We start from the raw sequence: 112988 nt of genomic DNA on the forward strand, positions 1-112988 counted from the left end.
CCGCGGCCCTTGGGTTTCAGGTCAATCCAGTAGAAGCCGCATGAACACAACCACCTTCACTTCTGTTTCTTGAGAGGGAGTAGCGGGCCCTGAGGCGGCCAACAACGCAACGGCCACCGGCTCGCTTGTTCCGCTCTTGACACTTGGCATTCCAACGTCGGCAACCGCGGCAATCCTGCTTGCCGCCTTTCAAAACTACAACCTGCAGCCGGGCCCACTGCTATTCCAGAACTCACCAGAACTGGTATGGGGGCTGATTGCGTCTCTGTACGTCGGCAACGTCATCTTGCTCGTGCTGAATTTGCCACTGGTGAGTCTCTGGGTAAAGCTGCTCTCCATTCCGAGGCCCTTCCTATATGCAGGAATCCTGCTGTTTGCCTCGATCGGCGTCTATGGCATGCGGCAGTCCTGGTTCGACTTGCTGCTCATGCTGGCCATTGGGTGGGGGGGCGTACTGATGCGGCGCTTGGACTTCCCGGTCGCGCCCGTCATCGTCGGCATGATCCTCGGCCCGATGGCCGAGAAACAGCTTCGCAATGCGCTGTCCATCAGCCAGGGAGACTGGCTGATTTTCCTGAGTCAACCCATCGCAGCAAGCCTGCTTGCGGCGACGGTGCTGATCCTATTGGTACCGACCGTCCTCCGCCGCAAGGGTATTCGATTGTCCGAGGACGACTGATCCAATGAATAACTACATCCTGACTGGAGTGAGAATGAAGCAAATGCTGGCCACCGGCCATCGCGTGATGTCGATGTCGATGCTGTGCCTACTTTCCACGCTTGCCGTCCCGGCCTCAGCGCAATCAAGCGTCACTTTGTACGGCCTGGTTGATACCAATATCGAGTTCAGCAACCATAACGCAGTCGACGGAAAGAGCGCAGCTTCGGGTCTTGCCAATGCGTACCGTATGAATTCGGGCGGCATGAACTCCTCGCGCTGGGGGATCCGGGGCAAAGAAGATCTTGGAGGGGGTCTGAAGTCTATCTTTACCCTTGAGAGCGGCATCGACACGGACACCGGCAACTCCTCCGATGGCAGACTGTTTGGGCGCCTCGCGTTCGTGGGTATCGAAAGCAGATATGGTCAACTTGCGCTGGGTCGACAAACGTCTTCGATGTACGACCTGGTCCTTCCCCACGACCCCATGGGGTATGCCCCTCAGTATTCCTGGGTAAGCAGCACCGGCTCGGCGCCCAGCACTGGATACAAGACCCGGCTGGACAACACAGTCAAGTACACAGGCGTCTTCGGGCCGGTAACGACTGTCGCTCACTATAGTCTCGGCGAGCAGGTTGGCAACGGCAATGCCAGCGCGGCATTCGGCGGAGGGCTTCGCTATGACGGAGGGCCAGCCAGTTTTGGTGTGGTCTTCGATCAGGGCAACGGCGCGCCCACGGCCAGCGGCACGTATTCAAAGGCCCGTGATATCACCGCATCCGGCTCCTATTCTTTTGGCGCATTCAGCGTGTTAGGTGGATACCGTTGGTATGAACTTATACCTGTCACTGGCGGCAGTGCAAGAAGTGATTTGTGGTGGGCGGGCGTCCGCTACGCAGTGACACCTGCTCTGCGCCTCACGGGGGCGGTCTACTACGAGGATAAGAAAGACACGGCGTCAGATCCCATGCTGTTCGTACTACAGGCCGTCTACTCGCTTTCGAAGCGGACAAGCCTATATTCGACCGTCGGCTATGCATACGCGAAGACGAATAACGATGGCACCTTCACACCAGTCGGCGTCATGAGGGCTGGCGATCGGACGCCTGTAGCGAGCAATCAGACGGGCGTTACGCTCGGAATACAACACCGCTTTTAACTGACTGCGCTGCTGCGCCCTTGTCGGGCGTAGCAGTCGGATCCGCTTCTGCCTCTTGGTACCACGCGCTGCAACCGTGGTGGCCGCCTAGCAATGGGCCTAAGCCGTGAAGCGGGCCGTGACTTGCGGGCGCTGCGAATTGACTGGCCGCAGGCCCGCACTGCATCGAAGAGGCAACACCTATCACAATCACAGTGCTTATCTAGATTGTCAATTCATATGCACATAACGCGATTCTTGCGGCAATTTCCTACGGAGTGAAGATGGCTTTTGTTCAACTTTATTTGGCGAATATGGCTTTCTAAAGGCACTTCTCGCAACAGTCTCGCGGTTGTACTTGTGCGCGCCGCTAATGCCTTCTATGATCATAAAACGCTAAAACTAGATGCGTAGCAAAGGAGACATCGATCATGCCGATCATCTGCAATCTGCGTCGCCGTTCGATCCTCAAGGGATTCGCCCTGGCACCGTTCGCCGGGGGGGCCGGGGCGTTAACATCGCCGCTCGCCTGGGCGCAAGACAAGTTTCCCAGCAAGCCGGTCACTTTCATCGTTCCCCAAGCTGCTGGGGGCGGCGCCGATCTGCTTTGCCGAACGGTTCAGGCGAAAGCTCAGGAGTCGCTCGGGCAGTCCATCATCATTGATAACCGGCCTGGGGCTGCGGGCAACATCGGGACGGTCGCAGGGGCGCGAGCTGCTCCGGACGGGTACACGATGACGTTCGTCAACCTCTCGACCATGGCTTTGAACCCGCACTTGTATTCGAAGCCGGGATATTCCGTTGCCGACTTCGACCCACTGGTCTGGATGGCGTCCGTAGCCAACATTCTGGTTGTCAATCCAAAAGTTCCAGCGAAGACGCTTCAGGAATTTATCGCCCTAGCGAAGTCCAAGCCCGGCAAGTTGACTTACAGCTCCGCCGGAAACGGCAGCGGCAATCATCTCGGCGGTGAAATGCTGAAAACAATGGCACAGATTGATCTGGTTCACGTGCCGTATAAAGGCGGTGCACCGGCCGTTGTCGCGGTACTCGGCGGTGAAGTCGATGCGAGCATTGCCGATCCGCTCGCCGCGCTTCCGCACATAAAGTCCGGGAAATTGCGCGCGCTCGCAGTGACCAGTGCAAAGCGCGCTGCGGGCTTGCCGGAGGTGCCAGCAATCGCCGAAGTGGTAAAAGGGTATGAGGCCACCTCGTGGGCTGGTGCAGTCGTGCCCAAAGGCACGCCGAGTGCAATATCGCAGAAGTTGAGCCAAGCGCTAGTGGCTGGGTTGAAGGATGCGGCAAATGCCGAGAAGCTGCGCAGCCAACTGTACGAGCCAACCGACGGATCTAGCGCTGAGTTCGCCACCCTCATCCGCAAGGAAAACGAAAAGTGGTCCAAGCTCATCAAGCAACTCGGTATGCGCATCGACTGAGCCGGGTCGGACCTGGGCGGCCTGCGCGACGTCGTGGCAAAATGCAGTCTGACCATGCCGCACCACGTTCGGCGGCAGCCGCCGCCGGCTCATCGGCAACTGCTTCGCACCCGATCATGAATCTGTCTCAGCTCCAAGCCCGTGTCGCCCGGGAGATCGTTGCACTCGTCCGACTCGACAGTCTGCGCGCCGGAGATCACCTAGCGGAAAGCGCGCTGGCGGACCGTATCGGCGTGTCGCGCTCGCCAGTCAACGTCGCCCTGCGCTATTTGGTGGAAATGGGAGCCGTAGTCCATGATCACAATCGCGGGTATTTCCTGGAGAAGGATGCGTCAGATCTGTCGGCTATCGCTGAAGAGCTTTCTGCAGAGCCTGACGACCCTCTATACCTCAGGATCGCTGAGGACCGGCTGAACAAGAGCTTGCCGGATTTAGTCAACGAAGCCGACATGATGCGGCAGTACAACGTGTCCCGCAGCGCGCTGCGAAAGGCGCTGTCCCGCATTCAACAGGAAGGCTGGGTGGAGCGTTCCATCGGGCATGGTTGGATTTTCCTACCCATGATCGACTCGGCGCAGGCCTACGAAGAAAGCTATCTGTACCGTACCGCGCTGGAACCAACGGGGTTGCTAAGCCCTTGGTTTAAGTCTGATCCCGTGGAGCTTGCTTCATTGCGCCGCCAGCAGCGCGCGATCGTGGACGGCGGCTACCAGACCATGACGCCGATCGAACTGTTCGAGTCGAACAGCCGCTTCCATGAAATGCTGGCAAAGTGGTCGGGAAACAGGTTCATCGTCCAGTCGGTCAAGCGCATGGATTCGCTGCGACGGCTGGTCGAGTACGGACAAGCCAAAAACCGCAAACCGCGGCAAGAACAGGCTATTGAACATCTAGCCATCCTGGACGCCATAGCCGCGCAAGATATGCTGAAAGCCGCCGCACTGCTCCGCGAGCATTTGGAAGGCGCGCGACGGCGAAAGGTGCACAGCGCGGACGTTTTCAGGAGCGCAGCCTGAATCGGCAGGCCGTCATCACCTATGGCGGCCTTATTTTTGCGCCGCTGTGCATTTTGTGATCACAAACAGCATTAATTGGGCTTCTGAAGCATGCCAGCAATAACTGAACGACACCGAATTGTGGTCGTCGGCGGAGGCGCCGGTGGACTCGAGTTAGTCACCCGGCTGGGAGACCGCTTCGGCAAACGACGGTCGGCCGAAGTCATATTGGTGGACCGTAATCCCACTCATATCTGGAAGCCGTTACTGCATGAGGTTGCCGCCGGCAGTATGGATCCCAACACGCATCAGCTTGAATACGCTGCGCAGGCCCGATGGCATCACTTCGAGTTCCAACAAGGCGAACTGACCGGCATCGACAGGAGCCGCAAATGCATCGAGATCGCGCCTTGCTTTGACCCCGAAGGAAGCGAACTGCTGCCGGGACGGGAGCTCTTCTATGACACGCTTGTGCTTGCGGTTGGCTGTGTAACGCATTTCTTCGGCGTACCTGGCGCGGAAACGCACGCAATCGCCTTGGATACCGTCGAGCAGGCCGATCGCTTCCGGCGCAAGCTGATTTCGGCGTGCATCCGCGCCCAAAGCGGCCGCGGGCGGACCGCTGCGGCCGAGCAGCCGCGCGTGGACATTGCGGTGGTCGGAGCTGGTGCAACAGGGGTCGAATTGGCTGCGGAACTGCGCAATACAGCCCATGTGCTTGCCGCCTACGGGATCCACAGCCTAGATCCGCGCCGCGACGTCCATATCCATGTCATCGAAGCCGGTCAACGCATCCTGCCCGCCCTTTCCCCTCGTGTTTCGGAGGAAACGCGCAAGCTTCTGCAGAAGCTCCACATCAACGTTCTGACAGCTGAGCGCGTCACTGAAGTCTCGCCGCTCGGGATCCAAACTGCAGACGGCAAATGGATCGATGCCGACCTCACGGTCTGGGCAGCCGGTATCACAGCGCCGTCGGTCCTTTGTAATCTCGGACTACCCGTCAATCGCGCCGGCCAAGTGATAGTCGGTCCGACCTTGCAGGCCGACGGCGACCCGGACATCTTTGCTCTGGGCGATTGTGCGAGTTGCACCTGTGCGCATACGCAGACCGTCGTTCCTCCACGGGCGCAAGCTGCGCACCAGCAAGCGACTTTCCTGTTTGCAGCGATGAAGGCAAGGCTCGCTGGCAAGCCGTTGGCTTCGTTTCGGTACAAAGACTTTGGTTCGCTAGTGTCGCTCGGACATTTCAGTGCAGTGGGCAGCTTGATGGGCGGCTTGATTGGCGGCTCGATGTTCATCGAAGGCGTTTTCGCTCGACTCATGTACACGTCGCTCTACCGCATGCACGTGATGGCGCTGCACGGCGCGCTGCGCATGGGACTCGACACCACGGCGCATTGGTTGCGAAGCAAGACTCATCCGCGCATCAAACTGCACTAACCGGCCGGCAAGTTCCTCCCACCCGAGGGGAACGCCCCTATCTCGCTGCGTCGCCGGTCTTCCTCGATGAACCCAAAAAAAGCTCGAACTCGCCAGGGACGCGCTCGAGCATCAAGATCGTCAGTCATCTGACCGGCCTACCCTTTCTTCTGCCATACGAATCGCAAACTTCGGATAACTTCGAGGGAATTCACCGTAGACCTGAGCCGGAGAAGCCACCGCTAGTTATGCCGGCCGCGGCTGCGCGGTACCTATTGCTCTCGACTAAGAAAATGCGGCGGTGAAACGCTTTTTCGTGAAAGATTAGTGCTCCCATACAGTAAGCGTCGGGGCCCGCGTGAAATTCGGCACATGCAAACGACACTTTTCTGGCGTGCGATCAAACACGCCGAAATGCAACGCAAACCGGGCTTCCTGTGTCAATTCTCCACGGCAGCGGTGTGAGCTTTCCGCTCTCCCGCGCGATGTCGAAGGGGACGATTGTGTCCGAGAGTTCGTTTGCCGCGTAAAGGCGGCGACCATCAGGATCGATAGCGAAGAAGCGCGGCCCCTTACCGCGGCTTTCCACCCAGGACAGCGGGGTAAGAAGTCCGCTTGTCGGGTCAATGCCCATCGTCACGATGCTGTCGTGGCCCCGGTTTGAAGCATAAAGAAACTTGCCCGAGTTCGCGATCTGGATTTCCGCCCCGGTGTTGTCACCGCCATAATCTTTCGGCACGGTGGACACCGTCTGCAGGGGCGACAACGCTCCAGACGCTTCATCATACTGGTAGGTTGTGACTGTCGAGTTCAGTTCGTTGATGACATATGCAAGCGGGCGCGCCGGATGGAACGTGACGTGCCGAGGACCGGCTCCCGCCGGCGCCTCGACATAGGGCGAACTCGCGGGAGTCAACTTTCCCGTTCTGGAATCGACACTGAACGCAAAGACGCGATCGACTCCCTTATCGGGCACGATAAAGTGACGCCCTGCAATGTCAAATGGGACATCATGCGGATGAGATCCGCCCTGTTGCTCCCGATTTGAGCCGGGATTGCCTGGAAGCTTCGCCAGATCGGCAACGCGCCCCAGACTGCCGTCCGCTTGGATGGGCAGCGTGACCAATGATCCGGTCGCATAGTTGGCGACAACGATGAAGCGGTTGCCAGGCTCTACCGCCAGATGCACTGGATTCTTGCCCTCGGTGCCCTGGCGATTGAGGAGCGTGAGCCGGCCTGTCGTCGCATCGATGGCGAACGCACTGATGTCGCCCAGGTCGCCGTGGACGGCATAGAGATATCGCTGGGCACGGTCCATTGCAAGGAATGAAGGATTGTCGAGTCCTTCCATCAATTGCACGTGCTCCCACCCATCTTCTCGCACGCGATAGACGTTAATCCCCTTGCCGCGCGCATTCCGGGCCTTGGTGGTCCTGCATCCAACGTATGCGTACATAGGTTTTTGCTCCGCACCATGCGCGTGAACACCAGGCATGCCGTAAAGGGCGGCTATCGCACTAAGGCTGCGCAATACCCTGCGTCTTCCTGCGTCCAACGATGTCTCCTGGCGTAGTTACGTGGATAGACTCAGGCCGCGGAAACGGCCCAATACGTCCGAGCGTTAGTGAATTCGCGGATGCCAGCCGCCGCCAACTCCCGGCCGTAACCGGACTTGCGGGTTCCGCCGAACGGCACCCGTGCATCCGAGGCAGTGATCGCGTTGATGAAGGCGGCACCGCTTGTGACGCCCTTGGCAACCTTCAACGCTCGCTCGGTGGAGGCCGACCATACGCTCAGGGACAGACCGAAAGGCGTCGCATTCGCGAGCCGCACAGCGTCCGCATCATCCTCGGCAACGGCGATGGCCGCCAGCGGGCCGAACGTCTCTTCGTCGAACGCCGCCATGCCCGGACGCAAATTCGCCATCACGGTGGGTTCGTAGAAATTGCCTGGACCTTCAACAGCCTTGCCGCCGGTCAGCAGCACTGCTCCGGCTTCCACGGACCGGCGCACCTGGCCGTCCAGCGCATCACGCAGGTCCGGCCGAGCCAACGGACCCATCTGCGTCGCGGCATCGGCGGGATTTCCCACGATCAGTGCCTTCGTTCCCGCGACGAACCGTGTCGTGAACTCATTGGCGATTGGCTTCGACACAATGAAGCGCTTGGCACATACGCAGCTTTGGCCAGCGTTGTGGAAGCGTGCCTTCACGGCCGCCGCGACCGCCTTATCGAGATCGGCATCGTCGAGCACCACGAAGGCGTCGGAGCCGCCGAGCTCCAGAACCGATTTCTTCGATGCCCGCCCGGCTGCTGAGCCAACGGCCGCGCCAGCCCGGTTCGAACCGGTCAGCGTCACGGCGGCGATACGATCATCTTCGATCAGGCCATTAATCACTGCCGGCACCTCGGGCTCCGCTACCACCAGGGTGGTGATGAGATGCTTGGGCAATCCGGCATCGAGGAAGAGCTGCTCCAGCGCTAGCGCGCAGCCAGTCACATTGGGAGAGTGCTTCAGGAGCACGCCGTTGCCCGCAGTGATGGCAGGAATGGCAAACCGCATGACCTGCCACACCGGAAAGTTCCACGGCATCACCGCCAGCACGAGTCCGATAGGCTCGTAGCTCACCCAAGCGTCGACGCCGTCGATGCGGACGGCTTCGTCCGCGAGGATGCGATCAGCATTGTCGGCATAGTACAACGCAGTCACCGCCGACTTTTCCATTTCGCCAGCGGCTTCGGCTTCGATCTTGCCCATCTCGGCCATAATTAGCTTAGCAAACGACGCACTCTGGCGGCGCAGTTCATCTGCCAGGCTGCGAACCGCTGCGACCCGCTCCGACAAAGGTTGCTTACCCCAATCCAGCGCAGCTTCGTGGCCAGCCTGGACAGCCTCGTCGATCTGTGCTGTCGTCCAGCTTTCGTAGGTCTGCAGCGGCTCACCGGTGCAGGGGTTATAGGTGGTAATGGAGGTGGTCATGGTTTAATCCTGTGTGCCGTGCCGTCAGGCATGGTGGAAGAGCTGAGTGCAGAGCGTATTGGCCTGGCTACCCTTGACGACACAGCGGTCCGCGGCCTGGCGCCAGATCGCAAAATGCGGCGCAGCACGGTGCGCTTCGATAGCGGCCTCATCTTCGTACAGTTCGTAGAACATGAAGTGATGCGGGTTCTTCAGATCCTGCGTCACGTCGAAATACTTGCATCCGCTCTCGTCGTTAAACGTACGGTCCGCGTTTTCCTTGATGGCCGCAAGGAATTCCTCCAGGCGCTCCGGATACACATCCAGGGAAACAATCAGTGCGATCATTGCGAAGTCCTTCTTATGCGGTGAACGTCGGCGGGAGCGAAGTCCCGGTCTCCTGGCTGAGTTTCGCCAGGCTTTGCCAAGTCGTATCGGCCAGTGAAATGCCGGTTTCCAGCAGGCGGACTGTGTTCTTGTCCTCCAACTCGCCGGGGAAGAAGATTTCCTCCACGCCGTGGGCGGTGGGGGCCGACTTGACCTCGTCGATCAGGGCTTCCATGCGCTGCTCGAATTCATCCAACGGCATGGTGGATTTGATGTCGATGGTGATCAGCAGGTGACCGGCGCCGCTGGTGCGGTTTGCTTCGTAGGGGCCGGCGACCTTGGAGCCAAAGTTGCTGCCGGTCAACACACCTGCCAGCACGTCCATCATGAAGGAGATGACGTAGCCCTTGTGGCCAGCCATCGGCAGGATCAGGCCATGGACGGCCTTCTTCGGGTCGGTTGTCGGCACACCGTTCTCATCAGCGGCCCAGGTGTCCGGGATTTCCACGCCGCGTTCGGCGGCCAGATAAATCTTGCCGCGCGCGACTGCCGTATTCGCGATGTCCATCACGGCGACGCCGCGTCGTCCGCCGGGCGCGGCGATCGACCACGGATTCGTGCCGATGCCCTTCACACGACCACCCCAAGGCGCCATCGCCGGGCTGGCGTTGGTCGCAAGCAGCGCCACGCAACCTTCCTTCGCCGCCATCCGTGTGAAGTACGCGGCGGTGCCGAAGTGGTTCGAGTTACGCACACCGACTGCGCTGATACCATGCTGGCGAGCCCGCTCGATGCCGAGTTCAACGGCCTTCGCAGTCAGTACCTGACCGATCCCATGGTGGCCGTCCATGACGGTAACCGCCCCGCTGTCCATGACGATCTCGGGCCGGGTTGTTGCCGTCATCACGCCGCTACGCAGGCGTTCCACGTACCAGGGCAGACGCAGCATGCCGTGCGACGAATGGCCCCACAGTTCGGCCACAACAAGGCTGTCGGCCAGCAGATGCGCATCGGCTTTGGGAACACCCAGCGACTCCAGCACGGCGGTACCAAATTGGGTCAGCGCCTGTGCCTTAACGGTTGTCGTCATTTCAATCTCTCCAAATATGGCTTTGATTCATTTGTCGGCTGCTGCCGGAGCCGTTCACAGCGGGTACGCCCCGGTCAATCCACCGACCAGCAGCATCACCAGACCCACAGCGACGGCGCGCCAGATCGTGCGCCGGGCGTGCTCGCCCAGTTCGACCTTTGCCAGGCCGGCAAGCAACAGGAACGACGGAACCAGCGGACTGGACTGGTGCAGCGGCTGGCCGACAACCGCAGCTCGGGCCATCTCCACCGCGGATATTCCGTAATGAGACGCCGTCTCGGCCAGAATCGGCAGTACGCCGAAATAGAAGGCGTCGTTGCTGGTGAAGAAGGTCATCGGGATACTGACCAGACCGGTCACCATGGCCAGGTGCGGGCCCCACGCGGCGGGAATCACGGCAACCAGCCACTTCGCCATGGCTTCTACCATACCGCTGCCGCTGAGCACGCCCGTCAGTACCGTGGCCGCGAAGACCATCCCGACGACGCCGACAATACTCGATGCATGCGACTTGATCTGCTCCGACTGCTCGGCAACGCGCGGGAAGTTGATGACCAGCGCGACCGCGACACCCAGCAGGAACACCACCGGCGACGGGATGATCTCGACGACCAGCAGCGTCATGACGCCCAGCGTCAGCAGCGCGTTAAGCCATGTGAGGTGAGGCTTGGCGTTCGGGCGATGGAGCACCAGTCCTTCGCTGGAGACAGGGACGGAGAAATCGTCTGACGTACCGCCTGTCACATCGGCCTTGGTCGGGACATTCATTTGCATGGCGCCCAAAGCCGATGCGGGCATGGCGGCGGCGCTGCCCATCGCAACTGGGGCAGCGCTCACGCCTGCCATCGCATTGGAGAAGGCGGGCTTGCGCGAGCCAGAGAAGGTTGTTGACGACTTAAATTCCAGTCGACCGATGCGGGCCCGCTCGCTGCGGCCAAGCAAGTAGGCAAGGCCAATCAACGCAGCCATGGAGGCGGCGATGGCAGGCATCATGGGCACGAAAATGTCGACGGGGTTGAGCTTAAGGGCCGCAGCAGCACGCGCGGTCGACCCGCCCCAGGGCACCGTATTCAGGATGCCGTTGGCCGTCGCCGCAATGCAGGTCAGCACCCACGGGCTCATGCCAAGCCGCAGATAGACCGGCAGGAAAGCAGACGTCACGATGATGAAGGTCGTGGAGCCGTCACCATCCAGCGAGACAATGCCCGTCAGCAGCGCCGTGCCGACCGCCAGGCGCACCGGGTCGTTATGTACGAACCGAAGAATCAGCCGGATCAAGGGGTCGAACATGCCCACGTCGATCATCATGCCGAAATAGATAATGGCGAAGAAAAGCAGGCACGCCGTTGGCGCCACTGTCTTGATAGACGTGATGATCGACTTGCCAAGGTCCAGGCCACCGCCCGCCGCAAGGCCAAAGAGGATCGGGATCAGAATCAGCGCTGCCACCGGCGTCAGCCGCTTGGTCATGATCAGGTACATGAACGCGGCAATCATGCCGAATCCGAGAATCACTAACATCTTTTGTCTCGCTCGCTATTCTTGACCGACGGTGGACGTGGGGAGTACTGCGTGTCCGGGACGTTGGCGATGCGGTTGTTCGCCGGCGCGGTCGATCTTGGTGGGAACGCTGCTGTCGGGGCACATGCAATGTGCACCCGGCTCAGCGATGAGGCTGCGTCCATCACGGCGCAGCAGACGCCTCGTCCTTACGACTTGCCGTGCTCGGCTGCGACCGGATTGGTAGCGCCGGATGCGGTCAGCGTGCGGGTCGCGTCGACGGTGGCATAAATCCAAAGAATCTTCATCGGTTCGGTCTTCGAGATGTTGCGAAACCGATGGTTGACGTTCGGAGGAATGAACGTCACGTCGTGCTCCTTGAGCCGGTATTCCAGTCCGTCGATGTCGAGAATTGCCTCTCCCTCCATCAGCACGACGCTCTCCTGACAGTTGTGGCTATGAAAGGGAATCTCCACACCAGGATCGAACGATGTGTAGCCGGTGATGAAGCTGCTAGTGCCGAGTTCTCGTGAGACGAGCGGCGTGGTGCGGGCACCACCGCCGCGTTCGTGGGTAGTAAGAGCTTCGGGCTTCAGGAGCACAGCTCCTGATGGCGTTTTGATGGTCATGCTGATGTCTCCGATTCCGATATGCCTGCACTGACGCTACAAGGGTTGGCGAAAAAACTGAAAGAAAAAGGCGTCGACGTGGATGCATCGCCGCAGGTGCGGCACCCATCACTGTCTTCTGGTGCAAGAATGGCTTTTCCGTAAACCCAGTATAGCTTTTCGTGATCACGTAATTCAATTGAAGTTGCACAAGGGTTTACCCTGTAAATGGGATAAAACCCCGTAGTCAATGAGTGATAGGCTTGAGAACGACGCGACTCTCATATTGCCTTACAACTGCCTTACAGAGTGAGATACAGCAACTCTATGTGGGGCACGCGTGCGCGCTGGAGTGTTCATGGCATGACCACTTCGGATTTAGGGATGGCAATCAACGAACCGCCGAAGCCGCAGACCTCGTTCCAGGCTGGCTATCTGGCCGGCAACCTGCTTGCCCTCGCCCGCCGGCGGCGCGCGCCCGCCAAGTGCGGCGCGCTGCCGCTGGGTGCTGACCGTGCTCTACTTGGAGGCTGCGCGCGTCCGAGCTGACGGTCACTACCATGGTCGCCTTCTTCTGCAGGCGCGATGCCTAGGGCATCGAGCGCTGGAGGCTGGAGGTCCGCGTCAATGACCTGCACCCAACGCCGCAACCCGGCGAGGCCATGGCGCTGGTGCTGCCGGTGATCGGGTGCGAGCAACGCGAAAGAGCCGGGGATCGTGACCCAGGCCTAGCGCGCTACACCTGATTACCAAGAAGTGGCACCCTTTAACCCGAGCAGGAGCAGAAGCCTGCGTTGTCTTCGTTAGAACAGTTTGATGAGGCGAACTTGCGTGAAGTCGCCGGCCTTGGCGTTGCGAGAGCCGACCCTCCTCATATACTGGATGGTCAGCGCCGCATCGAGAACCGGCACTTTTGTAGTGAAGAAAGCCCCGCCGTTGAATGTCCGGTAACGGCTCGTCCCCCAAGCGTTGTTCGAATCGCTCTGGTATTGATGCACGAGCACTGTATGCAGCCCGAACGCGCCGATGGCCGTCTTGTAGGCCAGCGCGTTATCGAGGCCGATCCAGTTGCCACTGCGCAGGTCGTTGTCCCGGTTCCTGGTGTTGGGGCCCCAGGTCAGCTTGGCCGACAAGGCAAGGTCGTGCTTCGGCAAGTAGTCAACCTGGATTGCCGGGCGGAACGTATAGAAATTGCCATAGCCGATGTCAGGGCCAGGATTCGCGTCATAGCGCCCGGTCGGGAGCACAAGCGACGCGCCGGCGAGAATGCGGAACCGTTCGATGGCATTCGCGCCCCCTGTATAGGGCGCGAATCAGCTTGAAAGTTACGGAAAGAACCCAGCCAGTTAGGGGCGCGGCCGGAGAAAGCGTCAGCGGTCGCGCAAATGCTCTGCGATAGCACTTACCGGTTTGCCAGCAGCCTTCTGGCCTTGGCACCTAATGACTCGCCTTCGTAGACAGGCGCCGCAATGACAGGCTCCTCATGTCCGGCGTACTTTGGAAACAGTCGCAGCGCGTGCGTCCGGTCGATGCCGTGGCGCACGGTCTCATCCCAGATGGTGCTCCCCTCAAGCGTCCGCACCTGCAGCGATGTCGCCGCGGCTGGCGCATACGGGAAGTCACTGCCAAAGAGAATGTGGTCCGGCTCGACCAGTTCGCGCAACGCCGCCATCGAGATCGGCGAAGGCGACAAGGCGGTGTCGAAATAAAAACGGCGTAGGTAGGTCAGGAAGCCTTGGGGAATGGCGTGCTGGAACTCTGACATCGCATTGACCAGCGAAGCCCGCCAGCCAATGTAAGGCAGGAAGCCCCCCGCATGCGACAGGATCCAGCGGATGCGCGGATGCCGCTCGGTTACGCCGCGCAAGATCAGGTTTAGCGCCGCCCGGCTGGTGTCGCATGGAAATTCGAGGACGAATCCGGGCGCCACCAGATCCAGTGCCAGGCTCGACGGATGCAGGTTGGGATGCACAAAGACGATTGCCTGGCGCCGATCCAGTTCGGACATTAGTTCGTCATATCGCGGGTCGCCAAGGAAGTGCCCTTCCACACTTCCCAGCAGCACGATGCCGTCGGCGCCAAGGACATCCAGCGCATACGCTGCCTCGTCGCAAGCCTCATGCGTGAATGGCATTGGCAGTACGGCGAATGAGCCGAACCGCCCCGGATGCTTGCGGGAAAGTTCCACTGCGTAATCGTTGCACGACCGGGCTAGTGCCACAGCCTCTCCCTTGTCGCCAAAATACACCCCCGGCGCCGACAGCGACAGTATGGCGGTCTGGATGCCGTTGGAATCCATGACGTCCAGTGACTGCTCCGGCGTCCAGTCCGGAATGCGGACACCAGCCTCCTCGGTGATGCCTCGCCGCGCGTTCTCGGCCTTGTACGCCGGAGGAAAGAGATGATGGTGGACATCGATCCGCCCATGGCGGACCTGCAAGGCTTCTGCTAGTGATTCCATGATGACTCTCCGAGGGAATCAGCGCGACCGCGACTGAAACAGGTCCAGCGCCACGTCGACAATCATGTCCTCCTGTCCACCGACCATCCGCCGCCGGCCCAGTTCGACCAGGATGTCCACCGTGCTGAGCCCGTACTTGGCCGCGGCGGCCTCGCTGTGGCGCAGGAAGCTGCTGTACACACCAGCATAGCCCAGCGCCAGCGTCTCGCGGTCGACGCGCACCGGCCGGTCCTGCAGCGGGCGCACGATGTCGTCGGCCGCGTCCATCAGCCGGTACAGGTCGCAGCTGTGCTGCCAACCCATGCGTTCCGCCGCGGCAATGAAGACTTCAAGAGGCGCATTGCCCGCCCCTGCCCCCATGCCGGCGAGGCTGGCATCGATGCGGTCGCAGCCCTCCTCCACCGCCGCGATACTGTTGGCGACGCCCAGACTGAGGTTGTGATGCGCGTGCATGCCGGTCTGGGTATCAGGATTCAGTGTGTCCTTGAAGGCCCGGACGCGGTCACGCACATCGCCCATCGTCAGGGCACCGCCGGAATCGACCACATAGCAGCAGGTGGCGCCGTAGCTTTCCATCACCTTCGCCTGCCTTGCGAGCTCCTGGGGTGAGATCATGTGGCTCATCATCAGGAAGCCAACGGCCTCCATGCCCAGGTGGCGTGCATACTCAATGTGCTGGCGGGAGATGTCGGCCTCGGTGCAATGGGTCGCCACACGCAAGATGCGCGCGCCGGCGTCGTAAGCAGCCCTGAGATCGTGGACGGTGCCGATGCCCGGCAGCAGCAGCGTCGCAATCTTCGCGCGATTGATGACGCCGGCCACAGCCTCGATCCATTCGATATCCGTGTGGGCGCCAAAGCCGTAGTTGAAGCTGCTGCCTTGCAGGCCATCGCCGTGTGCCACCTCGATCGAGTCGACGCCGGCCCCATCCAGCGCTTGCGCGATGGCCTTGGCCTGTTCGATGGTGTACTGGTGGCGGATGGCGTGCGCGCCGTCGCGCAGCGTGACATCGGAGATATAGAGCTTCTTCATCGTCTTTCCTCTCAAGCAGTGGCAGTGCGCGCCAGCATGCCGTGGGCCATTGTCTGCGCCGTGCGCAGCGCCGCGCTGGTCATGATGTCCAGATTGCCGGCATAGGCAGGCAGGTAATGCGCCGCGCCTGCAACCTCGAGGAAGATGGTGGTCTTCAAACCGGTCATGCGGTCGCCCAAGCCGGGAATTCGCATCGGCTGCTGCGCCGTGATCCGGTCGAACTGCACCCGTTGCTTCAAGCGATAACCAGGCACATACTGCCGGACCGCATTCACCATGTCGGTAACGGAAGCTTCGATCGCGCCCTCGTCGGCGGGATCGCTCAGGGTGTACACCGTGTCCCGCATGATCAGCGGCGGCTCGGCCGGATTCAGCACGATGATCGCCTTGCCCTTTGCCGCACCGCCCACCTGCTCGATGGCGCGCGCAGTGGTTTCGGTGAACTCGTCGATATTGGCACGCGTGCCAGGTCCGGCGCTCTTGCTGGCGATGCTCGCGACGATTTCGGCATAGTGCACGCGGGCAACCCGCGATACCGCCGCCACCATCGGGATGGTGGCCTGTCCTCCACAGGTGACCATGTTGACGTTGGGCGCATCCAGGTGTGAGTCGCCGTTAACCACTGGGACGCAGTACGGACCGATCGCCGCGGGAGTCAGATCGATCATGCGCAAGCCGGGGCGTAGTGAGCGCAGCAGCGCATCGTTATGGGCGTGTGCTGTGGCGGACGTCGCATCGAACACGATGTCGACCTCCTCGAACTGCGGCATCCTGGCCAGTCCTGCAACACCCTCATGCGTGGTCGGCACGCCGAGCCTTGCCGCACGCGCGAGTCCGTCGGAGGCGGCATCGATGCCCACCATCGCCGCCATTTCCACCTGGTGTCCGTGGCGCAGGATCTTGATCATCAGGTCCGTGCCGATATTGCCGCTGCCAATAATGGCGGCTTTCAGTGTGCGTTGTGTCATAAACGTTGCTCCGGGGCGGTCAGGCCATGCGACAATTCACGGTGCCCAGTGCCGCGATACGGGCCTGGATCAGATCGCCTGCCTTTACAGGCACCATGGGCCCGAGTGCGCCGGACAGGATCAACTCCCCTGCCTTGAGTCCCTGGCTGCGTTCGGCCATCGTGCGGGCCAGCCAGTAGGCTGCCCGCAGCGGATGGCCCAGGCATGCGGAGCCAGTTCCGACAGAAACAGTATCGCCCTGCCGGGTCATGGCCATGCCCAGATCAGCAAGCGCCAATGCGCCGACGGGAACCGGCTGATCGCCGACCACGTAGAGCGCGGAGGAGGCGTTGTCCGCCACCGTATCGAACAGGCTGATCTTCCAATCGGCGATCGCGCTGTCGACGATCTCCAGCGCTGGCAGCGCGTACGCTAGGCAGTTAAGGAACTCACCGTACGTGGGTGACCGCGCCGGCAAGTCGCGACCCACCACAAACGCGACCTCGGCCTCGATCTTCGGCTGAATCAGGCGCTCGGTCGGAATCTCGGCGCCGTCAAGGAATTCCATGTCGTCGAAAAGCACGCCAAAATCCGGCTGATCGACGCCGAGTTGCTGCTGCACGGCCTTAGAAGTCAGGCCGATCTTCTTGCCGACGATGCGGCACCCCGACTCCAGCCGCGCAAGAGTATTCAGCTCCGCTACCTGGTAGGCGACTTCGAGCCCCTCAAGCTGGTGAGACACGGAGACTGGGGATACAGGGACACGGTTGGCCCTGGCTTCGCGCAGCTTCAGCGCCGCGCGTTGGATAGCTTCGGTCGCCTTCAAGCGGCCTCCTTGGTCGGGAACGATGGTCTGATATGGGCAGCAGTGCGATCGGCCAGCGAAGCATGGCCGGAGATCTCGGGAGTACCCAGCATTTCGCGCAGCTTCGCCGTGGCATCGCCAAGCCGGCGCTCCGGCACGATGCCGAAGACAAAGCGGTCCGGACGCAGGATCGCCACGCTGCCATGGCGAGCGCCGGCGCGCTTCAGCCACCGATACCAGTCGCCGGAAACATCTTCCAGTTCGATCAGGTCCGTCGGCCAGCATTGCGGGATGGCGCCGTATGGCCGCTCGCCCCAGGGATAGATCACCGCATAGCGCATACGAATACGGTCGCACCACGCGCGCGCGTCTGCGTCCAGCAGCGACCTCGGGTCGACGCCGGCACCGAAAAGCACGAACCCTGCGCCGAGCGCGTCGTCCAGCCGGTGGCGGCAGCCATCGGAGGCGCGCACGATCGGCTGTGGCATCAACGTGCCCTCGCGGCCTGACCAGCGCCGGCGTGGCAGGCCAAGGTATGCGCCACGGCGATAGACCGGCTTGGGAATGAAATCGCCACGATTGATGAAAGGCCCGATCGCCGGTAGCCGCGTCAGCACTCGCGACACCCCGTTGCGCAGCGCCGCGAGCGCCGGATTCGAGACCGAGACAAAGTCTTTCACGCGCACGGCCTCGCGGATCATCGCCGTGGCGTGGGGACGGCGTTCGTGCTCATAAGTATCGAGCAAGCTGTCCGATGCTGCGCCGCTCAGCACGGCGTGCAGCTTCCAGCCCAAGTTATGGGCATCGCGCACACCGGCGTTCATTCCCTGCCCGATGAACTGAGGCATCATGTGGGCGGCATCGCCCGCCAGGAACACGCGCCGATCGCGCCAGCGCTCCGCCATCAGGGCATTGAAGGTGTAGACCAACTTGCGCAGGATCTCGAAGCGGTCGACATCGACGTACCGGGACAGGTAGTGGCGCACGGTCGCCGGGTCTTCCATCTGCTCCTTGGTCTGGCCAGGCGCCAACATGAATTCGAAACGGTGATGGCCCTTCGGCTGCACGCAGTTCACTGTCGGGCATGCCGGATCGCAGACGAAGGCGAAATACGGCACGTGCCGCAGCCCGTCGATCCCATCCCTGGCCTTGATATCCACAACTAGCCACGGATTGGGAAAGGACCGTCCCGTCATCTTGATGCCAAGCTGCGTGCGTACCAGGCTGCGTCCGCCATCGGCACCGACGAAATAGCGTGCGCGCACGCTGGCTTCGACGGCATGCAGGCCCTGGCTGCCGGGCTCCGGCGCCTGGCCGTAGCCACTGCCTGCCGTGGCGATGTGGCGAATATCCACGCCCGCATCGTCCTGCTCAAACCTGACGACTTCGCGCCCGCGCAGGATCGTGACAGTCGGGTATTTCGACAAGTTATCGGCCAGCGCAGTCTCCAGGAACGGCTGGTAGAAAAAGTGGCTCATCGCCCAGCCATATTGGCGGTCGTCGCTCATCAGCGTGCCGAGGCATGAGCCGTCCGGCAGCATCATCTGCACCGGAACGTCTTCCAGCATGTCACGCAGCAGCCGGTCGGCCATGCCGAAGGACTGGAAGATGCGCATGCATTCGCCGTCTGTGTAGACGGCCCGCGCGTTGCCGTAGAACTGCGGCTCACGCTCCAGCACCAGCACTGACACGCCGCGCATGCCGAGTGTATGCGCAAGCACCAGGCCCGTGGGACCGAGGCCGGCGATGACGACGTCGAATTCCGCCTCCCGCGCGCTCATGGTTTCGCCCCAACGGTAAACTCACGGCGTGCGAGCGATAGCAGGCCACGCCCGAATCGGCGTGCCGACAGGCCAAGCGTAAGGTTTTCAGGGTAGTGTCCCCATAGGCTGATACCGCGATAACTCTGCTGGAACCACTGCCGCTCCGCCTCTTCGGTCACGACGATGGGGTTCCAGCCGAGTTCGATTTCGAAGCCACTGGGTGTCTCCACATAGAACGACAGTTCGCGATCGTTGGGATGTTGGCCGATCGCATTGGCAATCGGGTAGCCCAGTTTGCGGCAACGGCGATAGCCCTCCGTCACGTCCTCCAGGTTCGCTGCCTGCAGGTTCAGGTGATGGATGCTGGTACGCAGCGGGTTGAGCCGCACACCGCGGGTGGAGGCGATCGCTACCGAATGGTGCCGCTCGTTCAGCCGCAAGAAGGTGAAATCGAGATCGATGCCGCTCAGGCGATCCTCGATGTAGTCGGAGACCCGTGCATCGAAGATACGCTGCCAGAAGCGCTGCATCGCCTCCGGCTCGCGCGTGGTGATGGCGACGTGGCCCAGGCCGCCGGCACCGGTGAGAAAACCGCTCGCCTTCATCAGTAGCGGGCGCCCGGTCTTGAGCGGCGTGGTGAAGAGTTCGACCGAAGTGCGCTTGGGTCCGGTGAACGACCAGTACTCCGAAACACCGCGCGCCGCGGCCTCGCCGCCGCGGTGAAGCTGGGGCGAGATGCCGATCTCGCGCAGGCGCTCCAGCGCAAGGCGCAGCGCCGCGTCGTCGTCCAGCTCCCAACCGAGAGCCACGACGTCCTCCGCCGAGCCACGCTGCACCACCAGACGCCGGGTGCGATCGTCCACACGCAAAGCCAGCGTGTCAGTCGAAACCTCATCGACGTGCAGCCCCAATCCGTCGGCGGCAAAGCGCTTCCACTCCGCCAGCCGGCTGGATTCAACCATCACATAGCCAAGCCGCACGCTGCCAAACAGGGTCGTCTTCATGCGGCCAGGCCCTCTTGCTTGCGATGCCGTGCTTGCGCGGCCCGCGCACCAGCCCTGCCGCAAAGCAGCTCGACCAGCGCACCGGGGTCTGCCGGCGCCGTGTCGCCGCGCCAGGCGACGTGCTGGTCTTCGCGCACGATCAGAAGCCGATGGCGGAAGACCGGGTCGCCGCTGACGGTCGTCACGTCCACCACCTTGATCGGCATGCGCGCGGCTGTCGCGGCTTGGAGCAGTCCGTTGACATCCACCGAGGCATCGAAGCGCAGCAGCGTGTAGACTGGACCCAGCAAGTCGTAGACCGACTCGCCGCTCTCCGTCCAGAAATGTGGCATGCGGCAACCGGGCACGGTGGATGGCGTAACGCCGCCCATGGTGTACTGCGGCGCCGGTTCCCCGTCATACGCGATGATGGGCGAGCCCTCGTAGTAATAGCCAAAGTTGAGCCCTTCCGGCGCGAATTGCGGGACGTTGAGCTTGTACAGCTTCGCCCCCATCACCTTGCGCATGGCGATGCCGGCCGGGTTGTAGCGCGACGACAAAGCCTTGGGAGCGGTTCCCTGCCCCAGCGCATCGATGGTGTCGAGCATGCTCTGCATCGCATGCCGGGAGACCTGCTCGGTAATGGGCTGGCGTTCGGCCTCATACGCGTCGAGCATCGCCGGATCGGCCCAGCCCTGCAGCACGTTGGCGAGCAGCCAGGCTATATTGACGCCGTCGGCGATACCGGCGTTCATGCCATAGCCTGCGAACGGCACCCAAAGGTGAGCCGCATCGCCGGCGAGGAATACGCGGCGGTCACGGAATGTCGACGACACCAGCCGCCGGCCCACCCAGTCCTCGTGGTGCAGCACCTCATACGAAAAACTTGCTTCCACGCCGAGCAGGTCGCGGATCGACTCGTGCAGGTCCAACGCATTAAAGTCCCGCTCGCCGGCAGGCAACTGGCGGTGCAGCAGCCACGTATCCTCGCCATCGATGGCGACGACGACGCCGCGCACCTTGTGGTTCACGATCCAGCTCATCCATGCCGGCCGGCGATCGCCGAACAACTTGCGCACGCCCGGCGCGCGGATCAGCGTGGAACGCATATGCGCCAGCTCGGCATCGCCTTGAAGCCGCACGCCCATGCCCTGGCGCACCACGCTGCGGCCCCCGTCGGCGGCAATGACATACCGGCCGCGCACGCTGCCCTCGCTGCCGTCGCGGTGCCGCAGCCGCACGGCGACACCGCCATCGTCCTGCGTGTAGCCAACGACTTCCGTGTCATAGTGCACTGTGATGCCCGGCGTCGCATGCATGCAGCGCGCGATGATCGGATTCGAGTACAACTGGCTGACCCGCACGAAGGGCTCGGGCGTGCGCCAGTGCGCATCAGGAAAGCCCTTAGGGAAACGCTGCGCAGCGCGCTCATTGCGCGACGGCAGTTCGATGCGCGTGAGTTCCGGACCGGCCAGGCTGGTCGCATAGATGACGTCCGTGGTGTAGTCGTCCGGCAGCCCCGCCGCGCGAACCTGGTCGGCAATACCGAACCGGCGCAGGGTCTCGAGCGTGCGCGACGCCACGGTATTGCACTTGGCATCGGCCGGCTTGTCGGCAGACTTGGCGTCGACGACCAGCACATCGATGCCGCGGCGCGCCGCTTCGATCGCGGCGCACATACCCACCGGGCCAGCGCCCACGACAATAATGGATGCAGCGGCACTCATTGCACGGTCTCCATCTGCTTGCGAGTGAACGCCGTTACCGCAGCATTGAATTCCTCCGCGCGCTCCCATTGCACCCAATGACCGGTGCGGCTGAACAAGTAGGCGTCGCAGTTCGGCATGCGCTTCTGCAGGGACTGCGCGCCGCTGGGCCGGTTGACGAGGTCTTCGGTGCCCCACAGCACCAGTGTCGGGGTCTGCAACTTGGACAGGCGCGGGTCCCGCGTGAAGTCGATTAGCCGGAACTTCGGCAAGCCCTTGGGCCGCACCAGGGGCGGGTAGGCTACGACCTCCGGGTCCAAGCTGGCCTGGAAGCGCCCGTCGATCACTGACTGCGGCACCCGCGCGCCGTCGTACACCAGATACTGGCGGATAAAGGTGGTGAGCTTATCCTTGCTCGGGCCTGCGCCGCCATAGTAGTCGAGCAGGCACTTCAGCCCCGCCGTCGGCAGGCTGCGCGTGGTATCGATCCCGCCCGGCCCCATCAGCACCAGGCCGGCGACGCGACGTGGGCGGTCTAGCGCCATGCGCAAGGCGCATGCCCCGCCCAGCGAGTTGCCGACCACGCATGCGCGGTCGATCTCTAGGTAATCGAGTAGGCCGAGCATGGCCTCGGCACAGTCGCCGAATGGATCGGAGCGGCTCAGGCCCTTGGTTGAGCGACCGTAGCCCGGCATGTCGGGAATGATCACGCGGAAATAGCGTGCCAGCTCCGCAATATTGCGCTCGTAGTTCGGTACCCCGGAAGCCCCGGGACCACCACCATGCAGCATCATCAACGGCGCGCCGGCACCCGCCTCAGCATAGAAGATGTTTCTGCCGCTTATACGGACGGTACTGCTGGCTAATGAAATCTGCAGGTCGGCAAGATTCATCGCGGGCTCCTCTGTTGGTCTGCGCCCATCATACTGAGTACATTGTCATTATGACAAGACTCTCGTTTTCCCTAGGGGTGGGGTTAGAATTGCCGTGAATGAAAACTGCGCAAAAAGTTATGAGCGAGGCAAGCAAGACTGATCATCGGACCCGCGTCGCTGCAGAGCGGCGCGAGCGCATGCGGGCGCGCTTGGCGGAAACCGCGTTGGCGATATTTGCTGAGAAAGGCGTCGGTGCAAGCGTGATCCAAGATGTGATCGCAACAGCAGGTGTCTCACAGGGCACCTTCTACAACTACTTCCGGACCAATGAAGAACTGCTGCTGGCCGTGGCAGAGGAACTCAGTAATGAACTAATTGATGCAATTGAACGCACCGTCAGCCAGTACGAAGACCCAGCAGAGCGCATCGCGACGGGCGTGCGGCTCTACCTATACAAGGCGCGCGCGTTTCCATTGTTCGCGAGCTTTGTCGTGCAGACAGGCTTGCACTTGGCAAGCCCGAATAACTTGATCTACGAATACGTGCCGCAACACTTGGAAGCGGGCTTTGCCTCTGGGCGCTTTCAGCGGATGCCAATGGAAGTGGCAGTCGACCTGATCGGCGGGCAGGCGCTGATGGCGATCGCCCGGCTGGAGGCCGGCGGTGCGGCCGAGGACTATCCGGAGTGGGTCGTCGCGACGCTGCTGCGGGCGCTTGGGGTGGCGCAAATGGACGCGCAGCGCATTGCCTTCGAGCCGCTGCAACCTGTTGCCATACCGGAGGATTCGCTCGTAGCAAGAGCAACGATCCGTGCAAACACCCTTGTAGGGTAGTAGGCAGCATCACGTGCTAAGGGAAGGGTTCAAGATTGAGATGACTGGCTCAGACCATTGGGAGGCATTGAGCTCTAGTCTGCAATGACGGAATCTGAAACGACATTGGCCATCGCGAAGCCAACGAGTGCAACAAAATGCCGCCCCAGGGCGCGTGACACAGCGCCATAGGACAACTGGCGTCCTAACGGCCGCGCTCATTACCACTGGCAGATCCGCACGTCCTGGACGTTCTTCTGCAAGCCAGTGTCGACGTACAAGTGTTCAAGGGCCAGGGCGAACGCCGTTGCCGGCGGTAACAGCCGGGACGGTGAAGCGCGTCAGCTCAACCGGGCAGTTCCATGGCATGACCGCCCTCCGGACAGCGTAGCTATTGACCGAGGTTTCCAATGCACGACGCGTCGGTGGGAACTGCTCGGCGTCGAGAAACGTGCCCCTGGCACAATGCAGACTGCCTCCGTCCTCCACACCAGTCTCTCTCTTCTCGCAAATGAAAGACTTGAAGACCCTCGACCTAAATCTGCTCAAGGCGCTCGATGCACTGCTCGATGAACAGAACGTCACCCGCGCAGCTGCGCGCCTAGGCGTCACGCAGCCGGCTATGAGCGCGATGCTGGTCCGCCTGCGCGGCACCTTCGAGGATCCGCTTTTCGCCCGCGCCCGGCGCGGCATTGTGCCCACTCGGCGGGCGCTGGCGCTGGCGGAGCCGCTGCGGCAGGTGATGGGACAAATCAGCGCGCTGCTGCAGCCGGCGGTGTTCGAACCATCCAGCGCGACACTCACCTTTACCATTGCCGCCACAGACTACGCCGCGCGCGCTATCGCAGCGCCCTTCGTGACGGCGCTGCGCCAGCGTGCGCCGCACATGCGGGTGTCGCTGGTCGCAGTCGAAGAGGCGCGGGTCCAGAGCCAGCTTGAACACAGCGAAGTCGACCTCGCACTGCTCACGCCCGAGACCTCGCCGCCGGACCTGTATGCCCGCCGACTGTTCGACGAGCGCTACGTTTGCGTCATGCGCGCCGACCATCCCGCCGCGCAAGGTCGTCGCCTCACGCTCAGGAAGTTTTGTGAACTCGATCATGCGCTGGTGTCCTACAGTGGCAACCGCTTCCGCGGTGTGACAGACGCCGCGCTGGAGACGATCGGGAAGGCGCGCCGGGTCATGCTATCGGTGCAGAACTTCCTCATACTGCCGGAACTGCTGCGCGCCAGCGACATGGTCGCCGTACTGCCTGCACGATTGGTGCGAGGACTGGACGGGCTCGCTGTCTTCAACCCTCCCGTGGCGATTCCCGGCTTCACTAAGACCGCGGTCTGGCATGAACGGACGCATCGCGAGCCCGCGCACCGCTGGCTGCGGGAACTGTTGGTGGAGACCTGCGGTGACACCCGCCTTAGGTCGGACTATGCGTCTGATATCACCGGTTTTGATGTATGACATAAAAACTGAGGATTGGCTTTATGTCTTGCGCCTCGCCATCATGGAACATCAATTCACGGCGCGCAGAACAGTTTACTGCGGTTGCGCCGGCTTCTCTCACGCCATGGAGTCCCATATGCACGCAATCCTCTGGCCGGACGACTATCTGCCCGGTACCACCGAAAATTTCGTTTCCAATGAAGTCATCGTCGACGGCCTGAGTGCGGTCGAAGTATGGCCGTGGCTCATCGAAGCCCAGCGCTGGCCCGACTACTACGAGAACTCGGCGGACATCGTCTTTCACGACGGTGAAGGCACGGCGCTATTCGCCGGCCGTCGCTTCGCCTTCAGCACGTTCGGCTTTCCGGTGGAAGCGCAGGTCACCGAGTACGTCGAGCCAGCGCTGGGCATGCCCGGGCGCGTGGCGTGGCACGGCTGGGCCGGCGATGGCGAGGAGCACCTTGATGTACACCACGCTTGGCTCGTGGAGGACCTGTCCGGCGGACGGGTGCGCATCCTGACTCAGGAAGTGCAGAAGGGCAAGCCGGCAGCAGTCCTTGCCAAGACCCGGCCGAACCCGATGCTCAACGGCCATCAGGATTGGCTCGACGGTCTGGTCGGCGCCGCGCGCCGATCGCTTCCGGTATGAGTCGTGCACGGTTCCGCTGCCGCTCATCATCAGCACAGCCCCATTCGCGTGGCACCCCCGCCCCGAGCCATTCACTATCGCCGGGCAATTTGCGTCCTCCGCTGCAGCCGGTTCGGAGACCCCTCGGCAACCAGGTGCGGCCACAGGTCGCGGCACACTACCGCTTGTAAGCGCGCATTATTGCGCATGCGCGCTTGGAAGGAGGGATGTCGCAGGCAACACATTCTGTTGGATGTGGCAGCTGCTGACAGTTTGTCGGTTCGTCTCGTCATGGCGAGGCGAACCTGCGTGCCCGCGGGCACTGACCTGTCTCGCAGGGCAAGTGCCGAGCTAAACGACTGAAAAGCGTGCGCGACAGCGCTCCAGGGCGAGATCAGCGCACCTTACCAATGGAGTGTGGTTCGACGGTTCGGCGATGGGTTGCATAGCACAATGCGGGAGTGCACTGGCGCAAGTGGATCTCCCTGCGGCGGCGTTTTTTGTTCATGTACTATCCGTGTGGCCCCTTTCTTCGATTCCCGGTTGTCTTTCTATCATTTTATCTGAGGAAATTAGACCGCCATTCCTCAATATGACACCCGATGAAACGGGTTTATGGGCATACCGGCCACGCTTTCGAACGCGACAAAACCGTGGCAGTACTCGTCACTCCCGAAATCCGCGACACACGCATTTTCTATGATTTCGATCAGAAAGCCGTCAAACACGATGGGTTTTCCGCGCTTAAGGATTTTTACGATGGTCGCATAGAGGCAGAGCGTCACGGCCCGCACAGATAATCGACTAAGGCTGCTACCGAGCAAACGTTGCACAGCCTTCTTCGCCCAGACATGACGAACATCGTCCGTCAATGAGTAGTTCCCCAAAGACGGTCCTTCATCAAAAAAATAGCGGAGAACATGAAGGGCTGCAACGTGATGATCTTGCGATTCAATTCGTAGCAGGCTACCGTCCCGCCACACCCTTGAGCAATGTCGCTCGGTACAAGGCGCCATTTGTACTAGCAGCCATTTCGCCAGCATTCGTAGCGTAGCCCGATACACGAGATCGACGTACCGCCGCTCATCCCTCCGACGCCTTGATTGAAACAATAGGGTCGCGTCTCGGCGCAAACACCAACTGAGTATTGTTACATAACGCTTAGAGCTCTCAAGGCTTGACGGGAGGGAAGCCGAAAGACGAGCGCATAGCGCGTAGGCAAGCGCTTCGCGCCTCTCCCAATAGCTGCAAATCTCTGCATACGCAGACCCAACGTCAGCATGAGCCAGATGTAGGCTGTTTGCCCAGGCCAATAGGCTCTCGAACCTTCGGTGAAGTTCTGCTTCGTGGCCCCGGAATTCAAAATGCATGCGAGGGAAAAACTCCCCGCCGGAGATTGACGATCGGCAATGCTTGCAGAAATATGGATTCGACGTGTTACAGGCATCAATCACGCTTGGTAGTGCGCAACCACAATTGTGACAACGAGACGTCAACGGTACCGCATGGATCGGACACAAGGGGAGCGCAATGCATTGATACCAAAAGCTGTGGTAGCCGGACTCCAAACACAACGGACATATCCTGAGCCTCGATGAAAACAATGCACCCAAGAGGCAAGCCGCGCGCCCGGTCATAACGCTCGCTTCCTCGACCGGGCGCTGCAGAATTACACCAGCATTCGCCAGTGCCGCGGCTAGTACATTAGATGCATCAAAGTAGCATTGCATCCTCCTGCCCCAGTAACGTTTGACATGCAGCACTGTCAAGTCGCCCTCGCTTAGGTCATTTAGCTGAACCCATCGCATCAGTAAAGATAACGTCGACTCGTAAGGAAGCGGCCCCCACTGTACGCCTGTCCAAGCCAGCACTTGCCTGTCCGCTTCGTTCGTTACCATAATGAGCACCAGATGCTAGTCATCCATCATACCGGCGGCATGCGCTACTGCAGCGTCCCAGTACTCTTTGTCCAGGCTACCTTTTTTGAAATCGTCGTCCGCAACGCGAACTACAAAGTACGAAAGCGCATCGAAAATTCGCCGACTCAGCAAGTACCTCTCCTTTTTCTTATTTACCCCACTTCCAACTTGTATCTCTCTGACTAGACCAAGACTTTCAAAGGCTTTCCAAAAGACTTCCAAGTCGTTTTCGAATCGATATCCCTCTGCGACCGCCTGCGGGAAGAAGTACTGGGCCCAGGTGCATCCGGACTCTTTCGGCCAAGTTTTGACGTCAACCGCGTGGAGTAAGGCTTTCAGTGATTCCTTGTTGTAACCACGCAATCTCACTCTATGAAGACCAAACCGATCAGCACATGCGCCAGCGGGCCCGTGTGATTGCATGGATTCCAGCTTCATCTTCAAATCCGGGTCCTCTCCACATGTCACTACGATCAATGAACTACCTCTCTTCACAAGTTTATTATGTATGTCCTTGAGAAATCCGAAATCTTCGGGTAAAAATGCCTGGGCCTCGTCCAACAGCAGCACCATCATGTTCCACAACGTCGTGCTGGCCAATACTTCGAGGCTATTGCATACGCGCACTTTGAGCCTAGGGGTTTCTCCGCTAAGCTTGGGATGATCTATCGACCAAAGAACTTCTATGAAGAAGGCACGTATGGAAGGCACCTCGCGGTTTGCTGCCGAGTAATCCAGTGTTGCAAGACTGCCACCAAAATCGGCCGGTAACTGCGCACTCAGCGCGCGTAACAGCGACGTCTTTCCCTCTCCCGTTACCTCTGAGATGTAAAAGCTTCGACGCTGCAAGATACAGAGCTTGCATGCCGCATAAGCCTGTCTTATTGGTGGCGTCCACAACGGAGTATTACTCTCGTGTGCGAGAAGGGGATGGGTACCGGTTTGCAAACGACTACGAATATCATCGAGAATAGCTTCAGACATCATCATATCTCCTGGTATTGCGAAATTCGCCGAATACACCCCGTGGCTCTCTGCTACCGTGCTCGGCAGATGATCGAGTTGATTTCTCCGCTGGGTCGTATGCGATCTGTCGCTGTAGCTTGGCAATTTCCAATGCTTCGCGTTTGTTTCGCTTTTTGGGATTCTGGTCGATGAGTGCTTGACGCTGCGCCTTTATAGCCTCATGCACAACCCGAGGATCTCGTTCGGGTGGACACGCTAAGGCTTTCCGATTCATGACTTGCCGAGCCAGAATCGAATACTTCCAGTCTGCCCAGCGGGCGTCCGGATTTAGTTGTCCAAGATCCTGTCCAGTACTGAGGATGACGCCCCATGCTTTGCGAATGTCCATCCGCTGGATTTGAAGCTCCACTTTCTGCCCAATCAGCGTGAAGTCGGAGGAGAGTCGCTGATTTGTATAGCGGCATCGATCAAATTGAACGTAGGGCCGCACGCCCTTCTTCACTGAACCTCGGACAGTGGCCACCAGCTTATGCATCAGGAGCCGTAACTCCGGCACGCTTGCGATTGGCAAAGGCTGTGGTACCCAATCGAGCTCCGGCCGTGTCGCATAGCCTTCCAATATGTCGCGAATGGTGCTGCGGAAGAGTTTTTCCGGCGTAAATACTGTGTGATGTTCTGCGATGACGGCATCGAGTATCGCCGTAAGATCCCTGTCACGCAGCGTGTACCGTGCTGCCTCCTCCTCTGGCTCGCGGCGCCGCGGGTCATGCGGCCCACTACCATAGGTACACCGAAGTCGATGGAGACCCCGTTCAGCCAGCTTTCCATTAAGTCGTTCAATAAAGGGGCGAAGCCACCAGGCACGCGGAACGCCGAACTCGACAGCGCAACCGAGTACATCTATGACATTGTTCACAAAATCATTGGCAACGTTCGCCCACCCATTGTCGACTTTAAGTAGGCAACACCCCTGCCGGGCGCATAGAGGAATCAGATTCGGCAGGAGTGAAGCCTGTGCAGGTACAGCATCGCGCATCAATGGTGGGTTGTCGTCCTGTGCCGCCGGCATCAACGAACTAAGGACAGTTTGGAGGGCCGTATCGGACGACGGCTCGGCCTCATATGCGACGTGATAGCCGCATACGCCCCCCATATACTCGTCGGCCAACAACCCGACATACCAACGAGCGACAAGCAATCTATGTAGGTGACCATAGCGGTCCTCGAACTCGATGTACCCAGGCGCATCCTGCCGGACATAATCTAATTCCAGGATCGAAAAGGGCATCCACGCTTGGATCAAGCGTGGATGCCCTTTCCCGATCCTCAAGTGCCACGCGGCCTCCTCCCCACTGCGCTCCCGGATGTATGCGGTAGTTCTGGCTTTCAACAGCGCACGCAAATACTTCTGCAGCGCAGAGTATCCGAGATTGCGCGTATTGAATGGCCATTCGCCCGGTTTGAGCTTTCCTTTTAATTCCTCAATAAACTCCCTGTGAATGTTGGCAATTGACTTCCTGGCCTCGACATACTCACCATCATCATTCTGACCCAGGAACTGCTTTATGACTCGCTTACGTAGCCAGGGAAACCGGACAAACAGCTGCCCGAGTGCACCAGCGAATCCGCTCGAGCAACTTGCGCCCAAAACGAAATTACGCACGACCGGTTTAGTGCGCGTGTATGCCACCACGTGAAGCCCTGGATGAAGTGCACGAAAACCGAAGATCCGCTTATCCGGGGCGACGGCGAGGCAACGCTTGATGATGCGACGCAAATTATCATCCGAAATCAGCGTTTGGGTCGCAATGTCCCGGAAAGGGTATCCGGCCATGTAGAGGGCGATCGCTTCTTTTTTGCGCGCTACTCCACGACGTGCATTTTCATCTAGTTGAGATACGTCGATCTCGGGCCAGGCATCAATATCCTGCAATGCGGCAGGAATCAAGGAACGTCTCGCACCTGTTTTCATTTTTCGATCCTCGATAGCAAGGAACGACGCGAGAACAATTGCTTTGTGAGTTCGGTTCGCAAAGTCCCTACTGCGAGCTGCTGTGCAATGGCAGCGAGCATAATGGCAAAATCTATACCCGGTTGGGCAATAACCTCGCTCACCGCAACGGTATGGCGGCCCTCAAAGAGTCCTCTGAGAACTAACAGTTCTTTGCCAGCGTACTTACCATGAGCACGGGTACGTGCTGCACAGAGGAATCTCCAATTTTGGGGGAGCAGGCCGGCAGCGCGAATTTGTGCTTCGGTCTTAATAACAACGGGATAAGGACATTGATCTTCTTCTGGCAAGCCCCGCCGGCAGAAATACCAGCGCTCAATGGTTTCATCCATAAAATGGACGTCCACAGCTTCGGAAACTGAGGCGGTACTCGCAAAATCAGAACACAAGATGTACCGGCGAATCTGGGGATCTCCCTCCGCCAACATGAGGTGCCAGAAACAAACTTGCCCAAATACCGCCAACCGCTTGTCGTTCTTGGGGGACTCAAAGACATATAGATTGCGCAGGCCTCGTCCGGGCAAGTCAACATAATGACGCGCAGCAATCGTTCGCGGCATAACTACCGTATGTGCCTCGTGTTTCATCGCGATCCTCATATTCTCGAGGGATGAGACCAGGCCTTGCGCGGCAGCAAAACATTCCCCTTGACTTCTGGGAAGAAATGAAGCAAAGTCAATCCAAGCTTGCGGAGATGTTTCGGTAAGTGCGAGCGCTGCACTGGCCGGAATTCTTTCAGGCGATAATATTCTCCTCGTCGTGTCGGACGATTTAGGTTTTGGCGCGAGATCAGCCGTTACTGATCTCGCGCCGTGCTGTTTTCAAGCACGAGCAACTGACTCGTAATTGTATTTGTCATAGTCGCCCCCCAAAAAATTGCAAGCTTTATCGGCGAGTCAGAAATCTCGCTAAGATGATTTTAAGGCGCAGGACGGGAGGATGTCTCCGGGAATTTTGGCCGGCATATAAATAAAATATTTTTTTATTATCCATGGCTGTCGGTTTTTCGCTTTTTGTTGGAAAACTTGACACATTTCCAGAAAATCTCATAAGCCCGGGCGTCGGAAGCCACGAATGCGCCGCATTTTTGCGTGATCGGCGCGCCTTATGGCCTTTTGACCACCACGGCGGTAATCGCAAACAAAGTGACCTGCGGAACACGCGTCATTGTTATTTGTGTGGAAAACCAGACTCGATTAGGAAATTCGAACGTCATACTGACCACCTCTCCCGTAGGCGTTCTGATGCCGGCTCTGCTATTGCAGCTTAGAAGTCACACGTCGTGAGATGGTCCCTTGACGATTTAGCTGTCACCGCCGCAGGTCTGCTAGGCACAAACGCTTGGCAAGTTCAGATGCTTCGCCCCTCGTCGCGCTCTGCAGTCGTGGACTATCGTTCTGCAGGGCTTGGCTAATATCCCCTGCCATTCGTAAGCGCTACCGATGGCGTCATCTCAGCTAATCCCATAGCCGAAAATTAGCAACGCAGCGCACGCAGTGTTGGACCCATCGGAGTTGATTGCCCTGTTCGCCGCGGCGCGCGTCAAGGTAGATGTCGCCTCATTCATGCAGCCAAACGCTGGTTTTCGGCCCCCAGGTTGACGCTGCTGGACACCACAACATCGCGCTCGGGGTTGAGCGTGACGGTCCCAATTGGCGACCAATCTCGTGTGTGGCGTGACCAACGTCGCGGGTTGCGCTCACGGGCCTGGGCGTACAGCTCATGGCGCGCGGCGAGAATCGTGTCATCTTGTCCGGCGTGGCGCTGTGCCGGGCTCACGTAGCGGATGCCACTGTGCCGGTGCTCATGGTTGTACCAGTTGACGAAGTGCGCCGCCCAGGTACGCGCCGCAGTCAGATCGGCAAAGCCCTTGGATGGGAACTCCGGCCGGTACTTGGCCGTGCGGAAGAGGCTCTCCACAAAGGCGTTATCGTCGCTCACCCGCGGACGCGAATACGATGGCTTGACGCCCAGCCAGTGCAACATCGCCAATACCGTGGTGGCCTTGAGCGTGGCACCATTGTCGCCGTGCAGTAGCGGCTTGGCCTCCATGGCATGAATGCCCTCGGCCAGCTCCGTGCGTTTGACCAGATGCGCCGCGTGGTCGGCGTCGTCGCGATCGTGGACCTCGAAGCCCACGATCTTGCGGCTGTACACGTCCAGGATCAGGTACAGGTAAAACCAGCGCCCAGCGACCTCGGCCGGTAGATAGGTCATGTCCCAGCACCACAGTTGGCGCGGCCCCGTGGCCACGTGCGTGGTGGGCGGACGGCTTTGGCGCGGCGCCTTAGCACGCCCCCGATGCCGGGTCTGCCCATGGGCGCGCAGCACGCGGCCAAAGCTCGATTCGCTTGCCAGGTAGACACCCTCATCGGCCAGCATGGGCACGATGCGTGCCGGCGGCATGTCGGCGAAGCGCGGCTCGTTGGCAACGGCCAGAATGCGTTCGCGCTCCTCGATGCTCAGCGCATGCGCCGGCGTGGGCCGTTCGGCCCCGGGGCGGCGGTCGCCGACCACCAAGCCATCGTGGGCCTTCCAGCGTTGCAGCGTGCGCACGGTTATGCCAGTTACCTCGCAGGCCAGGCGCAGGCGGGCACCGCCTGTATGAGCGGTTTCGATATGGCGGACCATTATTTGGCGATCTTCCAGGCCGATCATGCGTCCTCGTCCTTGTCCTTCGGGAAGATCCCTTCGAGCTTTTTTGAGAGTATCAGCAGGGCGGCGGCTTCGGCCAGCGCCTTCTCCTTGCGGTGCAGCTCGCGCTCGAGTTCCTTGATGCGGCGCCGATCGGCCTTTGTCTCACGATGGGTGGCGCGCGCATCCTCGGGCTCAGCCAGCGCCTGCGTGGCGGCAGTGCGCCACTGCTCCAACTCCTGCGGATACACACCGTTCTCACGGCACCAGGCGTTCTTGCTGGCCTCGTCCATCGCAGCCGTCGCCAGCACCGCCTCAAACCTGGCCGCCGCTGTCCATGCCCGCTCGCGAGCGGGCATGGACATAGCGTCCGCACGCCAGCGTTCCAGCGTGGCCACTGCCACACCCAATTCCCTTGAAACCACCTCCACCGCCGCACTCTCCGGCGGCAACAACCGTGCTACCGCCCGGTTTTGAATTCCTTTCCGTAACGAGCCACTTCTATCTCTTATCGCCCCCAGGGTTCAAATTCTATCGGGGCGACATCTATTTTGCCGCGGGGGGGCCGCAAAAGGCCGGTCGACTTTCGCCGACCTGGGCGAACCAGTCTTGAGTGCCGTTGAAAGGAACGCTCCCTAGCGCTGGCTCACGAAACCGTCTGCCTACTTGAACAGTCGCCTTAGTCGACCCTTTCAGGCGCGCACACTCCGGCCGCTTGCTCGTCCATGACGCAGAACTCTCGCGCCTTCTTGCAGCGATGTCGCGGAGGCCAGCTTACACGTTATGTTCGGCATGCCGGTCAGATCCGATGGCGCACACACCATAGGTGCGCAATGCCGCGACGCCTTGCGCAGCGCAAGTTGCTATCGCTCAATTGTGCTACCCGCTTATCAAAAACAGACGAGGCGACTGAACCGTTTGCAATGTTGACGGCCGCCGAATGAGCCATGGGTCAGGACCCCGACTCCTCTGAGAATCATCGAACAGCTCTCAGAGTACATGCGCGCATAAGAGTTTTGGCGCGTCAGAACCCGGGACCTTCGCTGCACGAGTTGGCCAGCGCCGGGGGATATGAAGTTGGAATCCACGGCGCCATGGCCTCATTGGTGCCGGAATGTGCGACGGAGCCGGTCGCGCAAGCGAGGCAAGTTGGCCACCCAACCTTTGGTCACCACGTCTTGCGCCGGCAGTCGTTCGCTGGGATGCGCGGCGAAGTAGTGCTCGCTCGCCTGCATCAGACGCGCGGCTTCGCGCGGGAAGCTCGATTGCACCACCATAGCGGCCAGCCGGAATACGTTGGCCTCACGCTGGTTCAGTGCGGACCCCGTGCGCTCGCGTGCAACGGTCGCGCAGCGACGTAGGAGTCCAGCTTCGACGTCACGGGAACTCATGCTGGATCTTCCGATGGGTGGTATCAACAGATACCTGGCAACAGCAAAAAGTAGACCAATGCTCACTCCGCATGGCTGTTTCATCTTAGTCCGTGAAGTTTATAACACGGCTTACGTTGCTAGTTACTACGGCCTAGCGGGAGAAAGCAGACCTTATCGCGCTAACGGTGGAGCCGGCCATCGCTATCACGGATTAATATTTCCCGAGCATTTGTACCTTATGCGCCTCCCTACTTTTGCCTCCAGTTTTATGTTGCTCTTACTTTTCCACGTCATGTTTCCACACATAGATCGTGGGAGAAAAAGCGCCGCGTATTCCAAGGACAGGCCGCTAGGGTAACAGTCAAGCCAAATCTCAGCCGACAACTTTACGTTAGAGGACTGCTTTCCGTCTGTCCGAGACCGGAGGCCGCGATGCGCAAGCCCGAGACCATCACGATGACTATGCGCGAACTCGATCGGCTCAAGGTGATTCAGGCCGTGGTCGATCATGGCCTGTCGGTGTGGCGCGCGGCCGAGAAGCTCGGCTTGTCGCGGCGTCAGGTGGAACGTCTGGTACTGCGTTACCGCGAGGACGGTCCCGTCGGCCTGGGCTCGCGCAAGCGTGGTCGTGACAGCAACCGCCAGCTCCCGCCCGGGCTGGAATCCCGTGTCCGGGGCCTGATCCGCGACAGCTACGCCGACTTCGGCCCCACGCTGGCGGCCGAGAAGCTGCGCGAGCGCCATGGCATCAACCTGGCCACGGAAACGGTGCGCCGGATCATGATCGACGCCGGTTTTTGGATCCCCAGGAAGCTGCGCCCGCCCAAGGTGCACCAGCCGCGCAACCGCCGCGCCTGCCTGGGCGAGCTGGTGCAGATCGACGGCAGCGACCACGCCTGGTTCGAGGACCGGGCCCCGGCCTGCACGCTACTGGTGTTTGTCGACGATGCCACCAGTCGGCTGATGCAGTTGCTGTTCGTCCCATCGGAATCCACACCAGCGTACTTCACCGCCACACGCGCCTACATTGAGCGCCACGGCAAGCCGATGGCGTTCTACTCGGACAAGTTCAGTGTCTTCCGGGTCAATGCCCGGGACAGCGCCGAGGGGCGCGGCTACACCCAGTTCGGGCGCGCGCTGTTCGAGTTGAATATCGACATCCTGTGCGCCAATTCGAGCCCGGCCAAGGGCCGCGTCGAGCGGATGAACGGCACACTGCAGGACCGGCTGGTCAAGGAGCTGCGGCTGCGCGGCATCAGCACGATGGATGCGGCCAATGCCTTTGCCGCGCATTTCATCGCCGACTTCAACGCGCGCTTTGCCAAGGTGCCGCGCAGCGACTTTGATGCGCACCGGCGGCTGCGCGGCGATGAGGATCTGGAGCGGATCTTCAGCTGGCGCGAGTGGCGCAAGGTGTCGCAGAGCCTGACCTTGCAGTACAAGAAGGTGATGTACCTGCTCGAGGACCGGCCCGAGCACCGGCGCCTGGTCCACCGCTACCTCGAGGTCGCCGAGTATCCGGACGGGCGGATCGAGCTGTGGGCCGACGGCGCGTCCCTGCCCTACACCACCTTTGACAAGCTCGCCGAGGTCGACCAGGGCGCGATCGTCGAGAACAAGCGGCTCGGGCACGTGCTAGCCATTGCCGCGGAGGTGCAGGCGCGGCGCGACAGCCGGCAAACCATCGGGCCGTCGCGCACGCTGGCCGGCGAGCCGCCGCGCCCACACCGGCCGGCGCCCAACACCAAGCGGCAGCGGCTGATCAACCGGCTCGATCTGGAGCGCGCGATGGCGCCGCCGCGCAATGAGAAGGCGGACATTTTAACTTTGCCCACCGCGCATCCACCGCCCCACCCTGGGCCAGACTCAGCCGCTTCAGGCCAGCACCACCGCCCCACAGCCACCCCACAAAAGACGCCAACCCCGCACAAAAAGCACGCTCGCTCCGACATTTGAATTCAGCGGAAGGGACGACTTTTCAAAATCGGCTGGACAGGAATCGAGTTTTCGAATCGAGTTTTCGACCCACCGAAAAGTCCGGCGTTATGTAAGATCAAGCGGGTGCGGCTGTTGACGCAACCCAGTGTTCGGGAATCCGCAATAAGATGCGTTATCGGGCCTTATTGGCAGCGCCCCCAGCTAGGTCGGGCCTTACCGCCCCCGGGCGGTCATCTCTCAAAACGCCTTCGATATCTCCAGCCCGCCATAAAATGATCGTGGCTCGCCTGCCGTTTTCTTCGCCCCCGCGAAAACGCCGAGGTTCAAGTCTTTCCCAAGGGAGATGCCAGTCAATACCAAGCCTCCCTGCGTGGAGTGGTAATACGGGTCGCCATGCTTAATGATTTCCACACCGGCCCAAGCTTCGCCGAACGCCTTATAGAGCAACCGTCCTCGGGCCCAGTAAGCCTTGGGTCCGAAGTTGTAGCTGGCAATGCCGTTGACTGCCCACCGCGTCGCAAACTCCTGCTGGCCCAGCACGGTGACGCCGAGCCCCCATTCGCCACCGTCCGTGCGATTGTCGGCGCCTTCTGGCGACACGCGGTTGTAGCGGTAACGCGCTCCTACCGATGCTTCAGCCCAGCCTCCCTCCCAGCCCTTTTGCAATCCGATTGCCGCTTCGGCGGCCTGGCCATTGACTGACACGGTGGTACCGTTAGTACCGTATTTGTAATGGTAGTCACTGACTACGAATTTCTGCGTCAAGAACGGCACCGGCAAGAGGTTGCTACTAACGCCCGCATACTCGCTGCGCTCGCCGCCCCCAGCGAAGCTGGCGCCGCCAAAAACGAACGGCCCTGCCTGCGCCGGTGTGGCCAGCCAGCATGAACCACTGAGAATCGCCACCGCTAAAATTGGTCGAGCTGCAGCATAGCGCATGTAGCGCGTCATATTTGTTTCCCGGGTTAAGCCGCACCATGCAGCGCAAAGTTGTACAGATGGAAATCGCCGGTCGGCGTGATGAGCCGGCCTGTGGGCATAAGACGGATCGCCTGGTCGGCAGCTTTGCCGGTGGCGTCCATGGCTGGGCGGCGCAACGTGGCGCCAGCGTCCAAGTCCAGTTCGATGCTGCTGAACAGCAGCGGTGCGGCTCCTTCGATGGTCGCGATAGCGACAGGCAGCATGCCGACCCGCAACGGTTGCATCAATAATGCGGCGGCCCAGCTCTGTGCGATCGACGGCTTCCCCTCTTCCCGCCGCAAAATTTCCGCCAGGCGGGTGAGCGGCGGCGTCTCGGTTTCGCGCACGCCTCCCATCTCAAGCTGGAGCCGGCTTCCAAACAGAAACGTTTCCAGAGCCCCCGTATTGCCCTGGGAAGACCAGTTGAAATGCAGGCCGACGGACATCCCGCTAGCGCTGGCCGGGTGGGATGCCTTGACGAAGGTCGCGACCGCGGTATCGCGAACGATCAGGTTGGGCAGGTGGACAGCCACGTCCACCACATCGCCCAACGCCAGGTTCGGTATCGCTTCGCCGATATACAGCGCGCCATTGGGCGACAGGTCCGACGTCAGGCCAAGGTACGTTTTTTCACCCGCCATCAGCGTCACGGGAACGCGCAATGGAAAGCGATATTCGGTGCGGCGGTTGCGCGAGTGCTTGTACGCATATGCTGCGACGACGACGGCCGAACCGAGCGTCATCAGAGTCCAGAACAGCGTCACCAGGCCAGCGCCAAGCGGGATGGTGCCAATGTGGATCCGGTACAGGCCCACAGGTACGCTGGCTGCCGCCACGCCGCAGACCATCAGCAGCGGTGACAGCCAGAGCCACATTCTTCCGGTCTGCGACATCTGCTTGTCCGTCACGGCAAACGGGATGTTCCTGCGGAACAGCCCGACGCTGGTCGACATGAAGGCGAAGAACCGCGCCATTGCGTACTGCTCGCTCAGGAAGAGAGAGTTGTAGCCGCGTCCGAGTTCCAGGTGGACCAGTATGGAAAGCAGGTAATACAGGCAGAACCACAACAGGAACGTGTTAAGCGGCGACACGATCGGCAGCACACCAAACAGGAATACAGCAGGCGGCGTCAAGAAGAAAACGAGCTTTTGCCAGCCCTCGAAGAAGAACAGCGCCGACGCCAGGTAGTTTAAGCGCTGGCCGAGGGTAAGGCCGCGGCCGAATAGGATGCGCTCACGCCGGAACACCTGCATGGAGCCCATGCCCCACCGCATGCGCTGCTTCAGGTAGGTATCGATGCTGTGCGGCGCCAGTCCGAATGCCAGCGACTCGGCATGGTACACGGACTGGTAGCCAAGCTTATGCATCCGGATTGCGGTGTGAACGTCCTCGGTCACGGTTTCCGTGGCAAAGCCTCCGATCCGCGCGACCGCCGAGCGGCGTATCACCGCGCAGCTGCCGCAGAAAAAAGCGGCGTTGAGCGCGTCCTTGCCGCGCTGGATGATCTTGAAGAACAGTGCCTGCTCGTCCCAGACACGCTTCTTGCCGAGACGATGATTGAACGAATCGATATTGAAAAAATCCTGCGGTGTCTGCACGAAGGCGACCCGCTCGTCCTGAAAATAACCCAGTGTCCTCACCAGGAAATCCTTGCGGGGGGCGTGGTCAGCATCGAAGATTGCAATAAACTCGCCAGTGCTGTGTTTTAGCGCGTTATTCAGGTTTCCGGCCTTGGCATGCGCATTATTGTCGCGGGTCAGGTAGCGGCAACCTAGTTCCTCGGCCAGCGCGCGCATCGATTCCCGACGCCCGTCGTCAAGCAGCCAGGTGACATGCGGATAATCGAGGCGCATGGCTGCCAGCAGCGTCCGGCGAATCAGCTCGATCGACTCGTTATAGGTGGGCACGTAAACGTCGACGGTGATGCCTGGCTGGGGTGGAGGCGCTTCGCGCACCGAGAGCCTGTATGTCATCAACACGAAGAGCAAGCCGCTGACATAGCCATACAGTTCGGCAGCGTAGAGCGGGATGGAAAAAAGCGGCGCCGACATGTTAATGGTGCCAAGCCGCCATCCCATATACAACAAGCCCGATACCAAGTAAGCAGCAACAAGACACTTGATATAGCGCTTAGGCTCTTCAGTATTCATATTGCCATTCCGGTGCAGACACTGCGTTCATCAAGCCGCGATGCGCCACGTACGACAACGCCCCGTGCTGTGTGGCGGTTGACCACGCATCTGAAATCGTCGCGGGTCAGGAAAGGCAGACGCTCCCGCTGATTGGCTCGGATCATGGCATTCAATCAGATCAACAAAGTGCTGTTCGACATCATATGCGATTTCGTCAGATTGGCGCCTTACGTGAAGCCTTGCTGTGACACCAATTAGATTATTCTTAGTACTGAATTTACAATTCTTAATTGGACGGATAACGACGTCAGCGCGTCGCCATGGTATAAATGGTAGCCCGATCCGACGCTTCTCCGACTGTGGCCGCGATTCGGCGGGGACGTCAGAGTTCCGTCAACGGACCCGAGCGGTGGCAATGCTCGCAATCTGCCCTCGCCCGTGCTTGGCTGCTCAGACTAGCGGGAAAAGTGGCGCTGCCGTCGGTTGTATGCGCTTCCCTCGATCGTAAGCGCCAGATTCTGGACGCTTGGGCGCATCCTTGAACCTCAACAGCGGAAAGACCCTAGCCCTCGCGCAGTGAGGGTCAGCGGTGACGTGGATCATCGACCGGCACAAGATTCCGCCAGGCGTTGAAGTCTTCGAGGACGAAGGCCGTCGAGCGTTCAGCACAGTCGACTAGCCAGCGCGTCGGCATATGGCGCAGGTGCTCCAGCACCTCAGGCGTCCGATTGTGTGCTGCGTGGATCGATCCAACGTCGTGTCCCATGGCCTTGAGGAGATGAGGTCCCCTCCCCGCCTTTGTCACGTCTTCGAGGTCGAGCTTGCGGCTTTCTGGGGCAACCCGGCGAAGAATGAACCCCCCGGTAACGTGCAGGAAAGGGTCCGGAGACCGATAGGCACCCGTGGCCACGCTGATGAACCGTGAAGTCGCGGACTTACGCTCTCGAGCCCAATCCCAGCTGGACGGTACCAACGCTTTTGCTTCGCGGACTTCCGGCGCGGGCGCCTCGCGCTTCTGCGCCAGTGTTGCGCTAGTCGCCAAACGTACGAGGTCAAGCGTATACGGCATAACCGCAGCATCATCGAAGTCATTGACGCCCCAGACTTGCCGCGCTTCCCCATCGCGCCAAGTACCAAAATTCTCGACATGGCAGTCGCCGACGGCCAAGACAGACGGTGCCTCAAGGCAGTTGGCCGCAAAATACTTCACACGCTTTGCCCAGCGAAAATAGGTGGCACGCAAGAAAGTGTGCGGGCCCTTTAGCATTCGCTGGTGCTTGTAATTCAGGTCAGCCTCTACGACATCGCATTGACGCCGCAGCCAATCTTCGTAACGGGACACGTCCTGCATCAGTGGTGTCATACGGCCCTCCCCCTTGATGTTCAACGTATGCTGGCGTCTGACTGTGTGGGGGTCCGCCCCGCCACGCAACGTACAGAATAGACCACCGGTGCGGTAGCAGCCGGGAGACGCGTGCGGTCTTCGTTGTGGTTGACCGTGAAACGAGTGCCCAGCGCCTGCATGCGGCCGAAGCGTTGTGAACGAAGTGCGCGGCCCGTCAACTCAACTTGGCATCGAACGCCTGTTGGTAACGCACTTCGCCAACCGGTATTTCCGCGCCGAAGGCTACAGCCTGGAAGTATTCCTGGGGCACGCCCGGTAGTACCAGCCTGGCATGCGCCTTGAATCCAAAGCGGCCGTAGTACGCCGGGTTGCCGAGCACTACGCAGCCGGCGCTGCCGAGGCGCTGCAGTTCACCCAGGGCCGCCTTCATCAGTTTGGTGCCGATACCCTGCCCTTGCCGCTCAGGCAACACGGAGATCGGCCCCAGGCCATACCATGCACTTGCTCCGGACGAAATCGTTACCGGCGAGATGGCGACATGGCCGACGATGTCGTCGTCTTCCGCTGCCACGAGCGACACAGTCAGCTGCCCATCGCGGCGCAGTGCATTGACGATGAATTGCTCGGTATGGCTTGAGTGCGGCTCGCTGCGGAACGCAGCTTCGGTCAGCCGTGCGATGGCGTCGACGTCGGCGGCCTGCTCGTTGCGGATGTGGATGCCCATGTCTCTTTTCCGGGTGCCTTTGTCGACCAAGAATACCTGTGACACCTGATGTCAAAGCCAGGTCGAAATGCCCGGCCTCCGCGTGCCTCGCTTTGAAACTGCCAATCCAGGGCAGTATGCTGTGAAAGTCGCCAGCTTGCCGGCGCAATTCTTGGACCAGACATCATGGTGCTTGCGTGATCCGCCGCCACGCCTTTCCAGGGGCGCGTAGAAAGGGCCGAATGCTCGCATTGCTTGCCGTCATTCTAGTGGCCGCCCTCGGCGGCATTGTCGCGTACAACCTGATGGGTGGCGAAAAGCGCATCGAGCGCCGCCTCGACCGGCTCTACAGCCTGGCCGATCCGCAATTTGTCCGCGAACTGGGCGTACTGCTCGGGCCTCCGGTTGTCGATGGCAACCGCTTTCGTGTGCTCAGGAATGGCGACGAGATCTTTCCCGCCATGCTGGGTGCGATCCGCAGCGCGAAGCAAACGATCAATTTCGAGTCGTACATCTATTGGTCCGGCGATATCGGCAATGAATTCGCGCAGGCCCTTTCCGAACGCGCCAGGGCGGGCGTCAGGGTACAGGTCCTGCTGGACGCCGTCGGCAGTTCGAAGATCGACAAGTCCGTGCTGGACATCATGACCGGCGCCGGCGTGGATGTGCGCCGCTATCACCCGGTACGGTGGTACACCGTCGGCAAGCTCAACAACCGTACGCACCGCAAGGTGCTGGTGGTCGACGGCACGATCGGCTTTACCGGCGGCGTCGGCATCGCGCCGGAATGGACCGGCAATGCGCAGGATCCCGACCACTGGCGCGATACGCATTTCCAGGTGGAAGGCCCCGTGGTTGGCCAGATGCAGTCCGTATTCGTGGACAACTGGATCAAGGTCAGCGGCGCGGTGCCGCATGGGCCGGAGTACTTTCCTGAATTGCCCCCGGTCGGCAACGGCCGCGCCCAGATGTTCAGCAGTTCGCCCACCGGCGGCAGCGAGAGCATGGCGCTGATGTACCACCTTGCCATCACGGCGGCCGCGCGAACGATCGACCTGTCGGCGGCCTACTTCGTGCCCGACGAACTGACGGAAAAAGCGTTGCTGGCGGCCCTGGCAAGAGGCGTCAGGCTGCGCGTGATCGTGCCGGGCGAGCATATCGATTCGGAGACGGTGCGCGCCGCGTCGCGCCGGCGCTGGGGCAATCTGCTGAAGGCAGGCGCCGTGATCGCCGAATACGCGCCGACGATGTACCACTGCAAGGTGCTGATCGTTGATAACCTGCTGGTGTCGGTCGGTTCGACCAATTTCGATAACCGGTCATTCCGTCTCAATGACGAAGCCACGCTGAATATCCTGGATGCCGGGTTTGCCGCCGAGCAGACCAGGATCTTCGAGGAAGACCTGAAATTGTCGCACCCCAAGACCTATGAACAGTGGGCCAATCGTCCCTGGACCGAAAAACTGCGCGACCGGATGGCATCGCTGATCGGCCCCCAACTCTGACCCCTGACGCGGCCCGTGGGGTGCAGGTCCCCGGCTTGCGGCCCTGCCCCAGCTCGCCCCGCGGGGTATGATGCTGGCGATTCAGGCCCCATGGTCATGGCAGACCGCGCCATCCATCAGCGCCCGCTCAGCCCTCCGCCCGCGATGAACGCCCCACTGCAACTCGTCGGAAACCATCCATCGATTGTCGCCTTGCGCGACCTCGTTGCCCGCGTGGCCGGCAGCCAGGCGCGCACGGTCTTGCTGTACGGCGAGACCGGCACCGGCAAGAGCCTGGTGGCTCGCATGCTGCACCAGCAATCGAGCCGCGCCAGCGCGGAATTCATCGACATCAACTGCGCCGCGATCCCGGCGCAATTGCTCGAATCCGAGCTGTTCGGCCACGAGCGCGGCGCGTTCACCGGCGCGGTCGGCAAGAAGGAAGGGTTGATCGAGGCCGGCAATGGCGGCACCGTGTTCCTGGACGAGGTACGCGAGCTGGACCTGGTCATGCAGTCCAAGCTGCTGACGCTGCTCGATACCCGCCGGTTCCGCCGGGTCGGCGCGGTCAAGCCGATCAGCGTGGATGTGCGCTTTATCGCCGCTACCAACAAGATCCTGCTCAGCGAGGTCAACGCCGGCAAGTTCCGCGAGGACCTGTACTACCGCCTGCAGGTCATCGCGATCAATATCCCGCCGCTGCGCGAGCGCGGCGACGACATCCTGCTGCTCGCGCATGGCGCGCTGCAGCGCTACAACCGGCAATACGGCAGCCGGATGGATCGGCTCGCCCCGGAAGTCGAGCGGATTTTCCGCGCGTATCGCTGGCCGGGCAATGTGCGTGAACTGGAAAACCTGCTGGAACGCATCTGCCTGCTCGAGCAGGGCGACTGCGTGCTGCCGGCCCACCTGCCGGCGCGGATCCTGCGCGCGACCGGGGGCACTGACTCCCCCGGCACGCGCCTCGCGCCTTCCGCCGATGCCGCTGTTGTCGCCAGCGCGGCTGCGCCCGCGGCAAGCGCCGCGCTGGCGGATGGCCTGGATTACCACGCCGCCACGGCGCAATTCCAGGCGGCGCTGCTCGGCCAGACGCTGGCGACATGCCATGGCAATCTTGCCGAGGCGGCGCGCCGGCTTGGCCTGAGCCGCCACGCGCTCCGGCACCAGATGAGCAAGCTCGGCCTGGCCGCGGCCTGACCCGGCGCGCGATTCACGCATCCGCGTGAAAAACGCGCGGCGCGCTTGGCCGCGCACGCGTGCGTTCCACGCAGCCCACTCTGCCCTATTCCACATGCCCTTGATTTAAAAGCAAAAAATCTGGCGTCTTCAGCTGGCACGGCTTCTGCTCAATAAGTGTCGTGTGACTCGCTTAATCGGATAAAGCGACACCTAACCGGAGAACCTTGCATGCAGTCGCTGCAGATCATTTGCCCCAACGGCCATCTCGGCTTTGCGCCGCTGCGCACCGGCAGCTTCGAGCTTGGCGTGGCCGCCCGGCCGGACTACATCGCGGCCGATTCGGGCAGCGATGACGTAGGCCCGGTGCCGCTCGGCTCGGATACTTCGACCAGCCCCGAAGCGTGGCAGCGCCACGACCTGGAGCACATGCTGCTGGCCTCGCGGCGCCTGGGCGTGCCGATGATCATCGGCTCGGCTGGCGACACGGGCACCAACAGCCGGGTCGACCTTTACGTCAGCATCATCCGCGAACTGGCGCAACGGCACGGGCTCAAGCGCTTTCGCATCGGCTACTTCTACTCGGAGGTTCCGACGTCGCTGGTCCGCGAGAAGCTCGGCGCCGGCGAGACCATCCGTGGCCTCGACGGCTTTGCCGACCTGACGCTGTCCGAACTGGACAGCACCGAGCGTATCGTCGCCATGGCGGGCGTGCATCCGTATCTCGAACTGCTGCGCCAGGGCGCAGACGTGATCATCGGTGGCCGCAGCTCCGACGCCGCCGTGTTTGCCGCGCCGGCGCTGCACCACGGCTTCGCGGCGGACCACGCCTACTACCTGGGCAAGGTGCTGGAGTGCGCCTCCTTCTGCGCGGAGCCGTATGGCGGCAAGGAAACGGTACTGGGCGAGATCACCCGCGACGACGTCCGCGTCACCGCGATGCATCCGGACCAGCGCTGCACCGTTGCCTCGGTGGCCGGCCATGCCATGTATGAACGCTCCAACCCCTTCGAGGAATTTGTCGCAGGCGGCAGGCTCGACATGCGCCATTGCCGCTACGAGCAGCTCGATCCGCGCACGACCCGCATCACCGGTTCGCGCTTCGAGCCCGACCAGCTCGTGCGCGTCAAGCTGGAAGGCGCCGGCAAGGTCGGCGAGCGGTATGTGGGGCTTTGCGGCATCCGCGACCCGTACACGATTGCCAATGTGGACCGCGTGATCGCCTGGGCCCGCGACCAGGTGCGCGCGCGCTTCGGCGATAACGGCTACGAGCTGCACTACAACGTCTACGGACGCGACGGCGTGATGGGCGAGCTGGAACCGCTGCGCGACCGTCCCGGCCATGAGTTGTGCGTCATGGTCCAGGGCGTGGCGCCAACGCGCGAGATGGCGGAGGAAGTCGCGATGATCGGCCTGCGCCAGATGTTCTATGCGCGCCTGCCCGACGTCAAAGGCACCGCCGGCTCGGTGTCGTTCCCGCTGGACGAGGTGCTGCGCGCCAGCCCCGCCTATCGCTGGACGCTGAACCACACGATGGCGGTGCACGATCCGCTGGCACTGTTCCCCACCCATGTTGTCGAGGCCGGCGTCTGAGGCGCCAGATTTCCCAGGATATTCATCATGACCACCGCCAATCCGACCGCGTTCGCCGCGCCAACCCCCCATGCGCCGGCGCAGAAGCTGCACGAACTTGCCAAGACCATCCGCAGCAAGAACGCCGGGGTCAACAAGATCACGTTCGACATCATCTTTCGCGAGGCGGCGCAGTATGAGCGCGTCAAGCGGTCCGGGGTGCTGAGCCGCGAAAGCATGGCCGCGCTGTTCGGCGTCCCGGCCACGCGCATCAGCGATTTCGTCGAATACGATCCGGCCTTCGCGATCAAGTTCACCATGTACCGCCAGCGCCCGAGCGGCAGCGCCGGCGACGGCGACATCTTCGGCGCCCAGCAGTATGCACCGCTGCTGGAACTGGAGATTCCGGCCTGACCTGCGCACAGCCAGCGCGGCCGGCACCGGCTGGCCGCGCGCGGGCCTGTGGCATCGCCGGCGCCGCCCGGTTGCGCCGGCGGTGCCGTCCTGCAGCCTTGCTGCACTACGATGAGTTCGGACAGACGTATGAACAAGACCTCTTTCAAGCGCATTTGGATCCGCCTGGCGCGCACCCTGCCGGCGGCAATTGCCACGGCAGCGCTGGCGCTCGCCCCCACGGCCGGCGCCGCGGCCGCGGACAATGCAGTTGCCGTGCCGCCGCTGATGCGGATCGTGGTGCCGTTCTCGGCAGGCGCCAGCAACGACGTGATCGCGCGCGCGATTGCGCCGGCATTGGCCCGTCGGCTCGGCAACACGGTGATCGTGGAGAACCGGCCCGGCGTGGCCGGCGTGCTGGGCGCGGATTACGTCGCCAAGTCGCCACGCGACGGATCGGTGCTGTTACTGACGTCGTCGACCTTCCTGACCGCCGCGGCGACGCAGGCGCGCTCGCCATATGACCCGCTGACCGCGTTCGCGCCGGTTGCCCTGGTTGCCGACGGGCCGCTGCTGCTGGCGGTGTCGTCCACGCTCGCGGCGTCGAAGTCGATCCGCACCGCCGCGGAACTGATCGCCGCCGCGCGCGCCAAGCCGGGGGCCATCACCTACGGCTCGGCCGGCGTCGGATCGCTGGGCCACCTTGCGACAGAGATGCTGTGCGACACCTCCCGGGTGCAGATGATGCACGTGCCGTACAAGGGCGCGGCCAATGCGCTGATCGACCTGGCCGCGGGGCAGATCGATGTGATGATGTCGAACTACAGTTCGATCGCCACGCAGATCAAATCCGGCAAGGTCAAGCCGCTGGCCGTGACGTCGGCCACACCGAATCCCGCTTTCCCGGAGTTGCCAACGCTGGCGGCGTCGGTGCCGGGCTATGGCATCGAGATCTGGGTCGGGGTGCTGGCCCCGGCCGGGACGCCGGCTGCGCTGGTGCAGCGGCTCAATCGGGAAATCGCCGAGATCGCTGCCTCGCAGGAGGTGCGCGTGGTGCTGGAGCCGGATGGCTCGCGTCCGCTGGCTGTCAGCCCGGCCGAGTTTGGCGCGCGGATAAAGCACGATCTCGCACAATGGAAGCGGATTGCCGCGGAACGCAAGATCATTGCGGAATAGCCCCTTGCGTCACACTACCGTATGCGAATTGGTAATCGAGAGCGTCTCCGGTAGGTGTTTAGATAAGCCGCATAGGTGGTCTGGCAATTTGGGCGCTCGGCTTGCATATGCAATGTGGTAAGCCGATGCGCCATAAATAGACGAAGTAGTAATCGACGTATAAACTCTGGTAATTCCCCATGCCTCCATTACCTCACTCCGCAGTCCGCTTATGGCTTACGCTCCACTCGGCTACAGCGCCCTGATTGCCAGGTTCAAGCTGCGCGTTCCGCCCCTGCATTCGATATCGGAACTGGCGGACAAGACAGGCGTGCTGAGCACGCATACCGGCGCCGACGGCAGCGTAAGGACTGTCTATCCCAGAAATCGCTACCGCGGCGACGATACGACCCTCGACCATCTCACCTTTGCGCTGCGCAAGGAACCGCTGAATCTGACCGTGCTGGCCGCGCTGTTCGAGCATCAGGAGGCGGTTGAAGAGGTACGGCAGTGGCTGGCGGCTTCGCCCGGATCGCGGTACGCGCGGCTCAGCGGGTTCTATGCCAAGTGGCTTGCCGGCGCGCAGTTCGACTACAAGCTGCCGGCCGGAACTGCCCGCGTTGCGGCGCTCGACGAAGCGGACTACGTTACGGGCGACAGCCAGCTCGACGCCCAGTTCGGCATCGTGAACAACCACCTCGGTCCGGCAGCATTCTGCCCCTTGGTACGTCGCACCGAGCGCCTCCAGGCATTCATCGGCGCCGATCTCCCGGGCAAGATCGCCGCCGCGATCAACCGGCTCGAACCGGAAGTCCTGGCGCGCGCGGTGGACTATCTCTACCTCGCCGAAACGCGTTCGACGTATTCGATCGAGAAAGAGCTGCCCGACAACCAGCGTGTCGCCAGGTTCAGGCGCCTGCTGGAGTTTGCCGGTGCGGCCGTGCCGCTCGACGAGGCGCAGTTCTGCGAATGGCAGAACGAGATCATTTCATCGATCCGGGCGGAGTACGCCTATCGCGATCGCCAGAACTGGCTCTCGCGCGGCGGACGGCTGCGCAACATTGCCGACTACATCCCCCCGCCCCCGCAGCAGGTCGAGCCGATGATGGAAGGCCTGGCACAGGTTGCCGGCCTGATCAAGACGAAAGCGGCGCACCCCCTGGTCATCGCGGCGTGCGTTGCATTCGGCTTTGTCTATATCCACCCGTTCTACGACGGCAACGGACGCCTCCACCGCTTCCTGATCCACCATCTGTTGCGCCAGGCCGGCGTGACGCCGGAGGGCGTCGTGTTGCCGGTATCGGCCAGCATGCTGAAAAACCTGCCGGTCTACGCCGGCTTGCTGAAGGACTACTCGGCGCCTCGCACGGGACTGCTGAACTATGTGCTTGACGCGGACAGCGATACGATTCTCATCAAGTCGCCACAACCGTATTGGCTCTATGCCTCGTTCGATGCGACGGCGCTTTGCGAGTTTGTCTTCGAATGCGTCCAGCAGTGCGTCGAGGAAGACCTGGCGCTGGAGATCCGCTACCTGAAGGCCTTCGATGCCAGCGTGGCCCGCATCGAAGGATGGCTGGACCTGCGCCAGGCGCGCCTCACCAACCTGATCGACCTGGTCGTGCAGAACCACGGCGAGCTCTCCAACCGCAAGCGCACGAAATTCACCGAATTGTCCGATGCGGAGATTGCGCGGATCGAGGAAGTGGTGCGCGACGAATTCGCCGATTACTTCGAAGCCACGGCAAAGGCAGCCTGATTTCGCGAGCGTGTTTGAGGCACCTCGGGCGCCTCGGGCGCCGCACGATTGCCAAAATCGGATATCCGTAGCGGCCGCTGGATGGCCCGATCAGGCCGTGCGGGCGCCAGGAATGCCGGCCCTCGCGCCCGGCGCCCCCTCGCCGCGCCGCCACATGCACGGCGCAACTCAGTAGATCTCCCGGTACGCCGGTTGCCGATTCCGGCTAACGCCCAGGCCCCGCCACTTCATAGACTGCCTCCATCCCGCTTCCCACAGGAGACAGTCGTGACGCACCCAAGCAGGAACGCACGCCCCGCCATCAGAGCGCGGCAGTTCGCACGTTCCGCACCCCCGGCGCTGCGCGCATGGTGCCTTGCCATATCGCTTGCATCGCTCGCCATCGGCGCGGGCAGCGCCGTCGCCGAGCTGCCGCCCGAAACGCTGAGGATGGCCACGCTGGCGCCGGCCGATGAGAACCGCCTCTACATCTCCGACGTTGCGTTCCGCCACATGGTCGACGGCCGCCTGCACGTGGTCGACGGCAAGCAGATGAAGTACCTCGGCCTGGTGCCGACCGGCTTCGGCGGACAGTCGCTGCTGTCGCCGGACAAGCGCACCATCTATGTGGTTTCGACCTTCTACCCGCGCCTGTCGCGCGGCGAGCGGACCGACGTGGTCAGCCTGTACGATGCCGGCACGCTGGCCTACCGCAGCGAGATCGTGATCCCGCCGCGCCACGCGCAGTCGCTCAACTACCGGGGCATCATCGCCACGTCCGCGGACGGCCGCTTCCTGTATGTGCAGAATGCCACGCCGGCGACCTCGGTCAGCATCGTCGACCTGAAAGAGAACAAGCTTGCGTCCGAGGTCCAGACGCCGGGTTGCTGGGGCATCTTCGCCAGCGCCGCGTCGAGCCAGCGCTTTCACTCGCTGTGCAGCGACGGCGCCATGCTGACCGTCACGCACGATGCCAATGGCCAGCCTGCCGGCCAGAAGCGCAGCGCGCGCATGTTCGATCCGCAGGAAGACCCCGTTTTCCTGCATGCGGAGCGCATCGGCAACACGCTGTACTTCGTTTCCTTCAACGGCAACGTCTTTACCGCCGACCTCTCCGGCGAAGCACCGTCCTTTGGCAAGCCGTGGCCCATCGTCGATACGGCCGACACCAGGGGCGGCTGGAAGCCTGGCGGCTATCAGTTGTTCGCGCTGCACGCCGCCACGCAGCGGCTCTATGTCGGCATGCATCCGAAGAGCCGCGAGGGCTCGCACAAGACGCCCGCGGCGGAGATCTGGACCATCGACCTGGCCAGCCGCAAGCGCGTGGCGCGCGCGCCCGGGCAAAACGCGCTGGCACTGACCATCACGCAAGGCGCCAGGCCGACGCTGTACGCGCTCGACGCGATCAAGGCGGGGGTGGTCGCGCTGGATCCCGCGGCACGGCTGAAGCCGGTCGCGCGGCTGGATAACGTGACCGAGAACGCCGTGCAGGTGGAGGCCCATCAATGACCGCTGCCCTGCTGTGCGCCGATCCCCTTGTCACCGCTGCCTGCAGTGCGGCCGCGGCGCTGGTGCTGCTGATGTCGGTGCTGCCCAAGCTGCGCGACTTTGAGCGCTTCCACGCGGCCCTCGACGCCTACCAGCTGGTTCCCGCCGCATGGACCCGTGCCGCAGCAATGGCCTTCGTTGCCGCTGAAACGGGGGCCGCGCTGCTGCTGGTGGCACGGCCGCTGCAGGCGGCTTCGGCGGTCGCCGGGCTTGCCGTCGTCGGCCTCGCCACCGCTGCCGTCGGCATCAACCTGGCGCGCGGCCGTCGCGATATCCGCTGTGGCTGCGATGCCGAGGGCGTGCCATTGTCGGGGGGCCTGGTATGGCGCAATGCCGCCTTGCTGGCGGTACTGGGCGCGGCGGCCGCATCCGCCGCGGCAGCGCCCACGCGCGTCATGGCGCCGCTCGATTTTGCCGCCGCTGGCTTCTGCGCCCTTGCGCTGCTGCTGATGTGGCTGGCCAGCACGCAATTGCTGGCCAACGCGGTCCGCGCCCGCGCCTGACCCTCCCTTGATTTCCTTCTGACCGAGACCGTGATGACTGCTCTTGTGATTGCCAATGTCGTGCTGTGGATCGCCGTGCTGGCGCTGCTGCTTGGCCTGTATGCGCTGGCCCGCCAGGTCGGCATCCTCTATGAACGCGTGGCCCCGATGGGCGCGCTGGTGATCGACGCCGGCCCGCGCGTCGGCCAGCCGTTGCAGCCGTTCGCGCTGCAGGACGTGCGCGGCGGCGCTGTCGCCGTGGGCGGCCAGCAAGCCGCCGCCACGCTGCTGTTCTTCCTGTCGCCGACGTGCCCGATCTGCAAGAAGCTGATCCCGGTGCTGAAGTCAATCCGCGCCAGCGATCGCGGCTGGCTGCGCATCGTGCTGGCGTCCGACGGCGAGCAGCCGGAGCATCTCGCCTTCCTGAAGCAGGCCGGCCTGGGCGAATTCGAATACGTGCTGTCGAAAGAACTCGGCATGCACCTGCAGATCGGCAAGCTGCCTTACGGCGTGCTGCTGGACCAGCAAGGCACCCTGCGCGCCAAGGGCCTGGTCAATTCGCGCGAGCAGCTGGAGAGCCTGTTCACCGCCATGGACCTGAACGTGGCGTCGGTGCAGCAATTTCTTGAAACCCACGCCTGAGCGCAAGGAGAACGTGTGATGTGGTTCGACAACCTCTTCGAGCGCCAGGCGCGCCGGGCCGCGCAACGCGTCGGCCGCCGCAGCGTGCTGGCCACGCTGGGCAAGGCGATGGTAGGCGGCATGGCGCTGCCGGTACTGCCTTTCGACCGCAGCGCGCATGCCGCCAGCGCGCACGGCGCGCGCACCGGCAAGCCGGCCGACGAAACCGCATGCGATTACTGGAAATACTGCGCGGTCGACGGCTTCCTGTGCTCGTGCTGTGGCGGCACTTCGACAACCTGCCCGCCCGGCACCGAACCGTCGAAAGTGTCGTGGGTCGGCACTTGCCGCAACCCTGCGGACGGCAAGGACTACATGGTCAGCTACAACGACTGCTGCGGCAAAACCACCTGCGGCCGCTGCGAATGCAATACCAACGAGCGCGAGCGCCCGGGCTACAAGCTCGGCGTCCACAACGACGTGAACTGGTGCATGAGCAACACCAGCACGATGTTCCACTGCACCACCTCGATCATTCTGGGAGTCCAGGAATGAAGCCGTCCGTCCTGATCGCCGCCGCCGGGGCGGCATTGCTGGCCGCCCTGCCCGCCGCCGCGGCCGACCTTGCCGCGCAGGGCAAGGACCTGTTCGCCGCCAACTGCGCGGCTTGCCACAACGCCGACGCATCCGGGATTGCCGGGGTCGCGCCGCCGCTGGCCAATGCGCTGCGCGAGCGGCTGGGCGCGCCGGCAGGCCAGGCCTACCTCGCCAACGTGCTGGTGCACGGGCTGGCAGGCCCCATCGAATCGCAGGGGCAGTCCTTCAACGGCATCATGCCGCCCTTTGCCGCGCTGCCGGACGCCTCGCTGCTGGCGATGATGGCGTGGCTCAACACGCAGAACGGACAGGCAGCGACTGCCGGCGGCGCCGAGGCGCTGGTCAAAGCGCGCGCCGAGCGCAAGACGCCGGGCGCCGTGCGCAAGCTGCGCGAGGCCCGCTGACATGGGCCGCGCCGCGCCACGCCGCGTCGTGCGAGTCGTGCGGATCGCGGCCACCCTGGCCTGCTGCCTGGTTGCCGCGGCGGCGCATGCCGAGGGCAGGCTGCAGCGCGGCCAGGCCAGCTACATGCTGCACTGCTCGGGCTGCCACCTGCCGGATGGCTCGGGCAAGCCGGCCGCCGGCATTCCGGACATGCGCCTCACCGTGCCACAGCTGCTGCGTTCCGCCGCGGGCCGCGCGTTCCTGGTGCAGGTGCCTGGTACGTCAGGCTCGGACCTCACCGATGCGCAGATCGCCGAGCTGATGAACTGGATGCTGCCGGCGCTGACCGCGCAGCACGACGCGGCCCCGTACACGCCGCAGGAAGTGACCCGCTACCGCAATGACCGGCTCGACGATGTCGCCGCGCACCGCGCCGCGATCCTGCCGGGCCGCTGAACCCGAAACACCTACACCGACAACGATCCGACGAGGAGACCCATGGACACCCGCACCGACCTGCTTCTGCCCGCTACCCGCGCCTTCCTGCAACGCCCCAAACGCATGCTGATCGGCGGCCAGTGGGTCGCCGCTGCTGACGGCGCCGTCTTCGTCAGCGAGGACCCCGCCACCGAATCGACGCTGGCCGAGGTGCCCGCCGGCAAGCCCGCCGACGTCGATGCCGCCGTGCAAGCCGCGCGCCAGGCCTTCCGGCAAGGCGCGTGGGCCGCGATGCGCCCGTCCGACCGCGAACGCCTGCTGCTGCGCCTGGCCGACCTGGTCGAGGCCAATGCCGACGAACTGGCGCAGATCGAGGCGCTCGACAACGGCAAGCCGGCCAGCATGGCGCGCGCCGTCGACGTGGCCACCGCCGCCAGCTTCCTGCGCTACATGGGCGGATGGGCGACCAAGCTGCACGGCGAGAGCCTGGACGTGTCGGTGCCGCTGGTGCGCGAGCGCGAGTTCGTCGCCTTCACCCGGCAGGAGGCGGTAGGCGTGGTCGGCGCCATCATCCCGTGGAACTTCCCGCTGCTGATGGCGGCGTGGAAGCTCGGTCCGGCGCTGGCGTGCGGCTGCACCGTGGTGCTCAAGCCGGCCGAGGAAACGCCGCTGTCCGCGCTGCGCCTGGGCGAGCTGATCGTGGAAGCCGGCTATCCCGCCGGCGTGGTCAATATCGTGACGGGCGGCGGCGCGGACTGCGGCGCGGCGCTGGCGGCGCATCCGGGCGTCGACAAGGTCGCCTTCACCGGCTCGACCGAGGTCGGCAAGCTGGTCGGCACTGCCGCCATGCAGAGGCTGGCCCGCGTCACGCTGGAGCTCGGCGGCAAGTCGCCGGTGATCATGCTCGACGACATGCCGCCCGAGGCCGCGGCGGCCGGCGCCGCGCAGGCAATCTTCTTCAACCAGGGGCAAGTCTGCACCGCGGGTTCGCGGCTCTACCTGCCGCGCAAGCATTTCGACGCCACCATGGAGGCGCTCGCCGGCATCGCCAACGGCTTCCGGCTGGGCGCGGGCATCGAGCCCGATACCACCATGGGGCCGCTGGTCTCGGCACGCCAGTGCCAGCGCGTTGCCGGCTATGTGCAGGCAGGCGTGCGGGACGGCGCGACGCTCGTCTGCGGCGGCCCGGCGGACACGTCGCGCGGCCATTTCTTCCGTCCGACGGTGCTCGCCGGCGCGCCGGACACCGCCAGCGTGGTGCAGGAAGAAATCTTCGGGCCGGTGGTGGTGGCCCTGCCCTACGACGAGATCGACGAGGTGGTCGGCCGGGCCAACGGCACGCCGTTCGGGCTTGCTGCATCGGTGTGGTCGAACGACCTGTCTCGGGTACACCGGCTGGTGCCGCGCATCAAGGCGGGCACCGTATGGGTCAACTGCCATAACCTGCTCGACAACGCCATGCCGTTCGGCGGCTTCAAGCAATCGGGGATCGGCCGCGAGATGGGCCGCGCCGTATTCGAACACTACACCGAGACCAAGTCGGTGATGATCGCTGTCTGAGCCGCGGACCGCCTGCAATGAGTACGACCATGAAGACCACTTCTCCCTCCCCCGCCGCCGCCGACGCCGCCGCTGTGGCGCAGCCGGCCCGCCGCCAGTGGCTGGGCCGGCTGGCCGGTACCGCCCTGACCACGGCCGCGGCCGGCGCCGCGCTGTCGCGCCCGGCCACTGCCGCAAGCCCTGGCGCCAATGCCGCGGGCCAGGCGGCAAGCGGCACGCCCGACCCGATCGTGATGATGCCGGCCTGGAAACTGTCGCGCGAGATCCATGCGCGGCGCGTATCGTGCCGCGAGGTCATGGCGGCCTATCTGTCGCATATCGATCGGGTCAACCCTGCCGCCAACGCCATCGTCGCCCTGCGCGAGCGCGACGTGCTGCTGCAGGAAGCCACGGCCGCCGACCAGGCGCTGGCCGCCGGCAAGCCGGGCGGCTGGATGCACGGCATGCCGCAGGCACCGAAGGATCTCGCGCTGACGCGCGGCATCCGCACCACCTTTGGTTCGCCGATCTTCAAGGACAACGTACCGGCGACCGACGCGATCATCGTCGAGCGCGTGCGCAAGGCCGGCGCCATCCTGGTCGGCAAGACCAATACGCCGGAGTTCGGGCTGGGCTCGCAAACCTTCAACACCGTCTATGGCGCCACCCGCAACCCCTATGACGCCACCCGTTGCGCGGGCGGCAGCAGCGGCGGCGCGGCCGCGGCGCTGGCGATGCGGATGCTGCCGGTCGCCGACGGCAGCGACTTCGGCGGCTCGTTGCGCAATCCGGCCGGCTATTGCAACGTGTATGGCTTCCGCCCGTCGATGGGCCGGGTGCCCTACGGCCCGACCGCCGAGGTCTTCCTGCAGCAACTTGGCTACGAAGGGCCGATGGGCCGCACCGTCGCCGACGTCGCGTTGCTGCTGGCCACGCAGTCAGGGCCCGACCCGCGCACCCCGCTCGCGCTCGAGCGCGACGCAACGCTGGCCCGGCTGACGCCCGACAACGTGATGGTGACGCTGGACGCCGACCTGAAAGGCAGGCGCGTGGCGTGGCTCGGCAACTGGGACGGCTACCTGCCGATGGAAGACGGCATCCTGCCGTTGTGCGAGCAGGCGTTGCAGGCGTTCCAGGCCTTCGGCGTTTCGGTCGACGCTATCAAGCCGCCCTTTGCGCCGGAACGCCTGTGGAAGACCTGGCTGGTCCACCGGCATTTCCTGGTTGGCAACGGCATGCTGCCGTTCTACCGCGACCCGGCCAGGCGGGCGCTGCTCAAGCCCGAAGCGGTCTGGGAAATCGAAGGCGCGCTCAAGCTCGATGCCGGCGACATCTATGCCGCCAGCGCCGAGCGCAGCGCCTGGGCGCAGGCGTTGCAGCAGGTCTTCGCCAGGCATGACTTCATCGCGGTGCCGACCGCGCAGGTGTTTCCGTTCGACGTGCGCGAGCCGTGGCCGAAACAGATCGCCGGCAGGCAGATGGACACCTATCACCGCTGGATGGAAGTGGTGTTCCCCTGGACGCTGTCCGGTTGCCCGGTAATCAGCGTGCCAGCGGGCTTCAGCCGCGACGGCCTGCCGATGGGCATGCAGCTGATCGGCAGGCCGCACGATGACCTGGGCGTGCTGCGGCTGGCGCGCGCCTATGAGCAGGAGCGCGACTGGGTGGGCCGCCACCTGCCGCGCGCGATGATGGCCTAGGCCTGGACGGACCCGCGGCGCCGTGCCAGCGTTTGCGACGGCAGTTCGCCGAAGAAGGCGCGGTACTGCGCCGCGAAACGCGGCAGATGGTGGAAGCCGAACTGCGCCGCTACGGCGCCGACGGGCTCCACCGGGCCGGCGCGCAGCGCCAGGCGCACACCGTTCATCCGCACCGCACGCACGAAGTCCAGCGGCGCCAGGCCGGTGACCTCGTTGAAGCTGTACTGCAGCGTGCGGCGCGATACACCCAGGCGCTCGCACAGCGCCAGGATGCTCCAGCCGTGGTCGGGGGCGGCACGCACCAGCGCGTAGGCGTCGGCCACCAGCTGGCGGCGCGCGCTTGCAGTTGGCAGCGGCTCGCGCGAGCGGTCGTCGTCCGCGATCAGCGCGGTCGCCGCCGCCAGCAGCAAGGCGTCGCGTATCGCGCTCTCCACGAAGCGGTTGCTGAACACCTCCGCTTCGATCGCCGCGGTCGCCAGCACCGACAGCAACGCGGCGCGCAAATCATTGCCGACCGCCGGCCGCAACTGGCGCACGCCGGCCAGCTTGTCGAGGCGGCGTGGCTCGCCGCTCGCCAGCGCTACCGCACGATCCAGCGCGGGCAGCGGCATGGTCAGCCCGGTCAGGTCCAGTTCGCGCGGGGTGCGCATCGCCAGCGCCTGGCCGTTGCCGGCGCACAGCAGCGAATATCCGTGCATGCGGTAGCCGTGGAACCAGCCATCCTCGCAGTGCACATGCGGCAAGGCGAGCGACAGATAGCCGCGCGCCGCTTCCCCCTCTTCCAGCAGCGCCTGCGTAGTCTGTTCGCGGAACACATGGACATCGCCGTAAGTGACCTGCGAGACCTCGGCCCGGAACATACCGGGCGTCAGTTGCTGGTAGCGCTGCTGCCAGCCGTCGAGTTCAGCCGCGGCAGCCTGCGGCTCGTCGGCAACGACATGGCGCAGCGCGCGCGGCGCGGTGGCTGCAGCGGACGGTTCGGTCGGGGGCGGCTGATTCGGGGGCATGGGAGGACTTGCCTTTTGCGCCGCGCCGGGCCTTGGGCAAGACGTAGCTGTGTTGCGGGCTGGCACCCGATGTGTCGTCTCGCCTGCCGCTGGCGGCAGGTCAGTGTAGCGAACGGTGGCAGCCTCATGGGAGCGGGAGAACCCTAAGGGCCGCCGCTGCGCAGCCATGATTGCAACGCCTGGCGGCTGGCAAGCGCCGTGCCCGTACGGTTGGTGTCCCGAGGATGTGTTGCGAAAAAAAGTTGGCCTGTGCGGAATAAAGCCGGTCCCAGGCGTGTTTACTCTGAAGCAGTCCGCGATCCACAACCGGAGAACGCCACACATGAAGTCCACCCTGCCCGCTTTCATGCTCGCTGCCATTGCGGCGGCGGCCGGTTCGATCTGCCTGGCAGGCGGTGTCCCGACGGTGTCGCATGATCATGGCCAGACGCCAGTGGCGCGGCAGCCGGAACCCTTTGTCGCCAGCACCGCCAAGCCGTTCGCACAACGCATGGACGACGCCATGGCCGTCATGGATGCAGGCATGCGCGCCGCCCCCATGAACGGCGACCCTGACCACGACTTCGTCGCGATGATGATCCCGCATCACCAGGGCGCCATCGACATGGCCAAGGCATTGCTGCTCGACACCCGGGATCCGGAATTGCGCAACCTGGCACAGGGCATCATCACCGACCAGCAGAACGAGATCCGCCTGATGCAAGCCTGGCTGGCCCGCCATCCGAAAACCGCGCCGAGCCGCAGCCCGGCACCTGCGCATTCTCACTGAAGGAATCCCACATGAAGCAGACCTTGCAGCTTGCGCTGGTCCTGGCCACGGTGTCGTCGCTCGCCGCCGCGGCACCGGCCGCCAGCGACCGCGTCTATACGGCGGACCAGAACAGCAACACCGTGTCGGTCATCCAGCCCGCCACCAATACGCTGCTCGGCCAGATCCGCCTTGGCAACGCTCGGCCCGATATCCTTTCGCCGCTCTACAAGGGCGAGATCAACGTGCATGGCCTGGGCTTCTCGCCGGATCACAAGACGCTGCTCGTCGTCTCCAATGGCTCGAACTCGGCGACGTTCATCGACACCGCCACGAACAAGGTCAAGGGGGTTGCCTATATCGGCCGTTCGCCGCACGAGGGTTTCTTTACCGCCGACGGCAAGGAAGCATGGGTGGTCGTGCGCGGCGAGGACTACATCTCGGTGATCGACCCGGCCAGCTACAAGGAGATCCGCCGCATCCCCACCGCGCCAGGCCCGGGCATGGTGCTGTTCCATCCCGACGGCAAGCTCGCCTTTGTCGTGTCCAGCTTTACGCCCGAGGTCGACGTGATCGATGTCGCCACGCACCAGGTCGTCAAGCGCATTCCGGTCGCCAGCCCGTTCTCGCCCTTCCTGCAGTTCACCCCGGACTTCAGCGAAGTGTGGATGACGCACAAGGACGTGGGCAAGGTCACCCGCATCGACACGCAAGGCCTCAGCATCAGGGGCGTGTTCGACACCGGCTTTATCACCAACCATATCGGCTTCGCCAGGACCGCGCGCGGCACGCTCGCCTACGTGACGGTAGGCGGCGAGAATGCGGTCAAGGTCTACACCACCGACGCCGAGCCGCGCCTGCTCGCGACCATTCCCGTCGGCGCGCTGCCGCATGGCATCTGGCCGTCCGATGACGGCAGCCGCATGTATGTCGGCCTGGAGAACGGCGACGGCGTCGACGTGATCGACACCGCCACCCAGCGCGTCATCGCCCGCACCCCGGTGGGACAGGCGCCGCAGGCCCTCGTCTATGTCTCCAACGCCGTGCCGGCCGGCGATGGCAAGGCAAATCTCGCGCCGCGTGCAAACAGCGATCCCGTCAACATTCCGCTCAAGGCCACCGGCGGCGCCGGACGCGGCTTCGTCGTGGCACGCAACCTGGGCCTGGTCGATGCGCTGGAAGTGTTCCTCTACCAGCTCAAGCCGCAGACGGTCTACAACGTCTACGTCTCTGGCCAGCGCACGCCCGTTGCAAGCTTCAGGACGAATGCCGCCGGCGCTGCCAATGGCACGGCCATCGGGCCGTTGCGCGAGGCGGTGCCCGCCTTGTCCACGAAGCAGCCTGCCGCCGCCACGCTGCTGGTGGTCGAGGGCAACACGCCGCCGGCCACCAGCAGCGCGGTGCTGACCGGCACGCAGTAAGTTGCGCTTCAGCTGCCCCGGTACGTGCCAAAACTCCACGGCGAGCACAGCAGCGGCACGTGGTAGTGCTGCGCGGCGTCCGCGATGGTAAAGCGCACGGGCACGATGTCGGCGAACGTGTCCGGCGCCTTGAAGTAGTCCGCCACCCAGAAGCGCAGCTCGAAGTCGCCGGTGCGGGCCTGGGCGGCGGGCAGCATGGGCGAATCGGTGCGCCCGTCGTTGTTGGTGCGCGCCTTTGCGATCAGTTTCGGGGGTTGCGTGCCGACGTCGAACAGTTCGATCTGCATGCCGGCAATCGGCTTGCCGAGCGATACGTCGAGCACGTGGGTGCTGATGCCTGCCATGATCTGTCTCCTTTCAATGCAATGCGGGCATCAGCTGCCGCGGTAGTAGTTGTAGCTCCACGGCCCGAACGTCACGGGCAGGTGGATGCGCTGGCTGGCGTCCGTCACGCGCAGGCGCAGCGGGATCTTCGACAGGAACAGCGGCTGCGGCAGGCTGGCCGTGCGGGCGGCGAAATATTCGTCCACGTGCATGACCAGCTCGTAGGTGCCGGTGCGGTAGGCGTCGCCGAGCAGCAGCGGCGGTTCGCTGCGGCCATTGGCGGCGAGCGTCACCGTCTGCAGCAGGCGTGGCTGTCCGTTTTCGATGCGGTACATGTCTACGCGCATGCCGGCTGCCGGCGTGCCGTGCCAGGTGTCGAGCGCGTGCATGGTCAGCCGGGGGCTGAGGCCGCCCTGCTGCACCGGGCCCGCGGTCTGGTTGGGCGCCGGAGTCGGTGCCGGGCTGGCGGCCAGCGCGTTGCCAGCCAGCAGCGCACTGCCCCCCAGCGTGATCGATTGCAGGCCGAAGCGGCGGCGGGCGGCGTTGAAGCCGGGATCGTGGTCGTCGTGCATGTCAGGCCTCGCGCTTGTGATGGAGACGGCGGATGCCGAACACAACCAGCACCGCAGCCAGGATTTCGATGGCGGCCACCAGGTACAGGCCGCTGCTGACCGTGCCGGTCGCGGTCTTGATCAGGCCCATCACATAGGGCGCGCCAAAGCCTGCCAGGTTGGAGACGGAATTGATCAGGGCCACGCCCACCGCGGCGGCGCTGCCCGCCAGATAGCGGTTGGGCAGTTGCCAGAACACGGGGATGGCGCTCATGGTGCCGACCAGCGCGGCGGTCATGGCCACCAGGGTGATCACCGGCGACAGCGCCTGAGTGCCCAGCAGCACGGCCAGCACGGCCATTGCCGCACCACCGACCAGCGCGGCGCCGCTGAAGTGCCAGCGCACCTCGTTGCGGCGGTCAGAGTGGGCACCGTTGGCGATCATGCCGACCGCGCCACAGAGGTAGGCCACCGCCGCGATCCAGCCCACCGCCATCGGCGTGGTGAAGCCGACTTCCTTGATGATGGTCGGGATCCAGAATGTCAGCGTGGAGTTGGCGCACAGCAGGCAGAAGAAGATGGCGATCAGCAGCCACACCTTGCGGTTGGTGAACAGCGTACGCCAGTCGTGCCCGCGCTCGCCCATGGCGGCGTTGTCGCGCTTCAGGGAATCGAGCACCACGCGCTTCTCATGGTCAGTCAGCCACTTGGCCTGCTCCGGCTTGTCGGTCATGTAGAACCACGCGAAGATGCCGGCCAGCACGGACGGAATGCCTTCGAGGATAAACAGCCATTGCCAGCCATGCATGCCGTGCACGCCGCCCATCGAGGTCATGATCCAGCCGGCCAGCGGGCCGCCGAGCACACCCGCGATGGCGGACGCCGACATGAAGGTGCCGAAGGCGCGGGCGCGCCGCTCGGACGGATACCAGTAGGTCAGGTAGAGGATCACGCCGGGATAGAAGCCCGCCTCGAACGCCCCCAGCAGGAAGCGCAGGATATAGAACTGCGTTGGCGTGGTGACATAGGTCTGCAGCATGCAGATCACGCCCCAGCAGATGGTGATGCGCATGATGGTCTTCTTGGCGCCGATCTTCTGCAGCAGCATGTTCGACGGCACTTCGAAGAAGAAGTAGCCGAGGAAGAAGATGCCGGCGCCCAGGCCATACACCGCCTCGCTGAAGCGCAGCGAATCCAGCATCTGCAGCTTGGCGAAGCCGATGTTGACGCGGTCCAGCCACGCCAGCACCCACAGCACGCCAAGGAATGGCAGCAGGCGCCACGACACCTTGCGAAAGACGCTGGCTTCCGCATCGTCCGCCGCGCCGGCGAACAGCGGAACGCCCTGTTTTGTAATGGACATGGAGTCTCCTGTCTTGTCGGTTTGTGTGGTGCCGCCATTGCCGCGGGGATGGTGCGGCGACGGCCTTCCGTCTGGATTGGGTGCAAGTATAGGAACGGGCCCGGAATGCGGAACGGGGGGGCTGGTATAGGCCCTATATCAGCTTGGATATGGGTCGGAAACCCTTGCCTGGCGCGGGTTTCCGGCCGATTTCCAGGCCCTTTTGCGGACCTATGGATTACCCTAGGGAGCCCGCTTTTCCCCCTTCGCGGGGCACGCGCGGGCTGGCGCTCCCTGCCGCGTGCGGGTTCGACCGCGTTGCCGTGCGGTGCGCAAAAGGCTACAAAGCCGCCATGGGGAGCAAGCCTTGCGCACCGGTTGCGCCGCTTGCAGCCCAGCCTACTTACCCACCAGAATGCCCGAGACTCCGCATGATCCGCGCCGACGATCCCTTTGATACCTACCTGCTGCGCGTGCTGTGCATCCTGATTGCCGAGCAGAGCGTCTCGCGCACCGCCATCCGCCTGAACCAGTCGCAGCCCGCGATCAGTTCGGCACTCAAGCGGCTGCGCGCGATCTTCAACGACCCGCTGCTCACGCGGGAGAAGAACGTGATGGTGCCGACCGAACGCGCTCTGCAGATCGCCCGCAATGCGCAGGCGGCGCTGAGCGCGCTGGACAACCTGCTGGTGTCGGACGACCGCTTCGATCCCACCACCACCGAGCAAAGCTTTACCGTAGCCATGCCGGACTACCTTGCGCCGCCGTTCTTTGCCCACGTGGTGCGTGAATTCCGCCGCGTGGCGCCGCACGCACGGCTCGCGGCGATTCCGCTGACCGCCACCTTCGACTATGAGCAGGCACTGTCCGAGGGCACCATCGATATCGTGATCGGCAACTGGCCCAATCCGCCGGAGCACCTGCACCTGTCCGTCCTGCTGGAAGACGAAGTGGTCTGCATGGTGGCGCCCGACAGCGTGCATAACCAGCCTGGAAAGTTCACCGCGCAGGCCTACCTGGGCGCGGCGCATATCGTGCCCACGCCTTACTCGCGCGACCAGCGCGGGCTGGTGGACACGGGCCTGAGCACGATGCGCGTGCACCGCGACAACCGCGTGAGCTGCCCCTACTTCAACCTCGCGCCGAGCCTGATCCCGGGTACGGACCTGATCCTGACCACGGGCCGCCACTTTGCCAACTATCACGCGCAGCATGTGCCGGTGGCAGTGCTCAGGCCACCGATCGAATTCCCGTTCATGCGCTTCTACCAGCTGTGGCATCCCGCGCGCCACCGCTCGGCCTCGCATGCGTGGCTGCGCGGCATGCTGACGGCGGCGTCGCAGTCGCTGCGGGACCTGCGCGACCTGGACCCTGCCCGGCGTGCCTAGCGGTATCGGATTCTGTTATGCGTCCTATAGTGCCGCGCCCCTCGCCGCGGCCATGCCTGCTTTCTATACTCGGCCCGTATTCGGTTTCCATGCCTGGCCTGCGCGGCGGGCCTTACGGGAGAGCAGTCCATGTCACAGTCACTCGATCTGGCGCCGGTCAATGCGCTGGACCAGTCCGGCTTCACGCAAGCGTTCGGCAGCGTGTTCGAACATTTTCCGCTGGCGGCCGAGCGCGCCTGGGCGCAGCGGCCCTTTGCATCGGCCAGCGCGCTCCACGATGCGATGATGGATGTCGTCCGCAAGCTGGATGCGAAAGCCCAGTGCGATTTTCTCAACCTGCACCCGATGCTGTCGGCCGCCAATATCCGCGCCGGCACCATGACGGCGGACTCCAATGCCGAGCAAAAGAGCGCCGGGCTGGATGCGATGTCGGCGCAGCAGGAGGCCGCGCTCGATCGCATGAATGCCGCATACCTCGCGCGGCACGGCTTTCCCTTCATCATCTGCGTGCGGCACTACACGCGCGATGGGATCTTCGCCGCACTGGAACGCCGTATCGACCGCAGCACACAGCTGGAGCTCGATGAGGCGCTGGCGCAGATCAGCGCGATCACCCGCGGGCGGCTGCAGGCGCGGCTCGGTACGCTGGCCTGAATGCCTTGACCGGTGCGGGATGCAGGCCGCCGGCCGCTCCAGGCCAGCCGCGCATTCCCTGCATTCAGCGCTGTGCGCCGCGGCTTTGCGCCATCCATGCCTCGAAGGTGGTCTTTCCCAGCCAGGCGGCACCCTCCGGCACCAGCGTACCGTCGTCGAGCTCGGCGCCGAAATACCGGGCGTCCGGATCCGTCACGACCTTGCGCGGATCGGCCGTGGCCTCGAGGTAACGCTGCACCAACTCGTCCATGCGGAATCGTTCGGGGCCGGCAATATCGACCATGCCATTCACCGGGGCGACAAGCGCATGGTCCGCGACCGCCTCGGCCACGTCATCCGACGCAATGGGCTGGATCTGCGCGGCGGACAGCCGCACCGTATCGCCTTCCGCCCCGGAATAAGCGATCCCGCCGAGGAACTCGAGGAACTGGGTGGACCGGACGATGGTATAGGGGATGCCGGCGTCCCGGATCAGGGCTTCCTGGGCGATCTTCGCGCGGAAGTAACCGCTTTGCGACAGCTTGTCCGTGCCGACCACGGACAGCGCAACATGGTGGCTGACGCCCGCGGCCTTCTCGGCGGCCGCCAGGTTGCGCCCCGATAACTGGAAAAAGTCGAGTACCGCCTTGTCCTCGAACGAGGGTGAGTTGGCGACATCCACGACCACCTGCGCGTCCGCCAGCGCCTCGGCCAGGCCTTCGCCGGTCAGTGCGTTGACGCCGGTCTTTGGCGACGCGGCGATCACCTCATGCCCCTGCGCCGCCAGCCGCGCCACGACCTTGCTGCCGATCAGGCCGGTACCACCGATCACGACAATTTTCATCTTGCACCTCGGTTTGTGGGAAGTTTGTGGGAACAGTAAGGAACCACCCCGCTGGAATGCTAGGCGACGGAGAGAGTCGGCGATAGGGCAAGCCGCGGCCCGCGGCGTCGTGGCCCGGGACCACGATGGAAGGGAGTTACAAGGCCGCAGCACACCCGCCATGGCACCCCATTGCAAACCTTGATAAATCAACTTATTGACCGAATAACGCCTGATTCCGCACATCTTCACCGGAAATACCCTAAGTTTCCCCCACGATTTGAGTAATGATCTTGACGCATAAGCACGCATCAACCATAGTCCGTCCAGCCCGGGCCAGGGGCCGTTTCGGAGGGCCTTGGCGCCTGTTGAGCGTTCAAAAGAAGATTGGTGAAGGAGACAGACGATGCAGCACATTGATGTACAGAAGCTGGCCGACGATGCCAGCTTTAACCGATTCCATGCGCGTGTCCTGGCCTGGTGCCTGCTGGTGATCATCATCGACGGCTATGACATCGCCGTTGCGGGTGCCGCGTTGCCTTCGATCATGAAGGAGATGGGCGTTACCGCGTCGACAGCCGGCTTCATGGCGAGTTCGGCGCTGTTCGGCATGATGTTCGGCGCCATCTTCCTCGGCGCCCTGTCTGACAGGATCGGCCGGCGCTGGACGATCTCGCTGTGTGTGTTCCTGTTCAGCGTGTTCACCGCTGCCGCGGGACTGACCAGCGATCCGGTCACCTTCAGCGTGATGCGGTTTATCGCCGGTCTCGGCATCGGCGGCGTCATGCCCAACATCGTCGCGCAGATGACGGAATACTCGCCGCGCAAGATCCGCAGCTTCATGACCACGGTGATGTTCTCCGGCTATGCCATCGGCGGCATCCTGGCCGCCGTGATCGGCAAGCAGTTCATCGCCGGCTTTGGCTGGCAGATCGTGTTCTTCGCGGCCGGCGTGCCGGTGCTCCTGATCCCGTTCATCCTGAAGACGATGCCGGAGTCGCTGTCGTTCCTGGTGTCGCGCCAGAACGAAACGGACCTGCGCACCCTCGCGCAGCGCATAAACCCGCAACTGCGCCTGGATGCCGGCGCGACCTTCCGCGTTCCGCAGCAGGACCGCGCAACCGGCGTGCCGCTGGCCCGCCTGTTCCAGGACGGCCGCGGCTTCAGCACGGTCATGTTCTGGATCGCCTTCTTCACCGGCCTGTTCATGGTCTATGCGCTCAGCACCTGGCTGACCAAGCTGATGGCAATGTCTGGCTATAGCCTGGGCTCGGCGCTCAGCTTCGTGATCGCGCTGAACGTGGGCGCGGTGGTCGGTGCGATTGGCGGCGGCTGGCTCGCCGACCGGTTCCATATCAAGTGGGTGCTGGTGGGGATGTACTTGCTCGGCGGCGGGTTCCTGTACCTGATGACGTTCAAGACCTCGACCGAGATGCTCTACCTGCTGATCGGCGCGGTGGGTGCCTGCACTACCGGCGCGCAGATCGTCGCGTACGCCTACAGCGGCCAGTTCTATCCGGTGTCGATCCGCTCGACCGGCGTTGGCATGGCCTCGGGCATCGGACGGCTCGGTGCCATCGCGGCCCCGGTGCTGATCGGGCTGATCGTTTCGCTGCAACTGCCGCTGGCGCAGAACTTCCTGGTCATCGGCGCGGCCGGGATCGTGGGTGCGCTGGCACTGGCGTGCATCAACCATCGGCTCTCGGCATCGGCGCAGCACACCGATGCAGCGGCAAGTGTGCCTTCGGCGCCGGCGGTGGCGGGCGTGGCTCAAGCGCGAAGCTGAGCGTCCTGAAGGCGCGGCGCGAATCCGCGCCGCGCTAAGGAAATGGCGGGCCGGCACGATGCCAGGGCCCGCCATTGTCATTTGGAGGTCAGTCGGCCGAGTCGACGATAAAACGCCGGGTAATGGTTGCGCCGGCCCGCACGCGGCGATGCCGGACCGCCCAGACGACTGCGCGCATGGCCTTGCCGCCGTGGGACTCGACCATGCGCGTACACCGCTCCAGCGCCGCATCGTCCGGGAAATAGCGAAGCTCGGCGGCACTGCCCAGGATCACAGCAATGTCCAGCGCGGATTGCTGGCGCATGGCCAGCGACAGCAGGCGGCTGAGGCGGCGTGTCACCGCATTGGCGTCGCCGGGCCATTGGCGCCGGGCCTCGGCCTGGATGGTCCGCGCCGCGGCGCGGATGTGATGGAGCATGTCGGCGATACCCGGTTCCGCTTGTGTGGACCGGTGAGGCCGCGCTGCTTGTGCCATTTCCATGTTCTGTGTCCCAGCGAGCCGGTAAAGCAACCGCTCAGCGGTCAGTCAGGACGGCGACATCGCCGGCATGGTGGAGCGTGATGGCCATGGCAGAACCTTTGTGGCAAGAGTCCGAAGAATACTAGGCACGCTTTACGTATACGTCAATATCATTACTCACATTTATCGGACTTTCGTTGTAACGCCCAGGTTTCCTTACGTGGACGCGGAAATAATGGAACAGGATCATTGCGCAAATGCAGCTGCAGAGGGCTGCAGCACACATCCAGAGCCCCCCGATCCGGGCGCCGACCGACACCCCCACCCGTCGCCTCGCGCACGTGTGTGCTCCGCGTCGCCTTAGAATAGGCACACCAATGGCAAGTCCACGGCGGCCAGCGACAAACCCACACATGACCAGACCAGATTCCACGTACGACCCGTCCGACGCATCCGTCCATAACCGGCTGTTCTTCCGGCTGTTCCAGGCCGGCAATACGCTGGACCGGCAGACCAGCAAGTCGCTCGGCATCACTACCGTGCAGTGGTCAGTGCTGGGGGCGCTGTCGCGGCCGCAGGTGCGGGAAGGCATGTCATTCTCGGAACTGACCGAATACCTGGTGGTGAGCCGGCAAAGCCTTGATGGCGTGCTCAAGCGGCTGGAGCGGGAAAAGCATGTCCAGCGGGTTGCCGATACGGTGGACCGCCGCGCCAAGAAGGTCGTGCTGACGCCAAAGGGGCGCGAGTTCTGGAACAGCCTGCAACCCAGGATCTATGAGTTCTACCGCCAGGCACTGGCGAGTTTCGGCTTTGATGACAAGGTTGCCCTGGTCCATTTCCTGAACCAGCTCAACGCTGGCCTGGCCAGCGTCCACATGGACGCGGCCCCGGGCGCGCACGCGCCGGAGGAACCGGCGCGGTCCGCATAGGACTGCCTGCGGTCGCGACGCTCGGCACGGCCCTCACCGCACCCCGCAACGTCGCCGACAAATGCCAGGCTATGACAAAATACGCCACGCACCGGCCCGCCCCGCTTCCGCACCGTCTTGCCCGCCCCGCGACATTGACCCAGTTCATCGCAACCGTCCCCATTTCACTGGTCAACGGCTTCCTGTCCGGTGCCGATCCGGCCGCCATGGCGCGGCTGGCGGAGCGCGCCGGGATCCCCCGCGGCCTGTTGCAAGCGCCGGCTGCGCGCGTGACGGAGGAACAGTTCTCCACGCTCTACCGCGAACTCGCCATGGAGCTGGACGACGAGATGCCCGGCATCTTCAGCCGGCCGCTGCGCAACGGCACGCTCAAATACCTGTGCCTGAGCCTGCTGGATGCGCCGCGGCTGGAGGTGGCCCTGCACCGCTTCGGCCAGTTCTTCCACCTGATCCTGGACGATTTCCGGCTCGAGTCCGTGCGCGAGGACGGCTTCGGCGAGGTCGTGCTGCGTGCCGACCCGGCCGGCCCCGGCGTCAGCGCGCTGGGCAGCGAGCTGATGCTCAAGCTGGTCCACGGGGTCGCCTCATGGCTGATCGGCAAGCGCATTCCGCTGGCCAGGGTGGAGTTCGATTTCCCGCGGCCGCCGCGCGCCAGCGACTCCCTTTACCTGTTTCCCGGCCCCGTGCAGTTCGGCGGCCACCAGACGCTGCTCAGGTTCGACGAAGCGTACCTGGACATGCCGGTCCGCCGGCGCAAGGCCGACCTGCAGAAATTCCTCGCGCGCGCACCCGAGGACTGGATCTTCGTCGCGTTCGCAGAACAGATGGTGTGCCACCATGTGCGCCAGTACCTGGCCGACTGCCTGCCGTCGACGCCGACCATCGAAGCGGTGGCGCAGGACCTGCATTTCTCCGTGCGCACGCTGTGCCGCCGGCTCACCGCCGAGGGCACCAACTTCCAGGCGATCAAGGACGAGGTCCGCCGGGACATCGCCATCCAGCGGCTGACGCGCACCACGGACGCGATCGCGGAGATCGCCTTCGATATCGGCTTTGACAATCCCACCGCCTTCCATCGCGCCTTCCGCAACTGGACCGGCAGCACGCCCAAGGCCTACCGGACCATGCCCGCCAGTGCCTGACAAATCCTGCCACCGGCCCGGCCCGCGCCAGCTGGCGCGCATTCCCGCGCGCCGGTTTGCACAGGGCGGCAGGTTTCGTCAATGAATGGGCAGCTTTGGATAACCGCGGCCGGCGCTTCCCGCGTTACGATCACCGTATCAGGCCCGCGTTGCGGCCAGGCGCCATGGCTTGCGCGCCACCCAGGAACAAAGACGTACTGACGTACAGACAGGAGACCTCCATGACCTACCGTGCCCCGCTCAAAGACATGTTGTTCGTGATGAACGAGCTCGCGGGTCTAGACGCTGTCAGCCGCCTGCCCGGCTTCGAGGAAGCCACGCCGGAAACGGCGGGGGCCGTGCTCGACGAAGCCGCCAAGTTCAACGAACAGGTGCTGGCGCCGCTCAACCGTACCGGCGACCTGGATCCGAGCAGCTGGAAGGACGGGGTGGTCACCACGACGCCCGGCTTCAAGGACGCTTTCCGCCAGTTCGGCGAAGGCGGCTGGCAGGGCGTGCTGCATCCGCAGGACTTCGGCGGCCAGGGCCTGCCCAAGCTGATTTCCACCGCCTGCATCGAAATGCTGAACAGCGCCAACCTCTCGTTCGCGCTGTGCCCGCTGCTGACCGACGGCGCCATCGAGGCGCTGCTGACCGCCGGCTCCGACGAGCAGAAGGCCACCTTCCTGCCAAAGCTGATCAGCGGCGAGTGGACCGGCACCATGAACCTGACCGAGCCGCAGGCTGGCTCGGACCTGGCCGCGGTGCGCACCCGCGCCGAGCCGCAAGGCGACGGCACCTACAAGGTCTTCGGCACCAAGATCTTCATCACTTACGGCGAGCACGACATGGCGAAGAACATCGTCCATCTGGTGCTGGCCCGCACGCCCGACGCACCCGAAGGCGTCAAGGGTATCTCGCTGTTCATCGTGCCCAAGTACCTTGTCAACGCTGACGGCAGCCTGGGCGAGCGTAACGACGTGCATTGCGTGTCGATCGAGCACAAGCTCGGCATCAAGGCCAGCCCTACCGCCGTGCTGCAGTTCGGCGACCACGGCGGTGCCATCGGCACGCTGGTGGGCGAAGAGAACCGTGGCCTGGAGTACATGTTCATCATGATGAACTCGGCCCGCTTTGCAGTCGGCATGCAGGGCGTCGCGGTGTCAGAGCGTGCCTACCAGCAGGCCGTAGCCTATGCGCGCGAGCGCGTGCAAAGCCGCCCGGTCGACGGCTCGGCGCGCGAAGCGGTCACCATCATCCACCACCCTGACGTCAAGCGCATGCTGATGACGATGCGCGCGCTGACCGAAGGCGCACGCGCCGTCGCCTACGTGGCGGCCGCCGCCAGCGACACCGCGCACCAGCATCCGGACGAAGCCGTGCGCCAGCAGAACCAGGCCTTCTATGAGTTCCTGGTGCCGGTGGTCAAGGGCTGGAGCACCGAACTGTCGATCGACGTCACCAGCCTCGGCGTGCAGGTGCATGGCGGCATGGGCTTCATCGAGGAAACCGGCGCGGCGCAGCACTACCGCGATGCCCGCATCCTGCCGATCTACGAAGGCACCACGGCCATCCAGGCCAACGACCTGGTCGGCCGCAAGACCGTGCGCGACGGCGGCGCGGTGGCGCGAGCGATCTGCGCGCAGATCGCCGAGACCGAGGCCGCGCTGGGCAAGCATGGCGGCGCGGCCTTCACCGCAGTCCAGGCGCAGCTGGCCAATGGCCGCGCGGCGCTGGAAGCAGTGGTCGAGTTTGTGGTGGCCAATGCCAAGTCGGACCCGAATGCCGTGTTCGCCGGCAGCGTGCCGTACCTGAAACTGTGCGGCATCGTGTTCTCGGGCTGGCAGCTGGGCCGGGCGATGCTGGCCGCGGATGCGAAACGGGCCGAGGATCCGAACTTCCACGACGCCAAGATCGCCACCGCGCATTTCTTCGCCCAGCACATCCTGTCGCAGGCAACGGCGCTGCGCGATGCTGTGGTCGGCGGTGCCGCGCCGGTCAATGCGCTGACGGCGGAGCAGTTCTGACGGCGCTTCAGCGCGCGGCAGACATGGGCGGCCTTCGGGCCGCTTTCTTTTTTCGGGCAGCGACTGGCGGGTCGGCCCTAGCGCTTTGCCGCCAGTTCGGCGTCCAGCACCGTCAGGATGTGATACGCCGCTTCCACCCGTGCCGGCACCGGCATGTTCTTGTTGCCCAGCATCACCAGTCCGATGCGCCTGGCCGGCACGAAGACGACGTAGGCGCCAAAGCCGTTGGTCGAGCCGGTCTTGTTGACCAGCACATTGGCGCCTGGCGCCTGCGGCGGCTCCAGCCTGTCGACCTTGTTGGCCTCGAACACCACCTGCGGCGAACTGCCGGCCAGGATGGCACTGACCGGCGTCGGATAGGTGTACATTTCCCATCCCAGCCCCTGCACCATGCCGCCAACCTTGAAGTAGCCGGTGCGCGTGGTGGCGATGGCGCGCTGCATCTTGTCGTCGAGCCCCGCCGGCGACATGTTGGCCTCGACGAAGCGAATCATGTCGGCAGAGGTCGTCTTTACGCCGTAGGCCTCGGAATCCAGCACCCCCGGCGATACGCGGGTCGGCTTGTCGTCCTTTGTGTAACCCCACGCGTAGTCCGCCATCGCCGGCTTCGGCACCCGGATATAGGTACGCTTCAGGCCGAACGCCGGAAAAAGCGTCTTCTCCATCAGGTCGTCGAACGGCTCGCCCAGGCTGCGCGCGACGAGGTAGCCGAACAGGCCGATGCTGGGGTTCGAGTAGCGCCGGTGGGTACCGGCCGCGTAGGCCGGTCGCCAGGCCTTGAAGTAATCGGTCATCGCCTGCGGACTGTTGACCGTCTCCGGAAACTGAAGCGGCAGGCCGCCGGCTGCATAGGTGCCAAGGTCGAGCAGGCTGGTCGCGCCCAAGGCGCTGCCGGCAAGGGCCGGCAGGAATTTACCGGCGGGATCCGACAGCGACATGGCACCGCGCGCCTGCGCATAGCCCGCCAGCGTTGCGGTGAAGGTCTTGCTGACCGAGCCGATCTCGAACAGGGTCGACTCCGTGACAGGCTTGCCGCCCCGCTTCGCGGTCACGCCATAGTTGAAGAAGTACTGCTTGCCGCCGGCCGTCACCGCGACGGACATGCCCGGCACGTTGTGCGCCTTCATCATCGGCGCGATCGCCTCGTTGACGGCGCGTTCCAGCTGGCGCTGGTCGACCTTGTCGGCGGCGTACGTGGCTGGCGTGCACAGCAGGCCGGCGGCGGCAAACGCTGCGAGGCGCGTGGGGGCAAGGATCTTCATGTCAGCAGTGGAAGGAATGTCGGCAAACCGCGAGGGACTATACGCGTCTCCGCGCGGCTTGCACAATGGCGCCGCCCTTCCTGGCGGCGCGCCGTTCAGGCGGTAAAGCCGCCGTCGGCCACGATTACCTGCAGTGGCGCGGCACGCTGGCGTGCGGACTGATGGCGCTGCCGGGCGACCCGGCGCGCGTCGAAGCAGTCGCCTTGCAGGCTTGTCCGGCGCTTAAGCCGGACCTTAGCGTCCCGCCTCCTGGTTGAACCCGAGTGCGGCGCTGATCACCCGGGCCTCGTGCCGCACGGCGGTGCCGATCGGCCCGTCGATCGCCGGATCGAAGCCGCCGGTGGCGCCCAGCGCCGTCAGCACCGCGCACACGCGGCCGGTGTAGTCGCGTACCGGCGCGGCCACGGCGCTGATGCCGGTCAGGTTGGTGTCGCGCACCCAGGCGCAGTCGTCGGCCTGCACGGCGCGGCGCAGCGCGCCGATCGGATCGTCCCGATCGAGCGAAGCCAGCCGCGCCGCCCCGGCCTGCGCCAGTTCTTCCTTCGCCTGCTCCTGCACCCGGGTTTCGTCCAGCAGGCCCAGGAATACGCGTCCGGTGGCAGACCATAGCAGCGGCATCACCGAACCCGCGCGCACGTTCACCGTAACCGGCAAGCCCGGCTCTTCAAAACGCATGATGGTCGGCCCCTTGTTGCCCATCACCGCGACAAAGCACGTCACTTCCAGCGTCTCGCGCAGCCGCACCAGCGAGGCTTCGGCAAGCCGGATCGGGTCGGCCTGCCGCATCGCCGCCATGCCGATCTGCAGCGCCTCGTAGCCCAGGTGGTACTGCTGCGTACCGGATTCCTGCGCGACCAGGCCTTCTTCCAGCAGGCTGACCAGATAGCGGTGCACCTTGGCCGGGCTTTCGTCGATATGCGCGGCCAGCGCGGTCAGGCTGGCGCGCCCGCCCAGCCGGGCCAGCCCTTTGAGCACCGCCATGCCCGTGACAGCGGATTGCACGCGCTGGCGGCGCTCCCGTGCGCGGGGCGCGGCGGCGTCGGCAGGCGTTTCAGAGGCGGCGGACCGGGATCGGGATGCGGGCATGGCAGTGGTGTTGGCAAGGGCTGGCAGATTAGGCCACAGCTGGAAGATCGACGGTAGAGCGGCTGTGGGGCAACCGGCGTCGAGGTTAACCCTCATTCAATGATTACGCAATGCGTATATGATTTACGCAAAATAGAAATTCATCGGAGACAACCACATGCCCCGCCCCCTGCTGCCGCGCCTGGCTATCGGCGCGCTCGTCCTGCCCTTGCTGTATGCCCTGCCGGCCCATGCCGCCGACACCTACCCGGCCAAGCCGATCCGCTGGATCGTGCCGTACGCCGCCGGCGGCGGCTCGGATTTCCTTGCGCGCACCATTGGGCAGGGGCTGTCGGCCAAGGTCGGGCAGCCGGTCGTGGTGGACAACAAACCCGGCGGCAACACGGCGATCGGCGCGGCCGAGACGGCACGCTCGGCTGCGGACGGGTATACGGTGCTGTCCGCCGACAACGGCACGCTGGTATTCAACCCGGTCCTGTACAAGACGCTTTCCTACCACCCGGGCAAGGACCTTGCGCCGGTCACGCTGCTGGGCCGTTTCCCGATGATCCTGGTGGTGGGCGCGAACAGCCCCGTCAAAAGCGCCAAAGAATTCATCGCGCAGGCCAAGTCCACCCAGGGCGGCGTCAACTATGGCTCCGCCGGCGCGGGCAGCCCGCACCACCTGGCGATGGAACTGCTGAAGGTGGAAGCCGGTGGCCTGCCGATGACGCACGCGCCGTACCGCGGCGCCGCACCCGCGCTGTCCGACGTTGCCGCCGGCCAGGTCGCCGCGATGATGGTGGACTACGCCGCCGGCGCCGGCTTTATCAAGGGCGGCAAGGTGCGGCCGCTGGCGGTGGCCAATGCCACCCGCCTGCCGCAGCTGCCCGACGTGCCGACTTTTGCCGAGCTGGGCTACCCGCGCATTGAAGCTGCGGCGCTGGTCGGCATGGTGGTGCCCGCCGCCACGCCGCCGGAAGTGATCAACACGCTGAACAAGGACGTGGTCGCGGCGATCCGCGAGCCGGCGGTGAACAAACGGCTGGTGGACTTCGGCGTGGAGCCGGTTGGCAATACGCCGGCACAGTTCAGCGAGCTGCTGCGCACCGAGTCGGCACGCTGGACCAAGCTGATCCGCGACCTGAAGATCACGCTGGACAACTGAGCGACCTCTCCCACGATTCCGGTATCGCTATGAGGCCGTCCGGCCCCGCCCGGACGGCAATGTTTTTGCAGGAGTACGCAGCATGGCCATCCCCTCCCCCGACACCGCGCGCGGCGGCTGTCCCGTCGACCATTCCGCCATCACCGCCCCCAATGGCTGCCCGGTCAGCCACAAGGCGGCTGAGTTCGATCCGTTCGGCGACGGCTACCAGCAGGATCCGCCCGAGTACGTGCGCTGGTCGCGCGAGCAGGAGCCGGTGTTCTACAGCCCGAAACTGGGCTACTGGGTGGTCACGCGCTACGACGACATCAAGGCGATCTTCCGCGACAACATCACCTTCAGCCCGTCGATCGCGCTCGAGAAGATCACGCCCACCGGCGACGAAGCCAACGCGGTGCTGGCCTCGTACGGCTATGCCATGAACCGCACGCTGGTCAACGAGGACGAGCCCGCCCACATGCCGCGCCGGCGCGCGCTGATGGCCCCGTTCACGCCCGCCGAACTGGCGCATCACGAGCCGATGGTGCGGCGGCTGGCGCGCGAATACGTCGACCGCTTTGTCGATGACGGCCGCGCCGACCTGGTCGACCAGATGCTGTGGGAAGTGCCGCTGACCGTGGCGCTGCATTTCCTGGGCGTTCCCGAAGAGGACATGGACCTGCTGCGCCAGTACTCCATTGCCCATACGGTCAACACCTGGGGACGGCCCAGGCCGGAAGAACAGGTCGCGGTCGCGCACGCGGTCGGCAACTTCTGGCAGCTGGCGGGGCGCATCCTCGACAAGATGCGCGAGGATCCGTCGGGCCCGGGCTGGATGCAGTATGGCCTGCGCAAGCAGAAGGCACTGCCCGAGGTCGTCACCGACTCCTACCTGCATTCGATGATGATGGCCGGCATCGTCGCCGCACACGAGACCACCGCCAATGCCTCGGCCAACGCGATCAAGCTGCTGCTGCAGCATCCCGACGCATGGCGCGAGATCTGCGAGGATCCTTCGCTGATCCCCAACGCGGTGGAAGAATGCCTGCGCCACAACGGCTCGGTGGCGGCGTGGCGGCGGCTGGTCACGCGCGATACGGAAGTCGGCGGCATCCGCCTGGCCGCCGGCAGCAAGCTGCTGATCGTGACCTCGTCGGCCAACCATGACGAGCGCCACTTCGCCGATGCCGACCTGTTCGACATCCGCCGCGACAACGCCAGCGGGCAGCTGACCTTCGGCTACGGCTCGCACCAGTGCATGGGCAAGAACCTGGCACGCATGGAGATGCAGATCTTCCTGGAAGAGCTGACGCGCCGGCTACCGCATATGCGGCTGGCGGAACAGTCCTTCACCTACGTGCCCAACACTTCGTTCCGCGGCCCCGAGCACCTGCTGGTCGAGTGGGACCCGGCGCAGAACCCGGAGCGCCGCGACCCCGCGCTGCTGGCGCAGCGCCAGCCCGTGCGCATCGGCGAGCCGTCGGCGCACACCAGCGCGCGCACCGTGGTGGTGGAAAGCGTCACCTCCGCCGCCGACGGCGTGGTGCGGCTGCGGCTGGCAGCGCCGGACGGCAAGCCGCTGCCGCGCTGGGCGCCAGGTTCGCATATCGACGTGGAGTGCGGCGATACCGGGCTGTCGCGCCAGTATTCGCTGTGCGGCGATCCCGACGATGCCGGCGCACTGGAAATCGCCGTGCTGCGCGAGCCCGACAGCCGCGGCGGCTCGGCCTGGGTGCACGACAGCGTCAAGGCGGGCCACCGCTTGCGCATCCGCGGCCCGCGCAACCATTTCCGCTTCGACGAGGGCTGTGGCCGCGCCATCTTCATCGCCGGCGGCATCGGCATCACGCCGGTCAGCGCGATGGCGCGCCGCGCGCGCCAGCTCGGCATCGACTACGAGATCCATTACTGCGGCCGCTCGCGCAGCTCGATGGCAATGCTGGACATGCTGCAGGCCCTGCATGGCGAGCGCCTGCATGTCTACGCCGGCGACGAAGGCCGCCGCGCCGACTTCGCCGCATTGCTGGCCACGCCGCAGCCGCGCACCCATGTTTACGCCTGCGGCCCGCAGCGGCTGCTCGACGCCCTTGCCGACCTCTGCGCCGCGTGGCCGGAGGGCGCGCTGCGGGTGGAGCATTTCGTGTCGCGGCTGGGCACGCTGGACGCATCGAAGGAGCAACCCTTCACCGTCGAGCTGAAGGATTCCGGGCTGGTCATGGAGGTGCCTGCCGGCCAGACCCTGCTCGCGGCGCTGCGCGGCGCCAATATCGATGTGCAGAGCGATTGCGAGGAAGGCCTGTGCGGCTCGTGCGAAGTGCGCGTGCTCGCCGGCCAGGTCGATCACCGCGACGTGGTGCTGACCCGCACCGAACGCGACGCCAACGACCGGATGATGGCGTGCTGCTCGCGTGCGGCCGGCGGGTGCCGGCTGGTGCTGGAACTGTGACGACAGCCACCGCATCGGCACAAAGTGCCTCGGACAGCCCCTCGCCCTACACATCCCGGCGGCGCGTAGGACAATGCCTGACAACGGCAACAAGGGGCAGCGGCTAAAGTAGCAGCGCTACAGCTACCCACCCCGCTCCCTTTATGCGCTTTACGCCAGCCGCCTCGACGGCAATGCCCCACCGCCTCCTGCCGGCCCTCGTTTCCGTGGTCACCTCGTTGGCCACATCCCTCGCAGCCACCGCCGCGCTGGCCGCGCCGCCCGCGCAAAGCCCGCAGCTCTCCGGCCTCGCCACGCTGCTGCTCGGCACCGTGCGCGGCAAGCCGACCGGCATGACCGGCGTCACGCGGCTGACGGCTGGCAACGCCGACCGGGAATTGCGGATGGCCTGCCAGGAGCTGATGCGCGCCGGCCCGCTGGACCTGGACGACACCACGCGCCTGGACGGCTGCGTGACCCGGCCCGGCAAGATCGTCGAGTTCCAGCTCAAGGTGTCGGGCGTAGATGCCACGCGCGACGGCACGCGCGAGTACATGGCATCGGCCAAGCCGATCCTGGAGCGCGGGATCTGCCGCAATCCGGACGTGCCGGTGCTGGGCAAGCTTGGCGTGACCCTGCTGTACCACTACACCGCGGGGCGGCAGTCGCTGGTGCGGCTGAATATCGCGCCGGACCAGTGCCTGCGCAAATAGGCGCGCACTGGCGAAGCTATCGCTTTTCTCCTTCCCCGAGTACTTCGTCGCAGACCGCCAGCCACGCGCGCGCCGCGTGCGACAGGTAGCGTCCCGGCGACCAGATATGCGCCATGGCCCAGTCCATCGCCGGTTCGGTCAGGCGCGCCATGGCGAGCGTGCCCTGGCCCTGCAGGCGCTCGGCGAGCGGCTGCGGCAGGAAGGTGGTGCCCAGTCCCGCCGCCGCCATCGACGCCAGGAAATCCCAGTGGCCGCTGCGCGCCACGATGCGCGGCTCGATGCGCGCTTCCAGGAAGGCCTGGTTGAGCTTGCGCGTCAGCGAGAAATCGTCGGTCAGCATCACCAGCGGCTCGTCACGCAGCGCACCCAGCGTGACGGTACGCCCGCGCGCCCACTTCGCCTTGCGCGGCCCGACCGCCCAGATCGGGTGCCGGCCGAACTGCCGGGTTTCGAGCGCGAGCCCGCTGTCGCCGGGCAGCACCGTGGCACCCACCTCCAGCTCGCCGCTGGCGACCAGTTGCTCGACCACCTGCCCGCCGTGCTCGTCCAGCGTCAGCTGCAGGTTGGGATAGCGCTGCCGGAACGCGCTGACTGCCGGCGAAAAAAACAGGTTGACCATCGGCGGGATGCCGACCGTCAGCTGTCCGCGGCCGAGCGATGACAGGTCGGCCACCTCCAGCGTCAGCCGGTGGACCACGCCAAGCGCCTCCTGCCCGCGTTCGTAGACCACGCGCCCCACGTCGGTCAGGCGCACGCTCTTGCCTTCGCGGATCAGCAGCGGCTGGCCGACCTCATCCTCGAGCTGCTTCACCATCTTGCTGATGGTCGACTGGGTGACGAACAGCGAACTCGCCGCTTGCGTGAAGCTGTGCAGGCGGGCGGTCTCGACGAAATAGCGCAGCGCGCGGATATCGATAGGCATGTGGAGCGCGGGCTGGACCGTGGGTGGGCACGAATCCATGAACAAAGCGAATGGTGAAGCCAATATTAAATCATGAATGGAATGCAAAGGTTTGGCTACACTTCGCTTCCACACATCGCCCCTGCCCGACTGCGCCGCCATGAAGCGTGGAGCGGCAGGCGGCGCTGCGCGCCCCCAAACTCCTTGTCTTCAGGACCTCGTTCCATGCCTAGCTGGCCGGATGCCCGACAGTGGCTGTTCTCGCTGAAGGCATTCGCCGCCGCGATGCTGGCGCTCTATATCGCGCTGGCGCTGAGCCTGGCGCGCCCTTACTGGGCGATGGCCACGGTGTATTTCGTCTCGCATCCGCTGACCGGCGCCACCCGTTCCAAGGCGGCGTACCGCGTCGCCGGCACGGTGCTCGGCGCCACCGCCGCGGTCGCGACCGTGCCGCAGCTGGTGAACATGCCGATCGTGCTGATGGGCGCGATCGCACTGTGGATCACGGTGCTGGTGTACCTGTCGCTGCTGCAGCGCTCGCCGCGCAGCTATGTGTTCCTGCTGGCCGCGTACACGCTGCCGATCGTGGCGCTGCCGGCGGTCAGCCAGCCGGCGGAAATCTTCGATATTGCCGTGGCGCGCATCGAGGAAATCGTGATCGGCATCGTCTGCGCCGGGCTGGTCGGCTCGATCGTGTTCCCGGCCAAGGTGGCGCCCGCATTGCGCCAGCGAGCGCAGAGCTGGCTTGCCGACGCCAGCGGCTGGGCCGTGGCGATCCTGCGCGGCAGCCCAGGCGCCGACGACGGCCGCCATCGGCTCGCCAGCGACATCCTGGCGCTGGACCAGCTGATCACCCAGCTCGCCTATGACACCGAAGGCAGCCGCACGCTGCGCCATGCGCGCGCGTTGCGCCAGCGCATGACCATGCTGATGCCGCTGCTGTCGTCGCTGGAAAGCGTGCTGCAGGCGCTGCGCGGCCTGCCGGGCGGCATGCCGGCGCCGCTGCGGCAGGCACTGGATGCGACCGCCGCCTGGCTGGGCAGCGGTGCCGCGCAGCCGGCTCCGCCGCTGCACCGCGACTGGTGCCGGTACGGTGCGGACGGAGACTGGCCGGCGCGGCTCGCCACCACCGCCACCGACCAGCTGCAACGCCTGTGCACGCTGTACGCGGAATGCCTGGCGCTGCAACGTGGCATCGCCGAACACGGCCCCGGGGCGCCGTCCGCCGCCAGCCGGCCGGCAGCCGACAGGACCGGGCATCACCATGACCACGGCATGCTGCTGTTCGGTGCCGTGTCCAGCGGGCTGGCGGTCTTCTGCGCCGGGTTGCTGTGGATTTTCTCGGGCTGGGAAGACGGCGCCGGCGCGGTGGCGGTGGCATCGATCGCCTGCTGCTTCTTTGCCGCCATCGACGAACCGCGCCGCATGGCTGGCCCCTTCCTGCGCTGGAGCCTTGCGTGCCTGCTGGTGGCCTCGGGCTACCTGTTCGTGGTGGTCCCGCACGCGCATACCTTCGAGACGCTGGCGGCGATGCTGGCGCTGCCCTATCTCGGCATCGGCCTGCTGGTGGCGCGGCCGGGCTTCCAGCTGATCGCCATGCTGCTGTCGGTCAACACCGCATCGTTCGCCAATGTGCAGACAGTCTTCGACGCGGATTTCCTCGGCACCTTCAATGCCTGCCTGGCCAGCGCCGCCGCGATGCTGTTCGCGCCGCTGTGGTCGATGGCGGTGCGCCCGTTCGGCGCGCGCGCGGCGGCGCACCGGCTAGTGCGCGCGAGCTGGCAGGACCTGGCGCAGGCGGCCACGCTGCGCGCTGCGGATGGCGACGCACGGCTCGGCGCGCGCATGCTCGACCGGCTCGGCCAGCTGGTGCCGCGCCTTGGTGCCGCCGGCGACCCGCTCTCGTCCGACGGCTTCCATGCGCTGCAGGTCGGCTATTGCGCGCTGGCACTGCACAGGGCACTGCCGAACCTCCCGCGTGCGGCACGCAAGCCGGTGCGCCGGGTGCTGGCGGCAGTCGCGCGGCACTACCGGTCACGGCTGCGCAGCGGCCATGCCGTGGCGGCACCGGCGGCGCTGTCGCGCCGGGTCGCCGATGCCATCGCCGCGCTGCCACGCCAGGACAGTGGTGCGCTGGGCGCGCTGGTGGTGCTGCAGGTAACGCTGCACCCCGCCGGCGCGCGCGGACTGACCCCACTCACCGCTCTTGCTGCCCCCGATGCTCAGTGAAATCGATCTCTATGGCGTGTTCGTGCCAGGCGTGCTGGTGCTGATGGTGCTGGCCTTCGCCGTCACCACCGCAATCCGCATGACGCTGGCCGCGCTGGGCTGCTACCGGCATATCTGGCACCGCTCGCTGTTCAACCTTTCCCTCTATGTGATCGTCCTGGGCGCCGTGGCGGCAGTCTTCGCCGCCGTGCCGGGACTGCCGTCATGACACTCCGACTCCGCCCCCTGCTTCCCTTGCTGCCGACGCTGCTGGCCGTGCTCGCCGCCGTGCTGGTGCTGCGCCACCTGTGGGACTACTACACCGCCGCGCCCTGGACCCGCGACGGCCATGTGCGCGCCGATATCGTCCAGGTCGCGCCCGACGTCTCAGGCCTGGTCACACACGTGCTGGTGCGCGACAACCAGCACGTGCAGCGCGGCGAGGTGCTGTTCGAGATCGACCGCGACCGCTACGCGCTGGCGCTGCAGCAGGCGCTGGCCACCGCCGCCACGCTGCGCGCGACGCTGGCCCAGGCGCGGCGCGAAGCCGCGCGCAACCGGACGCTCGACGGGCTGGTGGCCGGCGAAGTCGCCGAACAGGGCCGCGCCCGCGTGGAGCAAGGCGAAGCGGCGCTGGCGCAGGCCGAGGCCACGGTGCGGCTGGCGCGGCTGAACCTGGAGCGCACCAGCGTGCGCAGCCCGGTGGCCGGCTACCTCAACGACCGCCTGCCGCGGCTGGGCGACTACGTGTCCACCGGCCGCCCGGTGCTGTCGATGGTCGACGCGGCGTCGTTCCATGTGGAAGGGTATTTCGAGGAAACCAAGCTGCACCGCATCCATATCGGCAGCCCGGTGGACATCCACCTCATGGGCGAGCCCCGGCACCTGCGCGGACATGTGCAGAGCATCGCCGCCGGCATCGAGGATCGCGACCGCAGCGCCGGCTCGAACCTGCTGCCCAACGTCAATCCGACCTTCAACTGGGTGCGCCTGGCGCAGCGCGTGCCGGTGCGCATCGTGCTGGAAGACGTGCCCGTCGACGTCAGGCTGGTGTCGGGCCGCACCGCGACGGTGTCGGTGCGCGAACCGCGGCGTCCTGCCGCGGCGCGGTCATGAGCGGCCGCCGTCGCTGGCTGGCGTGCGCGGCCGCGTGCCTGTGCGCCTGCACCACGGTGGGCCCGGACTACCGCGTGCCCGGGCACGCCGCGATCAAGGCGCCGCAGGCCAACGGCGCGCTGCAGGGCGGCAACGCACATGGCGTCGACATCGGCCCGGTCCCCGACGACTGGTGGCACCTCTATGACGACGCGCGGCTCGACCGGCTGGTACAGCAAGCGCTGGCGGCCAACACCGACATCCGCGCCGCCTCGGCCAACCTGCGGCGCGCGGTGGCGCTGCTGCATGAGGTCGAGTCCGAGAGCCTGCCGCAGGGCGGCGTCGACGCCAGCGTGGCGCGCGCGCAGCTGTCGGCCCAGAGCTTCCTGCAGGCCATCAAGCCGCCGGTGTTCAACCTGGGCGATTTCGGCTTCGGCGTGTCTTACCTGGTCGATTTCTTCGGCAAGCTGGCACGTGCCGACGAGGCCGCGCTGGCAGGCGCCGAAGCCAGCGAAGCCACCCTCGACCTGGTGCGCGTCAGCGTGGCCGCGCAGACCGTGCGCGCCTACGTGCAGGGATGCGCAGCCACTCATGAACTGGCAGTGGCCACGCGGCAGCTTGCGGTGCAAGAGCGAACGGTGGACGCAACCCGCCGGCTGGTCGCCGCCGGCCGCGCGCAGCCACCGGACGTGGCGCGCGAACGCGCCCGCACGGAAGCATTGCGCGCCGCCTTGCCGGCCTTCGCGGCGGAGCGCGCCGCGGCGCATCACCGCCTGGCACTGCTGCTGGGCAAGCCGCCGATAGCGCTGGCACCGGACGAGGTCGATTGCCATGCCGAGCCCGAATTGCACGCGCCGCTGCCGGTGGGCGACGGTGCCGCACTGCTGCGGCGCCGTCCCGATATCCGCCAGGCCGAACGGGAACTGGCCGCGGCGACCGCGCGCATCGGCGTTGCCACCGCGGACTTGTACCCGTCGATCCGCATCGGCGCCAGCGCCGGCCTGACCGGCGTGCTCAGCGACCTGGGCAGCAGCCCGACCGCGCGCTGGAGCCTGGGCCCCTTGCTAAGCTGGTCGCTGCCCACCAACGGCGTGCGCCACCGCATCCACGGCCATGAGGCGGCAGCCGACGCCGCGCTGGCGCGCTTCGACGGCGCGGTGCTGCGCGCGCTGCAGGAAACGGAGACGGCGCTGTCCGCCTATACCCGCGCGCTGGAGCGGCGCGAGTCGCTGCATGCGGCGCGCGAGCAGGCCGGCGAAGCCGCACGCCAGCAGGCCCGGCTGCAGCAGGCCGGGCGCATCCCCTACCTCGAGCGCCTCGATGCCGAGCGGCGGCTGGCCGGTGCCGAGGCCGCGCTGGCCGCGGCCGAAGCGCAGGTGTCATACCGACAGGTGGACCTGTTTCTCGCCCTGGGCGGCGGCTGGCAAGCCGGCCGCAAGGTTTCGGCGGATCGCTCGGAATGGCCTCCGTTTTACGATGAAAAAATCGACTGAGTTTTGTCCTTTTAAATCATCACACGAATGGATCGGCGTGACTACACTTCGTCCCGTGCCCCGCCCTTGTACGCCCGGCACCGCCCACAAGGCGAACCGGACGGCGTGCTGGCAGGCGGATCCGCCCACCACGCACAGCCCGCAGGAAGACTGCAGGACCGTGCCGTCCCCTTACCCAAGACATAGCAGCCATGCATAACGACGATCTCAAAGCCCTCCTCGCCACGACACTCTCCATCGCCGCCCTCGGAGCCAGCGTGCTCGCCTGCGGCCCGGCCGCAGCCCAAGGCCTGAGCGACCACGGCACCGACGCCGACCGCTACGGCTACAACCTGCAGCACAACGGCAAGCGCGATCCCTTCACCGAGGGTGCGCACGTCAACGGCAAGCGCGACCCGTTCACCGACGGCGCGCACGTCAACGGCAAGCGCGACCCGTTCACCGACGGCGCCAACCAGCCGGCCACCGGCATGGACCTGGCGGGCATGGACCGCACCGGCGTCTCGGCGCCGCCGGCACACGCCGCCTGATACGCTTCCGCCCGCCGCGGCGCTCGCCGTGCCGGCACCGCTGGCCGGAAGGACCTTTCCGGCCAGCCCCCAGCCCCACCATCCCGCTTCGACCGTCATCCCCATGAAGACCATCCTGCTCGCCATGCTCGCGCTTGGCGCCCTTGCCGCATCCGTGCCCGCCAGTGCGGGCCCGGACTGGTCCGTGATCGAGCGCGCCCGCGCCGAAGCACGCGCCCGCCATGCGCTTCCCTGCGCACAAAGCGCTCATGCGGTGCCCGCATCGGGGCCTCCGGCTTCGCCTGCTACGGCACGCTGAACGCTACTGAGGTGCGCGCTCCGGTGCTAGATTGGAAAGGCGTGCTGGCGGCAAAAGCCAGCAGCGCCTGACAACGCACAAACCACACGACCACACGACCCCACCTTAGCGAGGAGCCGCGCATGTCCCTCCCTCACCTAGCTTCCGGACAGATCGCCAGCGTGCTGCCCCTGGGCACGCGCCTGGACCAGACTGTCACCCAAGCCCTGTTCAAGGAAGGCCCGCTGGAAGTGATGCGGCTGGTGCTGAAGGCGGGCAAGCATGTGCCGCCCCATTCGGTCGACGGCCCGATGACGGTGCAGTGCCTGGAAGGCGAAGTCCGCCTGCGCGTGGACGGGGCCGAGCGCGGACTGCGCCAGGGCGACCTGCTCTACGTCGGCCCGTGCGTGCGCTATGACCTGACCGCCGACACAGATGCCTCGGTGCTGGTGACGATGGTGCTGCCGGCCGGCCGCTGACACCGGCGCTGGTCATGTCCATCAGCACCAGGTCATACGCCTGGTGGCCAGCCGCTCGAGCGCGACCCGCCCGTTGCCGGCGGTGCCCGGCGTGATGCGGGCCTGCTGCAGCAGGTGTACCGCGACCTCGCGATTGATTTCGTTGTCCTCGACCAGCAGCACGCGCCGCTGCGGCAGCGACCAGCCCGGGCCGGGCGCCGCGCGCGGCGGCTCGGCCGGTGGCGGCGTGCCGGGTTCGGCGGCCTCAATCAGTCCGCTCGCCAGCGCCGGCACCCACAGCCCGGCGCCAGCCACGCGCCGGCCGCGGTAGTCGCGGTAGCCGAAGCCAAGCTGTAGCGTCTGATGCGACAGCACCTGCTGCGCCAGCCGGGTCAGGGGCGCGCCCGGCGGCAGGCGGTAGGTGCCGCTGCCGTCGGCCACGGGAACGCGCGCCACGGTATGGAAGCGAACGCAGCGGGATCGCTTCGCCGGCCAGGCCGTCGGGATAGCCGCTGCCATCCCATTTCTCGTGGTGGTGATGCGCGATCTCGCGCGCGTAGCGCAGGAACGAGCTGGTGGTGCCGCACTGGGCTTCGGCATCGGCAATGGCATCGCGGCCCAGCGTGGTATGGGTCTTCATGACCGCGAATTCTTCGACGGTGAGCTTGCCGGGCTTGAGCAGGATCCGGTCGGGGATGCCGACCTTGCCGATATCGTGCAGCGGCGCGGACTTGAACATCAGTTCGATGGCCTTGTCGTCGAGCCTGCCGGCAAAATCCGGCTCGTGCCGCAGCTTGCGCGCCAGTGCGCGCACATAGTGCTGGGTGCGGCGGATATGGTTGCCGGTCTCGTTGTCGCGGGTCTCGGCCAGCGCCGCCAGCGCGATGATGGTGGCGTCCTCGATCAGCTCGATCTCGCGCGTGCGGCGCTGTACCTCAGCCTCGAGCCAGGCCGAGCGGTCGCGCAGGAAGTCGTGCGCCTGCTTGAGCGCCAGCTGGCTGGCAATGCGCGCGCGCGCCACCGGCGCGCTGACCGGCTTCATGATGTAGTCGACCGCGCCGACCGCGAAGCCGAGCGCCTCGTCGTGGGCCTCTGCCCGTGCGGTCAGGAAGATCACCGGCACGCAGGCGGTGCGCGCGTCGGCCTTGAGCCGGCGGCACGCCTCGTAGCCGTCCATGCCAGGCATCGACACATCCATCAGGATCAGGTCGGGTGGCGCTTCATGCGCCAGTTGCAGCGCGGTGGCCGCCCGGCTCGCCAGCTTGACGCGATACAGGTCCTGCAGCAGGGCGACCATGGCCGCAATGTTTTCGGGAACGTCGTCGACGACCAGGACGGTCGGCCGCTGGTCGGGGCTAAGGGCGCTCATTTGTCGCAATTGGCGGTTGAGACCGTCTTGTTTCGTGCGCGCCGGGCGCGCGGACCGTTGCCGGGCTGGTCGCCCGCACAGCCATCAGGGGCCAGTGTGCGGAGGCGACTTCTGCACAAACGGCAGAAATGGCTCCGGCTTGTGCCCTCCCAAAGCAGGGTTGAGCGCCCTGGTGCGGCAGAAAATTGCCGCTTTGCGACGTATTAGTTACCCAAAAAGATCAGCTGATGCGTCGCATGGCTTCCCGGATCGGATCCGCATCGGTCGGCCGCACCAGTCTGGCAACTTCCTGTCCGTCGCGCAGGAATACCAGCGTCGGCCACAGCTTGATGCGGAACGAGCGGCCGAGCGGGCGTCCGCTGCCGTCCTCGACCTTGATATGGCGCAGTGCGGGATGCACGGCGAACGCTTCGGCGAGCGCGGGCTGCGCTCGCTGGCAGAAGCCGCACCATGGGGCGCCGAATTCGAGCACGGTGCCACCGTTCAGCGTATCCACTTCGGTACGGGGCGGCTCGGTGGCCGCGTAATGCTGGGTCATGGGCATGGTCGGGTCCTTGGTTCGATGACGACGAGGTGCGGTCGGCACGCATGGTCGCATTGCTGCCGGATTCGTGCCAGATCCGTTCCCTCCCGGCGGGGCCGGCAAGCTGCCGCCGCAACGCCAGCGCGCCGTGTAATTTCTACGCCGCCGGGCCGATTTGCCACCATTCCGGCAGCAGCCGGCGCACCTCCGGCGCGGCAAAGCGGTCGTCGATCAGGTAGACCACGCCTTCGTCCTGCTGTGTGCGGATCACCCTGCCCGCGGCCTGCACCACCTTGCGCAAGCCCGGATAGAGATAGGCATAGTCGTAGCCCTGGCCGAAGGCCGACTGCATGCGCGCACGGAACTGCTCGTTGACCGCGTTGAACTGCGGCAGCCCCAGCGTGGCGACGAAGGCGCCGATCAGGCGCTCGCCGGGCAGGTCGACGCCTTCGGCAAAGGCGCCGCCCAGCACCGCAAAGCCGATGCCTGCCCCGCCCGGGACAAAGGCTGACAGGAAAGCGGCCTGCGCCGCCTCGTCCATGCGGCGCTGCTGGACCCAGTGCGGAATGTCGGGATGGGCCTGCGAGAAGTTCGACACGGCCTGCTGCAGGTATTCGTGGCTGCTGAAGAACGCGAGGTAGTTGCCGCGGCGGGCGCGGAACTGGTTCGCCATCAGCGCGGCAATAGCCGGCAGCGACTGGCCGCGCCGTGCATAGCGGGTGGAAATCCGGCTGGCGATGCGTACCGACAGTTGTTCCGCCCGGAACGGCGACGGCACCGCCACGCGCGCGCAGTCGGCAGGCAAACCCAGCGTATCGAGGTAGTAGGCAGCCGGGTCAAGCGTGGCCGAGAACAACGTGACGGAATGCGCCGCGGCAAAGCGCGGCCGGAGGAACGGCGCAGGTATGACGTTGCGCAGGCACAGGCGCGCATGGTTGCCGCGTCCGGCCTTGCCGGCGACGGCTGGCCGCTGGATATCGAACAGCGAACTGGCATCGAGCTGCTCTGCCAGCCGGCTGAAATGCAGGGCATCGAAATAGAACCGCTGCAGTGCCGGGTCGATCAACGCGGGCTGCTCGGTCATGTGTGCCAGCACTGCTGCGCAGCAATCATCGAGCGCGCGCAGCAGGGGCACGGGCACTTCCGGCAGGACTTCATAGGCAACGTCAGCCTGTCGCGCCAGTGCGTTCCAGTGGCGCGACAGCCGGGCCAGCGGCCTGGCCACCGCCACGGGAGCGCCGCGCCGCGCCTCGCGCAGCGCCTGCGGATCCAGCTCGGCGGTGTACATGGCGCGGCCACGCTCGACCAGGTTGTGCGCCTCGTCAACCAGCACGCCCGCGCGCCAGCCGTTGGCGACGGTCAGCGCATACAGCAGCGCGCTGCGGTCGAAGTAATAGTTGTAGTCCGCCACCACCACATCGCTCCAGCGCACCAGTTCCTGCGCCAGGTAGTAGGGGCAGATGCCATGCGCCAGCGCCAGCGAGCGCACCGCGGCACGGTCGCGCACCGGCACGTCGCCGGCGGCTTCGCGCGCGGCGGGCAGGCGATCGTAGAAGCCGCGCGCGAGCGGGCAGGATTCGCCGTGGCAGGCGAGTTCCGGATGCTCGCAGGCCTTGTCGCGCGCCACCAGTTCGATCACCCGCAGCGGCTGAGCGCCGTGGCTGCGCAGCACCTGCGCCGCGTGCAATGCAACGCCGCGGCCGGTGGAGCGCGCCGACAGGAAGAACGCCTTGTCGATGCCCTGCCCCGGCATTGCCTTGAGCAGAGGGAAAAGCGTACCGATCGACTTGCCGATGCCTGTCGGCGCCTGGGCCAGCAGGGTGCGCCCGGCGCGGTTGGCGTTGTACACCGCCTGCGCCAGCTCGCGCTGGCCGGTGCGGAATGCCGGGTGCGGGAAGGCCAGTTGCGCCAGCGCGGCATCGCGGGCCTGCCGGTGTGCCAGTTCGGCTTGTGCCCATTGCAGGAAGCGTTCGCAGGTCTGGACGAAGAACGCATCGAGATCGTCCGCGGTGAAGTGCTGCACTACCGGGTGCTCGCGCTGCCCCACGATGTCGAAATAGATCACTGCCACGTCGATCCCGGGCAATCCGAGTTTGCGGCACATCAGGCAGCCATAGATCTTTGCCTGCGCCCAGTGCAGGTGGCGGTGGTTATCCGGCACGGCGGCCTCGCCGCGCACGGTCTTGATTTCTTCCAGGCGGTTGGCGTCCGGATCGTAGCCATCGGCCCGGCCGCGGACGTACAAGGGACCGAAATCCGCGGACAGCGGCACTTCCGCCTGGTAGCCCGGTCCGCGCCGGCCTGTCACCAGGGCGTGGCCGGCGACGCCTTCCTGCGCCGTTGGCGTCGGCACGAAGCGCAGGTCGAGATCGCCTGCCTTGGCGGTGAAGTCGCACAACGCGCGCACGGCGACGACATAGGCAGGGGCCTGCGCAGGGGCTGGGACCGGAACGGGGGCGTCAGGTGGGTCGACGGACACGAAGGCTGGAACGGCTGGAAGCTGTATGAATATACAGTATTTGAGCCGGTCACCCGCCCTGCGCGGCGACGGCGGCATAAGGAAAGAGCAAATCGTTATTTCCATGTGCCGCGTACTGCGCCCTATAGTCTCCCGCTCACACAAGAATATCGGCCGCCCGTGCTTTACCAGGCGGCCGGCACACGACTGGAGCATGACCTTGAGCCGCGGCCTTACCCTTGGCGATACCCTTTCCTGGCCGGCTCGCTACCTGCCCCGCAAGACGGCGCTGGTCAGCGGCATCGGCGCCGCGCGGCAGGCCTGGTCGTATGCGGAGCTCGATGCAGAGGTCAACCGCCATGCCCACGGGCTGCAGGCACTGGGCATCGGCAAGGGCGACGTGGTGGCCGCGTTCCTCTACAACACGCCGGCCTTCGTCTTTACGCTGCTGGCCACGGCGCGGCTGGGTGCGGTGTTCAACCCGGTCAACTACCGGCTGGCCGCACAGGAGCTGGCGTATATCCTGAACGACGGGGCGGCCAAGGCGGTGCTGTTCGAGCAAGAAGGCGCCGCCGTCGTGGAGAAGGCCGCGGAGCTGGCCCCTGGCACCGCGCTGCGCATATATGCCGACACGGACGCTGCCCCTGCGTTTGCCACGCACCGCCTTGACGCGCTCGCCGCCGGCCAGCCCACCATGCTGCCGGCGATCGGCGTCCACGAGGACGACCCTTGCATCCTGATGTACACCAGCGGCACCACGGGCCGCCCCAAGGGCGTGGTGCACACCCATCGCAGCAAGTTGCAGCACAACGCGATCATGCACCAGGCCATGACGCTGTCGCGCGAGGACGTGGGCTTGTCGGTGGCGCCGCTGAACCATACCGCCGAGTTGCACACCAGCTTCCTGCCGCGGCTGCAGGTAGGCGCCACGCAGGTGCTGCAGCGCCGCTTCGATGCGGGCGAAGCCTGGCAACTGGTGGAAAGCGAGCGCGTGACCCACTTCTTCGCCGCGCCGACCATGATCGGCATGCTGCTGAACCACCCCGAGGCGGAAACCCGCGACCTCTCGTCGCTGCGGCTCGTCGAGTACGGCGGTGCCTCGATGGCGCCGCACCTGATCCGCGAATGGGATCGCAAGATCGGCGCCGGCCTGGTCCAGGTGTACGGCACCACCGAGATGGGCCCGTGCATGTCGGTGCTCTACCCACATGAACAGCTCTGCCGTGCCGGCTCGGCGGGCCTGCCCGCGCTCGGCCATGACCTGGTGGTGGCAAGACTGCGCGACGATGGCGCGCCGACCGACCCGGCGCAACCGTGCGCGCCAGGCGAAGTGGGCGAGGTGCTGGTGCGCGGCGCCTGCATGATGCAGGGCTACCTGAACCGGCCCGACGCCAATGCGCGGGCGCTGGCGCATGGCTGGTACCACACCGGCGACCTCGGCAGCCTGGACGCCGACGGCTACCTCTGGATCCGCGACCGGATCGACTACATGATCAACTCCGGCGCGGAGAACGTGTATCCGCGCGAAGTCGAGGACGCGCTGATCGAGCACCCGGCGGTGCTGGAAGTCGCGGTACTCGGCGAGCCCGACCCGACCTGGGGCCAGGTGGTGGGCGCGTACGTGGTGGTGCGTGGCGATGCGCCGGTCAGTGCCGAACAGCTCGACGCCTTCCTGCTGCAGGGCGACCGTCTGGCGGCCTACAAGCGGCCCCGCCGCTATCACTTCCTGGACGCGCTGCCCAAGACCACCAGCGGCAAGATCCAGAAGCACATGCTGCGCGCTGGCGCGCTGGCGGCGTAGCGCGCCAGGGCTCAGCCGCCCGGTGCCGCGCGCGTCCGCAGCAGGCCGCTCGCGCCGCCGGCCAGTGCCCCACGCGCCGGACGCCCGCGCCGGCCAACCGCGGCAACGCTCCGGCTGCCGGCATCCTTCTGTTCGCGATATTCGACAAGCATCGCCTCGCGTTGGCGGATCCGTTCTTCCAGTACGGCAATCGACTGGCTCAATCGCGTCATTTCGCTGCCCTGGCGCGAAGCCGCCTCGGCAGCGTGCGCCAGCCGCTCCAGCGCGGCCTTGCGCTCCGCTTCCAGCAATTTCTGCGCTTCCTTGCCCGCCACGCGGGCCGCGTCCAGATCCAGGGCCAGCCGGCGTTCGTTGGCCGTGGCGCGGGCGGTCATGGTTTCGCGCTCCTGGTCCCACGTCGCGCGCTCGGCGGCAAATTCCCGCTGCAGGGCGACGCGGGCCTCCAGCGCGTCGCCAGCCTCGGCGCGTAACGTCTCGACCTGCTGCTGCAGGACGGTAGCGCGGGATTCAACCTGCGCGCCGCGCTCCAGCGCCTCGTCCCGCGCGCGTGTCATCTCCGCCATCGCCGCTTCGGCCCCCTCCAGCCGCGCCTGCATGACCAGGCGCTCCTGCTCCAGCGCTTCCCGTTCCCTGGCCAGGGTAGCCTGCGCCTCTGCCAGCGCCGTTTCGCGCTGGCCCAGCGCGGCTTCCGCCTGTGCCCGCGCCACCTGCAACGCGGCCTCCCACAGGTAGCGCGCCGCTTCGGTGACCGGTTCCGGGCAACCCGGTTTGGGCGCGAAGCCTTCCGGATCGTGCAATCGCCCGCCGAGCGCAGCAAACCATGCGTCGAGGTGCGGGCTGACGGTGTTGGGTGAACCTCGCCCCAGATGCAGGCGGATGCGTTCGATGGTCGGACGCTGGCCTGCCTTGAGCAGGCTGTCGGCGGCAGTCCAGACGTCGTCGCGGGTGATGCCTCGGGAGCGGAGTGTTTCCATGTTCGGATCCGGGAAAGCCTAAATAACGTTCGATAATGGAGACTTATCGAGCGCTATTCGATATCTATGTATGATATAATACAGCATACATCATATTTATTATGATACCAATCCACCCACCCCAGCCTGTCCCCGATGTCGAATTTCCGGCGCCGCTTTGCCCGTCTGAACTGGATCCCCTCGCCGAGCAGGCCGCGAACGCGCTTCGCCGCGAAGGCGAGTCGCCCAACACCGTGGCGAGCTACCGGTCTGCCCTGCGCTACTGGGCTGCCTGGCACGGGCTGCGCTACCGCCAGCCGATCCGGCTTCCGCTTGATCCTGCCGTCGTGGTTCAGTTCATCGTCGACCACGCTACGCGGCAGACGGCGCACGGGCCTGTTTGCGAGCTGCCCCCGGCGATCGACCAGGCGCTGGTCGCTGATGGATACAAGGCACGACCCGGCGCGCCCGCGCTGTCCACGCTGACACACCGCCTTGCGGTACTGGCCAAGGTCCACCGCTTGCAGCAGTTGCCCAATCCCTGTGCCGACGCGTCGGTACGGGAGCTGATGTCCGGCATCCGCCGCGCCTATGCCCGCCGCGGACATCGCCAGGCGCGCAAGGCCGCGCTCACGCGCGACCCGCTGCTGCGGCTGCTAGCTACTTGTGATGACTCATTGCGCGGCATGCGCGACCGCGCGCTGTTGCTGTTCGCATGGGCCAGCGGCGGCCGCCGCCGTTCCGAGGTCGCGCGGGCGACGGTGGAGAACCTGACGCGCGTCGCACCGGGTGACTTTGTCTACGTGCTGGGCTGGTCGAAGACCAATCAGTCAGGCCGCAATCATGCCGATGCCGCCAAGCCCGTGACCGGTGCAGCAGGGCAGGCGCTGGAGGCATGGCTGGCCGCCTCGGGCATTGCCGGCGGACCGCTGTTCCGCCGCATCCGGCGCGGAGGCCATGTGGGTGAGGGATTGTCGGACGCTACCGTGAGCCGCATCGTCAAGGCACGCTGTGCGCAGGCGGGACTGGAGGGCGACTTCTCCGCGCATTCGCTGCGCGCGGGGTTCGTCACCGAAGCGGCATCGCAACAGGTGCCGCTGGCCGAGACCATGGCAATGACTGGCCACGCCAGCGTAGCCACGGTGGTGCGCTATTTCCGCGCAGCAGACATGCAGCGCTCCCGCGCGGCAGACCTGCTCGGGTCGCCACAAGCGGAAGAGAAAAACGGCTAGCGGGCGCAGAACGCGCCGCAACTGCGGGTATTTCGCTATCCCCGTGCGCTGGCCCGGGATGCCTCAGGTGCCTATACTGGCAGGCGCGCCGGACATTGCCAGATGCGCTGGCCGGCAGCACCCGGAGGTCCGGCGCAGGTGATGGCGACCCGCCTGGACGAACCCACGATGTGCGCCGGAACGTGCCGGAGCGGCTGCCGGGCCAGACCAGTGGAAACGCGGAGACGGGCATGCCCAACGAACAATTCCTCGCCACACAGGAAACTCGCCGCTCGGGGCTGCAAGCCTTGCGGGCGGCCTTGCTGCAAGTTCACAAGGAAGTCATCGGCTACGACCGCAGCCAGTACGAACGGCTGAACGGCCCGATTCCGGCCGGACTGTTTGTCCAGCTGGTCACGGAGGACAACTTCTTTCGCTGGCTCGATCCGCTGTCGCGGCTGATCATCGAGGTCGATGAGGAACTTGAATCGAAGGAGCATCACGACGACACCTGCCGCGCCGTGGCGCGCGCCGCCGAAAAGCTCTTCAGCGATGGCGCCGATCCGGGCTTTCGCAAGCGCTACCAGGAAGCATTGCAGGACGAATCGGGTGTCATCGTGGCGCACGGGCGCCTGATGTCCGTGATCGGCCAGTTGCGGCAGCTGCCTTAGTGCCGTGCCGTGGGGTCAGCAGGTAGCGCCAGGCACCTGGCGGTAGCGCGTCGCGCCGCCAAACCAGAGGGCCTGGAATTCGTGCGCCCTGGTCATCCCTGCCAGCCATCCCTGCTGGACAATCTGTCAGCGGCCCCTTCCTCCGCCATGCCCGCCATGCCCGCCGGCGGCCCAGCCGCCTCTGCCACGGCCGCCGCCATGCCAGCCGCCGTGTCCGTGGTGATGTCCGTGGTTCCAGCTGCGGCCGCCACCGCCATAGATAAAGGCAAAGCTGCCGTAGTAGCTGCCGTATCCGGGGCCGTAATACGGATAGCCGGGCGCGACCGGGTAGCCGCTGTAGTACGGCGAACTGACCGGGTATGCGGGATAAGCCAGGTAGTCGTCGCTGGCATAGGGATAGGCCACGCATCCGCTGACCAGCGCCGCCGCGAGCAACACTCCATATCTGTAGCGCATGGATCCCTCCTTGCCAGGCCCGCGTGGCGGGTACAGGGTTAGACCGCCGCGGCTGGCACGCAATTCCACTGGCGCCCCTGCCTGCACTTTGCGGTGCCTTCCCTGGCACTGCGCCCAGCGCAATGCGAGTAACGACAATTCACGGCCATATTTAGGAATTGTCCGATATTCGCATGAGAAAGCCCGTATTACATTGCCCTTGCACCCGGCCCGCGGGTGCCCCGACAGAGCCAGGTTGACCCCCTTCCTGGTTCCTTTCACTGCCACGATGGTCCCCGCCATCGTGGCAATTTTTTTGATCGCGATGCGCGGTTACAGGCCCTTCTCGACCATTTCCAGCAGCCGTTGCCCCAGTGGCTCCGCCATTTCGGGCGCGCGGCTGCGCAACGGACCGTCAATCAGCAGGATCGCCAGGCCGTGCACGGCGGACCAGGCCAGGTACTCGGCCCCGGGCCGCCGCTCGGGTGGCAATGCGCCGGCCTCCACCAGCTGGTCGAGCGCCGCGCCAAGCAGCTGGAACGGGTTGAGTCCGCTGTTGCCCGCCTTGGCAGGATCGGCGTCATCCTCGACTTCATCCGGCACGGAGAATGCCGTGCGGAACAGGCCGGTTTCCGCCAGCGCGAAGCGCAGGTAGCCCGTGCCGACCGCGCGCAGGCATGCGCGCGCATGGGCGGCGGCGCCACGGCCAGGGCGCAGTCCGCCGATCTCGGCCTCCATCGCAATCGCCAGCGACGACAAGGCCGACGCTCGCACCGCCTGCAGCAGGTCTTGCCGGCTGGCAAAGTGCCGGTACGCCGCATTGGGAACGACGCCGGCGCGGCGCGTGGCTTCGCGCAGCACGATCGCGTCGGGGCCGCCTTCGCGGGCCAGGTCGACGCCCGCGTCAAGCAAGGCGCGGCGCAGGTCGCCATGACGGTAAGTGGCGCGCGCCGGTGGCGCGGGGATGCCCGGCTTCATGCGGCTCCCCTCTGATGCTGGATTCGGTTCATTATCTGTAGGCGCTTATAGTGAACAGTGTACACAAACAAAGCGCCACCGGCTTGCCGCAGGCCGGCTGCCGGTATCAGAGGATGGGGGCGAACAGCTTGGCCACGTGCATGGCCACGCGCAGCGGCGCGGGCGCGCCCACGAACTCATCCAGCCCGATGCGTTTGGCGTTGGCGAAATCGGTTTCCAGCATGGCAGTCACGTCGGCCGCAAAGCCCTTGTCTGCCGTCATCACCATCAGCTCGAAGTTGAGCCGGAACGAGCGGTTGTCGAGGTTCGCCGTGCCCACCGCGGCGGCTTCATCGTCGATCAGTATCACCTTCTGGTGCAGGAAGCCCGGCTGGTAGCGATACAGCTTGATTCCCGCGGCGACAGCCTGATACGCATAGATGGTCGACGCGGCGTAGACGACCAGGTGATCGGGACGCGCCGGTATCAGGATGCGTACGTCGACGCCGCGCAGCACCGCCAGCCGCAGCACGGCGAACACGGCCTCGTCCGGCACGAAATACGGCGACGTGATCCAGAGCCGGTGCCGCGCCGACTGGATGGCCTCGACAAAGAACAGCGAACACGTTTCCTGCGAGTCCGCGGGACCGGTCGGAACCACCTGGCAGGTCATGCGGCCGCCAACCTCGGGTGGCGGCATCAGCAGGTGCGGGACTTCGCGTGCGGCCCAGTACCAGTCTTCGGCAAAGGACATCTGCAGGTCCAGCACGGCACTGCCGCGCAATGCGATATGGGTGTCGCGCCACGGCGCCAGCGGCGGACGCTCGCCCAGGTACTCCACGCCGACATTGTGGCCACCGAGAAACGCCTCGCGTCCGTCCACGATGACCAGCTTGCGGTGGTTGCGGAAGTTGAGCTGGAAGCGGTTGACGAATCCCCGATGCGTGGAAAACGGCCGGGCATCGACGCCCGCCTCTAGCAGCGTGCGCACGTAGCGACGCGGTAGCGCATGGCAGCCGATGCTGTCGAACAGGAAGTAGACCTTGACGCCGGCCTGCGCGCGCTCGCACAGCAGCGCCTGCAGGCGCCTGCCCAGCGCATCGTCGTGCACGATGAAGAACTGCACGATCAACACCTGCCTGGCCTGGCCGATCGCGGCAAAGATGGCATCGAAGGTCTGCGTGCCGTTGACCAGCAGGCGCACGTCGTTGTTGGCCAGGCAAGGCATGCCGGTCAGCCGCGGCAGCGCGCGCATGCAGACCTGCGTTGGCGAGTGCACCACGCAGGCGCTGCGGGCCTCGCGTTCGCGCGGGGTCATGCCGTGGCGGATCTCGCGCAGCCGGTCGTCATTGAAGCGGCGTGCATCGACATAGCCGGCAAAGGTGCTGCGCCCGAAGATCAGGTAGGGGACCAGCGTGAAGTACGGCATCATCACCAGCGACCCCGCCCACGCGATGGCGCCAGGCGCGGTGCGCACCGTCATGACGGCGTGCAGCGCCGCCATCACGCCGACGACGTGAAAGGCCAGGAGGATGAAGGCGATGACACTCGGGCTCTGCAGCATCGGTGGCTTGAGTCCCCGGACCGGAACACGATGCGCGCTATTTTGGCACACCGCGGGCCGGATGTTGATGCCGCGCCGCACGCCTGCCTTCTTTTTTGGCACGCCGATAGGATGACGGTGCCATGCGGCCGCCAGGCCTGGGCCCGGCCCGTTGTCCACAGGATCTGTGGACAACTTCGGCGGCACCTCGCAAGCCCCTCCCGCCATCAATGACTGCCGTTACCGCGCAGGAACAAGAAGAGCAAAAACGGCGGACTTTTCGGAAATGTCTGATTGCACCACGGCACGCGGCTTTTTACCCTTTGAGGCCGCAAGGTGCTCCTCATGCGCACATGCGCAGCGCTTCGGCTCCGGTCCCTTCAACGCCCCGATAGCCGCCCGAAAGTCGTCCGATAGCCGTCCAGTAGTTCGTCACCTTCCTGCCGTTCTCACACGCCGTCACGCTCGCTTCGTATGCCGTCGCCGATCACTATTGCGCTGCTGCTGGGCAGGTCGCCCCAGTTGCAGGACATTCCAGACCTGCTGGTGCGCTCGGGTTTTCGCTGCAGCGTCTTCGACGCCGGCCGCGACCTGATCCACAGCGCCCTGCAGCAAACCTACGACATGCTGCTGCTTCCCGACGAAGTTGCCGACATCCCGGTCATCGACGTGATCCGCGCGGTGCGCAGCGCACGCTCGCGCGATGTGCCGATCATGATGCTGGGCGGCGACAGCTGCGAAGACCGCCTGGTCGATGCGCTGGATGCCGGTGCTGATGACTACATGTGCCGTCCGCTCAGCCACCGCGTGCTGCTGGCGCGCATCGCGGCGCTGCGCCGTCGCGTGACCGGCGAGCGTCTGCGCCAGGGGTTGGTGGTGCGTGCCGGCCCGTACCAGCTCAACAGTGTCGGCCGCTTCGCCACGCTGCGCGACGAGCGCATCGAACTGACGCCGAAGGAATTCGACCTGGCCATGCTTCTGTTTTCGAATGTCGGCCGGATGCTGCCCAACCGCCGCATCGAGCAGACGGTATGGCGCCATGAATTGCCGCCGCTGTCGCGGGCGCTGGCGGGCCTGATGTCGCGCCTGCGCAAGACGCTGCGGCTTGGCATCGAGAACGGCATCATCGTCACCGTCGTCTACGCGCATGGCTATCGGCTCGATGTGCTGGAGGAAAGCAGCCTGCCGCGGCTGCCGGCAGCCGGCCGCGAGCCGGCCGAGCGCAAGCCTTCCGGTTGCTAAGCCTGCAGCGCTGCCTCCAGCGACAGGAACTCGAGCACCGCCATGCCCGTGGCTGAACGCTTGGCCTCGCGCTTGGCGACTGCCGCGGCGCCGCCGATATGCTGGCTGCCCAGAATCGCGGCGGCGCCCTTGAGCATTTCGTCGCCCTTCCAGTAGCCGTACTTGTCGTTGAACGGCTTGAAGTGGTTCAGGTCGACATAGCACGCACGGAACTCGCTGGCGGCGTCGATCAGGCGCTCGATATGCTGGTTGAGCGGGATATTGCCCGGCAGGAACGTCAGCGGATTGGCATAGCGTGCCGCCTCCATACGCACTTCGGTGATCGCGCGGATCAGGTCGGCGCCCGTGCCCAGCCCGATATAGCGGCCTTGCTCGGTGATCAGGAAGCCATGGGCCAGCGAGCGCGTGTTCTCTCCAGACAGAATCTGCGCCATTTCCTCGAGTGTCGCGTGGCGCTCGAAGCAGGCCGGCTCGCGGTTGGCCATGGCAATACAGGCCTTCTTGCCATACAGCTCACGGTGGAACGGTGCGGCGTAGCGGTCGATGAAACCCTGGCGGCCGATGATGGCAAGCGGCCGTCCATCGTCATGGACCACCGCCACGGCATGCAGCTCGGGCTGGTCCTGGAACATGCGCAGCACCGCGTCGTTGCTGGCGGCCGGCGATACCGTGGGTGCGGGGCGCAACAGCCTCCCGGCGGTCATGCCGGACCAGCCCGAGCGCACCACCTGTGGAAACACGGCGATATGCCGGGACGCCAGCGTGCGCCGCACCTGCGGGGCCACCTGCGTATCCGGGCGTGCCGACGGCCGGCCGATGTAGTAGCCCTGCGCACCGGTCATACTGCATGCCCAGCTCGCGCAGCAGCGACATGGCCGTGCCGAAGCTCGCGGCATCGCCGATCGGGGTCTGCTCGGTGACCTCGACCACCAGCCGCGACGGTGCGATACCGGCTCGCAGCAATGCCGCCGACAAGCGCTCTCGATCGGCCAGCAGATATCGCAGCGTCATCGGACTGAAATTCAGGAACAGCTTGCCCGGCAGTTCCAGACCGCGCCAGGCGGCCAGCGCGGTGCGCGCCGCTTCGATTTCCAGCGCGATCGTGTTCTCGACGCCCTGTGCAAGGCGGAACAAGGCTTCAGGCAATGCATAAGGCGAGCCCGCCGGGCCGCGGACCTGTGCTTCGTAGCCGAGCAGCTCGGCATTGCCAGCCTGCACGATCGGCTGGAACACCGAATACAGTGGCGGGATCTGCGCGCGTGGAACCGCCGGCCCGGCAGGGATGCCTGGGATTAGGTGGAACGGTGGCAGTGCGGCGTCGTGACCAGGCATGATGGATCCGGGAGGGAAGGCAGATAGCAGGGCACAAGACCCCGAGGCGCGCCACATTGCATGACATGGATATGACAACACGATGACAGTCCCATGCCTGTCATGTCACGCCGGCGTCACGTTTATCGGTCACCATGCGTGCGCCGCCCGCGACCCTCCCGCACGAGGAAGGCGCGACGGCAAACCGGGTCAAGCCCGGGCTGCGCTGCCGCCCGCTGCGGTTGGCTGGACGCGCGCCCGTCTGGAGTCATCTCCGTGTTGCACGTCATCAAGTCAAGCCTGCCGGGCCGCCGCCCGGCTTTTGCCGCGCTGGGCCGAGCCGCCTCGCGCCTGAACCGCCTGCCGCTGGTCGCACGCCTGTGCGCCGCCTTTGCCCTGGTCTACCTGTTCGGGGCCGCGGTCGGGTTGACCGGTATCGCCAACCTCGTGTCGATCAAGGCGCGCACCGATACCCTCTACCAGCAGGATATGCATGGCGCCATGTCGGCCGAGCGCGCGCACTCGGCGCTGGCCGCACTCGGCCGCGCCCAACTGGCGCTGACGATGGCCACCAGCGGTGCCGAGCGCGACACCGCCGGCGCCGAGATCGAACAGGCGCTGGCGCGGCTCGACGCGGCGCTGGCCGGCGTGCGCCAGGCCAATGCCACGCTGGCCGGGCCGCTGCTCGACGCGCGCCAACGCGCCGCCGAGCTGGTGCAAGGCTATGTCGAGCTGCTGCGCAAGCAGCCGCTCGATCCGCTGCAGTTCGACAGCGCGGTCTCGGTCGAGGGCCACTTTGTCACCGAGCAACTGCAGGCCCTGAGCCAGCGTATCGAGGCGGTGCGCGTGCAGCAGGAGCGGCAGGCCGCCGCGACCGTGGCCAGCGTTGCCAGCAGCCAGCTGCGCGCGCAGGCGTGGATGGTGGCCCTGCTCGGCGCCAGCCTGCTGGCCGCGGCAGGGTTGGCGTGGATCGCCGCGCGCAGCCTGCGGGCGGAGTTGGGGGGCGAGCCGCGTGACGCCGCCGAAATTGCGCGGCGCATCGCCGCCGGCGACCTGACCGCCACGATCGCGCTGCATCCCTCGGATCGCAGCAGCATGCTGCACCACGTGGCGGGCATGCGCGACCAGCTCGCCGGCGTGCTGGCACGCATTCATGGCTCCGCGCAGGAGATCGCCGCGGCCAGCCAGCAGATCTCCGCCGACAATCACGCCTTGTCGGCCCGGACACAGCTGCAGGCCAGCGCCCTCGATGCCGCGGGCGCCAGCATGGAGGCGCTGGCGGGGCGGGTTGCCGACGCACACGCGCAGGCAACCGAATCGCGCCTGCTGGCCGACCAGGCACGCACCGCCACCGATGCCGGCGCGGACGTCGTGCGGCAGATGCGCGGCGCCATGGACGCGCTGCACGGCCACTCGCGCCACATCGCGGAAATCGTCAGCGTGATCGAGAGCATCGCGTTCCAGACCAATATCCTGGCGCTCAACGCCGCCGTCGAGGCCGCCCGGGCGGGCGCGGCCGGGCGCGGCTTCGCCGTGGTCGCGCAGGAAGTGCGCGCGCTGGCCCAGCGCAGCGCCGATGCCGCGCGCGAGATCGGCGGCATCATCGGCACGGCCACGCATGAAATCGGCCTGGGCGCGCGCCTGAGCGGTGACGTGGTGGCAGCCATGGAGCGTATCGCCACCGCCGTGCAGCACAGCCATGCGCTGGCCGGTACCCTGTGCACGCTGGCCGATCAGCAGGCCGCCAGTGTGCAGGCGGCTGCCGGATCCGTCACGCAGTTGCGCCAGACCGCCCAGCAGAATGCCGCGCTGGTGGATGAACTGGGTGGACAGGCCGGGCGCCTCGACCACCAGGCCGTGGTTCTGGCCGAGGATGTGGCGCGTTTCCGCTTCTGAGGGGGCAAGCCTTATCGCTCCCGGTCTCGCCAGTGCGTCGGTCAGATGTGTCTGCGCGAAACATTTGACATGGCGACGTAACCGGCATTTACGTCTTCCTCGACAAAGTTACAGATCTGTTTCAACTGAAGCAGTGCCGGTTACGTGCAGGCTGCTGGCTGCCTAGTAATCTTGCCTCACACCAACTGCACTGGCATCCGCCCAGGAAATCATGGCTGAACGACTGATCATGCTGGACGTACCGGGCGTCCTGTACTCCGACCGCTCCCGCGCCCGCCTCGGCGGCATTCCGGATTCAGGCACGCTGCGCGATGTCAGGTTCTTCGACCCGATCGCGCTCGGCTTCGTCCGCCGGCTGTTTGGTGTTGCCGGTGCGCGCGTGGTGGTGTCCGATGCCTGGCGTCGCGGCACGCCGGCCGCGATCCTGCAGCAGCTGGACCTGCAGATCGAAGCCATGACCCCGGCCGCCACGGGCGGCCACGGCGCAGAGATCGCCGCTTATTTTGCGCAGGCCGCGGCGCCCGTCCATTACGTGATCCTGTCATGCGCCAAGCCGGAATCCATGCCGGAAGCCATGCGCGATCACCTGGTCAGCGTCGATCCGGCGCTCGGGCTGACGCTGGAAAACTTCCAGCAGGCGCTCGGCATCCTTGGCGTGGCCTGCCCCTCCACGGTGATGCCCGCGCCCAAGCTCGATGCCGGGCTGAAGGCCAAGCTGGAACAACTGCAGCAGCTGGCGCGCGAGAACCCGGCGCGCTTCGCCACGGAGCAGGCTGCGCAAGTCATGCGCGAGTACGTCCACGCCTGATCCGCAGCCACTGTGCGGCAAGCCAAGCGGGGCGCCTTCGGGCGCCCTGTTGCATTTCCCGTAACGCGCGATCCCGTATCATGCTCGCTGCCGCCGGCTTTCTGCCGGCACCACCGCCAGGACATCCAGGATACAGCCATGCCCCACCTCGTCATCGAACTCACGGAAAACACCCGCCTGAACTGCTCGCAGGAAGAGTTGCTCGATGAAGCCAATGCCGCGCTGCTGGCGTCGGGGCAGTTCCAGGAGGCCGATATCAAGTCGCGCTGCATCACGCTGTCGACCTACCGCCAGGGCGTCGATGCCGCGGATCGCGCCTTCGTCCATGCGCGCCTGTCGATCCTCGATGGCCGCGACACCGCCGTCCGCCAGGCGCTGGGCCAGGCCGTCTGCGACGTGATCGCCGATGCCGTGCGCACGGGTGCGGACGGTGGCCAGTCGGTGCAGGTCTCGGTGGAAGTGTGCGAGATGCAGCGCGCCACCTTCGCCAAGCAGGTCATTGGTTGAGCCACGGGTACGCGCCAATAATTGCCGGCAAATAAAAAACCCGCGACCCTCTCAGGCCGCGGGCACCAGCTTCGGGGAAGACGCCGAAGCCTGTCACGGGGAGCGCCCCCGCACCCATGACGTCTGCGATTCTAGAGGGACGCCTGCGCCGGCGGATTGACCTGGATTAAATGCTCCGCATCGTCCCAGCCATGAAAAAAAGGAGCCGCGAGCAGCTCCTTTTTCATCGGGACAGGCTGTGGCGCAAATCAGGCCGCGGCGTCCTTCAGCTTCTTCAGCGGGCGCACCTTCACCTTGACGCTGGCCGGCTTGGCCGGGAACCAACGCTCTTCACCGGTGAACGGGTCCTTGCCGAAGCGCTTCTTCTTGGCCGGGACTTGCTGTGCCGTCACCTTCAGCAGGCCCGGCAGCGTGAATTCACCAGCGCCCTTCTTGTTCAGCGCGCTGACGATGGTGTTTTCCAGATGGGCCAGAACCGTCTTCACGGTCTTGGCTTCCAGTTCCGTCTGGGCTACCAGGTGAGCGACCAGGCTCGACTTGTTGAAGGTGTCCTTCAGCGGGCGCGCAACGGGCGCAGCGGCGGTAGCCGCCTTCTTGGCCGGCGCGGCCTTCTTGGCGGCAGCCTTCACGGGTGCCTTGGTTGCCGCAGCCTTCTTGGCAGCGGGCTTGGTTGCAGTCTTCGCGGTCGGTTTCGCTTTGGTCGCCATATCGATATACGTAAGTTGAACGATGGATGCCGGTTCATCGTTTTGCACGCTCAGCAGCGCTGCGCAAAACGCCTTGTCGGCGCCCACTGAATCATAGCGGAAACAGCCGTAAGTCAAGGGGTTTTCGTGCATGCGAAGCGCAAAACCCCGTGAAAACCCCGGGTTTTGTCGCACCTTTGCCTCAGCGAAAACGCGAAGAGGGCCTACGTCCCCCCGTTTTGGCACTTGCGTACGCTGCGCGACGCGAACATGGAGACCGCATTCCATGTTTCAGCCACGCACCGAAATCGGAAGCAGCGGGCCTGCAAACAGCGCGCCGAGTGCAAGCAGCGGCAGCGATGCATCAGCCTGCGCCCATGCGCGCGACAGTGCCGGCAGGCTGGCCTGCATGCCGAACACGCTCGCCACGCATAGCAGCGAAACCGGGGCAACGGCGAAAAACGCCAGCGTGCGCAGAGGCCTGCCGCCAACGGTCGGCGAATTGCTGGCGAAGGTCTTGGATCGGGACATGTCCGCTTCCGGGGATGAGATGCGGGCATTGTCGGCGGCGCTGGCTGAACCCCGCCTGAGTGTTTCGTTCAGCCCGCGTTCAGGCTTTTTGATGCAAACTTCGGGCCATGAAGCGTTCTCCCGCGCCGCCAGGGCGCCCTGCCCGCCTGCTGTCCGTGGCCGCACTGGCAGCGCTGCTGGGGCTCGCGGCCGTGCCTGCCGCGCATGCCGACAAGGATGCCGACCGCGCCCGCGCCGCAGTGCAGTCGGGCGAAATCCTGCCGTTGTCGCGCATCCTCGAGACCGTCTCGCGCCAGTATGCCGGGGACGTGATCGGCGTCGAACTCGACCGCGACGACGGCATCTGGCAATACGAAGTCAAGCTGCTGCTACCCGGCGGCTCGGTGGCCAAGCTGGAATACGATGCCCGCACCGCCGCGCTGATCAAGGCCAAAGGCCGCGGCCTGGAAGAGGCGCGCAAGAAGCCGTGAGCGCGCGCCGCCCGCCAATCTGCCCACCGGAAGACACTGATGCGCATCCTGCTGGTTGAAGACGAAGCTGCCCTGGCCGCGCAGGTCCGGGCCAGCCTGTCCGATGCGGGCTACGCGGTCGACGTCGCCGCCGACGGCATCGATGCCTGCCACCTGGGCGAGCACGAACCGTACGACGCCGTGATCCTCGACCTTGGCTTGCCCCGGCTCGACGGCCTGTCCGTGCTAAGACGCTGGCGCGCGGGGCAGGTCAATGTGCCGGTACTGATCCTGACCGCACGCGACAGCTGGACCGAGAAGGTCGAAGGCATCGACGCTGGCGCCGACGACTACCTGGCCAAGCCGTTCCGCATGGAAGAACTGCTGGCGCGCATGCGAGCGCTGATCCGGCGCGCGCACGGCATGGCCGTGCCGGAGCTGCAATGCGGTCCGGTGCGGATGAACCCGCGCGCTGGCACCGTCACCGTCGACGGCGCGACGGTGGTGCTGACCTCGCATGAGTTCCGCGTGCTGGACTACCTGATGCACCACCCGGGCGCGATCGTCAGCAAGACCGCGTTGACCGAACACATCTACGCCCAGGATTTCGACCGCGACAGCAATACCATCGAGGTCTTCGTCGGCCGGCTGCGCCGCAAGCTGGGCGTGGACGTGATCGAGACGGTGCGCGGCCAGGGTTACCGGCTGCGGCCGCCGCCGGACCGCGGCAGCGCGGGCGCGGCTTCGGCCCGGGCATAGATGCCCACCCGCCTGCGTCGTTCTCTTGCGCTGCGCCTGCTGGCGCTGGCCGCGATCTGGCTGGCCGCTGCGCTTGGCGGCAGCGGCTGGCTGCTGTCGGCCCTGTTCGAGCGCCACGTCAACGATACCTATGTGCGCCAGCTCGACCACCAGCTCGCCAGCCTGGCCGCGGCGCTGGACTGGGATGCCGGCGGAAAACTGGTGCTGACGCGCGCGCCCGCTGATCCTCGTTATGATTTGCCTTACTCCGGCGCCTACTGGCAGGCGCGCGCGCCGGGCGCACTGCTGCGCTCGCGCTCGCTGTGGGACACCGAGATGCCCACTGCAGTGGAGCGGCGCCTGGCCAGCACGCAGGCGGAGGTGCGCCCCGGGCCCAACGATCAGTCGCTGCTGGTGGTGGCGCGCCGGCTGGTGCTGGCCTCGGCGGATACGCCGGTGGAAGTCTCGGTCGCGCTGGACCGTACCGAACTGCGCGCCGCCCGGCGCAACTTCAACCGCATGCTGGCGTGGTCGCTGACGGCGCTGGGGCTGGGCCTGATGCTCGCCGTGGCTGCACAGGTCAAAGTCGGCCTGGCGCCGCTGGCATGGCTGCGGCGCGCGCTGGAAACGATGCAGTCGCGCCGCGAAGCGCGCCTGGGTGGCGCCTGGCCGACGGAAGTCGAACCGCTGGTCAGCGAAATCAACGCGCTGCTGGCGCGCAACGCCCAGGCGCTGGAGCGCTCTCGCCGCCAGGCGGCGGACCTCGCACATGCGGTCAAGACGCCGCTGGCGGTGCTTGCCAATGAGTCCGCGGCGCTACCGGGCAGCGCCGCCTCGGCCGTCGCCGTGCAGGTGGAAGCGATGCGCCGCCAGGTCGACCGCCATCTGGCGCGGGCCCGCGCCGCGGGGGCGGCAGGCGCGCGCGGCGTGCGCATCGACGCCGGGCCCGCCGTGCGCGAGCTGGTGCGCGCGCTGTCGCGGCTGCACGCCGGGCGCGCGCTGGCGCTGGAAGTGGAAGGCAACGGACATTTTGCCGGCGACCGCCAGGACCTGGTCGAGGTGCTCGGCAACCTGCTGGACAACGCCTGCCAGTGGGCGCGCACGCGCGTGTGCGTCACGCTGCGCGAGGCCGGCGGCGAACTGGAAATAACGGTTGAGGATGATGGCCCGGGCATGCCGCCCGAGGCGCGCAAACTGGCCACCGCCCGCTTCGGCAGGCTCGACGAGTCGGCAGCCGGCAGCGGACTGGGCCTGGCGATCGTCACCGACATCGCCGCGATGTACGAAGGCAGCCTGGGGCTGACGACCAGCCCGTTGGGCGGGCTGTCGGCCCGTCTGCGCCTGCCGGCGGGCCTGCCCTGATCCGGTCCGAAATGCCCGTCAATGCAAATGCCCGTCAGTGCGCGCGTGCCGCCATCGCTTCGCGCGTATCGCGCGCCAGCCCCAGCGCGAAAGCGGTTTCCGCCACCAGGAACAGCGGGCCGATCAGCAGGCCCACCAGGTCGTCGACAAACGCCGGCTTGCGGCCTTCGTAGTAATGGCCGACGAACTGGATAATCCACCCCACCACGAACAGCCCGACCCCGATAGCCAGCCACGCAGCGGTCAGCATGGCGGCGATATGCGCGCCGGCATAGAGGAACAGCGCCAGGATCGACGCCATCGCCACACCGAAGCCCAGCGACAGGCGCAGGTAGAACAGGCACGACAGGATATACACCAGCATCGCCGGGGTCAGATGGGCCGAGCCGTCGCCCAGCGGCATCGCCGGCCGCGCCAGCAGCGTGGTCACCGCCAGCACGATCATCGGGATGCCGATGAAATGGGTGACGATATTGCGCGAATCGCGGTGGTAGGCGGCGTAGTTGGCCAGGTGCTCGATCAGGGTTTTCACGGGGCGTCTCCTTGTGTGCGCAGGCGTGCGCGGAAGCTGCCGCCTGCTGCTGTGCGCGCTCAGGTCGCGAGGTGGATTTATAGTAATGAGCGCGTACCGGCGGGTCTGTCCGGTTTTTGACAATCTGCCGGCACACCGGCTTGGTTACGGCCAGCTTTGACAACCTTGCGCCCCACAGGAGACCGGCATGGGATCCGCGCCCCCGCCGCACCGCCACACCCGGCTGCCCGCCAGTGCCGCGCAAGCGCGCGGCCGGCCAGACGGCTCACTGCCGGATAACGACCCGCTGGCCGCGGTACGCGCGGGCGCCTGGTTCAGCCAGCTGCCGCCGGCGTTGCGCCAGGCGCTGCTCGACGATGGCTGCCTGCGCCGGCTGGTGCCAGGCGAAACCTTGTTTGCCCGCGGCGACCGCTTCGACGGTCTGTACTGCGTGGCCAGCGGCACCGTGCAGATCCATGCCAGCGGCGAATCGGGCAAGGCAGCACTGCTGGGGCTGCTCGAGCCCGGCACCTGGTTCGGCGAGATCTGCCTGTTCGACGGCCTGCCGCGCACCCACGACGCCCGCGCAGTCAGCGCCGCCGCGCTGTGGCACCTGCCGCGCGCGCCGCTGGAGCGCCGCCTCGCGCAGCATCCGGCATGGTGGCAGGCGTTCGGGCGGCTGCTTGCGACAAAGACGCGCCAGGCCTTCGACTATGTGGAAGAGACGCAGCTGCTGCCGCCCGCGGCTCGCATTGCCCGGCGCCTGGCCGCGATCGCGCATGGCTATGGCAACCTGCCGGTGCATGCCGATGCGGTGCTGCGCGTGCGCATCCCGCAGGAGCAGCTGGCGCAGATGCTGGGGCTGTCGCGCCAGACCGTCAACCACGCCCTGCGCGAACTCGAAACCCGCGGCCTGCTGCGGCTGGAATACGGCGGTATCGAACTGCTCGACCTGGCCGCGCTGGAAGCGCTCAACTGAATCCGCCACCATGGAGCCTTTCCTGCCATGACCACACTCGATGCCGCCCGACTCGACGCCTATTGCGCGCGGCTGGGCATCGCCGCCCCGCCCTCGCCCACGCTTGAGGCGCTCGATGCCGTGATCGGCGCGCAGCTGGCCAGCATTCCGTTCGAAAACATCGACCCGCTGCTGCGGCGGCCAGTCAGCATTGATCTCGACACCGTCTTCGACAAGCTGGTCACGCGCGGGCGCGGCGGCTACTGCTTCGAGCTCAACACGCTGCTGGCGGCGGCGCTGGGAGCGTTCGGCTTCAGCGTGACGCCGCTGGCCGCGCGCGTGCGCTGGGGCTTACCCGATGCGGTCGAGACCGTGGTATCGCACATGCTGCTGCGCGTGGAAGTGGCGCATCGCAGCTATCTCGCCGACGTCGGCTTCGGCGGGCCCACGCCGTTCCGCGCGATGGCGCTGTCCGCGCCTGCCGAGGACGACTTCCCCTACCGGCTCGCCAGCTCCCCGCCGGAAGCCGCCGGCACCGCGTTCCACAGCTTCGACCTGGAGGCGCGGGGCGATGCGGGCTGGGTCAAGGTCTACCGCTTCGACCTGACTCCGCAGCCATGGATCGATTTCGGGCCGCGCAACTGGTATGTCTCGACGCATCCGGACAGCGTGTTCCTGCGCCGGCTGACGGCCGCACGCACCGATGGCGGCACGCGCGTGACGCTGGCCGATGGCGATCTGGCCGAACGCGCACCGGACGGCAGCGTGCGGCGCCAGCGGCTGGAAACGCCCGAGGCCGTGGTGCAGGTCCTGGACGAGCGCTTCGGCATACGGCTCGACGATGGCTTGCGGCACGGGCTGATGGCGGCGCTGCCACAGTTGCTCGCCGCCAACGCGCGCACATGAGCGCATGGAGTGCGCGGCTTGTGCGCCACCTTCCGGTGATGCCATGCCGCGCTGCACCAGTATCCTCCATGCACGCCGCGCATTGCCCGCAGAAAGAATGCTGATATGGCCGCCATCCGGGCCGCGGTGCTGTGGACTCGGCTGGCGCGGCACCACCATAATGATCCGTCGATGCAGCGTTAACGCCGCATCGCCAGGACAACAGCGCGGCACACCTGCCGCCTGCATGAAGCCGGCCGCTGACGCCGGCGCAGCTATACAGGAGACTCCATGTCATTGTTCGATCTGACGGGCAAGGTTGCCATCGTCACCGGCTCGTCGCGCGGCATCGGCCGCGCCATCGCCGAGCAGATGGCCGTCCAGGGCGCCAAGGTAGTGATTTCTTCGCGCAAGGCAGAGGCCTGCCAGGAAGTGGTTGACGCGCTCAATGCACGCCATGGCGCCGGCACCGCCATCGCGGTGCCGGCCAATATCTCGTCGAAGGAAGACCTGCAGCGTCTGGTCGACGAAACCAACCGCACCTTCGGCAAGGTCGACGTGCTGGTCTGCAATGCCGCGTCCAACCCCTATTACGGGCCGATGGGCGGCGTCTCGGACGACCAGTTCCGCAAGGTGCTGGACAACAACGTCATTTCCAACCACTGGCTGATCCAGATGGTGGCGCCGCAGATGATCGACCGCAAGGACGGCTCGATCATCATCGTGTCGTCGATCGGCGGCCTGCGCGGCTCGCCGACCATCGGCGTGTACAACATCTCCAAGGCCGCGGATTTCCAGCTGGCGCGCAACCTTGCGGTGGAATTCGGCCCGCACAACGTGCGCGTCAACTGCATCGCGCCGGGCCTGATCAAGACCGACTTCGCGCGCGCGCTGTGGGAAGATCCCGAGCGCTACAAGCAGTCCACGCAGGGCGCCCCGCTGCGCCGCATTGGCGAGCCCGTCGAGATCGCCGGCGCGGCCGTGTACCTGGCCTCCGCCGCAAGCAGCTTCATGACCGGCCAGGCGCTGGTTGTCGACGGCGGCGTGACGATCTGAGCCACGCCTCTAAGCCGCATTTGAGTTGTACCTGAGCTTCTGACGCAAGCGTTGCGCGTGCGCCGTCCTGTCCGGCGCACGCCGCTTTCTTTGCATTGCCCTCAACCTGCAGCGCAGTTACGGGAGGCAGTCATGTCAAGCAATCCGCAAGCGGCCGGCAACTGGCCGGTCATGTCCCTGGCCGAGGCCCATGCCCGGCTGACCGCGCCGGGCTCGCCCTTCGAGACCGAGTCGCGCGTGATCCGCGGCATCCCCACCACCGTCTGGAAGCACGCACCCGCGACGCTGTGCGACCTGTTCCATGCGACCCGTGCCTTCGGCGACCGCACCTTCGTGGTCTACGAGGACGAGCGCGTTTCCTACGATGCCTTTCGTCGCGCCGCCATCGCGCTGGCGCACGCGCTGGTGCGCGACGGCGTGCGCAAGGGCGACCGCGTGGCCCTGGCGATGCGCAACCTGCCGGAGTGGCCGGTGGCGTTCTACGGCGCGCTGCTCGCAGGGGCGATCGTGACGCCGCTGAATGCGTGGTGGACCGGCGCCGAGCTGGAATACGGCCTGGCCGATTCCGGCAGCCGCGTGGCCATCGTCGATGCCGAGCGGCTCGACCGTATCCTCGAGCATCTGCCCGGCTGCCCGGCCCTGGAACGCGTCTACGCCTCGCGCACCTGCGCTGCGACCGGCGATGCCCGCGTCGCCGCACTGGAAACCGTGATCGGTACCAGCGCCGACTGGGCCGCGCTGCCGCAGCAATCGCCGCCGCAGGCCGAGATCGGCCCGGAGGACGATGCCACCATCTTCTATACTTCCGGCACCACCGGCAAACCCAAGGGGGCCTTGGGCACGCATCGCAACTCCGCCACGGTCGCTGCCGCGGGCAGCTTCAGCCCGCTGCGCAACCTGCTGCGCCGCGGCGAGCCGATTCCAGCGCCGGATCCCGCCGCCCCGCAGAAGGCCATGCTGCTGGCGGTGCCGTTCTTCCATGTCACGGGCTGCATGGCGGTGCTCAACGGCGCGCTCGCCACCGGCGGCAAGATCGTGCTGATGCACCGCTGGGACGCGCTGCGCGGCATGGAGCTGATCGAGCGCGAGCGCTGCACCGCTGCCGGCGGCGTGCCCACCATCGCCTGGCAGATCCTGGAGCATCCCGAGCGCGCGCGCTTCGACCTGTCTTCGCTGGAGAACGTCAACTACGGCGGCGCGCCGGCGTCGCCGGAACTGGTGCGGCGCATCGGCGACGTGTTTCCGACCGCCGCACCTGGCATCGGCTGGGGCATGACCGAAACCTCGTCGACCTTCACCAGCCACAGCGCCGAAGAGTACGTGCTGCGCCCCGACAGCAGCGGCCCGGCGCTGCCGATCGGCGAAATGAAAGTGGTCGACGGACGCGGCCAGGCGCTGCCACCAGGCGAGACCGGCGAACTGCTGGTACGCGGCGCCAACGTCGTGCGCGGCTACTGGAACAAGCCCGAAGCCACCGCGCAGACCTTTGTCGACGGCTGGCTGCGCACCGGCGACATCGCGCGGCTGGACGAGGAAGGCTATGTCTATATCGTCGACCGCATGAAGGACATGCTGATCCGCGGCGGCGAGAACATCTACTGCATCGAGGTGGAAAGCACGCTGTACGAACATCCGGCGGTGATGGACGCGGCGGTGGTCGGCATCGCGCACAAGACACTGGGCGAGGAACCGGCGGCCGTGGTCAGCCTCAAGCCGGGCATGCAGGTAGCCGAGGCCGAACTGCAGGAATTCGTGCGCGAGCGGCTGGCGGCGTTCAAGGTGCCGGTGCGCATCCTGCTGTACCAGGAGATGCTGCCGCGCAATGCGAATGGCAAGATTCTCAAGTCGAACCTGCGCAAGCTGTTCGGCCCGGCAGCCTGACCAGCCGGCGGCAAACCATCACAACAAGGAACAAGAATTGACGGACCTGGCAAAGCGGAATCGAACCCTGTCCAATCCCTTGCACCTTGGCGCCGCCGTGGCGGCAGCCGCGCTGCTGGCCGGCTGCGCGGCCGGCGGCACCAACCTGTCCGCGGTGCCGGAATTCCGCCCGGGCGTGCCGGCCGGCTACCTGGCCGCCGATGCGCGCCCGGACAGCCTGAAGCTGTTGCCCGCCCCACCGGCACAGGGCTCGCCCGCGCAGGCGCTGGATGACGATGCGGCGCGCCAGGCCGGCACGCTGCGCGGCTCACCTCGCTGGCAGGTTGCCGCCACCGACGCCGTACTCACCTTCCCGCAGGCGGCCAGCGCGTTTTCATGTGCGCTGGGGGTGCCGGTCAGTGCCAGGGACACGCCCTACCTGAATATTTTGCTGCGCCGCAGCCTGGTCGATGCCGGCCTGTCCACCTATGGCGCCAAGGACCGCTACAAGCGCACGCGGCCATTCGTCGCCAACAAGACCGCGATGTGCACGCCAGACGAAGCCACCAAGCTGGAGAAAGACGGATCCTACCCGTCGGGCCACAGCGCCATCGGCTGGGCCTGGGCGCTGATCCTGGCCGAGGTGGAACCGGCCCGCGCGGACGCCATCCTGGCGCGCGGGCGCGCCTTCGGCCAGAGCCGGGTGGTGTGCAACGTGCACTGGCAGAGCGACGTCAATGAAGGCCGCATGATGGCCGCCGCGACCGTGGCGCGCCTGCATGCAGATCCGACCTTCCGCGCAGATCTGGAACAGGCGCGCCGCGAAGTGGCCGCGGCACGCGCCGCCGGCGCCCGCGCGCCGGGCGATTGCCAGGCCGAAGCCGCGGCGCTGGCACCCTGATCGACCCGGCAGCGCTTTACTTGACGGGAATCGCCGTGCCGGCCGGTACCGGCACGGCGGTCACGCTGTTCTGCGGGCTGCCGCTGACGATGCGGTCCGAATAGGTCAGGTAGACCAGCGTATTACGCTTGCGATCGACCGCGCGCACCACGTGCAGCGTCTTGAACAGCACCGACATGCGCTCGGAAAAGACGTTGTCCTGCTGCTTCAGCGGCCCCTTGAAGGCGATGGTTCCCACCTGCCGGCACGCGATCGAGGCTTCCGGCGGGTCTTCCGCCATGCCCAGCTGGCCCTTGATACCGCCGGTGCGGGCCCGCGACACGTAGCAGGTGATGCCGTCGACCTGCGGATCGTCATAGGCTTCGATCACGACCTTGTCGGAGCCGGTCATGCGGAAATTGGTGCTGACGCTGCCGATCTCTTCGGCATGCGCGCCGCCCGTGGCCGCCGCGCAGGCGGCCAGGGCCAGGATCGTGCAGGATCGCTTCATCATGGCGGGAGGCAACGTGTCAGGTCACCGACGACTTGATGTCGCCGTGGCGCTTTTCCATTTCCTGGCGCAGCGCACGGCGCTGCTGGGCGGCGGCAAAGCGCTGGCGCTCGACCTCGTCGCGCGGCTCGAGCGGCGGCACTTCGGCCGGGGCGCCGTTGTCATCGACCGCCACCATGGTGAAGTAGCAGCTGTTGGTATGGCGCACCAGCTTGCTGCGGATATTCTCGGTCACGACCTTGATGCCGATCTCCATCGAGCTGCGCCCGGTAAAGTTGACCGAGGCCAGGAAGGTCACCAGCTCGCCCACGTGGATGGGCTGGCGGAACATCACCTGGTCAACCGACAGCGT

105 protein-coding genes and 2 pseudogenes (1 of these 107 running past the window's edge) are annotated in these 112988 nt (G+C 65.2%); 58 read left to right on the forward strand and 49 right to left on the reverse strand.

What is annotated here, in order from left to right; genetic code table 11:
* Nucleotides 1-73: 73 nt before the first annotated feature.
* The 5 genes and pseudogenes from J8I82_RS25200 to J8I82_RS25220 form a co-directional block, all read left to right on the forward strand.
* Nucleotides 74-679: pseudogene (locus tag J8I82_RS25200) on the forward strand (tripartite tricarboxylate transporter permease); the annotation flags it as partial.
* Nucleotides 680-713: 34 nt separating this feature from the next.
* Nucleotides 714-1817 (forward strand): porin, encoded by a 1104-nt coding sequence (locus J8I82_RS25205; RefSeq protein WP_172587109.1) that lies wholly within the window; start codon nt 714-716, stop codon nt 1815-1817.
* 410 nt (nt 1818-2227) lie between these two features.
* Nucleotides 2228-3232, forward strand: coding sequence for a Bug family tripartite tricarboxylate transporter substrate binding protein (locus J8I82_RS25210; protein WP_209761578.1), 1005 nt, complete (start codon nt 2228-2230; stop codon nt 3230-3232).
* A 116-nt stretch (nt 3233-3348) separates the two neighbouring features.
* Nucleotides 3349-4248: a GntR family transcriptional regulator gene (locus J8I82_RS25215; RefSeq protein WP_115690067.1), complete on the forward strand. Its 900-nt coding sequence runs from the start codon at nt 3349-3351 to the stop codon at nt 4246-4248.
* Nucleotides 4249-4338: 90 nt separating this feature from the next.
* On the forward strand, nt 4339-5667 hold the full coding sequence (locus J8I82_RS25220) for an NAD(P)/FAD-dependent oxidoreductase (RefSeq protein ID WP_115690065.1): 1329 nt from the start codon (nt 4339-4341) through the stop codon (nt 5665-5667).
* A 379-nt stretch (nt 5668-6046) separates the two neighbouring features.
* Here the strand turns inward: J8I82_RS25220 and J8I82_RS25225 are convergent, their stop codons facing one another.
* From J8I82_RS25225 to J8I82_RS25250, 6 genes are all read right to left on the reverse strand, one after another.
* Nucleotides 6047-7102, reverse strand: a complete 1056-nt coding sequence (locus J8I82_RS25225) for a lactonase family protein (protein ID WP_245180104.1) — start codon at nt 7100-7102, stop codon at nt 6047-6049.
* 131 nt (nt 7103-7233) lie between these two features.
* Entirely contained in the window at nt 7234-8625 is a 1392-nt protein-coding gene (locus tag J8I82_RS25230) for an aldehyde dehydrogenase family protein (protein WP_115690061.1), read from the reverse strand.
* 24 nt (nt 8626-8649) lie between these two features.
* Entirely contained in the window at nt 8650-8952 is a 303-nt protein-coding gene (locus J8I82_RS25235; protein ID WP_115690059.1) for a putative quinol monooxygenase, read from the reverse strand.
* 13 nt (nt 8953-8965) lie between these two features.
* Entirely contained in the window at nt 8966-10021 is a 1056-nt protein-coding gene (locus J8I82_RS25240; protein WP_115690057.1) for an Ldh family oxidoreductase, read from the reverse strand.
* A gap of 54 nt (nt 10022-10075) precedes the next feature.
* Nucleotides 10076-11542 (reverse strand): CitMHS family transporter, encoded by a 1467-nt coding sequence (locus J8I82_RS25245; protein ID WP_209761579.1) that lies wholly within the window; start codon nt 11540-11542, stop codon nt 10076-10078.
* A 188-nt stretch (nt 11543-11730) separates the two neighbouring features.
* Nucleotides 11731-12150, reverse strand: coding sequence for a cupin domain-containing protein (locus J8I82_RS25250; protein ID WP_209761580.1), 420 nt, complete (start codon nt 12148-12150; stop codon nt 11731-11733).
* A 21-nt stretch (nt 12151-12171) separates the two neighbouring features.
* Here J8I82_RS25250 and J8I82_RS39125 point away from each other — a divergent pair, with 21 nt between their 5' ends.
* Entirely contained in the window at nt 12172-12294 is a 123-nt protein-coding gene (locus J8I82_RS39125; RefSeq protein WP_280908135.1) for a hypothetical protein, read from the forward strand.
* Between the two features lie 219 nt (nt 12295-12513).
* Nucleotides 12514-12678, forward strand: coding sequence for a hypothetical protein (locus J8I82_RS25255; RefSeq protein ID WP_209761581.1), 165 nt, complete (start codon nt 12514-12516; stop codon nt 12676-12678).
* A 254-nt stretch (nt 12679-12932) separates the two neighbouring features.
* Here J8I82_RS25255 and J8I82_RS25260 read toward each other — a convergent pair whose 3' ends face one another.
* The 9 genes from J8I82_RS25260 to J8I82_RS25300 all read right to left on the reverse strand — a co-directional run bounded on the left by J8I82_RS25260 (nt 12933) and on the right by J8I82_RS25300 (nt 22719).
* Complete coding sequence (locus J8I82_RS25260; RefSeq protein ID WP_209761683.1) at nt 12933-13412, reverse strand: transporter; 480 nt, start codon at nt 13410-13412, stop codon at nt 12933-12935.
* A 119-nt stretch (nt 13413-13531) separates the two neighbouring features.
* Nucleotides 13532-14590: an amidohydrolase family protein gene (locus J8I82_RS25265; protein WP_209761582.1), complete on the reverse strand. Its 1059-nt coding sequence runs from the start codon at nt 14588-14590 to the stop codon at nt 13532-13534.
* A gap of 18 nt (nt 14591-14608) precedes the next feature.
* Nucleotides 14609-15622, reverse strand: coding sequence for a 4-hydroxy-2-oxovalerate aldolase (gene dmpG, locus J8I82_RS25270; protein ID WP_209761583.1), 1014 nt, complete (start codon nt 15620-15622; stop codon nt 14609-14611).
* Between the two features lie 11 nt (nt 15623-15633).
* Nucleotides 15634-16590, reverse strand: coding sequence for an acetaldehyde dehydrogenase (acetylating) (locus tag J8I82_RS25275; protein ID WP_209761584.1), 957 nt, complete (start codon nt 16588-16590; stop codon nt 15634-15636).
* A gap of 19 nt (nt 16591-16609) precedes the next feature.
* Nucleotides 16610-17395: a 2-keto-4-pentenoate hydratase gene (locus J8I82_RS25280; protein ID WP_209761585.1), complete on the reverse strand. Its 786-nt coding sequence runs from the start codon at nt 17393-17395 to the stop codon at nt 16610-16612.
* On the reverse strand, nt 17392-19155 hold the full coding sequence (gene mhpA, locus J8I82_RS25285; RefSeq protein ID WP_209761586.1) for a bifunctional 3-(3-hydroxy-phenyl)propionate/3-hydroxycinnamic acid hydroxylase MhpA: 1764 nt from the start codon (nt 19153-19155) through the stop codon (nt 17392-17394). Before mhpA ends, J8I82_RS25280 begins: the two co-directional genes overlap by 4 nt.
* Nucleotides 19152-20141 (reverse strand): VOC family protein, encoded by a 990-nt coding sequence (locus J8I82_RS25290; RefSeq protein WP_116298673.1) that lies wholly within the window; start codon nt 20139-20141, stop codon nt 19152-19154. The genes mhpA and J8I82_RS25290 overlap by 4 nt, the downstream gene beginning before the upstream one ends.
* Entirely contained in the window at nt 20138-21847 is a 1710-nt protein-coding gene (locus J8I82_RS25295) for an FAD-dependent monooxygenase (RefSeq protein ID WP_209761587.1), read from the reverse strand. The genes J8I82_RS25290 and J8I82_RS25295 overlap by 4 nt, the downstream gene beginning before the upstream one ends.
* The gene (locus J8I82_RS25300; RefSeq protein WP_115690035.1) at nt 21844-22719 is read right to left on the reverse strand and encodes an alpha/beta fold hydrolase; all 876 of its coding nucleotides are present in this window, start codon (nt 22717-22719) and stop codon (nt 21844-21846) included. Before J8I82_RS25300 ends, J8I82_RS25295 begins: the two co-directional genes overlap by 4 nt.
* Nucleotides 22720-22817: 98 nt before the next feature.
* On the opposite strand from J8I82_RS25300, the gene J8I82_RS25305 reads away from it, so the two are divergent.
* From J8I82_RS25305 to J8I82_RS25315, 3 genes are all read left to right on the forward strand, one after another.
* Nucleotides 22818-23534 (forward strand): TetR/AcrR family transcriptional regulator, encoded by a 717-nt coding sequence (locus J8I82_RS25305; RefSeq protein WP_245180106.1) that lies wholly within the window; start codon nt 22818-22820, stop codon nt 23532-23534.
* Between the two features lie 490 nt (nt 23535-24024).
* Complete coding sequence (locus tag J8I82_RS25310; protein WP_209761588.1) at nt 24025-24972, forward strand: LysR family transcriptional regulator; 948 nt, start codon at nt 24025-24027, stop codon at nt 24970-24972.
* A gap of 118 nt (nt 24973-25090) precedes the next feature.
* Nucleotides 25091-25603, forward strand: a complete 513-nt coding sequence (locus J8I82_RS25315) for an SRPBCC family protein (RefSeq protein WP_209761589.1) — start codon at nt 25091-25093, stop codon at nt 25601-25603.
* 566 nt (nt 25604-26169) lie between these two features.
* On the opposite strand, the gene J8I82_RS25320 is transcribed toward J8I82_RS25315, so the two are convergent.
* The 6 genes and pseudogenes from J8I82_RS25320 to J8I82_RS25345 form a co-directional block, all read right to left on the reverse strand.
* Nucleotides 26170-26625: a hypothetical protein gene (locus tag J8I82_RS25320; protein WP_209761590.1), complete on the reverse strand. Its 456-nt coding sequence runs from the start codon at nt 26623-26625 to the stop codon at nt 26170-26172.
* A gap of 870 nt (nt 26626-27495) precedes the next feature.
* Nucleotides 27496-28485, reverse strand: coding sequence for an ATP-binding protein (locus J8I82_RS25325; RefSeq protein ID WP_209761591.1), 990 nt, complete (start codon nt 28483-28485; stop codon nt 27496-27498).
* Nucleotides 28478-30439, reverse strand: a complete 1962-nt coding sequence (locus J8I82_RS25330) for a hypothetical protein (RefSeq protein ID WP_209761592.1) — start codon at nt 30437-30439, stop codon at nt 28478-28480. The genes J8I82_RS25325 and J8I82_RS25330 overlap by 8 nt, the downstream gene beginning before the upstream one ends.
* Entirely contained in the window at nt 30436-31065 is a 630-nt protein-coding gene (locus J8I82_RS25335; protein ID WP_209761593.1) for a hypothetical protein, read from the reverse strand. Before J8I82_RS25335 ends, J8I82_RS25330 begins: the two co-directional genes overlap by 4 nt.
* A 976-nt stretch (nt 31066-32041) precedes the next feature.
* Nucleotides 32042-33611: pseudogene (locus tag J8I82_RS25340) on the reverse strand (IS3 family transposase).
* 601 nt (nt 33612-34212) lie between these two features.
* Entirely contained in the window at nt 34213-34503 is a 291-nt protein-coding gene (locus tag J8I82_RS25345) for a hypothetical protein (protein ID WP_116325894.1), read from the reverse strand.
* Nucleotides 34504-34917: 414 nt separating this feature from the next.
* Between J8I82_RS25345 and J8I82_RS25350 the strand changes: the two genes are divergently transcribed.
* Nucleotides 34918-36441 carry an ISNCY family transposase gene (locus J8I82_RS25350; RefSeq protein ID WP_209761595.1) on the forward strand — a complete coding sequence of 508 codons (1524 nt, stop codon included), beginning with the start codon at nt 34918-34920 and terminating at the stop codon, nt 36439-36441.
* A 219-nt stretch (nt 36442-36660) separates the two neighbouring features.
* On the opposite strand, the gene bcsS is transcribed toward J8I82_RS25350, so the two are convergent.
* From bcsS to J8I82_RS25370, 4 genes are all read right to left on the reverse strand, one after another.
* Entirely contained in the window at nt 36661-37374 is a 714-nt protein-coding gene (gene bcsS / locus J8I82_RS25355) for a cellulose biosynthesis protein BcsS (protein WP_209761596.1), read from the reverse strand.
* Nucleotides 37375-37388: 14 nt separating this feature from the next.
* Nucleotides 37389-39533: a glycosyltransferase gene (locus J8I82_RS25360; protein ID WP_209761597.1), complete on the reverse strand. Its 2145-nt coding sequence runs from the start codon at nt 39531-39533 to the stop codon at nt 37389-37391.
* Between the two features lie 565 nt (nt 39534-40098).
* On the reverse strand, nt 40099-40878 hold the full coding sequence (locus J8I82_RS25365; RefSeq protein WP_209761598.1) for a DUF2252 family protein: 780 nt from the start codon (nt 40876-40878) through the stop codon (nt 40099-40101).
* 196 nt (nt 40879-41074) lie between these two features.
* Nucleotides 41075-41584, reverse strand: coding sequence for a GNAT family N-acetyltransferase (locus tag J8I82_RS25370; protein WP_209761685.1), 510 nt, complete (start codon nt 41582-41584; stop codon nt 41075-41077).
* Nucleotides 41585-41805: 221 nt separating this feature from the next.
* On the opposite strand from J8I82_RS25370, the gene J8I82_RS25375 reads away from it, so the two are divergent.
* From J8I82_RS25375 to J8I82_RS25440, 14 genes are all read left to right on the forward strand, one after another.
* Nucleotides 41806-43068, forward strand: coding sequence for a phospholipase D-like domain-containing protein (locus J8I82_RS25375; protein ID WP_209761599.1), 1263 nt, complete (start codon nt 41806-41808; stop codon nt 43066-43068).
* A 144-nt stretch (nt 43069-43212) separates the two neighbouring features.
* The gene (locus tag J8I82_RS25380) at nt 43213-44244 is read left to right on the forward strand and encodes a sigma-54 interaction domain-containing protein (protein WP_209761686.1); all 1032 of its coding nucleotides are present in this window, start codon (nt 43213-43215) and stop codon (nt 44242-44244) included.
* Nucleotides 44245-44454: 210 nt separating this feature from the next.
* Nucleotides 44455-45816, forward strand: coding sequence for an acyclic terpene utilization AtuA family protein (locus J8I82_RS25385; protein WP_209761600.1), 1362 nt, complete (start codon nt 44455-44457; stop codon nt 45814-45816).
* A gap of 27 nt (nt 45817-45843) precedes the next feature.
* A complete protein-coding gene (locus J8I82_RS25390) occupies nt 45844-46209 on the forward strand; it encodes a DUF4387 domain-containing protein (protein ID WP_209761601.1) in 366 nt (121 codons plus the stop codon).
* Nucleotides 46210-46338: 129 nt separating this feature from the next.
* Nucleotides 46339-47364, forward strand: coding sequence for a tripartite tricarboxylate transporter substrate-binding protein (locus J8I82_RS25395; RefSeq protein WP_245180108.1), 1026 nt, complete (start codon nt 46339-46341; stop codon nt 47362-47364).
* A 211-nt stretch (nt 47365-47575) separates the two neighbouring features.
* Nucleotides 47576-49102 carry a Fic family protein gene (locus J8I82_RS25400; protein WP_209761603.1) on the forward strand — a complete coding sequence of 509 codons (1527 nt, stop codon included), beginning with the start codon at nt 47576-47578 and terminating at the stop codon, nt 49100-49102.
* Between the two features lie 267 nt (nt 49103-49369).
* The gene (locus J8I82_RS25405) at nt 49370-50590 is read left to right on the forward strand and encodes an amine dehydrogenase large subunit (RefSeq protein WP_284183148.1); all 1221 of its coding nucleotides are present in this window, start codon (nt 49370-49372) and stop codon (nt 50588-50590) included.
* Nucleotides 50587-51132 (forward strand): MauE/DoxX family redox-associated membrane protein, encoded by a 546-nt coding sequence (locus tag J8I82_RS25410; RefSeq protein ID WP_209761604.1) that lies wholly within the window; start codon nt 50587-50589, stop codon nt 51130-51132. The genes J8I82_RS25405 and J8I82_RS25410 overlap by 4 nt, the downstream gene beginning before the upstream one ends.
* 33 nt (nt 51133-51165) lie before the next feature.
* Complete coding sequence (mauD, locus tag J8I82_RS25415; protein WP_209761605.1) at nt 51166-51753, forward strand: methylamine dehydrogenase accessory protein MauD; 588 nt, start codon at nt 51166-51168, stop codon at nt 51751-51753.
* Nucleotides 51754-51771: 18 nt separating this feature from the next.
* Complete coding sequence (locus J8I82_RS25420) at nt 51772-52287, forward strand: methylamine dehydrogenase light chain (RefSeq protein WP_209761606.1); 516 nt, start codon at nt 51772-51774, stop codon at nt 52285-52287.
* Entirely contained in the window at nt 52284-52733 is a 450-nt protein-coding gene (locus J8I82_RS25425) for a c-type cytochrome (RefSeq protein WP_209761607.1), read from the forward strand. Before J8I82_RS25420 ends, J8I82_RS25425 begins: the two co-directional genes overlap by 4 nt.
* 1 nt (nt 52734) lies before the next feature.
* A complete protein-coding gene (locus tag J8I82_RS25430; RefSeq protein WP_209761608.1) occupies nt 52735-53169 on the forward strand; it encodes a c-type cytochrome in 435 nt (144 codons plus the stop codon).
* Between the two features lie 42 nt (nt 53170-53211).
* The gene (locus J8I82_RS25435; RefSeq protein WP_209761609.1) at nt 53212-54711 is read left to right on the forward strand and encodes an aldehyde dehydrogenase family protein; all 1500 of its coding nucleotides are present in this window, start codon (nt 53212-53214) and stop codon (nt 54709-54711) included.
* Between the two features lie 29 nt (nt 54712-54740).
* On the forward strand, nt 54741-56390 hold the full coding sequence (locus tag J8I82_RS25440; RefSeq protein WP_280908151.1) for an amidase: 1650 nt from the start codon (nt 54741-54743) through the stop codon (nt 56388-56390).
* On the opposite strand, the gene J8I82_RS25445 is transcribed toward J8I82_RS25440, so the two are convergent.
* On the reverse strand, nt 56387-57397 hold the full coding sequence (locus J8I82_RS25445) for a helix-turn-helix domain-containing protein (RefSeq protein ID WP_209761610.1): 1011 nt from the start codon (nt 57395-57397) through the stop codon (nt 56387-56389). The two genes, J8I82_RS25440 and J8I82_RS25445, sit on opposite strands and share 4 nt — an antisense overlap.
* 322 nt (nt 57398-57719) lie before the next feature.
* Between J8I82_RS25445 and J8I82_RS25450 the strand changes: the two genes are divergently transcribed.
* Nucleotides 57720-58166 carry a DUF305 domain-containing protein gene (locus tag J8I82_RS25450; RefSeq protein ID WP_209761611.1) on the forward strand — a complete coding sequence of 149 codons (447 nt, stop codon included), beginning with the start codon at nt 57720-57722 and terminating at the stop codon, nt 58164-58166.
* A gap of 11 nt (nt 58167-58177) precedes the next feature.
* Nucleotides 58178-59566 carry a beta-propeller fold lactonase family protein gene (locus tag J8I82_RS25455; RefSeq protein ID WP_209761612.1) on the forward strand — a complete coding sequence of 463 codons (1389 nt, stop codon included), beginning with the start codon at nt 58178-58180 and terminating at the stop codon, nt 59564-59566.
* 8 nt (nt 59567-59574) lie between these two features.
* Here the strand turns inward: J8I82_RS25455 and uraH are convergent, their stop codons facing one another.
* Genes uraH through J8I82_RS25470 form a run of 3 tightly spaced genes read right to left on the reverse strand, consistent with a single transcriptional unit; the run spans nt 59575 to nt 61804 of the window.
* Entirely contained in the window at nt 59575-59910 is a 336-nt protein-coding gene (gene uraH / locus J8I82_RS25460; RefSeq protein ID WP_209761613.1) for a hydroxyisourate hydrolase, read from the reverse strand.
* 30 nt (nt 59911-59940) lie between these two features.
* Nucleotides 59941-60462, reverse strand: a complete 522-nt coding sequence (locus J8I82_RS25465; RefSeq protein WP_209761614.1) for a hydroxyisourate hydrolase — start codon at nt 60460-60462, stop codon at nt 59941-59943.
* 1 nt (nt 60463) lies between these two features.
* Entirely contained in the window at nt 60464-61804 is a 1341-nt protein-coding gene (locus tag J8I82_RS25470; RefSeq protein ID WP_209761615.1) for an MFS transporter, read from the reverse strand.
* A gap of 410 nt (nt 61805-62214) precedes the next feature.
* Here J8I82_RS25470 and J8I82_RS25475 point away from each other — a divergent pair, with 410 nt between their 5' ends.
* Both J8I82_RS25475 and uraD read left to right on the forward strand, forming a co-directional pair.
* Nucleotides 62215-63171: a LysR family transcriptional regulator gene (locus tag J8I82_RS25475; protein ID WP_209761616.1), complete on the forward strand. Its 957-nt coding sequence runs from the start codon at nt 62215-62217 to the stop codon at nt 63169-63171.
* 129 nt (nt 63172-63300) lie between these two features.
* On the forward strand, nt 63301-63825 hold the full coding sequence (gene uraD, locus J8I82_RS25480; RefSeq protein WP_209761617.1) for a 2-oxo-4-hydroxy-4-carboxy-5-ureidoimidazoline decarboxylase: 525 nt from the start codon (nt 63301-63303) through the stop codon (nt 63823-63825).
* Between the two features lie 64 nt (nt 63826-63889).
* On the opposite strand, the gene J8I82_RS25485 is transcribed toward uraD, so the two are convergent.
* Entirely contained in the window at nt 63890-64648 is a 759-nt protein-coding gene (locus J8I82_RS25485; protein WP_209761618.1) for an SDR family oxidoreductase, read from the reverse strand.
* 385 nt (nt 64649-65033) lie between these two features.
* Here J8I82_RS25485 and J8I82_RS25490 point away from each other — a divergent pair, with 385 nt between their 5' ends.
* Nucleotides 65034-66413 carry an MFS transporter gene (locus J8I82_RS25490; protein WP_209761619.1) on the forward strand — a complete coding sequence of 460 codons (1380 nt, stop codon included), beginning with the start codon at nt 65034-65036 and terminating at the stop codon, nt 66411-66413.
* Nucleotides 66414-66501: 88 nt separating this feature from the next.
* Here the strand turns inward: J8I82_RS25490 and J8I82_RS25495 are convergent, their stop codons facing one another.
* On the reverse strand, nt 66502-66831 hold the full coding sequence (locus J8I82_RS25495) for a hypothetical protein (RefSeq protein WP_209761620.1): 330 nt from the start codon (nt 66829-66831) through the stop codon (nt 66502-66504).
* 455 nt (nt 66832-67286) lie between these two features.
* On the opposite strand from J8I82_RS25495, the gene J8I82_RS25500 reads away from it, so the two are divergent.
* The 3 genes from J8I82_RS25500 to J8I82_RS25510 all read left to right on the forward strand — a co-directional run bounded on the left by J8I82_RS25500 (nt 67287) and on the right by J8I82_RS25510 (nt 70950).
* Nucleotides 67287-67802 carry a MarR family winged helix-turn-helix transcriptional regulator gene (locus J8I82_RS25500; protein WP_209761621.1) on the forward strand — a complete coding sequence of 172 codons (516 nt, stop codon included), beginning with the start codon at nt 67287-67289 and terminating at the stop codon, nt 67800-67802.
* A 206-nt stretch (nt 67803-68008) separates the two neighbouring features.
* Nucleotides 68009-68944, forward strand: a complete 936-nt coding sequence (locus J8I82_RS25505) for an AraC family transcriptional regulator (RefSeq protein WP_209761689.1) — start codon at nt 68009-68011, stop codon at nt 68942-68944.
* Nucleotides 68945-69165: 221 nt separating this feature from the next.
* Nucleotides 69166-70950, forward strand: a complete 1785-nt coding sequence (locus J8I82_RS25510; RefSeq protein ID WP_209761622.1) for an acyl-CoA dehydrogenase — start codon at nt 69166-69168, stop codon at nt 70948-70950.
* Between the two features lie 77 nt (nt 70951-71027).
* Here J8I82_RS25510 and ampC read toward each other — a convergent pair whose 3' ends face one another.
* Together ampC and J8I82_RS25520 are read right to left on the reverse strand one after the other, a co-directional pair.
* Nucleotides 71028-72212 carry a class C beta-lactamase gene (ampC, locus tag J8I82_RS25515; protein ID WP_209761623.1) on the reverse strand — a complete coding sequence of 395 codons (1185 nt, stop codon included), beginning with the start codon at nt 72210-72212 and terminating at the stop codon, nt 71028-71030.
* Between the two features lie 234 nt (nt 72213-72446).
* Nucleotides 72447-73298 (reverse strand): IclR family transcriptional regulator, encoded by an 852-nt coding sequence (locus J8I82_RS25520; RefSeq protein ID WP_209761624.1) that lies wholly within the window; start codon nt 73296-73298, stop codon nt 72447-72449.
* A gap of 157 nt (nt 73299-73455) precedes the next feature.
* Here J8I82_RS25520 and J8I82_RS25525 point away from each other — a divergent pair, with 157 nt between their 5' ends.
* The 3 genes from J8I82_RS25525 to J8I82_RS25535 all read left to right on the forward strand — a co-directional run bounded on the left by J8I82_RS25525 (nt 73456) and on the right by J8I82_RS25535 (nt 77562).
* On the forward strand, nt 73456-74445 hold the full coding sequence (locus J8I82_RS25525; protein ID WP_209761625.1) for a Bug family tripartite tricarboxylate transporter substrate binding protein: 990 nt from the start codon (nt 73456-73458) through the stop codon (nt 74443-74445).
* Nucleotides 74446-74527: 82 nt separating this feature from the next.
* Nucleotides 74528-76870, forward strand: a complete 2343-nt coding sequence (locus J8I82_RS25530) for a cytochrome P450/oxidoreductase (protein WP_209761626.1) — start codon at nt 74528-74530, stop codon at nt 76868-76870.
* A gap of 218 nt (nt 76871-77088) precedes the next feature.
* Nucleotides 77089-77562, forward strand: a complete 474-nt coding sequence (locus tag J8I82_RS25535; protein WP_336620909.1) for a hypothetical protein — start codon at nt 77089-77091, stop codon at nt 77560-77562.
* Between the two features lie 16 nt (nt 77563-77578).
* On the opposite strand, the gene J8I82_RS25540 is transcribed toward J8I82_RS25535, so the two are convergent.
* Nucleotides 77579-78484 (reverse strand): LysR family transcriptional regulator, encoded by a 906-nt coding sequence (locus J8I82_RS25540; RefSeq protein ID WP_209761628.1) that lies wholly within the window; start codon nt 78482-78484, stop codon nt 77579-77581.
* A gap of 204 nt (nt 78485-78688) precedes the next feature.
* On the opposite strand from J8I82_RS25540, the gene J8I82_RS25545 reads away from it, so the two are divergent.
* The 7 genes from J8I82_RS25545 (at nt 78689) to J8I82_RS25575 (ending at nt 84545) form a co-directional block, all read left to right on the forward strand.
* Complete coding sequence (locus J8I82_RS25545; protein WP_209761629.1) at nt 78689-80692, forward strand: FUSC family protein; 2004 nt, start codon at nt 78689-78691, stop codon at nt 80690-80692.
* Nucleotides 80682-80900 (forward strand): DUF1656 domain-containing protein, encoded by a 219-nt coding sequence (locus J8I82_RS25550; protein WP_209761630.1) that lies wholly within the window; start codon nt 80682-80684, stop codon nt 80898-80900. Before J8I82_RS25545 ends, J8I82_RS25550 begins: the two co-directional genes overlap by 11 nt.
* Nucleotides 80897-81787: an efflux RND transporter periplasmic adaptor subunit gene (locus J8I82_RS25555; protein ID WP_209761631.1), complete on the forward strand. Its 891-nt coding sequence runs from the start codon at nt 80897-80899 to the stop codon at nt 81785-81787. The genes J8I82_RS25550 and J8I82_RS25555 overlap by 4 nt, the downstream gene beginning before the upstream one ends.
* Nucleotides 81784-83259 carry an efflux transporter outer membrane subunit gene (locus J8I82_RS25560; protein WP_209761632.1) on the forward strand — a complete coding sequence of 492 codons (1476 nt, stop codon included), beginning with the start codon at nt 81784-81786 and terminating at the stop codon, nt 83257-83259. The genes J8I82_RS25555 and J8I82_RS25560 overlap by 4 nt, the downstream gene beginning before the upstream one ends.
* A 191-nt stretch (nt 83260-83450) precedes the next feature.
* A complete protein-coding gene (locus tag J8I82_RS25565; protein WP_209761633.1) occupies nt 83451-83789 on the forward strand; it encodes a hypothetical protein in 339 nt (112 codons plus the stop codon).
* Nucleotides 83790-83892: 103 nt separating this feature from the next.
* On the forward strand, nt 83893-84087 hold the full coding sequence (locus J8I82_RS25570; protein ID WP_209761634.1) for a hypothetical protein: 195 nt from the start codon (nt 83893-83895) through the stop codon (nt 84085-84087).
* 122 nt (nt 84088-84209) lie between these two features.
* Nucleotides 84210-84545, forward strand: coding sequence for a cupin domain-containing protein (locus J8I82_RS25575; protein ID WP_209761635.1), 336 nt, complete (start codon nt 84210-84212; stop codon nt 84543-84545).
* Nucleotides 84546-84566: 21 nt separating this feature from the next.
* On the opposite strand, the gene J8I82_RS25580 is transcribed toward J8I82_RS25575, so the two are convergent.
* The 4 genes from J8I82_RS25580 to J8I82_RS25595 all read right to left on the reverse strand — a co-directional run bounded on the left by J8I82_RS25580 (nt 84567) and on the right by J8I82_RS25595 (nt 88895).
* Entirely contained in the window at nt 84567-84899 is a 333-nt protein-coding gene (locus J8I82_RS25580; RefSeq protein ID WP_209761636.1) for a response regulator, read from the reverse strand.
* Nucleotides 84790-85893 carry a response regulator gene (locus J8I82_RS25585; protein WP_245180110.1) on the reverse strand — a complete coding sequence of 368 codons (1104 nt, stop codon included), beginning with the start codon at nt 85891-85893 and terminating at the stop codon, nt 84790-84792. Before J8I82_RS25585 ends, J8I82_RS25580 begins: the two co-directional genes overlap by 110 nt.
* A 220-nt stretch (nt 85894-86113) precedes the next feature.
* Entirely contained in the window at nt 86114-86437 is a 324-nt protein-coding gene (locus tag J8I82_RS25590; protein WP_209761637.1) for a thioredoxin family protein, read from the reverse strand.
* 136 nt (nt 86438-86573) lie between these two features.
* Nucleotides 86574-88895, reverse strand: a complete 2322-nt coding sequence (locus tag J8I82_RS25595; protein ID WP_284183149.1) for an ATP-dependent DNA helicase — start codon at nt 88893-88895, stop codon at nt 86574-86576.
* A 199-nt stretch (nt 88896-89094) separates the two neighbouring features.
* On the opposite strand from J8I82_RS25595, the gene J8I82_RS25600 reads away from it, so the two are divergent.
* Nucleotides 89095-90675, forward strand: a complete 1581-nt coding sequence (locus J8I82_RS25600) for a fatty acid--CoA ligase (RefSeq protein WP_209761638.1) — start codon at nt 89095-89097, stop codon at nt 90673-90675.
* 11 nt (nt 90676-90686) lie between these two features.
* On the opposite strand, the gene J8I82_RS25605 is transcribed toward J8I82_RS25600, so the two are convergent.
* Nucleotides 90687-91649, reverse strand: a complete 963-nt coding sequence (locus J8I82_RS25605) for a DNA-binding protein (RefSeq protein WP_209761639.1) — start codon at nt 91647-91649, stop codon at nt 90687-90689.
* A 101-nt stretch (nt 91650-91750) separates the two neighbouring features.
* Between J8I82_RS25605 and J8I82_RS25610 the strand changes: the two genes are divergently transcribed.
* Both J8I82_RS25610 and J8I82_RS25615 read left to right on the forward strand, forming a co-directional pair.
* Nucleotides 91751-92860: a site-specific integrase gene (locus tag J8I82_RS25610; protein ID WP_209761640.1), complete on the forward strand. Its 1110-nt coding sequence runs from the start codon at nt 91751-91753 to the stop codon at nt 92858-92860.
* 230 nt (nt 92861-93090) lie between these two features.
* Nucleotides 93091-93510: a hypothetical protein gene (locus tag J8I82_RS25615; protein WP_209761641.1), complete on the forward strand. Its 420-nt coding sequence runs from the start codon at nt 93091-93093 to the stop codon at nt 93508-93510.
* 126 nt (nt 93511-93636) lie between these two features.
* Here the strand turns inward: J8I82_RS25615 and J8I82_RS25620 are convergent, their stop codons facing one another.
* The 3 genes from J8I82_RS25620 to cls all read right to left on the reverse strand — a co-directional run bounded on the left by J8I82_RS25620 (nt 93637) and on the right by cls (nt 96466).
* Nucleotides 93637-93966: a hypothetical protein gene (locus tag J8I82_RS25620; protein WP_209761642.1), complete on the reverse strand. Its 330-nt coding sequence runs from the start codon at nt 93964-93966 to the stop codon at nt 93637-93639.
* A gap of 312 nt (nt 93967-94278) precedes the next feature.
* Nucleotides 94279-94923, reverse strand: coding sequence for a TetR/AcrR family transcriptional regulator (locus J8I82_RS25625; protein ID WP_209761643.1), 645 nt, complete (start codon nt 94921-94923; stop codon nt 94279-94281).
* Nucleotides 94924-95029: 106 nt separating this feature from the next.
* Nucleotides 95030-96466 carry a cardiolipin synthase gene (gene cls, locus J8I82_RS25630; protein WP_209761644.1) on the reverse strand — a complete coding sequence of 479 codons (1437 nt, stop codon included), beginning with the start codon at nt 96464-96466 and terminating at the stop codon, nt 95030-95032.
* A gap of 465 nt (nt 96467-96931) precedes the next feature.
* On the opposite strand from cls, the gene J8I82_RS25635 reads away from it, so the two are divergent.
* Nucleotides 96932-97687 carry a response regulator transcription factor gene (locus J8I82_RS25635; protein WP_209761691.1) on the forward strand — a complete coding sequence of 252 codons (756 nt, stop codon included), beginning with the start codon at nt 96932-96934 and terminating at the stop codon, nt 97685-97687.
* Here the strand turns inward: J8I82_RS25635 and J8I82_RS38505 are convergent.
* On the reverse strand, nt 97684-98319 hold the full coding sequence (locus tag J8I82_RS38505) for a diguanylate cyclase domain-containing protein (protein WP_245180114.1): 636 nt from the start codon (nt 98317-98319) through the stop codon (nt 97684-97686). The two genes, J8I82_RS25635 and J8I82_RS38505, sit on opposite strands and share 4 nt — an antisense overlap.
* Nucleotides 98273-99019: an EAL domain-containing protein gene (locus tag J8I82_RS38510; protein WP_245180115.1), complete on the reverse strand. Its 747-nt coding sequence runs from the start codon at nt 99017-99019 to the stop codon at nt 98273-98275. Before J8I82_RS38510 ends, J8I82_RS38505 begins: the two co-directional genes overlap by 47 nt.
* Nucleotides 99020-99274: 255 nt before the next feature.
* On the opposite strand from J8I82_RS38510, the gene J8I82_RS25645 reads away from it, so the two are divergent.
* The 3 genes from J8I82_RS25645 (at nt 99275) to J8I82_RS25655 (ending at nt 102209) form a co-directional block, all read left to right on the forward strand.
* Entirely contained in the window at nt 99275-100894 is a 1620-nt protein-coding gene (locus tag J8I82_RS25645; protein ID WP_209761645.1) for a methyl-accepting chemotaxis protein, read from the forward strand.
* A gap of 211 nt (nt 100895-101105) precedes the next feature.
* Complete coding sequence (locus tag J8I82_RS25650) at nt 101106-101702, forward strand: HAD domain-containing protein (RefSeq protein WP_209761646.1); 597 nt, start codon at nt 101106-101108, stop codon at nt 101700-101702.
* Nucleotides 101703-101840: 138 nt separating this feature from the next.
* A complete protein-coding gene (locus J8I82_RS25655) occupies nt 101841-102209 on the forward strand; it encodes a 5-carboxymethyl-2-hydroxymuconate Delta-isomerase (protein WP_209761647.1) in 369 nt (122 codons plus the stop codon).
* A gap of 248 nt (nt 102210-102457) precedes the next feature.
* Here J8I82_RS25655 and J8I82_RS25660 read toward each other — a convergent pair whose 3' ends face one another.
* Nucleotides 102458-102916, reverse strand: coding sequence for an HU family DNA-binding protein (locus J8I82_RS25660; protein ID WP_209761692.1), 459 nt, complete (start codon nt 102914-102916; stop codon nt 102458-102460).
* Nucleotides 102917-103186: 270 nt separating this feature from the next.
* Nucleotides 103187-103426, reverse strand: a complete 240-nt coding sequence (locus tag J8I82_RS25665; protein WP_209761648.1) for a hypothetical protein — start codon at nt 103424-103426, stop codon at nt 103187-103189.
* A gap of 107 nt (nt 103427-103533) precedes the next feature.
* Here J8I82_RS25665 and J8I82_RS25670 point away from each other — a divergent pair, with 107 nt between their 5' ends.
* From J8I82_RS25670 to J8I82_RS25680, 3 genes are read left to right on the forward strand one after another with little or no spacing between them, the layout of a single operon-like run.
* A complete protein-coding gene (locus J8I82_RS25670) occupies nt 103534-103896 on the forward strand; it encodes a PepSY domain-containing protein (RefSeq protein WP_209761649.1) in 363 nt (120 codons plus the stop codon).
* A gap of 39 nt (nt 103897-103935) precedes the next feature.
* On the forward strand, nt 103936-104634 hold the full coding sequence (locus J8I82_RS25675) for a response regulator transcription factor (protein ID WP_209761650.1): 699 nt from the start codon (nt 103936-103938) through the stop codon (nt 104632-104634).
* Nucleotides 104635-105975, forward strand: a complete 1341-nt coding sequence (locus J8I82_RS25680) for a sensor histidine kinase (RefSeq protein ID WP_209761651.1) — start codon at nt 104635-104637, stop codon at nt 105973-105975.
* 34 nt (nt 105976-106009) lie between these two features.
* Here the strand turns inward: J8I82_RS25680 and J8I82_RS25685 are convergent, their stop codons facing one another.
* A complete protein-coding gene (locus J8I82_RS25685) occupies nt 106010-106507 on the reverse strand; it encodes an Mpo1 family 2-hydroxy fatty acid dioxygenase (protein WP_209761652.1) in 498 nt (165 codons plus the stop codon).
* Between the two features lie 187 nt (nt 106508-106694).
* On the opposite strand from J8I82_RS25685, the gene J8I82_RS25690 reads away from it, so the two are divergent.
* The 5 genes from J8I82_RS25690 (at nt 106695) to J8I82_RS25710 (ending at nt 112146) form a co-directional block, all read left to right on the forward strand.
* A complete protein-coding gene (locus J8I82_RS25690; protein ID WP_209761653.1) occupies nt 106695-107465 on the forward strand; it encodes a Crp/Fnr family transcriptional regulator in 771 nt (256 codons plus the stop codon).
* 27 nt (nt 107466-107492) lie between these two features.
* On the forward strand, nt 107493-108350 hold the full coding sequence (locus tag J8I82_RS25695) for an arylamine N-acetyltransferase family protein (RefSeq protein ID WP_209761654.1): 858 nt from the start codon (nt 107493-107495) through the stop codon (nt 108348-108350).
* A gap of 270 nt (nt 108351-108620) precedes the next feature.
* Nucleotides 108621-109385, forward strand: a complete 765-nt coding sequence (locus tag J8I82_RS25700; protein ID WP_209761655.1) for an SDR family oxidoreductase — start codon at nt 108621-108623, stop codon at nt 109383-109385.
* Nucleotides 109386-109517: 132 nt separating this feature from the next.
* Entirely contained in the window at nt 109518-111266 is a 1749-nt protein-coding gene (locus tag J8I82_RS25705) for a class I adenylate-forming enzyme family protein (protein ID WP_209761656.1), read from the forward strand.
* A 37-nt stretch (nt 111267-111303) separates the two neighbouring features.
* Nucleotides 111304-112146, forward strand: coding sequence for an acid phosphatase (locus tag J8I82_RS25710; RefSeq protein WP_336620910.1), 843 nt, complete (start codon nt 111304-111306; stop codon nt 112144-112146).
* A gap of 16 nt (nt 112147-112162) precedes the next feature.
* Here the strand turns inward: J8I82_RS25710 and J8I82_RS25715 are convergent, their stop codons facing one another.
* Together J8I82_RS25715 and J8I82_RS25720 are read right to left on the reverse strand one after the other, a co-directional pair.
* A complete protein-coding gene (locus J8I82_RS25715; RefSeq protein WP_431831579.1) occupies nt 112163-112639 on the reverse strand; it encodes a CreA family protein in 477 nt (158 codons plus the stop codon).
* 16 nt (nt 112640-112655) lie between these two features.
* Nucleotides 112656-112988: the 3' portion of an acyl-CoA thioesterase gene (locus tag J8I82_RS25720; protein WP_209761658.1), read on the reverse strand. Its footprint extends 153 nt past the window's final position; 333 of the gene's 486 nt are visible here — the last part of the coding sequence; its start codon lies off the right edge, out of view; the stop codon is at nt 112656-112658.

Origin of the sequence: Cupriavidus consociatus, assembly GCF_017814975.1 — a bacterium.
Taxonomy (GTDB): domain Bacteria; phylum Pseudomonadota; class Gammaproteobacteria; order Burkholderiales; family Burkholderiaceae; genus Cupriavidus; species Cupriavidus consociatus.

What these genes read in the sequence shown, in the direction of transcription:
- J8I82_RS25250 (WP_209761580.1), bottom strand. Translation starts at nt 12,150, where the DNA reads ATGACCATCAAAACGCCATCAGGAGCTGTGCTCCTGAAGCCCGAAGCT.
- J8I82_RS25695 (WP_209761654.1), top strand. Translation starts at nt 107,493, where the DNA reads ATGACCACACTCGATGCCGCCCGACTCGACGCCTATTGCGCGCGGCTG.
- J8I82_RS25430 (WP_209761608.1), top strand. Translation starts at nt 52,735, where the DNA reads ATGGGCCGCGCCGCGCCACGCCGCGTCGTGCGAGTCGTGCGGATCGCG.
- bcsS (WP_209761596.1), bottom strand. Translation starts at nt 37,374, where the DNA reads ATGACGCGCTACATGCGCTATGCTGCAGCTCGACCAATTTTAGCGGTG.
- J8I82_RS25570 (WP_209761634.1), top strand. Translation starts at nt 83,893, where the DNA reads ATGAAGACCATCCTGCTCGCCATGCTCGCGCTTGGCGCCCTTGCCGCA.
- J8I82_RS25425 (WP_209761607.1), top strand. Translation starts at nt 52,284, where the DNA reads ATGAAGCCGTCCGTCCTGATCGCCGCCGCCGGGGCGGCATTGCTGGCC.
- J8I82_RS25440 (WP_280908151.1), top strand. Translation starts at nt 54,741, where the DNA reads ATGAAGACCACTTCTCCCTCCCCCGCCGCCGCCGACGCCGCCGCTGTG.
- J8I82_RS25455 (WP_209761612.1), top strand. Translation starts at nt 58,178, where the DNA reads ATGAAGCAGACCTTGCAGCTTGCGCTGGTCCTGGCCACGGTGTCGTCG.
- J8I82_RS25470 (WP_209761615.1), bottom strand. Translation starts at nt 61,804, where the DNA reads ATGTCCATTACAAAACAGGGCGTTCCGCTGTTCGCCGGCGCGGCGGAC.
- J8I82_RS25690 (WP_209761653.1), top strand. Translation starts at nt 106,695, where the DNA reads ATGGGATCCGCGCCCCCGCCGCACCGCCACACCCGGCTGCCCGCCAGT.
- J8I82_RS25370 (WP_209761685.1), bottom strand. Translation starts at nt 41,584, where the DNA reads ATGGGCATCCACATCCGCAACGAGCAGGCCGCCGACGTCGACGCCATC.
- J8I82_RS25450 (WP_209761611.1), top strand. Translation starts at nt 57,720, where the DNA reads ATGAAGTCCACCCTGCCCGCTTTCATGCTCGCTGCCATTGCGGCGGCG.
- J8I82_RS25520 (WP_209761624.1), bottom strand. Translation starts at nt 73,298, where the DNA reads ATGCCCGCATCCCGATCCCGGTCCGCCGCCTCTGAAACGCCTGCCGAC.
- J8I82_RS25300 (WP_115690035.1), bottom strand. Translation starts at nt 22,719, where the DNA reads ATGAATCTTGCCGACCTGCAGATTTCATTAGCCAGCAGTACCGTCCGT.
- J8I82_RS25310 (WP_209761588.1), top strand. Translation starts at nt 24,025, where the DNA reads ATGAAAGACTTGAAGACCCTCGACCTAAATCTGCTCAAGGCGCTCGAT.
- J8I82_RS25605 (WP_209761639.1), bottom strand. Translation starts at nt 91,649, where the DNA reads ATGGAAACACTCCGCTCCCGAGGCATCACCCGCGACGACGTCTGGACT.
- J8I82_RS25545 (WP_209761629.1), top strand. Translation starts at nt 78,689, where the DNA reads ATGCCTAGCTGGCCGGATGCCCGACAGTGGCTGTTCTCGCTGAAGGCA.
- J8I82_RS25680 (WP_209761651.1), top strand. Translation starts at nt 104,635, where the DNA reads ATGCCCACCCGCCTGCGTCGTTCTCTTGCGCTGCGCCTGCTGGCGCTG.
- J8I82_RS25495 (WP_209761620.1), bottom strand. Translation starts at nt 66,831, where the DNA reads ATGCTCCATCACATCCGCGCCGCGGCGCGGACCATCCAGGCCGAGGCC.
- J8I82_RS25675 (WP_209761650.1), top strand. Translation starts at nt 103,936, where the DNA reads ATGCGCATCCTGCTGGTTGAAGACGAAGCTGCCCTGGCCGCGCAGGTC.
- uraH (WP_209761613.1), bottom strand. Translation starts at nt 59,910, where the DNA reads ATGGCAGGCATCAGCACCCACGTGCTCGACGTATCGCTCGGCAAGCCG.
- J8I82_RS25560 (WP_209761632.1), top strand. Translation starts at nt 81,784, where the DNA reads ATGAGCGGCCGCCGTCGCTGGCTGGCGTGCGCGGCCGCGTGCCTGTGC.
- J8I82_RS25620 (WP_209761642.1), bottom strand. Translation starts at nt 93,966, where the DNA reads ATGCGCTACAGATATGGAGTGTTGCTCGCGGCGGCGCTGGTCAGCGGA.
- J8I82_RS25290 (WP_116298673.1), bottom strand. Translation starts at nt 20,141, where the DNA reads ATGAAGACGACCCTGTTTGGCAGCGTGCGGCTTGGCTATGTGATGGTT.
- J8I82_RS25575 (WP_209761635.1), top strand. Translation starts at nt 84,210, where the DNA reads ATGTCCCTCCCTCACCTAGCTTCCGGACAGATCGCCAGCGTGCTGCCC.
- J8I82_RS25670 (WP_209761649.1), top strand. Translation starts at nt 103,534, where the DNA reads ATGAAGCGTTCTCCCGCGCCGCCAGGGCGCCCTGCCCGCCTGCTGTCC.
- J8I82_RS25700 (WP_209761655.1), top strand. Translation starts at nt 108,621, where the DNA reads ATGTCATTGTTCGATCTGACGGGCAAGGTTGCCATCGTCACCGGCTCG.
- J8I82_RS25650 (WP_209761646.1), top strand. Translation starts at nt 101,106, where the DNA reads ATGGCTGAACGACTGATCATGCTGGACGTACCGGGCGTCCTGTACTCC.
- J8I82_RS25705 (WP_209761656.1), top strand. Translation starts at nt 109,518, where the DNA reads ATGTCAAGCAATCCGCAAGCGGCCGGCAACTGGCCGGTCATGTCCCTG.
- J8I82_RS25625 (WP_209761643.1), bottom strand. Translation starts at nt 94,923, where the DNA reads ATGAAGCCGGGCATCCCCGCGCCACCGGCGCGCGCCACTTACCGTCAT.
- J8I82_RS25205 (WP_172587109.1), top strand. Translation starts at nt 714, where the DNA reads ATGAAGCAAATGCTGGCCACCGGCCATCGCGTGATGTCGATGTCGATG.
- J8I82_RS25550 (WP_209761630.1), top strand. Translation starts at nt 80,682, where the DNA reads ATGCTCAGTGAAATCGATCTCTATGGCGTGTTCGTGCCAGGCGTGCTG.
- J8I82_RS25665 (WP_209761648.1), bottom strand. Translation starts at nt 103,426, where the DNA reads ATGTCCCGATCCAAGACCTTCGCCAGCAATTCGCCGACCGTTGGCGGC.
- J8I82_RS25275 (WP_209761584.1), bottom strand. Translation starts at nt 16,590, where the DNA reads ATGACACAACGCACACTGAAAGCCGCCATTATTGGCAGCGGCAATATC.
- J8I82_RS25305 (WP_245180106.1), top strand. Translation starts at nt 22,818, where the DNA reads ATGAAAACTGCGCAAAAAGTTATGAGCGAGGCAAGCAAGACTGATCAT.
- J8I82_RS25530 (WP_209761626.1), top strand. Translation starts at nt 74,528, where the DNA reads ATGGCCATCCCCTCCCCCGACACCGCGCGCGGCGGCTGTCCCGTCGAC.
- J8I82_RS25225 (WP_245180104.1), bottom strand. Translation starts at nt 7,102, where the DNA reads ATGTACGCATACGTTGGATGCAGGACCACCAAGGCCCGGAATGCGCGC.
- J8I82_RS38510 (WP_245180115.1), bottom strand. Translation starts at nt 99,019, where the DNA reads ATGCCTGGTCACGACGCCGCACTGCCACCGTTCCACCTAATCCCAGGC.
- J8I82_RS25240 (WP_115690057.1), bottom strand. Translation starts at nt 10,021, where the DNA reads ATGACGACAACCGTTAAGGCACAGGCGCTGACCCAATTTGGTACCGCC.
- J8I82_RS25320 (WP_209761590.1), bottom strand. Translation starts at nt 26,625, where the DNA reads ATGCTGGCGAAATGGCTGCTAGTACAAATGGCGCCTTGTACCGAGCGA.
- J8I82_RS25490 (WP_209761619.1), top strand. Translation starts at nt 65,034, where the DNA reads ATGCAGCACATTGATGTACAGAAGCTGGCCGACGATGCCAGCTTTAAC.
- J8I82_RS25350 (WP_209761595.1), top strand. Translation starts at nt 34,918, where the DNA reads ATGCGCAAGCCCGAGACCATCACGATGACTATGCGCGAACTCGATCGG.
- J8I82_RS25375 (WP_209761599.1), top strand. Translation starts at nt 41,806, where the DNA reads ATGCTCGCATTGCTTGCCGTCATTCTAGTGGCCGCCCTCGGCGGCATT.
- J8I82_RS25325 (WP_209761591.1), bottom strand. Translation starts at nt 28,485, where the DNA reads ATGTCTGAAGCTATTCTCGATGATATTCGTAGTCGTTTGCAAACCGGT.
- J8I82_RS25715 (WP_431831579.1), bottom strand. Translation starts at nt 112,639, where the DNA reads ATGATGAAGCGATCCTGCACGATCCTGGCCCTGGCCGCCTGCGCGGCG.
- J8I82_RS25555 (WP_209761631.1), top strand. Translation starts at nt 80,897, where the DNA reads ATGACACTCCGACTCCGCCCCCTGCTTCCCTTGCTGCCGACGCTGCTG.
- J8I82_RS25615 (WP_209761641.1), top strand. Translation starts at nt 93,091, where the DNA reads ATGCCCAACGAACAATTCCTCGCCACACAGGAAACTCGCCGCTCGGGG.
- J8I82_RS25245 (WP_209761579.1), bottom strand. Translation starts at nt 11,542, where the DNA reads ATGTTAGTGATTCTCGGATTCGGCATGATTGCCGCGTTCATGTACCTG.
- J8I82_RS25295 (WP_209761587.1), bottom strand. Translation starts at nt 21,847, where the DNA reads ATGAGTGCCGCTGCATCCATTATTGTCGTGGGCGCTGGCCCGGTGGGT.
- J8I82_RS25590 (WP_209761637.1), bottom strand. Translation starts at nt 86,437, where the DNA reads ATGCCCATGACCCAGCATTACGCGGCCACCGAGCCGCCCCGTACCGAA.
- J8I82_RS25360 (WP_209761597.1), bottom strand. Translation starts at nt 39,533, where the DNA reads ATGAATACTGAAGAGCCTAAGCGCTATATCAAGTGTCTTGTTGCTGCT.
- J8I82_RS25220 (WP_115690065.1), top strand. Translation starts at nt 4,339, where the DNA reads ATGCCAGCAATAACTGAACGACACCGAATTGTGGTCGTCGGCGGAGGC.
- J8I82_RS25315 (WP_209761589.1), top strand. Translation starts at nt 25,091, where the DNA reads ATGCACGCAATCCTCTGGCCGGACGACTATCTGCCCGGTACCACCGAA.
- J8I82_RS25265 (WP_209761582.1), bottom strand. Translation starts at nt 14,590, where the DNA reads ATGGAATCACTAGCAGAAGCCTTGCAGGTCCGCCATGGGCGGATCGAT.
- J8I82_RS25610 (WP_209761640.1), top strand. Translation starts at nt 91,751, where the DNA reads ATGATACCAATCCACCCACCCCAGCCTGTCCCCGATGTCGAATTTCCG.
- J8I82_RS25475 (WP_209761616.1), top strand. Translation starts at nt 62,215, where the DNA reads ATGATCCGCGCCGACGATCCCTTTGATACCTACCTGCTGCGCGTGCTG.
- J8I82_RS25420 (WP_209761606.1), top strand. Translation starts at nt 51,772, where the DNA reads ATGTGGTTCGACAACCTCTTCGAGCGCCAGGCGCGCCGGGCCGCGCAA.
- J8I82_RS25215 (WP_115690067.1), top strand. Translation starts at nt 3,349, where the DNA reads ATGAATCTGTCTCAGCTCCAAGCCCGTGTCGCCCGGGAGATCGTTGCA.
- cls (WP_209761644.1), bottom strand. Translation starts at nt 96,466, where the DNA reads ATGCTGCAGAGCCCGAGTGTCATCGCCTTCATCCTCCTGGCCTTTCAC.
- J8I82_RS25385 (WP_209761600.1), top strand. Translation starts at nt 44,455, where the DNA reads ATGCAGTCGCTGCAGATCATTTGCCCCAACGGCCATCTCGGCTTTGCG.
- J8I82_RS25500 (WP_209761621.1), top strand. Translation starts at nt 67,287, where the DNA reads ATGACCAGACCAGATTCCACGTACGACCCGTCCGACGCATCCGTCCAT.
- J8I82_RS25230 (WP_115690061.1), bottom strand. Translation starts at nt 8,625, where the DNA reads ATGACCACCTCCATTACCACCTATAACCCCTGCACCGGTGAGCCGCTG.
- J8I82_RS25465 (WP_209761614.1), bottom strand. Translation starts at nt 60,462, where the DNA reads ATGCACGACGACCACGATCCCGGCTTCAACGCCGCCCGCCGCCGCTTC.
- J8I82_RS25660 (WP_209761692.1), bottom strand. Translation starts at nt 102,916, where the DNA reads ATGGCGACCAAAGCGAAACCGACCGCGAAGACTGCAACCAAGCCCGCT.
- J8I82_RS25210 (WP_209761578.1), top strand. Translation starts at nt 2,228, where the DNA reads ATGCCGATCATCTGCAATCTGCGTCGCCGTTCGATCCTCAAGGGATTC.
- mauD (WP_209761605.1), top strand. Translation starts at nt 51,166, where the DNA reads ATGACTGCTCTTGTGATTGCCAATGTCGTGCTGTGGATCGCCGTGCTG.
- J8I82_RS25380 (WP_209761686.1), top strand. Translation starts at nt 43,213, where the DNA reads ATGAACGCCCCACTGCAACTCGTCGGAAACCATCCATCGATTGTCGCC.
- J8I82_RS38505 (WP_245180114.1), bottom strand. Translation starts at nt 98,319, where the DNA reads ATGTTCCAGGACCAGCCCGAGCTGCATGCCGTGGCGGTGGTCCATGAC.
- mhpA (WP_209761586.1), bottom strand. Translation starts at nt 19,155, where the DNA reads ATGAGCGCGCGGGAGGCGGAATTCGACGTCGTCATCGCCGGCCTCGGT.
- J8I82_RS25365 (WP_209761598.1), bottom strand. Translation starts at nt 40,878, where the DNA reads ATGACACCACTGATGCAGGACGTGTCCCGTTACGAAGATTGGCTGCGG.
- J8I82_RS25400 (WP_209761603.1), top strand. Translation starts at nt 47,576, where the DNA reads ATGGCTTACGCTCCACTCGGCTACAGCGCCCTGATTGCCAGGTTCAAG.
- J8I82_RS25505 (WP_209761689.1), top strand. Translation starts at nt 68,009, where the DNA reads ATGGCGCGGCTGGCGGAGCGCGCCGGGATCCCCCGCGGCCTGTTGCAA.
- J8I82_RS25410 (WP_209761604.1), top strand. Translation starts at nt 50,587, where the DNA reads ATGACCGCTGCCCTGCTGTGCGCCGATCCCCTTGTCACCGCTGCCTGC.
- J8I82_RS25390 (WP_209761601.1), top strand. Translation starts at nt 45,844, where the DNA reads ATGACCACCGCCAATCCGACCGCGTTCGCCGCGCCAACCCCCCATGCG.
- J8I82_RS25655 (WP_209761647.1), top strand. Translation starts at nt 101,841, where the DNA reads ATGCCCCACCTCGTCATCGAACTCACGGAAAACACCCGCCTGAACTGC.
- J8I82_RS25395 (WP_245180108.1), top strand. Translation starts at nt 46,339, where the DNA reads ATGAACAAGACCTCTTTCAAGCGCATTTGGATCCGCCTGGCGCGCACC.
- J8I82_RS39125 (WP_280908135.1), top strand. Translation starts at nt 12,172, where the DNA reads ATGCCTGCACTGACGCTACAAGGGTTGGCGAAAAAACTGAAAGAAAAA.
- J8I82_RS25565 (WP_209761633.1), top strand. Translation starts at nt 83,451, where the DNA reads ATGCATAACGACGATCTCAAAGCCCTCCTCGCCACGACACTCTCCATC.
- J8I82_RS25435 (WP_209761609.1), top strand. Translation starts at nt 53,212, where the DNA reads ATGGACACCCGCACCGACCTGCTTCTGCCCGCTACCCGCGCCTTCCTG.
- J8I82_RS25345 (WP_116325894.1), bottom strand. Translation starts at nt 34,503, where the DNA reads ATGAGTTCCCGTGACGTCGAAGCTGGACTCCTACGTCGCTGCGCGACC.
- J8I82_RS25585 (WP_245180110.1), bottom strand. Translation starts at nt 85,893, where the DNA reads ATGAGCGCCCTTAGCCCCGACCAGCGGCCGACCGTCCTGGTCGTCGAC.
- dmpG (WP_209761583.1), bottom strand. Translation starts at nt 15,622, where the DNA reads ATGAAGAAGCTCTATATCTCCGATGTCACGCTGCGCGACGGCGCGCAC.
- uraD (WP_209761617.1), top strand. Translation starts at nt 63,301, where the DNA reads ATGTCACAGTCACTCGATCTGGCGCCGGTCAATGCGCTGGACCAGTCC.
- J8I82_RS25510 (WP_209761622.1), top strand. Translation starts at nt 69,166, where the DNA reads ATGACCTACCGTGCCCCGCTCAAAGACATGTTGTTCGTGATGAACGAG.
- J8I82_RS25330 (WP_209761592.1), bottom strand. Translation starts at nt 30,439, where the DNA reads ATGAAAACAGGTGCGAGACGTTCCTTGATTCCTGCCGCATTGCAGGAT.
- J8I82_RS25485 (WP_209761618.1), bottom strand. Translation starts at nt 64,648, where the DNA reads ATGAAAATTGTCGTGATCGGTGGTACCGGCCTGATCGGCAGCAAGGTC.
- J8I82_RS25445 (WP_209761610.1), bottom strand. Translation starts at nt 57,397, where the DNA reads ATGCCCCCGAATCAGCCGCCCCCGACCGAACCGTCCGCTGCAGCCACC.
- ampC (WP_209761623.1), bottom strand. Translation starts at nt 72,212, where the DNA reads ATGAAGATCCTTGCCCCCACGCGCCTCGCAGCGTTTGCCGCCGCCGGC.
- J8I82_RS25335 (WP_209761593.1), bottom strand. Translation starts at nt 31,065, where the DNA reads ATGAAACACGAGGCACATACGGTAGTTATGCCGCGAACGATTGCTGCG.
- J8I82_RS25540 (WP_209761628.1), bottom strand. Translation starts at nt 78,484, where the DNA reads ATGCCTATCGATATCCGCGCGCTGCGCTATTTCGTCGAGACCGCCCGC.
- J8I82_RS25235 (WP_115690059.1), bottom strand. Translation starts at nt 8,952, where the DNA reads ATGATCGCACTGATTGTTTCCCTGGATGTGTATCCGGAGCGCCTGGAG.
- J8I82_RS25525 (WP_209761625.1), top strand. Translation starts at nt 73,456, where the DNA reads ATGCCCCGCCCCCTGCTGCCGCGCCTGGCTATCGGCGCGCTCGTCCTG.
- J8I82_RS25255 (WP_209761581.1), top strand. Translation starts at nt 12,514, where the DNA reads ATGGCAATCAACGAACCGCCGAAGCCGCAGACCTCGTTCCAGGCTGGC.